At 67.8% G+C, this 113250-nt stretch carries 100 protein-coding genes (2 of these 100 only partly in view); 68 read left to right on the forward strand and 32 right to left on the reverse strand.

Going from position 1 to position 113250, the window contains the following annotated elements:
- The 5 genes in view from AVAK2825_RS08345 to AVAK2825_RS08365 are tightly spaced (at most 6 nt apart) and all read left to right on the forward strand, a layout consistent with a single transcriptional unit that may run on beyond the window.
- Positions 1–546 carry the 3' end of a hypothetical protein gene (locus tag AVAK2825_RS08345; protein WP_284396571.1) on the forward strand. The gene continues 711 nt to the left of window position 1, outside the view, so 546 of the gene's 1257 nt are visible here — the last part of the coding sequence; the start codon falls outside the window, past its left edge; it ends in the stop codon at positions 544–546.
- 5 nt (positions 547–551) lie between these two features.
- Positions 552–2438 carry an asparagine synthase (glutamine-hydrolyzing) gene (gene asnB / locus AVAK2825_RS08350; protein WP_284396573.1) on the forward strand — a complete coding sequence of 629 codons (1887 nt, stop codon included), beginning with the start codon at positions 552–554 and terminating at the stop codon, positions 2436–2438.
- Positions 2439–2444: 6 nt separating this feature from the next.
- Positions 2445–3599, forward strand: coding sequence for a glycosyltransferase family protein (locus AVAK2825_RS08355; RefSeq protein WP_284396581.1), 1155 nt, complete (start codon positions 2445–2447; stop codon positions 3597–3599).
- Positions 3600–3603: 4 nt separating this feature from the next.
- Positions 3604–4746: a glycosyltransferase gene (locus tag AVAK2825_RS08360; RefSeq protein WP_284396585.1), complete on the forward strand. Its 1143-nt coding sequence runs from the start codon at positions 3604–3606 to the stop codon at positions 4744–4746.
- Entirely contained in the window at positions 4743–5822 is a 1080-nt protein-coding gene (locus tag AVAK2825_RS08365; RefSeq protein WP_284396590.1) for a glycosyltransferase, read from the forward strand. The genes AVAK2825_RS08360 and AVAK2825_RS08365 overlap by 4 nt, the downstream gene beginning before the upstream one ends.
- A gap of 9 nt (positions 5823–5831) precedes the next feature.
- On the opposite strand, the gene AVAK2825_RS08370 is transcribed toward AVAK2825_RS08365, so the two are convergent.
- The 3 genes from AVAK2825_RS08370 to AVAK2825_RS08380 form a co-directional block, all read right to left on the reverse strand.
- Positions 5832–7619, reverse strand: a complete 1788-nt coding sequence (locus AVAK2825_RS08370) for a glycosyltransferase (RefSeq protein ID WP_284396938.1) — start codon at positions 7617–7619, stop codon at positions 5832–5834.
- A 74-nt stretch (positions 7620–7693) separates the two neighbouring features.
- A complete protein-coding gene (locus AVAK2825_RS08375) occupies positions 7694–9691 on the reverse strand; it encodes a tetratricopeptide repeat protein (protein WP_284396592.1) in 1998 nt (665 codons plus the stop codon).
- A gap of 169 nt (positions 9692–9860) precedes the next feature.
- Positions 9861–10589 carry a TetR/AcrR family transcriptional regulator gene (locus AVAK2825_RS08380; RefSeq protein ID WP_372588160.1) on the reverse strand — a complete coding sequence of 243 codons (729 nt, stop codon included), beginning with the start codon at positions 10587–10589 and terminating at the stop codon, positions 9861–9863.
- 316 nt (positions 10590–10905) lie between these two features.
- Between AVAK2825_RS08380 and AVAK2825_RS08385 the strand changes: the two genes are divergently transcribed.
- The 6 genes from AVAK2825_RS08385 (at position 10906) to AVAK2825_RS08410 (ending at position 19230) form a co-directional block, all read left to right on the forward strand.
- The gene (locus AVAK2825_RS08385) at positions 10906–12255 is read left to right on the forward strand and encodes an NAD(P)-dependent oxidoreductase (RefSeq protein WP_284396597.1); all 1350 of its coding nucleotides are present in this window, start codon (positions 10906–10908) and stop codon (positions 12253–12255) included.
- Between the two features lie 49 nt (positions 12256–12304).
- Complete coding sequence (gene preA, locus AVAK2825_RS08390) at positions 12305–13612, forward strand: NAD-dependent dihydropyrimidine dehydrogenase subunit PreA (RefSeq protein ID WP_284396600.1); 1308 nt, start codon at positions 12305–12307, stop codon at positions 13610–13612.
- Between the two features lie 94 nt (positions 13613–13706).
- Positions 13707–15197, forward strand: coding sequence for an NCS1 family nucleobase:cation symporter-1 (locus AVAK2825_RS08395; protein ID WP_284396603.1), 1491 nt, complete (start codon positions 13707–13709; stop codon positions 15195–15197).
- Between the two features lie 38 nt (positions 15198–15235).
- Positions 15236–16705: a dihydropyrimidinase gene (gene hydA, locus AVAK2825_RS08400; protein ID WP_284396605.1), complete on the forward strand. Its 1470-nt coding sequence runs from the start codon at positions 15236–15238 to the stop codon at positions 16703–16705.
- Between the two features lie 28 nt (positions 16706–16733).
- Positions 16734–17990, forward strand: a complete 1257-nt coding sequence (locus tag AVAK2825_RS08405) for a Zn-dependent hydrolase (RefSeq protein ID WP_284396608.1) — start codon at positions 16734–16736, stop codon at positions 17988–17990.
- Positions 17991–18108: 118 nt separating this feature from the next.
- Complete coding sequence (locus tag AVAK2825_RS08410) at positions 18109–19230, forward strand: peptidoglycan-binding domain-containing protein (RefSeq protein ID WP_284396614.1); 1122 nt, start codon at positions 18109–18111, stop codon at positions 19228–19230.
- A 66-nt stretch (positions 19231–19296) separates the two neighbouring features.
- On the opposite strand, the gene AVAK2825_RS08415 is transcribed toward AVAK2825_RS08410, so the two are convergent.
- The 4 genes from AVAK2825_RS08415 to AVAK2825_RS08430 all read right to left on the reverse strand — a co-directional run bounded on the left by AVAK2825_RS08415 (position 19297) and on the right by AVAK2825_RS08430 (position 24466).
- On the reverse strand, positions 19297–20343 hold the full coding sequence (locus tag AVAK2825_RS08415; protein ID WP_284396615.1) for a bifunctional nicotinamide-nucleotide adenylyltransferase/Nudix hydroxylase: 1047 nt from the start codon (positions 20341–20343) through the stop codon (positions 19297–19299).
- 232 nt (positions 20344–20575) lie between these two features.
- Positions 20576–22279, reverse strand: coding sequence for an NAD+ synthase (locus AVAK2825_RS08420; RefSeq protein ID WP_284396616.1), 1704 nt, complete (start codon positions 22277–22279; stop codon positions 20576–20578).
- Positions 22280–22353: 74 nt separating this feature from the next.
- Positions 22354–23544 carry a nicotinate phosphoribosyltransferase gene (gene pncB / locus AVAK2825_RS08425; RefSeq protein WP_284396618.1) on the reverse strand — a complete coding sequence of 397 codons (1191 nt, stop codon included), beginning with the start codon at positions 23542–23544 and terminating at the stop codon, positions 22354–22356.
- A gap of 46 nt (positions 23545–23590) precedes the next feature.
- Positions 23591–24466 carry a cysteine hydrolase family protein gene (locus tag AVAK2825_RS08430; RefSeq protein WP_284396621.1) on the reverse strand — a complete coding sequence of 292 codons (876 nt, stop codon included), beginning with the start codon at positions 24464–24466 and terminating at the stop codon, positions 23591–23593.
- 179 nt (positions 24467–24645) lie between these two features.
- Between AVAK2825_RS08430 and AVAK2825_RS08435 the strand changes: the two genes are divergently transcribed.
- Positions 24646–25326 (forward strand): NUDIX hydrolase, encoded by a 681-nt coding sequence (locus tag AVAK2825_RS08435; protein WP_284396623.1) that lies wholly within the window; start codon positions 24646–24648, stop codon positions 25324–25326.
- A 51-nt stretch (positions 25327–25377) separates the two neighbouring features.
- Here the strand turns inward: AVAK2825_RS08435 and AVAK2825_RS08440 are convergent, their stop codons facing one another.
- The 3 genes from AVAK2825_RS08440 to metK all read right to left on the reverse strand — a co-directional run bounded on the left by AVAK2825_RS08440 (position 25378) and on the right by metK (position 27543).
- Entirely contained in the window at positions 25378–25824 is a 447-nt protein-coding gene (locus AVAK2825_RS08440) for a hemerythrin domain-containing protein (protein ID WP_284396625.1), read from the reverse strand.
- A 12-nt stretch (positions 25825–25836) separates the two neighbouring features.
- Positions 25837–26022 carry a DUF1328 family protein gene (locus AVAK2825_RS08445; protein ID WP_272567532.1) on the reverse strand — a complete coding sequence of 62 codons (186 nt, stop codon included), beginning with the start codon at positions 26020–26022 and terminating at the stop codon, positions 25837–25839.
- Positions 26023–26361: 339 nt separating this feature from the next.
- Positions 26362–27543: a methionine adenosyltransferase gene (gene metK / locus AVAK2825_RS08450; protein ID WP_284396627.1), complete on the reverse strand. Its 1182-nt coding sequence runs from the start codon at positions 27541–27543 to the stop codon at positions 26362–26364.
- Positions 27544–27674: 131 nt separating this feature from the next.
- Here metK and AVAK2825_RS08455 point away from each other — a divergent pair, with 131 nt between their 5' ends.
- Positions 27675–28526, forward strand: a complete 852-nt coding sequence (locus AVAK2825_RS08455) for a lysophospholipid acyltransferase family protein (protein ID WP_284396629.1) — start codon at positions 27675–27677, stop codon at positions 28524–28526.
- Complete coding sequence (locus tag AVAK2825_RS08460) at positions 28523–29395, forward strand: lysophospholipid acyltransferase family protein (protein ID WP_284396631.1); 873 nt, start codon at positions 28523–28525, stop codon at positions 29393–29395. Before AVAK2825_RS08455 ends, AVAK2825_RS08460 begins: the two co-directional genes overlap by 4 nt.
- A gap of 53 nt (positions 29396–29448) precedes the next feature.
- Here AVAK2825_RS08460 and AVAK2825_RS08465 read toward each other — a convergent pair whose 3' ends face one another.
- Both AVAK2825_RS08465 and yihA read right to left on the reverse strand, forming a co-directional pair.
- Positions 29449–30372: an alpha/beta fold hydrolase gene (locus tag AVAK2825_RS08465; RefSeq protein WP_284396633.1), complete on the reverse strand. Its 924-nt coding sequence runs from the start codon at positions 30370–30372 to the stop codon at positions 29449–29451.
- A 50-nt stretch (positions 30373–30422) separates the two neighbouring features.
- Positions 30423–31163 carry a ribosome biogenesis GTP-binding protein YihA/YsxC gene (gene yihA, locus AVAK2825_RS08470; RefSeq protein WP_272567539.1) on the reverse strand — a complete coding sequence of 247 codons (741 nt, stop codon included), beginning with the start codon at positions 31161–31163 and terminating at the stop codon, positions 30423–30425.
- A gap of 84 nt (positions 31164–31247) precedes the next feature.
- On the opposite strand from yihA, the gene AVAK2825_RS08475 reads away from it, so the two are divergent.
- The 5 genes from AVAK2825_RS08475 to msrQ all read left to right on the forward strand — a co-directional run bounded on the left by AVAK2825_RS08475 (position 31248) and on the right by msrQ (position 37294).
- Entirely contained in the window at positions 31248–31895 is a 648-nt protein-coding gene (locus tag AVAK2825_RS08475) for a c-type cytochrome (RefSeq protein WP_284396640.1), read from the forward strand.
- A gap of 119 nt (positions 31896–32014) precedes the next feature.
- Positions 32015–34189, forward strand: coding sequence for a cytochrome c biogenesis protein ResB (locus tag AVAK2825_RS08480; RefSeq protein WP_284396643.1), 2175 nt, complete (start codon positions 32015–32017; stop codon positions 34187–34189).
- On the forward strand, positions 34186–35556 hold the full coding sequence (gene ccsB, locus AVAK2825_RS08485) for a c-type cytochrome biogenesis protein CcsB (RefSeq protein ID WP_284396645.1): 1371 nt from the start codon (positions 34186–34188) through the stop codon (positions 35554–35556). Before AVAK2825_RS08480 ends, ccsB begins: the two co-directional genes overlap by 4 nt.
- Before the next feature lie 71 nt (positions 35557–35627).
- Positions 35628–36623 carry a protein-methionine-sulfoxide reductase catalytic subunit MsrP gene (gene msrP / locus AVAK2825_RS08490; protein ID WP_272567544.1) on the forward strand — a complete coding sequence of 332 codons (996 nt, stop codon included), beginning with the start codon at positions 35628–35630 and terminating at the stop codon, positions 36621–36623.
- A gap of 50 nt (positions 36624–36673) precedes the next feature.
- On the forward strand, positions 36674–37294 hold the full coding sequence (msrQ, locus tag AVAK2825_RS08495; RefSeq protein WP_272567545.1) for a protein-methionine-sulfoxide reductase heme-binding subunit MsrQ: 621 nt from the start codon (positions 36674–36676) through the stop codon (positions 37292–37294).
- A gap of 57 nt (positions 37295–37351) precedes the next feature.
- Here msrQ and AVAK2825_RS08500 read toward each other — a convergent pair whose 3' ends face one another.
- The 3 genes from AVAK2825_RS08500 to lptM all read right to left on the reverse strand — a co-directional run bounded on the left by AVAK2825_RS08500 (position 37352) and on the right by lptM (position 39778).
- Positions 37352–38194 carry an oxygen-binding di-iron domain-containing protein gene (locus AVAK2825_RS08500; RefSeq protein WP_284396651.1) on the reverse strand — a complete coding sequence of 281 codons (843 nt, stop codon included), beginning with the start codon at positions 38192–38194 and terminating at the stop codon, positions 37352–37354.
- 79 nt (positions 38195–38273) lie between these two features.
- On the reverse strand, positions 38274–39557 hold the full coding sequence (gene lysA, locus AVAK2825_RS08505) for a diaminopimelate decarboxylase (protein ID WP_284396654.1): 1284 nt from the start codon (positions 39555–39557) through the stop codon (positions 38274–38276).
- Positions 39554–39778, reverse strand: coding sequence for an LPS translocon maturation chaperone LptM (gene lptM, locus AVAK2825_RS08510; RefSeq protein WP_284396657.1), 225 nt, complete (start codon positions 39776–39778; stop codon positions 39554–39556). The genes lysA and lptM overlap by 4 nt, the downstream gene beginning before the upstream one ends.
- A 12-nt stretch (positions 39779–39790) precedes the next feature.
- Here lptM and cyaY point away from each other — a divergent pair, with 12 nt between their 5' ends.
- The gene (cyaY, locus tag AVAK2825_RS08515) at positions 39791–40120 is read left to right on the forward strand and encodes an iron donor protein CyaY (RefSeq protein ID WP_272567550.1); all 330 of its coding nucleotides are present in this window, start codon (positions 39791–39793) and stop codon (positions 40118–40120) included.
- Positions 40121–40208: 88 nt separating this feature from the next.
- Here cyaY and AVAK2825_RS08520 read toward each other — a convergent pair whose 3' ends face one another.
- Positions 40209–42596 carry a penicillin-binding protein 1A gene (locus tag AVAK2825_RS08520; RefSeq protein WP_272567552.1) on the reverse strand — a complete coding sequence of 796 codons (2388 nt, stop codon included), beginning with the start codon at positions 42594–42596 and terminating at the stop codon, positions 40209–40211.
- Positions 42597–42857: 261 nt separating this feature from the next.
- Here AVAK2825_RS08520 and AVAK2825_RS08525 point away from each other — a divergent pair, with 261 nt between their 5' ends.
- The 15 genes from AVAK2825_RS08525 (at position 42858) to AVAK2825_RS08595 (ending at position 61929) form a co-directional block, all read left to right on the forward strand.
- Positions 42858–43937: a pilus assembly protein PilM gene (locus AVAK2825_RS08525; RefSeq protein ID WP_272567553.1), complete on the forward strand. Its 1080-nt coding sequence runs from the start codon at positions 42858–42860 to the stop codon at positions 43935–43937.
- Positions 43934–44560, forward strand: coding sequence for a PilN domain-containing protein (locus AVAK2825_RS08530; protein ID WP_284396661.1), 627 nt, complete (start codon positions 43934–43936; stop codon positions 44558–44560). The genes AVAK2825_RS08525 and AVAK2825_RS08530 overlap by 4 nt, the downstream gene beginning before the upstream one ends.
- Before the next feature lie 2 nt (positions 44561–44562).
- Positions 44563–45237, forward strand: coding sequence for a type IV pilus inner membrane component PilO (locus tag AVAK2825_RS08535; protein ID WP_284396664.1), 675 nt, complete (start codon positions 44563–44565; stop codon positions 45235–45237).
- Positions 45234–45773, forward strand: coding sequence for a pilus assembly protein PilP (locus tag AVAK2825_RS08540; RefSeq protein ID WP_272567557.1), 540 nt, complete (start codon positions 45234–45236; stop codon positions 45771–45773). Before AVAK2825_RS08535 ends, AVAK2825_RS08540 begins: the two co-directional genes overlap by 4 nt.
- Positions 45770–47911 carry a type IV pilus secretin PilQ gene (locus AVAK2825_RS08545; RefSeq protein ID WP_284396667.1) on the forward strand — a complete coding sequence of 714 codons (2142 nt, stop codon included), beginning with the start codon at positions 45770–45772 and terminating at the stop codon, positions 47909–47911. Before AVAK2825_RS08540 ends, AVAK2825_RS08545 begins: the two co-directional genes overlap by 4 nt.
- Before the next feature lie 145 nt (positions 47912–48056).
- On the forward strand, positions 48057–49241 hold the full coding sequence (locus tag AVAK2825_RS08550) for an Ig-like domain-containing protein (RefSeq protein ID WP_284396670.1): 1185 nt from the start codon (positions 48057–48059) through the stop codon (positions 49239–49241).
- Positions 49168–49767, forward strand: coding sequence for a hypothetical protein (locus tag AVAK2825_RS08555; protein WP_284396673.1), 600 nt, complete (start codon positions 49168–49170; stop codon positions 49765–49767). The genes AVAK2825_RS08550 and AVAK2825_RS08555 overlap by 74 nt, the downstream gene beginning before the upstream one ends.
- Positions 49749–50294 (forward strand): shikimate kinase, encoded by a 546-nt coding sequence (locus AVAK2825_RS08560; RefSeq protein ID WP_284396676.1) that lies wholly within the window; start codon positions 49749–49751, stop codon positions 50292–50294. The genes AVAK2825_RS08555 and AVAK2825_RS08560 overlap by 19 nt, the downstream gene beginning before the upstream one ends.
- A 242-nt stretch (positions 50295–50536) precedes the next feature.
- Positions 50537–51700, forward strand: coding sequence for a 3-dehydroquinate synthase (gene aroB / locus AVAK2825_RS08565; RefSeq protein WP_284396679.1), 1164 nt, complete (start codon positions 50537–50539; stop codon positions 51698–51700).
- A 57-nt stretch (positions 51701–51757) separates the two neighbouring features.
- Positions 51758–52927, forward strand: a complete 1170-nt coding sequence (locus AVAK2825_RS08570; RefSeq protein WP_284396681.1) for a deoxyguanosinetriphosphate triphosphohydrolase — start codon at positions 51758–51760, stop codon at positions 52925–52927.
- Positions 52928–53036: 109 nt separating this feature from the next.
- Positions 53037–53672 (forward strand): DUF1415 domain-containing protein, encoded by a 636-nt coding sequence (locus AVAK2825_RS08575; protein ID WP_284396683.1) that lies wholly within the window; start codon positions 53037–53039, stop codon positions 53670–53672.
- On the forward strand, positions 53669–54622 hold the full coding sequence (locus AVAK2825_RS08580; protein WP_284396685.1) for a class I SAM-dependent methyltransferase: 954 nt from the start codon (positions 53669–53671) through the stop codon (positions 54620–54622). The genes AVAK2825_RS08575 and AVAK2825_RS08580 overlap by 4 nt, the downstream gene beginning before the upstream one ends.
- A gap of 138 nt (positions 54623–54760) precedes the next feature.
- Positions 54761–55465, forward strand: a complete 705-nt coding sequence (locus tag AVAK2825_RS08585; protein ID WP_284396687.1) for a transposase — start codon at positions 54761–54763, stop codon at positions 55463–55465.
- Positions 55466–55645: 180 nt separating this feature from the next.
- Positions 55646–60400 carry a glutamate synthase-related protein gene (locus AVAK2825_RS08590; RefSeq protein ID WP_284396690.1) on the forward strand — a complete coding sequence of 1585 codons (4755 nt, stop codon included), beginning with the start codon at positions 55646–55648 and terminating at the stop codon, positions 60398–60400.
- A gap of 50 nt (positions 60401–60450) precedes the next feature.
- On the forward strand, positions 60451–61929 hold the full coding sequence (locus tag AVAK2825_RS08595) for a glutamate synthase subunit beta (RefSeq protein WP_284396694.1): 1479 nt from the start codon (positions 60451–60453) through the stop codon (positions 61927–61929).
- 204 nt (positions 61930–62133) lie between these two features.
- Here the strand turns inward: AVAK2825_RS08595 and AVAK2825_RS08600 are convergent, their stop codons facing one another.
- Together AVAK2825_RS08600 and AVAK2825_RS08605 are read right to left on the reverse strand one after the other, a co-directional pair.
- Entirely contained in the window at positions 62134–62412 is a 279-nt protein-coding gene (locus tag AVAK2825_RS08600; protein WP_272551314.1) for a hypothetical protein, read from the reverse strand.
- A 356-nt stretch (positions 62413–62768) separates the two neighbouring features.
- The gene (locus tag AVAK2825_RS08605) at positions 62769–64955 is read right to left on the reverse strand and encodes a TonB-dependent siderophore receptor (protein ID WP_284396703.1); all 2187 of its coding nucleotides are present in this window, start codon (positions 64953–64955) and stop codon (positions 62769–62771) included.
- 204 nt (positions 64956–65159) lie between these two features.
- On the opposite strand from AVAK2825_RS08605, the gene AVAK2825_RS08610 reads away from it, so the two are divergent.
- Positions 65160–67088 (forward strand): DUF3592 domain-containing protein, encoded by a 1929-nt coding sequence (locus tag AVAK2825_RS08610; RefSeq protein WP_284396706.1) that lies wholly within the window; start codon positions 65160–65162, stop codon positions 67086–67088.
- A 7-nt stretch (positions 67089–67095) separates the two neighbouring features.
- Here AVAK2825_RS08610 and AVAK2825_RS08615 read toward each other — a convergent pair whose 3' ends face one another.
- The 3 genes from AVAK2825_RS08615 to AVAK2825_RS08625 are packed head-to-tail and all read right to left on the reverse strand — an operon-like array spanning position 67096 to position 71059.
- Complete coding sequence (locus AVAK2825_RS08615) at positions 67096–69516, reverse strand: TonB-dependent siderophore receptor (RefSeq protein WP_284396708.1); 2421 nt, start codon at positions 69514–69516, stop codon at positions 67096–67098.
- 11 nt (positions 69517–69527) lie between these two features.
- On the reverse strand, positions 69528–70484 hold the full coding sequence (locus AVAK2825_RS08620) for a FecR domain-containing protein (protein WP_284396711.1): 957 nt from the start codon (positions 70482–70484) through the stop codon (positions 69528–69530).
- 17 nt (positions 70485–70501) lie between these two features.
- Positions 70502–71059 carry a sigma-70 family RNA polymerase sigma factor gene (locus tag AVAK2825_RS08625; RefSeq protein ID WP_284396940.1) on the reverse strand — a complete coding sequence of 186 codons (558 nt, stop codon included), beginning with the start codon at positions 71057–71059 and terminating at the stop codon, positions 70502–70504.
- A gap of 361 nt (positions 71060–71420) precedes the next feature.
- Between AVAK2825_RS08625 and AVAK2825_RS08630 the strand changes: the two genes are divergently transcribed.
- The 16 genes from AVAK2825_RS08630 (at position 71421) to hisD (ending at position 84111) form a co-directional block, all read left to right on the forward strand.
- Positions 71421–72221 carry an amino acid ABC transporter substrate-binding protein gene (locus tag AVAK2825_RS08630; protein ID WP_284396713.1) on the forward strand — a complete coding sequence of 267 codons (801 nt, stop codon included), beginning with the start codon at positions 71421–71423 and terminating at the stop codon, positions 72219–72221.
- A 173-nt stretch (positions 72222–72394) separates the two neighbouring features.
- Entirely contained in the window at positions 72395–73048 is a 654-nt protein-coding gene (locus AVAK2825_RS08635) for an amino acid ABC transporter permease (RefSeq protein WP_284396717.1), read from the forward strand.
- A complete protein-coding gene (locus AVAK2825_RS08640) occupies positions 73029–73820 on the forward strand; it encodes an amino acid ABC transporter ATP-binding protein (RefSeq protein WP_284396720.1) in 792 nt (263 codons plus the stop codon). The genes AVAK2825_RS08635 and AVAK2825_RS08640 overlap by 20 nt, the downstream gene beginning before the upstream one ends.
- A 207-nt stretch (positions 73821–74027) precedes the next feature.
- A complete protein-coding gene (locus AVAK2825_RS08645) occupies positions 74028–74846 on the forward strand; it encodes an ABC transporter ATP-binding protein (RefSeq protein ID WP_284396723.1) in 819 nt (272 codons plus the stop codon).
- Positions 74843–75625 (forward strand): lipid asymmetry maintenance ABC transporter permease subunit MlaE, encoded by a 783-nt coding sequence (mlaE, locus tag AVAK2825_RS08650; protein WP_272567584.1) that lies wholly within the window; start codon positions 74843–74845, stop codon positions 75623–75625. The genes AVAK2825_RS08645 and mlaE overlap by 4 nt, the downstream gene beginning before the upstream one ends.
- Positions 75626–75662: 37 nt before the next feature.
- Entirely contained in the window at positions 75663–76166 is a 504-nt protein-coding gene (mlaD, locus tag AVAK2825_RS08655) for an outer membrane lipid asymmetry maintenance protein MlaD (RefSeq protein WP_284396724.1), read from the forward strand.
- Positions 76163–76927 (forward strand): MlaA family lipoprotein, encoded by a 765-nt coding sequence (locus AVAK2825_RS08660; RefSeq protein WP_272567588.1) that lies wholly within the window; start codon positions 76163–76165, stop codon positions 76925–76927. Before mlaD ends, AVAK2825_RS08660 begins: the two co-directional genes overlap by 4 nt.
- A 140-nt stretch (positions 76928–77067) precedes the next feature.
- Positions 77068–77712: an MlaC/ttg2D family ABC transporter substrate-binding protein gene (locus tag AVAK2825_RS08665; protein ID WP_284396725.1), complete on the forward strand. Its 645-nt coding sequence runs from the start codon at positions 77068–77070 to the stop codon at positions 77710–77712.
- A gap of 22 nt (positions 77713–77734) precedes the next feature.
- The gene (locus AVAK2825_RS08670) at positions 77735–78004 is read left to right on the forward strand and encodes an STAS domain-containing protein (RefSeq protein ID WP_272567591.1); all 270 of its coding nucleotides are present in this window, start codon (positions 77735–77737) and stop codon (positions 78002–78004) included.
- A 175-nt stretch (positions 78005–78179) separates the two neighbouring features.
- Complete coding sequence (locus tag AVAK2825_RS08675) at positions 78180–79157, forward strand: ABC transporter ATP-binding protein (protein ID WP_284396726.1); 978 nt, start codon at positions 78180–78182, stop codon at positions 79155–79157.
- Positions 79154–79909, forward strand: coding sequence for an ABC transporter permease (locus AVAK2825_RS08680; protein WP_272567593.1), 756 nt, complete (start codon positions 79154–79156; stop codon positions 79907–79909). The genes AVAK2825_RS08675 and AVAK2825_RS08680 overlap by 4 nt, the downstream gene beginning before the upstream one ends.
- Positions 79910–79946: 37 nt before the next feature.
- Entirely contained in the window at positions 79947–80189 is a 243-nt protein-coding gene (locus AVAK2825_RS08685) for a BolA family protein (protein ID WP_272567594.1), read from the forward strand.
- 94 nt (positions 80190–80283) lie between these two features.
- On the forward strand, positions 80284–81567 hold the full coding sequence (murA, locus tag AVAK2825_RS08690; RefSeq protein ID WP_284396727.1) for a UDP-N-acetylglucosamine 1-carboxyvinyltransferase: 1284 nt from the start codon (positions 80284–80286) through the stop codon (positions 81565–81567).
- A 70-nt stretch (positions 81568–81637) separates the two neighbouring features.
- Positions 81638–82282 (forward strand): ATP phosphoribosyltransferase, encoded by a 645-nt coding sequence (hisG, locus tag AVAK2825_RS08695; protein ID WP_442867359.1) that lies wholly within the window; start codon positions 81638–81640, stop codon positions 82280–82282.
- Between the two features lie 116 nt (positions 82283–82398).
- Positions 82399–82752 (forward strand): hypothetical protein, encoded by a 354-nt coding sequence (locus AVAK2825_RS08700; protein ID WP_272567598.1) that lies wholly within the window; start codon positions 82399–82401, stop codon positions 82750–82752.
- Between the two features lie 45 nt (positions 82753–82797).
- On the forward strand, positions 82798–84111 hold the full coding sequence (hisD, locus tag AVAK2825_RS08705) for a histidinol dehydrogenase (RefSeq protein ID WP_284396728.1): 1314 nt from the start codon (positions 82798–82800) through the stop codon (positions 84109–84111).
- A 204-nt stretch (positions 84112–84315) separates the two neighbouring features.
- Here the strand turns inward: hisD and AVAK2825_RS08710 are convergent, their stop codons facing one another.
- Positions 84316–84483, reverse strand: a complete 168-nt coding sequence (locus AVAK2825_RS08710) for a hypothetical protein (RefSeq protein ID WP_284396729.1) — start codon at positions 84481–84483, stop codon at positions 84316–84318.
- A gap of 152 nt (positions 84484–84635) precedes the next feature.
- On the opposite strand from AVAK2825_RS08710, the gene AVAK2825_RS08715 reads away from it, so the two are divergent.
- Genes AVAK2825_RS08715 through hisA form a run of 7 tightly spaced genes read left to right on the forward strand, consistent with a single transcriptional unit; the run spans position 84636 to position 90106 of the window.
- Entirely contained in the window at positions 84636–86087 is a 1452-nt protein-coding gene (locus AVAK2825_RS08715; protein ID WP_284396730.1) for an aminotransferase-like domain-containing protein, read from the forward strand.
- Between the two features lie 59 nt (positions 86088–86146).
- Complete coding sequence (locus tag AVAK2825_RS08720) at positions 86147–86371, forward strand: CopG family transcriptional regulator (RefSeq protein ID WP_284396732.1); 225 nt, start codon at positions 86147–86149, stop codon at positions 86369–86371.
- On the forward strand, positions 86368–86820 hold the full coding sequence (locus tag AVAK2825_RS08725) for a PIN domain-containing protein (protein WP_284396735.1): 453 nt from the start codon (positions 86368–86370) through the stop codon (positions 86818–86820). The genes AVAK2825_RS08720 and AVAK2825_RS08725 overlap by 4 nt, the downstream gene beginning before the upstream one ends.
- Entirely contained in the window at positions 86817–87947 is a 1131-nt protein-coding gene (locus AVAK2825_RS08730; protein ID WP_284396737.1) for a pyridoxal phosphate-dependent aminotransferase, read from the forward strand. Before AVAK2825_RS08725 ends, AVAK2825_RS08730 begins: the two co-directional genes overlap by 4 nt.
- Positions 87944–88582, forward strand: a complete 639-nt coding sequence (hisB, locus tag AVAK2825_RS08735; RefSeq protein WP_272567608.1) for an imidazoleglycerol-phosphate dehydratase HisB — start codon at positions 87944–87946, stop codon at positions 88580–88582. The genes AVAK2825_RS08730 and hisB overlap by 4 nt, the downstream gene beginning before the upstream one ends.
- A gap of 51 nt (positions 88583–88633) precedes the next feature.
- Entirely contained in the window at positions 88634–89302 is a 669-nt protein-coding gene (hisH, locus tag AVAK2825_RS08740) for an imidazole glycerol phosphate synthase subunit HisH (RefSeq protein WP_284396740.1), read from the forward strand.
- Between the two features lie 57 nt (positions 89303–89359).
- The gene (gene hisA, locus AVAK2825_RS08745) at positions 89360–90106 is read left to right on the forward strand and encodes a 1-(5-phosphoribosyl)-5-[(5-phosphoribosylamino)methylideneamino]imidazole-4-carboxamide isomerase (RefSeq protein WP_284396741.1); all 747 of its coding nucleotides are present in this window, start codon (positions 89360–89362) and stop codon (positions 90104–90106) included.
- 170 nt (positions 90107–90276) lie between these two features.
- On the opposite strand, the gene AVAK2825_RS08750 is transcribed toward hisA, so the two are convergent.
- The 9 genes from AVAK2825_RS08750 to AVAK2825_RS08790 all read right to left on the reverse strand — a co-directional run bounded on the left by AVAK2825_RS08750 (position 90277) and on the right by AVAK2825_RS08790 (position 105592).
- Complete coding sequence (locus AVAK2825_RS08750; protein WP_284396743.1) at positions 90277–91482, reverse strand: spherulation-specific family 4 protein; 1206 nt, start codon at positions 91480–91482, stop codon at positions 90277–90279.
- An 86-nt stretch (positions 91483–91568) separates the two neighbouring features.
- On the reverse strand, positions 91569–92789 hold the full coding sequence (locus AVAK2825_RS08755) for a spherulation-specific family 4 protein (protein WP_284396745.1): 1221 nt from the start codon (positions 92787–92789) through the stop codon (positions 91569–91571).
- A 71-nt stretch (positions 92790–92860) separates the two neighbouring features.
- A complete protein-coding gene (gene pelG / locus AVAK2825_RS08760; protein WP_284396747.1) occupies positions 92861–94234 on the reverse strand; it encodes an exopolysaccharide Pel transporter PelG in 1374 nt (457 codons plus the stop codon).
- Complete coding sequence (gene pelF / locus AVAK2825_RS08765) at positions 94234–95766, reverse strand: GT4 family glycosyltransferase PelF (protein WP_284396748.1); 1533 nt, start codon at positions 95764–95766, stop codon at positions 94234–94236. The genes pelG and pelF overlap by 1 nt, the downstream gene beginning before the upstream one ends.
- A complete protein-coding gene (locus AVAK2825_RS08770) occupies positions 95763–96776 on the reverse strand; it encodes a tetratricopeptide repeat protein (RefSeq protein ID WP_284396750.1) in 1014 nt (337 codons plus the stop codon). The genes pelF and AVAK2825_RS08770 overlap by 4 nt, the downstream gene beginning before the upstream one ends.
- Positions 96769–98169 carry a PelD GGDEF domain-containing protein gene (locus tag AVAK2825_RS08775; protein WP_284396752.1) on the reverse strand — a complete coding sequence of 467 codons (1401 nt, stop codon included), beginning with the start codon at positions 98167–98169 and terminating at the stop codon, positions 96769–96771. Before AVAK2825_RS08775 ends, AVAK2825_RS08770 begins: the two co-directional genes overlap by 8 nt.
- 4 nt (positions 98170–98173) lie before the next feature.
- On the reverse strand, positions 98174–98725 hold the full coding sequence (locus AVAK2825_RS08780) for a penicillin-binding protein activator LpoB (RefSeq protein ID WP_284396754.1): 552 nt from the start codon (positions 98723–98725) through the stop codon (positions 98174–98176).
- A 23-nt stretch (positions 98726–98748) separates the two neighbouring features.
- Positions 98749–102798, reverse strand: coding sequence for a tetratricopeptide repeat protein (locus tag AVAK2825_RS08785; protein WP_284396757.1), 4050 nt, complete (start codon positions 102796–102798; stop codon positions 98749–98751).
- Positions 102734–105592 carry a bifunctional glycoside hydrolase/polysaccharide deacetylase family protein gene (locus AVAK2825_RS08790; protein ID WP_502870512.1) on the reverse strand — a complete coding sequence of 953 codons (2859 nt, stop codon included), beginning with the start codon at positions 105590–105592 and terminating at the stop codon, positions 102734–102736. Before AVAK2825_RS08790 ends, AVAK2825_RS08785 begins: the two co-directional genes overlap by 65 nt.
- 362 nt (positions 105593–105954) lie before the next feature.
- On the opposite strand from AVAK2825_RS08790, the gene galE reads away from it, so the two are divergent.
- Positions 105955–106962 carry a UDP-glucose 4-epimerase GalE gene (gene galE / locus AVAK2825_RS08795; RefSeq protein WP_284396764.1) on the forward strand — a complete coding sequence of 336 codons (1008 nt, stop codon included), beginning with the start codon at positions 105955–105957 and terminating at the stop codon, positions 106960–106962.
- Between the two features lie 12 nt (positions 106963–106974).
- Here the strand turns inward: galE and AVAK2825_RS08800 are convergent, their stop codons facing one another.
- Positions 106975–108303, reverse strand: coding sequence for a dicarboxylate/amino acid:cation symporter (locus tag AVAK2825_RS08800; RefSeq protein WP_272567623.1), 1329 nt, complete (start codon positions 108301–108303; stop codon positions 106975–106977).
- 151 nt (positions 108304–108454) lie between these two features.
- Here AVAK2825_RS08800 and AVAK2825_RS08805 point away from each other — a divergent pair, with 151 nt between their 5' ends.
- The 8 genes from AVAK2825_RS08805 to AVAK2825_RS08840 all read left to right on the forward strand — a co-directional run.
- Positions 108455–109336 (forward strand): D-hexose-6-phosphate mutarotase, encoded by an 882-nt coding sequence (locus AVAK2825_RS08805; RefSeq protein ID WP_284396767.1) that lies wholly within the window; start codon positions 108455–108457, stop codon positions 109334–109336.
- Positions 109337–109372: 36 nt separating this feature from the next.
- Positions 109373–110152, forward strand: a complete 780-nt coding sequence (gene hisF / locus AVAK2825_RS08810; protein ID WP_272551361.1) for an imidazole glycerol phosphate synthase subunit HisF — start codon at positions 109373–109375, stop codon at positions 110150–110152.
- Positions 110149–110751: a hypothetical protein gene (locus AVAK2825_RS08815; RefSeq protein WP_284396771.1), complete on the forward strand. Its 603-nt coding sequence runs from the start codon at positions 110149–110151 to the stop codon at positions 110749–110751. Before hisF ends, AVAK2825_RS08815 begins: the two co-directional genes overlap by 4 nt.
- A 104-nt stretch (positions 110752–110855) precedes the next feature.
- Complete coding sequence (gene hisI / locus AVAK2825_RS08820) at positions 110856–111263, forward strand: phosphoribosyl-AMP cyclohydrolase (RefSeq protein ID WP_487090342.1); 408 nt, start codon at positions 110856–110858, stop codon at positions 111261–111263.
- An 11-nt stretch (positions 111264–111274) separates the two neighbouring features.
- Positions 111275–111694 (forward strand): phosphoribosyl-ATP diphosphatase, encoded by a 420-nt coding sequence (locus tag AVAK2825_RS08825; RefSeq protein ID WP_284396774.1) that lies wholly within the window; start codon positions 111275–111277, stop codon positions 111692–111694.
- Positions 111691–112074: a DUF4870 family protein gene (locus AVAK2825_RS08830; RefSeq protein WP_272567628.1), complete on the forward strand. Its 384-nt coding sequence runs from the start codon at positions 111691–111693 to the stop codon at positions 112072–112074. The genes AVAK2825_RS08825 and AVAK2825_RS08830 overlap by 4 nt, the downstream gene beginning before the upstream one ends.
- Positions 112067–113101, forward strand: coding sequence for a patatin-like phospholipase family protein (locus AVAK2825_RS08835; protein ID WP_284396777.1), 1035 nt, complete (start codon positions 112067–112069; stop codon positions 113099–113101). The genes AVAK2825_RS08830 and AVAK2825_RS08835 overlap by 8 nt, the downstream gene beginning before the upstream one ends.
- 53 nt (positions 113102–113154) lie before the next feature.
- A protein-coding gene (locus AVAK2825_RS08840; protein ID WP_284396780.1) for a histidine triad nucleotide-binding protein crosses the window boundary here: on the forward strand, positions 113155–113250 show its 5' end (the start). It continues 264 nt past the right edge of the window; the window shows 96 of its 360 coding nt (coding positions 1–96); the start codon lies at positions 113155–113157; its stop codon lies off the right edge, out of view.

Raw genomic sequence — 113250 nt, forward strand, 5'->3', positions numbered from 1 at the left:
GCTAACGAGGCACTCACCGAAAATCCGGAATTGAGTTACGCGGAATTCAGGCAGCGAATGGGTTGGGAGGACGAACAACCCATCATGAATCAAATTTCTCCCCGTTTTTTTGAAGCAATCGCTTTTCGCACGGCGTTGATTCTCTTTGAGGGAAGGTATTCTGGGATCTTGCAACCATGGGTTCACTACATCCCTTTGCGCAAAGATTTTTCCAATGTTGACGAAGTAATGGCTGCTGTGTCCGACGACGCTTTGCTGGGCCGATTAACCGACAAAGCCTACTTTGATGTTGTTCAGTCTGGCCGTTATACCTATCAGAAGTTCATCACTGAGTACGATGGATTGATCCAGTCGTGCAAGCCTGGTCAGGGCAGCGGCTTGCCTTCAGGGTTACCCGCAGAAATCACCGAACATCCCGTAAGGAAATCCAGGCTGCCTCCGGCGCCGGGACCGTTGCTGGCCTTATGGCATTCGATCCCATGGGCCTTGCGCCGCCCATTCAATGACGGTGTCAATCGGCTTTGGGCAAAGCTGCATTCAAATTAATCTGTATGTGCGGTATTGCTGGACTGACTTCCCATAGGCCTGCGGCAGCGCTTCAGAGTCATTTGGCGCCATCCTTGGCTTGCCTTCGCAGGCGTGGTCCCGACGATCAGGGCGTTGAAATCTGGCAGGGCCCTGGTCACAGCGTGGCGTTGGGCCACACGCGCCTGAGTGTCATTGATCTGACGGAGGCGGCCCACCAGCCCATGACCAGCGCAGATGGTCGATTTGTGTTGGTCTTCAACGGAGAAATCTACAACTACCGAGAACTGCGCCAAGCGTTGGAAGCTCGGGGTTGCCGGTTCCGCTCAGCGTCGGACACTGAGGTGTTGCTTCAGGCATGGATTGAATGGGGCGAGGCAGCGTTGCCACGCTTTGTGGGCATGTTTGCCTTCGTACTTCTGGATCGACGGACTGGCGACCTGCATGGCGCACGCGATGCTTTTGGAATCAAGCCGCTGTATTACCGCGCAGACAGTGAAGGATTGGCGTTTGCCTCGGAAGTGCCCGCTTTGCGAGCCATGCTGCCCCATCCAGCTGAGCTCGACTGGCAGACTTCATACGACTATCTAGTCCATGGCCGTTACGAAACCGGTGAGCGGACTTTTTTCCGGGACGTTGTGGCATTGCCTCCTGGTCAATGTTTTAGCTATTCGTTTGAGTCGCGACAAATGACTCTTCGCTCATGGTGGCGGCCCACCATAGCGGTCGCGCCGCGTTTGTCATTCGATGACGCGGCGGAAGCTCTAAGAAGCCGACTTCTCGATAGCGTGCGGCTGCATCTGCGCAGCGATGTGCCGCTGGGGGCCGCTTTATCTGGTGGCGTGGATTCGTCCGCCATCGTCGGTTGCATGCGGCATCTGGAGCCTGATGCTCCGATTCACACGTTCAGTTTTATCGCTGCGAACAGCGCGGTCTCTGAAGAGCAATGGGTGGATCAGGTGAACACTGAAACCGGTGCCACGGCCCACAAGGTGTTCATTCAGCCCAGCGAGTTGGTTGCCGACCTGGATGACATGATTGCCACCCAAGGCGAGCCCTTCGGCAGCACCAGCATTTATGCCCAATACAGGGTGTTTCAATTGGCACGAGAGCATGGTGTGACCGTGACACTCGATGGTCAAGGTGCCGATGAACTGTGCGGCGGCTATGTCGGCTATCCGGGGCCGCGTGTGCGTAGCCTGCTGGACGAAGGCCAGTGGGCAGGTGCCGTCGCGTTCTTGCGCGAGTGGGGGCGCTGGCCGGGCAGGGCAGGGCTCGAAGGTTTCAAAGCGGCAGTGGCTGAATACACCAGCGAGTCCGCCTATCAAGCGCTACGCCGCATGAATGGTGCCGATGTTTGTCCGCCGTGGCTGGACGGGCGTGCGTTGGCCGACGCGGGCGTGGCGCTGCGTTTTCCACGCGAAGTACCCGCTCAGACAGCCCCAGGTCGTCGGCTGGTGGCAGAGTTGGCCCGCTCGCTGCATGGCGTCGGCCTGCCTGGACTGCTTCGCCACGGCGACCGCAACTCCATGCGTTTCTCGGTAGAAAGCCGCGTGCCTTTTCTGACGACGGAGTTGGCCGACTTTTTACTGACGCTGCCTGAAGAATATTTGGTGTCGCCCCAGGGCGAAACCAAGCACCTGCTGCGACGAGCCATGCGTGGCCTTGTGCCGGACGAGATTCTGGATCGTCGCGACAAGATCGGCTTTGCCACGCCCGAGCAAGCATGGCTTTTGCAGATGGCGCCGCAGGTGCGTGAGTGGCTGCGGTATCCGCTGAATTTGCCTTTCTTCCGCCAAGACGAGGTGCTGAAGGCTTTCGATCAGGTCGTTGCGGGACAGCGCCCCTTCAGTTGGCAGGTTTGGCGCTGGATCAACTTCACACGTTGGCACGCACAGCATTTCGCGGGTTGAGTTGCCGTGGCCCGCCTGCTGCTGTTGTCCCTTTCACCCATTGCCTCCGATCCCCGCGTGATGCGCCAGTACTGGGCGCTGAAGGACGAGCATGAAGTCCATGTGCTGGGGTTCGGAGAATGTCCACCTGGAGTGCTGCATTTCACCTCCGTGGAACAGACGCGTGCGGATCGCAAAGGGGTTTTGCGCAATGCGCTGCGTCTGGCCTTTCGACGCTACGACGCCTATTACTGGCAACACCCTCAGATCCGCGCGCTGGAGAAGTCCGCAGCGCAGGTGCCAGCGGGTTTTGACATGGTATTGGCCAACGATGTGATGGCTCTGCCGATGGCGTTGCGGTTGGCCGGCAATGCGCCCGTGTGGCTGGACGCGCACGAATACGCGCCGCGGGAATTCGAAGACCTTTGGGCGTGGCGCACGTTGCTGGGGCCTTTCTTCGATGCCACCTGCCGCGATGCGCTGCCGCGGGTCGCGCGCATGAGTACCGTGTGCTCAGGCATCGCGCGCGAGTACGAGCGGTGCTACGGCGTTCCGGTATCCGTCATGCCCAATTGCCCCGAGCCAGAGCGCTTACCCGTGCGGCCAACGCATGCCGAACGTATTCGGCTGATCCACCATGGCGCAGCCATCGCCTCGCGCAAGATCGAGGTGATGATAGACCTCATGGACCATCTGGATGATCGCTTCAGCCTCGACCTGATGCTGATGGAGCAAGACCCGGCGTACCTCGCCACCCTGAAGCAACGGGCCGCACGGCATTCGCGCATCCGGTTCATTCCGCCAGTGCCCATGCGCGATATCGCCGCGCACACCAATGGCTATGACATCGGATTGTTCCTGCTGCCCCCCACCAATTTCAATTACCTGCATGCACTGCCCAACAAATTCTTCGAATTCATGCAGGCACGCTTGGCCATCGCCATCGGTCCGTCGCCCGAGATGCAGGCGCTGGTGACCGAACTGGGTTGTGGCGTGGTGAGCGGTAGTTTCGAAGCAGCAGACCTGGCCGCGCATCTCTCGCGCCTCACGCCCCAGGACATCGACGCCATGAAGCGCGCTTCGGACTTGGCCAGCCAGCGGTTCAATGCGGCGGTCACCCGCCAATGGCTTCGTGACGAGGTGCGCGGCTTGCTGGCCGACCGTGCCTGCTTGGTGCATTGACACCATGCGCGCGCTTGTTCTCGGAACCCAGTCGTTCATCGACGGCGGCACCAAGGTGGGTTCTCAGCATCTGGCGCAAGCGTTGGCGGCGGCGGGTTGGTCGGTCGACTATGTGCCCACGCTCTCCTCCCCGCTGGACGTCGTGGGCCGCCAGCGCCATGCCCGGCTGGCGAGGGCATGGGGACATGGGATGCCGCGGCGAGCAGTGGGCATTTCGCAAGGTCTCACCGAGTGGAGTCTTCAATCGGTGTTTCCCGCGCATCGGCTTTTTCTGCGGTGGCCTTGGCAATTGGAGGCGTATGGCCGACGCTGCCCGTCGCCATTGCGCGACGTGCCGTTCGACGCGTGCATCGCCGATGTCGCACCCAACATGTTGCTGCTGCACCAGATCACGGCCCGCGCCAAGATCTGCCGCCTCAACGATTGGCCGCAGGGGTTCGCTCGCGATCTGCACCCGGTGCTCATCAACGCGCTCGGGTCCATGGTGGGTGGCCCCGATTTCGATGAAGTCTGGGCCGTCTCTGAACCCCTGGCGGAATATGCCCGTGCGCTGCACCCGCGAGGTGAGGTGGTGCACATTCCCAATGGGGTGGAGGCCCGCCTTTTGATGCCTGCCACGCAAAGCCCGGTGGCGCGGCAGCCGCACAGCGCGGTCTATGTCGGCGGGCTGACGGCTTGGCTGGACACCGGCTTGCTCGCCCAGGCCGCGCGTTTGCTTCCCGATTGGACCTTTGCGGTGTACGCCCCTGGTACGCCCCCGCAGCACGGATGGCCGCCCAACCTCCAATGGCGCGGCAGCGTTGGCCGTGCGGAACTGCCAGCGGTTCTCCAAAGCCATGAAGTGGGCCTGATTCCTTTTTGCGAGGCCGATGGACGCATGCGCTATGTCGAGCGTCCCTTGAAGTTCTATGAGTACATCGCAGCGGGATTGGGTGTGGCCAGCACGGATCTGGGCGCGATGCGCCATGGGATGGGTGACCTGGCCTGCTACGGCAACGATGCGCGGGCATTCGCCGATGCCATCGTGCAGGCCCGGGAGCGCGCGCGTGCCCGCCCTGCGAGCTTCGCGAAAGACTTCGTGCAAGCCCACGACTGGAGTGTGCGCGCCCAGGCCATGCTGGCCCGTCTGGAGATGTTGCTGGCATGAAAAACTACCTTCTCTACGACTTCATGCAGGTGGCCGGAGGCGCGGAGCGGGTCACGCTCACGTTGGCCGAGGCCTTTCCTGACTTTCAGACCCTGGTCAGCCGGTGCTACTCGGACGCCCAACCCTTGCTGGATGCCTCCACCGCCCAAGTGCATGAGTTGCGGGGTGGCTGGTCTGCGCGCCTGCCGCGCATTCTCGAAAGCATGTGGTGCTTCCGGTTCCGGGCCGGACGGTTGCACGATGCCCACACCGTGCTCTACAGCGGCTTCTATGCCCCACTGGCGGTCTACCAGCAGCGGTCTGGCCGGCGCTTTTACTATTGCCACACCATTCCCCGATTCGCCTACGACCTGTACGACAGCACGCTGGCGGGTTTTCCGTTATGGCTTCGGCCGTTCTACGCAATCTTCGTGCGGTGGTTCCGTAAGCAGTACGAGGCGGCCATCGGGCGCATGGACCGCATTTTCGTGAACTCGGAGAACGTTCGCGCACGGCTCCAGCGGTATACCGGGCTGGATGCCGAGGTGGTCTACCCCCCTGTGGCCACACAGCACTTTCGGTTTTTGGCCGATGAAGGCTACTACCTCTCTACCGCTCGACTGGTGCCCAACAAGCGGGTGGATGTGATCGTGCGGGCTTTCCTTCAGATGCCCGATCGCTCCCTAGTCGTGCTCTCTGGCGGGCCGGAGCTGGAGCGATTGAAAGCGATCGCCGGAGAGGCTCCCAACATCCGGTTCACCGGCTGGCAGGCCGATGAGGCACTGAGGCGCTGGGTGGGTAATGCCCGGTGCGTGATCTACCTGCCGGTGGACGAGGATTTTGGCATGTCGCCCGTGGAGGCCATGGCTGCAGGCAAACCCGTGATCGGTGTGGCCGAAGGGGGGTTATTGGAAACGGTGCTGCCCGGCGAAACGGGGGTGCTCATCGCACCCGATCCCGCCCCCCAGGCGGTGATGGATGCCGTGGCACGGATTGAGCAGATCCATGGCGAGAGACTTTCTGCACAATGCCGGCAACGCGCCCGGCGATTCACCGAAGCCGCCTTCCTCGACCGAATGCAGGCGATCCTGCGATAGGTCCTGGGCTCAGTCGGCCGAGCCGCGGGTTCGCCAGTGCGCGATGCACAGCAGCGACGACACCGCAACGTACCGCAGCGCATTGGCCCAGGACTGGAAGATCTTCGACCGGTCTACCTTAGCGGTGTGCATCGGCAAGGCGACTTCCTTGATGCGCAGGCCCTGACGCCGCATCAGCAGCAAGGTGCCGATGTCCTGATAGTCGAGCAGCGTGGCCTCGGTGGACACCGCCACTTCGAGGGCTCTGCGGTTGTACAGGCGAAAGCCGGACACGAAGTCGTGCAGCGCAAACCCCGTCAGGAACCGGAACCAGCCCCACGCCAAACGGCGCGCCCAACTGGTTCGGGTCGCGAAATGGCTCACCACCACATCGCCTTCTTCGCGCCGGGACAGCAGGCTGGAAATTTCTTCCACCTCATAGCGGCCTTCCGCATCGATGGTGATCACCGCGTCGTAGCCACGGGCCAGCCCGTAGCGCAGCCCCGTTTGCAAGCTGCCCCAGGTGGTCATCGCCAGCAAAGGGCGCAGCACCCGGGCGCCGGTACTCTCTGCCAGATGGCAGGTGCCGTCCGTGCTGCGGTTGTCCACCACGAGCACGTCGGCCCCCACCAGCGCGCGAACGCGCTGGATGAGGTGCTGGATGCTTGCTGCATGGTTGCGGCTGGAGATCACCACGAGCACGCGTGGATTGGGCGCGGCCGGCGTGCTTCCCAGGGCCAGGTACTGGTATTGGTGCGCCAGCGCACGTTCGCACTGGGCAATGTCGAAATGCTGGAGCAGCGCCTGGTAACCCGCCTCGCCGAACTGTGCGCGCAGCCGCGTGTCGTGCTGCAGGCGGGCCAGGGTACTGCGCCAGCTCTCCACGTCTTCGATGGGCACATGCAGCCCGGCATGGGCGTAGGCTACCACCCAGGGCATGCCGGAGCCGGGCAGGTCCGTGACCACGCAAGGGCGCTTGTGCATCATGGCCTCCAGCAACACGATGCCGAACGCCTCGGTGCGCTCGCGCGACGCCAGGCAAAAGACGTCGCAGCCTTCCAGCAAGGCGTGCTTTTCCGCATCGAGCACCGAGCCGACCAGGCGCACCGCGGGTTCTCGGCCGGCTGGCGTGGTATCCCGGATCAGGGCCTCCAGCGACACCCGCAATTCGCCTTCGCCGGCGATCACGAGTTCGACCCCCGGCATGGCCTGCACTGCCTGAATCAGTGTCTCAAACCCCTTGTAGTAGGTGAGCCGGCCGATGGACAGAAGCCGCAGCTGGGTTTCGGGTCTCCATTGCAGCCCACTGCGCAAGGTAGCGGGCGGGGGAGGGCGGCGCAGGTTGATGCCCAGCGGAATGACCTCGCACTTGCTGCGCCACGGCTGCAGCGCACGGCTGGCCTCCAGGTAGGGGGGCGACGTGGCGAAAATCAACTGCGCCCGGTCCAGCACCGCGTGCTCGAACGGGCGGTACAGAAAATACGCCATCGCCACGGACAACTTGATGTCCGAGACGACGATGTCGGAATGCCAGTGCACCACGCACGGCACCTTGCGGGCCGCAGGCAGCGTCAGCGCCCACAGCGCAGAGTTGTTGGGCAGGTGCAGGTGCAGCACATCGGGCTGAAAGCGCCGGATGGCCCTTCCCAGCGCCGAGCGAAAGCCCAGGGCGATGGGCGCATAGACCAGGTTGAACTGCACCGGCACCCGCACCAGCCAGGGAGGGTCGTCCGGCAAGGGGGCTCCGTGCACCAGCGCGAACGCCTCGATGCCCTGGGCCCGCTGGGCTTCGATGAGGTCGGCCAGGAACACTTCCATACCGCCCAGATAGGGCGGAAAGAATTTGCCGATGTGCAGGACGCGCAGTGCCACGGGGGTCTCGCTGCCGCAGGCTATTTCTTCAGGGCTGCCACCTGGGCGCGCACCTGCGGGTACTGCGGATTGCGCGGATTGATCGCGATGGCGCGGTCCAGGTCCTTGAGGCTGTCGTCCAGGCGGCCGGCCGCGCGGTGGGCCATGGCCCGACCGTAGTACGCAGGCGCTGCGTTGGGGGTGCGCGCGATGATCTGGTCGAACAGCGCGATCGCCGCCTTCGCATCGCCCTTGCCCACCTGCGCCATGCCCAGGCCCAGCATCAGGCGCTGGTTGTTGGGGCTGGCCTTCATCAACGCGGTGAAATCGCTGATGGCATCGTCGTACCGCTGCGCGCCGATGGCGGCTTCGGCACGGCGCATGCGCATGGATTCGCGCATGCGCTCGACCTCCTTGTCGGTGATGCCTTCGGCTGCGCGGGTCATGCCCTGGGTGAAGGCGTCGTACGCCGCGGCGAATTGCCCCAGCGCGAAGGCGGACTCGCCCCGGTGGTAGTACAGCGGCAGGTCGTTGAAGCCCTGCTTTTCTGCTTCTGCGAAGGCCGCCAAGGCCTCGGTGTGCTTCTTTTGCTGCTGCAGGGCAACGCCGATATTGAAGCGGGCGGAGCCTTGCAGCGATCCCAGCGCCTCGGCGGTGGCAAAGCTCTTTTGGGCCTCGGCCACCGAGCCGCGATCAAGGTGGTATGCCCCGAGGTTCAAGAACGGACGCCAGCGGCCCACGGCGCTCGGCGATGCCTGCAGGTCGATCTTTTCGGCCGCATCGCCCCAGGCGGAGTAGTCGTCCCGCAGGGATTCCACCCGCTCGAATGCCAGCAGGCTGAACACCAGGCCCACCATGCAGCCCAGCACGTAAATGGTTTTCGGCTTGAAGCCGGTCAGCACGATGGCGACCAGCACCGGCACGGCGATGGCCCAGAGATAGCTGCGGTAGAGCACGAACGGGTCCTGCACCCACACGGTCGCGAACTCGGTCACGTACAGCAGCAGCGGGAACATCAGCGCCACGCCCACGAGGCTCAACGCCCCGCGGCGGCGCAGCACGGCCCAGAGCGCGGCGGCCCACAGCGCCACATAGCCGAAGATGCCCAGGATCTGCGGGAACGCAGCATACGACAGCGGGAACGCGGGCCGCAGGTCCACCGACATCCACATCACGTTGGGGAGGAACCATAGGAACCCGTAGGCAAAGAAGAGCGCCGCCTCGTTCATGATGCTGAGCGGGTACATGCGCTGCGTGATCCCGGGGCTCAGGCGCTCCAGCTGCTGGGCGAAGTCCAGCGAGCGCTGGTCGAAGAGCTTGCCGATGAATTCGCCGTAGATGCCGAAAAAGACCACCGCTGCCACTGCGATCAGCGCGGCGGATGCGCCAGCCAGCGTGGCGACCGTCTTCCAGCTCGGGCGGCGGACATGGATGTACAGCGGCACGCTCATCGCGGCGACCATGACCGCATGCTCCTTGGACAGCACCGCCGCCACGTAGCTCAGCAGGGCCAGGCCATACCAGAGCACGCCCCGGCCGGACAGGCCCCGCACGAAGCACCAGCACGCCAGCACCGAGAACAGCGTGGCCATGACGATGGAGCGCTGCACCAGGTAGGCCACGGCATACACCGCCATGGGATTGACCGCGAACAGTGCCACGCCCACCCGCACCGCCGCCTGTTGCGACAGGCCGAAATGGGGCTGCGATTCGAATTCCTCCGGGAAGCGCGTGCGGGCCAGCAGATCGCGCACCAGCGCATACAGCGCGGCCACCGTGGCCAGGTGCAGTGCAATGTTCACGAGCCGCTGCTTGCCCCAGCCGGGGCCGGCCAAGGAGTCCACCCAGATGAAGCTGCCATATGACAGCATCCGCTGCTTGAAGGTGAGCAGGCTGCCGTAGCTACCGAAGATCGCGCCGTCGGAAAGCCGCAGATCGTCGAACAGCAACGCATGGTTCCAGCCGGGCAGGTAGATGGCCAGCACGGCCGCCAGAACGGCGATGCCAAATACAGCAAGGGAAATGGACGGTTTGGCCATGGGCGGATAGAAAGCAGGTGGACGGGCGCAGCGGTGCGTGGCAGTGCGCGCAGGCAGCCGGGAAGTCTAAGCGATGGAATTTTCGCACCCGCTTGGCACCGCCGGATGCGGGGTGCCTCCAGGCCCGACCATTTTCCAGCCGCACGCAGGGGCTCGCAGCGGCCCGGTTTCAGTCCTGGACGGGCGCCGCCGGCCCGGGTTCCAGGCCCCGCAGCACCAGGTGGCAGAGCAATTCCTCCGCCTTGTCGTAGTCGCGCTCGGTCAGCGCGGGCTTGCCCAGCAGCAGCGCGAACTGGGCCTGCTGGTCGGCATAGGCCTGGGTCACGGACCAGATGATGAACATGAGGTGGGTGAAATTCACCTTGGCGATGCGGCCCTCGCGCGCCCAGCGCTCGAAGGTGCGCACATCGTTCTTGAGCACGGGGCCCACGCGTTCTGCGATCACGCCCGCGTAGCGCGGCGCACCGGCGATGACCTCCTTGGCGAACACCTTGGCGGCGTTCGGCCGCTCCAGCGACGAGCGCAGCTTGGCGCGGATGTAGCGGCGCAGCGCCTCGTGCGGATCATCGCCATGGGACATCTCTTCCATGCCGGCCAGCCACTGGTTGAGCACGTCGTCCAGCACGCGCAGGTACAGCGCCTCCTTGTTCGGAAAGTAGTACAGCAGGTTGTGGCGGCTCAGCCCGATGGCCGCGGCGATGCTCTCCAGCGACGCGCCCTCGAAACCGAACTGCGCAAACTGTGTCTCCGCCTCGGTGAGGATGGCCTGTTCCTTTTTGAGCCGCGAGGCGGTGGGCGGGCGCCCCGGGTCGGCGGGCGCTCCATCGGGCGCGGGGGGCTGCAGGGCGGTGCGCGTTCGCACAGGTGCGGGGCGGGAGGGCTTGGGCGAAGGGCTCATTTGCACCATTGTGGAACGACTGCGGGGTGTTTTCGCTGGCACGGTGTTTGCACTAGGGGATTTTACCGATTGGTAAATTTTTACTGATTGGTAAATTGAAAACCAGCAGGGCACGGCACCGCCGAAGACACCTGCACCACGACAGCGAGGCCCCCCGATGAAACCTCTGCAGACTGTTCCGATGTGCGGCCGCCCGGCCGCCTGCGCCTGGCCCTGCCAACGCCGCAAGCGCCACGCCCACGCGCCCCGCCGCGTTCGCGCGCCCCTCTCCCGTCCCTGATCTCCCGTCCCTGACCCTTCGCCCCGAGGACTCCCGATGGAAACGACCGCAAGCCGCGCGTGCGGCATTCATGCCGCACGCCTGAACCTGGCCGACTACGCCGTGAACTTCGGCGACGCGCATCCGCCGCTCACCAAGGCGCAGGCTCTGGTGGAGGCCGAGCGCTGCTACTACTGCTTCGATGCGCCGTGCGCCACGGCGTGCCCGACCGGCATCGACATTCCCGCGTTCATCCACCGCGTCGCCCAGGGCAACGACCGCGGCGCGGCCCGCGCCATTCTCGAGGCCAACCCGCTCGGCGGCATGTGCGCCCGCGTCTGCCCGACCGAGGTGCTGTGCGAGCAGGCCTGCGTGCGCAACTCGCATGACGACAAACCGGTGGAGATCGGCGCGCTGCAGCGCCACGCCACCGATGCGTACTTTGCCGACCCGGGCGCGCCCCTGTTCACCCGCGCCGCGCCCACGGGCCGCCGGGTGGCCGTGGTGGGCGCGGGGCCCGCGGGGCTGGCCTGCGCCCATGGCCTCGCGGTGCGCGGGCACGACGTGGTGCTGTTCGAGGCACGCCCCAAGCTGGGCGGCTTGAACGAATACGGCCTGGCCAGCTACAAGACCACGGGCGGCTTCGCGCAAAAGGAAATCGAATGGCTGTTGTCCATCGGCGGCATCGAGGTGCGCTGCAACCAGGTGCTGGGCCGCGATGCCACGGTGGACAGCCTGCTTCAGGCCTACGACGCGGTGTTCCTGGGTTTGGGCCTGGCGGGCGTCAATGCGCTGGGCATCGCCGAGCCGCAGGTCGAGGGGCTGCGCAACGCGGTCGATTTCATTGCCGACGTGCGCCAGGCGCAGGACCTTTCGACCGTCCCCGTGGGCCGGCGCGTGGTCGTGATCGGCGGCGGCATGACGGCCGTGGACGCCGCCGTGCAGGCACGAAAACTGGGCGCCGAAGATGTGACGATCGTCTATCGCCGCGGTGCCGACGGCATGTCCGCCTCCGCCGTGGAGCAGCGCTGGGCGCAGACGAACGGCGTGGCCATCCGCCACTGGGCGGCGCCGAAGGAACTGGTCAGCGAAGGCGGGGTGGTGCGTGGCATGCGGTTCGCGGCCACAGCCCTGGCGGGTGGGCGGCTCGTGGACACGGGCGAAGCCTTCACGCTGGAGGCCGACATGGTGCTCAAGGCCATCGGCCAGAGCTACCTGCCCGAGCATGCAGGTCCCACGGTGGCCCTGCAGGGCGGGCGCATCGCCACCGACGACATGGGCCGCACCAGCGTGGCGCGGCTTTGGGCCGGCGGGGACTGCCGTGCCGGCGGGCGCGACCTCACGGTCGAGGCGGTCGAGCACGGCAAGGTGGCCGCCCTCTCCATCAGCGAGGCGCTGCGCGGCTGACGGCCGGCGCCTTCTCCCTCCAACACCCCGTACCCCCGGAGCATTTCCCATGGCAGACATCCGCAGCCGCTTTCTCGGCATCGAGAGCCCCAACCCGTTCTGGCTGGCCTCCGCACCGCCCACCGACAAGGAAATCAACGTCACCCGCGCCTTCGAGGCGGGCTGGGGCGGCGTGGTCTGGAAGACGCTGGGCGAAGACCCGCACGTGGTCAACGTCAACGGCCCGCGCTATGCCACGCTGATGTCGCAGGACCGCCGCGTGATCGGGCTCAACAACATCGAGCTCATCACCGACCGCCCATTGCAGACCAACCTGGACGAAATCCGCCGCGTCAAACGCAACTGGCCCGACCGCGCAATGATCGTCTCGCTCATGGTGCCCTGCGTGGAAGAAAGCTGGAAGCGCATCCTGCCCATGGTGGAGGACGTTGGGGCCGACGGCATCGAGCTGAACTTCGGCTGCCCGCACGGCATGAGCGAGCGCGGCATGGGCGCCGCCGTGGGCCAGGTGCCCGAGTACATCCAGATGGTGACGGCCTGGTGCAAGCACTACAGCCGGCTGCCGGTGATCGTGAAGCTCACGCCCAACATCACCGACGTGCGCCAGCCCGCCCGCGCAGCCAAGGCCGGCGGGGCCGATGCGGTGTCGCTCATCAACACCATCAACTCCATCATGGGCGTGGACCTGGAGCGCATGGCCATGAGTCCCAGCACCGGCGGCCTGGGCTCGCACGGCGGCTATTGCGGCCCGGCGGTCAAGCCCATCGCGCTCAACATGGTGGCCGAGATCGCGCGCGACGCGCAGACCGCCGGCCTGCCCATCAGCGGCATCGGCGGCATCTCCACCTGGCGCGATGCGGCCGAGTACATCGCCCTGGGCTGCGGCACCGTGCAGGTGTGCACGGCGGCCATGGTGTACGGCTTCAAGATCGTGAAGGACATGTGCGACGGGCTGTCCAATTTCATGGACGCGCACGGCTACCACACCCTCGACGACTTCCGCGGCCAGGCCGTGCCGACGGTCAAGGACTGGAAGCAGCTGGACCTGAACCACATCGACAAGGCCGTGATCGATCAGGATTCGTGCATCCAGTGCGGCCGTTGCCATGTGGTGTGCGAAGACACGTCGCACCAGGCCATCACCTTCACCAAGGAAGGCGGCGTGCGCTTGTTCGAGGTGAACGAGGCCGAATGCGTGGGCTGCAACCTGTGCGTGTCGATCTGCCCCGTGCCCGAATGCATCACGCTGCGCAGCCTCGCGCCCGGCGAGGTCGATGCGCGCACCGGCAAGGTGGTGACGGGCGAGTACGCCAACTGGACCATGCACCCCAACAACCCGCAGCGCGTGGCCGCCTGAGCCGCGCTGCCGCGGCCCATTGCCCGCGCTGGTGCCCACCTTCGCGCCCGCCTTCCGCCTGCCAGCCTGTCTGCAACGTCTCGGAGACCGCCCCATGAAGACCCTGCATGCCCCCGGTGCCAGCAACGAACTGTGGAACGACGACCTGGCGCCCACCCAGCCGCACCAGCGCACCTGGCGCTGGTACCACTTCGCGGCCCTGTGGGTGGGCATGGTGATGTGCATTCCCGCCTACACGCTGGCCGCCAGCCTGATCGACAGCGGCATGTCGTGGGGACAGGCGGTGGGCACGGTGTTCCTGGGCAACCTGATCGTGCTGGTGCCCATGCTGCTCATCGGCCACGCAGGTGCCAAGTACGGCATTCCCTACGCGGTGCTGGCGCGCGCCTCGTTCGGCACGCGCGGCGCCAAGCTGCCGGCGCTGCTGCGCGCACTGGTGGCCTGCGGCTGGTACGGCATCCAGACCTGGTTCGGCGGCATGATGATCTACACGCTGGCCGGCGTGCTCCTCGGGCACCCCCTGGAGGGCGACAAGATCGCGGGGCTGGGCATCAACCTGGGCCAGCTGGTGTGCTTCCTGGTGTTCTGGGCCATCCAGTTCTATTTCGTGGTGCACGGCATCGAGTCCATCCGCAAGCTCGAAACGTGGACGGCGCCGATCAAGATCGTCATCTGCTTTCTTCTGCTGTGGTGGGCGTATGACAAGGCGGGCGGTTTCGGGCCCATCCTGGACCAGCCCTCGCAGTTCGCGCCCGGCGGCAAGAAGGCGGGGCAGTTCAGCGCCGTGTTCTGGCCGTCGCTGACCGCCATGGTGGGCTTCTGGGCCACGCTGGCGCTCAACATTCCCGACTTCACGCGGTTCGCCCGGTCGCAGCGCGATCAGGTGGTGGGCCAGGCCATCGGCCTGCCCGTGCCCATGGGACTGCTGGCCGCGCTGGCGGTGTTCGTCACCTCGGCCACGGTGGTCATTTACGGCAAGGCGCTGTGGGACCCGGTGGACCTGGCCAGCCGCATGACGGGCGCGGCCGTGCTGATCGCGCTCATCATCCTGCTGATCGACACCGTCAGCGTGAACCTGGCCGCCAACCTCGTGGGACCGGCGTACGACTTCTCCGCGCTGAGCCCGTCGCGCATCAGCTACCGCGTGGGCGGCTACATCACCGTGGGCATCGCCATCGCGATGATGCCGTGGAAGATCCTCGAATCGACCCAGGGCTACATCTTCACCTGGCTCATCGGCTACTCGGCGCTGCTGGGGCCGGTGGCCGGCATCCTGATGGTGGACTACTACCTGGTGCGCCGCACCGAGCTGGACGTGGCCGCGCTGTACGAAGAGCGCGGCGCCTACCGCTACCGCGGCGGCTGGAATGCGGTGGCCGTGGTGGCCTTCGTGCTGGGCGTGGCGCCCAACATTCCCGGCTTTCTGAACGCGGCATTCCCCGCCACCTTCCCCGGTGTGGGCGAGGTGTTCAAGCAGATCTATGCCTATGCCTGGTTCATCGGCCTGGCCATTGCCGCCGTGGTGTACCGCCTCGGCATGGCCGGCCAGACGCACCCGGCACCCACTCCGCTGCGCCGCGCCTGAGCACGGCGGCCACCCCTTCATCTTTCAGGAGACCTGCCATGAGCCCGACCCCTTCCAACGCCGTGCTGATCCGCGGCGGCACCGTGGTGCATGCCGACCGCGAGGAGCGCGCCGACGTGCTGTGCGTGGACGGCCGCATCGCCGCCGTGGGCCCCGATGTGGCGGGCGAAGCGCCTGCCGGTGCCGAGACGCTGGATGCGAGCGGCCAGTACGTGCTGCCGGGCGGCATCGATCCGCACACGCACATGCAGCTCCCCTTCATGGGCACCGTCACCATGGACGATTTCTTCACCGGCACGGCGGCGGGCCTGGCGGGCGGCACCACCAGCATCATCGACTTCGTGATCCCCGACCCGCAGGAGCCCATGATGGACGCCTACCGCAAATGGCGCGGCTGGGCCGAAAAATCGGCCGCCGACTATGGCTTTCACGTGGCCGTCACCTGGTGGAGCGAGCAGGTGCGGGCCGACATGGGCACGCTGGTGAAGGAAGAGGGCGTCAACAGCTTCAAGCACTTCATGGCCTACAAGAACGCCATCATGTGCGACGACGAAACCCTGGTGAACAGCTTCAAGCGTGCGCTGGAGCTGGGCGCCATGCCCACCGTGCACGCCGAGAACGGCGAACTCGTCTACCTGCTGCAGCAGGAGGTGGCCAAGATGGGCATCACCGGTCCCGAGGGCCATCCGCTGGCCCGCCCGCCCATGGTGGAGGCCGAGGCGGCCAACCGCGCCATCGCCATCGCCGACGTGCTGGGGGTGCCCATCTACGTGGTCCACGTCAGCTGCGCCGAAGCGGCCGAGGCCATCGCCCGCGCCCGCGCCCGGGGGCAACGCGTGTTCGGCGAAGTGCTGGCCGGCCACCTGCTGATCGACGACAGCGTGTACCGCGACCCGGACTTCGCCACCGCCGCCGCCCACGTGATGAGCCCGCCGTTCCGCCCCCGCTCGGGCGGTCACCAGGAGGCGCTGTGGCGCGGCCTGCAATCGGGCCAGTTGCACACCACGGCCACCGACCACTGCACCTTCTGCGCCGCGCAGAAAGCCATGGGCCGCGACAACTTCGCCAAGATCCCCAACGGCACGGGCGGCGTGGAAGAGCGCATGGCCGCCATCTGGGACGGCGGCGTGAACACCGGGCGGCTCACGCCCTCGGAGTTCGTCGCCATCACCTCCACCAATGCGGCCAAACTCTTCAACATCTACCCGCGCAAAGGCTTCGTCGGCGCCGGGGCCGATGCCGACCTGGTGCTATGGGACCCGCAAGGCACGAAGACGTTTTCCGCGAAGACGCAGCACAGCAAGGGCGACTTCAACATCTTCGAGGGCCGCACCGTGCGCGGCATTCCCAGCCACACCATCAGCCAGGGGCGCGTGGTGTTCGCCAACGGCGACCTGCGCGCCGAGCCGGGCCGGGGCCGCTACATCAAGCGCCCCGCGTTCGGCCCCCAGTTCCAGGCCGTGCAAAAGCGCGCGCAGGACCTCGCCCCCACGGCGGTCGCCCGCTGACGGCCGCCCCCCGCATCCGGAGAACACCATGGACACGACCACCCGAACCGACATCAGCCACCTGCGCGTCAACGGCGAGCGCCTGTGGGATTCCCTCATGGAGCTGGCGCAGATCGGTGCCACGCCCAAGGGCGGCGTCTGCCGCCTCACCCTCACCGACCTGGACAAGCAGGGCCGCGACCTTGTCACCCGCTGGGCGCGCGAGGCCGGCATGACCGTCACCATCGACCAGATCGGCAACGGCTTCATGCGCCGCCCTGGGCGCAATAACAACCTTCCGCCCATAGTGACCGGCAGCCACATCGACACCCAGCCCACGGGCGGCAAGTTCGACGGCAACTACGGCGTGCTGGCCGGCATCGAGGTGGTGCGCACGCTGAACGACCATGGCATCGAGACCGAGGCGCCGATCGAGGTGGCCTTCTGGACCAACGAGGAAGGCAGCCGCTTCGTGCCCGTGATGATGGGCTCGGGCGTGTTCGCCAAGGCCTTCACCCTGGAGCATGCCTACGCCGCCACCGATACCGAAGGCAAGACAGTGAAGGGCGAGCTCGAGCGCATCGGCTACGTGGGCGATCAGGTGCCCGGCGACCACCCCATCGGCGCGTATTTCGAGACCCACATCGAGCAGGGCCCGGTGCTGGAGGACCACGAAAAGACCATCGGCGTGGTGACGGGCGTGCTCGGCATCCGCTGGTACGACTGCACCGTGACCGGCATGGAGGCCCATGCCGGCCCCACGCCCATGGCGTTGCGCAAGGATGCGCTGCAGGTCGCCACGCGCCTCATGCAGGAGGTGGTGGCCTGCGCGCACCGCCACCCGCCGCACGGGCGTGGCACGGTGGGCATGGTGCAGGTGCACCCCAACAGCCGCAACGTGATCCCCGGCCAGGTCAAGTTCAGCATCGACCTGCGCAACGCCACTGACGCCGATTGCGAAAGCATGGACCGCGACATCCGCGACGTGGCCGCCCGCCTCAGCGCCGAAACCGGCCTGCCGATCCAGATCGACCTGGTGTCCAGCTACCCCGCGCAGGTGTTCCACCCCGACTGCGTGGACGCGGTGGGCCGGGCGGCCGTCAGCCTGGGCTACAGCCACATGCCGGCCGTTTCGGGCGCGGGGCACGACGCGGTCTACATGGCACGCCTGGCGCCTGCGGGCATGGTCTTCATTCCGTGCAAGGACGGCATCAGCCACAACGAGATCGAAGACGCCCAACCCGAGCACATCACCGCCGGCTGCAACGTGCTGCTGCATGCCATGCTGGAACGCGCCGGCACCTGAATGGTGCAGGACCGGGGCGGCGGCCTGCCGCCGTGTTACAGCAACCCTCCCCCGGTGGGGTTGTGGCAGGCCCCTGCAGCGCATAACGTTCAACGCTTTGCTTGAAGCCATGCCTTCCATGACGACACCGAACCGGCCCGATGGGCGCGCTGCTCCCGCCTTCTTCCCTTCCACCCCCGCCCGCGCGACCCTCGTGGCCGCCACCGTGGTGGCCGCGCTGGCCCTGGCCGGCTGCGAGACCACGAACATGCGCATGGGCAGCCCCGATGCCAAGACCGTGGCCACAGGCAGCGCGGCCGGTGGCGCCACCGAAGGCGCCAGCAGCGAGCTGGAGCGCTGCGAATCGCCGCTGGGCACCGTCTCGCTGATCGAGAACCAGCAGGCCGGCTGGTACACCATCCTGCGCAACGAATACCGCCTGCCGCCCACGGCCAACCTGCTGCGCCTGCTGGTGCAGCAGTCCAACTGCTTCGTCGTGATCGAGCGCGGCGCGGCCGGCATGACGGCCATGGACCGCGAGCGCGCCATCATGCAGTCGGGCGAAATGCGCGGCGGCAGCAACTTCGGCAAGGGCCAGATGGTCGCCTCCGACTACGGCCTGTCCCCGGAAATCGTGTTCAACAACGACAACGCCGGCGGCGCCTCCGCATCGCTGGGCGGCCTGCTGGGCGGGCGCGCGGGCGGCCTGCTGGGTGCGCTGGGCGGCAGCCTGAACACCAAGGAAGCGAGCGCATTGCTCACCCTCATCGACCACCGCTCCGGCGTGCAGGTGGCAGCCTCCGAAGGCAGCGCCTCCAAGACCGATTTCGGCGCCGTGGGCCAGCTGTTCGGCGGCTCGGGCGGAGCACGCCTGGGCGGCTACAGCAACACGGCCGAAGGCAAGGTGATCGCCGCGGCCTTCATGGACGCCTTCAACCAGATGGTGCGTTCGCTGCGCAGCTACAAGGCCCAGTCGGTCAAGGGCCAGGGCCTGGGCGGCGGCGGGCGCCTGGGGGTGGATGGCGGCGCCGCGCCGTCGCAGACCTCGGCGCCGCGCGCGCAGCCCGTGTCGGCGGCCACCGGCGGCCTGTCGCTGCGCGATGCGCAAGCCAAGCTGAACGCCCTGGGGCACGACACCGGCACGCCCGACGGTGCCATGGGCGCCAAGACGGCGGCCGCCCTGCGTGCCTTCCAGAAGGAGCGCGGCCTGCCCATCACCGGCCGGCTCGATGCCGCCACCGCGGCCCAGTTGAGCCAGTAACGGCTGCCGGACGGCTGCCGGCTTCGAGGCGGTCGTCCGTGCCCGCTGGGGGCGGGCGGCCAGCCCCTAACCGGCGCCGTGCGCGCCGGTTAGGTTCAGGAAGTGGTCCAGCATGTGGAAGTGGTCCTCGAAGAAGGCCTCTTCCATGGCCGCCAGATCCGCGACCGGTATCCACTGCACCTGCATGGCGTCGTCGTCGGCCTGCACGGCAGGGAAGGGTGCATCGCCCAGGTCGAAGTAGTGGGCGTGCGTGATGGTGCGCCCGCGCTGGCTGCGGTCGGGGTGGTCGAAGACGGCCGTGGCGCGCAGTGCGCGGCGCAGGGTGGCGTCGGGCACGTCGCAGTGCGTCTCTTCGGCCAGCTCGCGCAGGCACGACTGCCACAGCGTCTCGCGCTGCTCGATGAAGCCGCCCGGCATGGCCAACTGGCCCTTGCCCGGGGCGTGCGCGCGGCGGATGACGAGCACGTGGTCCTGGCAGCGCAGCACCGCGTCCACCGTGACGAACACCGGCGGGTAAGGCGCCTGCGCCCACGATTCGCGGTAGCTGCGCAGCACGCGCCATTCTTCCTGCAGCGCCGCGTAGTGCGGCTGCCGGGCGAATACGTCCAAAAATTCGAGCGTGCTGGCCGGCATCTGGTCGGCCAGGGGGCCGAGCGCCGTCAGTACGCCCTGCGGCGCCGCGCCGAAGTACGCGTCGCGGATGGCGGTGGCATCGATGGTGCCCTGCCTGTCCATGGGGATCAGCGACCAGCCGGGGAAGGCGTCCAGGTAGCTGCTGGTCGCGTCCTTGAAATGGCCGACCAGGCCGATGCGCGCATCGGGCAGCACGTGCGTGGACACGGCGCGCAACACCGCCGCCACCCACAGGGCCTCGTTGTAGTGATCGCGCACGGGCAGCACGGTCAGCCGGGCCCGGTCGGCCTCGGGCAGGGCATTGCGCAGCATGGCTTCGCGCTCGGCCCAGGTGAACGGGTTCTTGGGCGATCGGGCCTGCCAGGCCGAGCCCATGACCACGATCACGTTGTTGGCGCTGTCCAGCGCGCGCTGCAAAAGGGCCAGATGGCCGTTGTGGACGGGCTCGAAGCGGCCGATGTAGATGGCGGTGTCGTACATGTGTGTTCCGGTTGGGCGCCCCGCGCCGTGAGCGGCGCCGTCGGGGCTGCTGGGAATGTAGCCGGGCGGGCCGGGCCGGGCGGCGGGCGCTGCGAATGCACCGACCGCTCCGCATGGGTCACCGCGCGGCCGGATCCATGGGATTGCTATAAAAATAATAGCTATATGCCCTAGTAATGATTGCGCTGGGGGCATTTTTGATGCAAACCTCTCTGTGGCGCAGGCCACCGCCTCACACATACCGCGCCGCAATCGGCATCTGCCGCCCGGTGCCGAAGGCCTTGGCCCGCACACGCACGATGGGCGGGGCCTGGCGCCGCTTGTATTCGCTGCGAGCCACCAGCATGCGCACGCGGTGCGCCAGGGCCCGGCCGTCCGCGCTGGCCTGCAGCTGGCGCGCGAAGGCCTGGGCGTTGGCGTATTCGGCGCGCGACAGGCCCTCGCCTTCGATGAGCAGCTTGAGGATCTCGTCCAGCACGGGGTAGGGCGGCAGGCTGTCGTCGTCCTTCTGGCCGGGAGCGAGCTCGGCCGAGGGCGGCTTGTCGATGATGGCCTGGGGAATGATCTCGCGCCCCGCGTTCTCGTTCACGTGGCGCGACAGCTCGAACACCTCGGTCTTGTACAGGTCGCCCAGCAGGCCCAGGCCGCCGTTGGTGTCGCCGTACAGCGTGCAGTAGCCCACCGAGATTTCCGACTTGTTGCCGGTGGTGAGCAGCAGGTGGCCGAAGGCGTTGGAATACTCCATCAGCGTCGTGCCGCGGATGCGGGCCTGCACGTTCTCCAGCGGCAGGCCGCGCAGCGGCTGCCCGAAGCTCGTCTCGAACTGTGCGGAAAAGCCCGCCACCAGGTCCGCGATGGGATGGGTGTGCAGCACCACGCCCAGGTTGCGGCACAGCTGCACCGAATCGTCCACCGAGCCGCTGGACGAAAACCGCGAGGGCATGGTGATGCCCACCACGTTCTGCGGCCCCAGCGCTTCGGCCGCCAGCGCCAGCGTGAGCGCGCTGTCGATGCCGCCCGAGCTGCCCACCACCGCCTGGGTGAATCCGCAGCGGCGCGCATAGTCCCGCAGGCCCAGCACGATCTGCTGGCGGTAGAACGCCATGGTGGGCAGGCCCTCGCGCGGCACGGGCGGCAGGTCGGTGCCGTCCAGCCGGGCGAAGTGGCCGTTGTCCAGCAGCTGCACGGTGGACACGTCCTCCTCGAAGCGGCGCGACTCGAAGACAACGCCGTCCTCGGGCTCGACCGCGAAGGAGGCGCCGTCATAGACCAGCTGGTCGTGCCCGCCCACCTGGTTCACGTAGACGATGGGCAGGCCGTGCCGCCGCGCCGCATCGCCGAACACCTGGTGGCGCAGCTCTCGCTTGCCGATGTGGCTGGGGCTGGCGTTGATGCTCACCACCAGATCGGGCGCGGCATCGGCCATGCGCTGGAAGGGGTTGGTCTGGTAGTCGGCGCCGCTGTCGTTCCAGCCGTCCTCGCACACGATGAACCCCACCTGCGAGGTGCCGATGCGCAGCACCTTGGCCACGTCCGGGCCGGGCTCGAAATGGCGGCGCTCGTCGAAGACGTTGTAGGTGGGCAGCAGCTGCTTGGCATACGACAGCCGCACCTCGCCCGCCCGCAGCACCCGCAGCGCATTCAGCAGCCGCTTGCCCGGCCCCGGCGTGCGCACCGGCATGCCGACCACCCAGTGCAGCGCGGGCAGGCCGGCCGATGCCTCGCACAGCCGGGCCAGGCCCGCGTCCAGGCGTTCGAGAAAGGCGGGCTCCTCCAGCAGGTCGCCCGGGTAGTAGCCGCACAGCGACAGCTCGGAGAACACCACGAGGTCGGACTGCGCGGCCGCGGCCTCCTGCGCGGCGGCGATCATGCGCTCGACGTTGCCTTCGATGTCGCCCACGGTGAGGTTCAACTGGGCCAGGGTGATGCGGAGCATGGGGTCTTTCCTTTCTGTCTTTCTTCTTCAAGCGGCGATGGTTCGGTGGCGGGGCGGCGGCGTGCCGCGGCACCTCATGGCGGTGGCACGTTGAACACCTGCCGCAGGTAGGCCAGGTAGGTTTCGTCGTCGCACAGCGTCTTGCCCGGGCTGTCCGAGAGCTTGGCCACCGGCTGGCCGTTGGCGTGGGTGATCTTCATCACGATGTTGAGCGGCGCCACGCCCATGTCGTTGGTGAGCTGCGTGCCGATGCCGAAGCCCAGTTGTACCCGGTCGCTGAAATGGCGGTGCAGCGACAGCGCCTTGTCCACGTTCAGCCCGTCCGAGAACACGAGCCGCTTGGTGTGCGCGTCGATGCGCAGGCGGGCGTAGTGCGCCAGCGCCTTCTCGCCCCAGGCCACCGGGTCGCCCGAATCGTGGCGCAGGCCGTCGAACAGCTTGGCGAAGTACAGGTCGAAGTCGGCCAGGAAGGCATCCATGCCCACCGTGTCGGTCAGCGCGATCCCGAGGTCGCCCCGGTACTCCTGCACCCAGTCCTCCAGCGCGGCTTTTTGAAAATCGCGCAGCCGCACGCCCAGGGCCTGGTAGGTCTGCAAATACTCGTGCGCCATGGTGCCGATGGGCACCAGGTTCAGGTCGCGCGCCAGCATCACGTTGGAGGTGCCCTTGAACCACTGCGGCGCCTGCTGTGCGAAGGCTTGCACCACCTCGCGCTGCCACGCACCGCTGTAGCGCCGGCGCAGCCCGAAGTCGAACATCTCGAACGGGTGCGTGCGCTCGGACTCGCCCGAGAGCGCCTGCACGTGCGCGATCTTGTCCGCCAGCCGGCGGCGCCCCTCGGCCAGCGCCGCGGCCGGATCGAAGCGGCGGAAATACAGCTCGTTCACGATCGCCAGCACGAAGATCTCGAACCCCATCACATGCACCTGCGGGCCGCGCGCCACGATGTGCAGGTCGCCGCCCTCGGCCCGTGCCTCGATGAACGCGCGCTGGAACTGGAACAGACGCAGAAAGTCCACGAAGTCGCTTTTGATGAAGCGCAGGCCGGCCAGGTAATCCAGCTCGCCCCGGGAAAACCGCAGCGTGCACAGCGCGTCCAGCGCCGCGTTCACTTCGTCGAGCAACTCGGCCAGCGGATAGGCCGGCCGGTTGCGACAGACGAAGCGGTATTCGGCCTGCGTCTGCGGGTGGCCGTGCAGCAGCGCCTGCCACATCGTGAATTTGTAGAGGTCGGTATCGAGCAGGCTGGTGATGACGGGTTGCATGGCGTTTGCTATTGTTTTAGGAGTGAATGCCGGGATGGAATATGCGCTAGAGGCGGATTTCATCGCTGCGCGCCAGTTGCGCTCCCTGGGCCTGCAGGGCGTCCAGAAAGTCCTGCTGCTGCGCCCCGAAACCGGCCACGGGCGCCATGCAGTCGGTCAGCAGCACGAGGCGGTCGGCCCGCCAGCCCGGCTGCAGCCGGGGCAGGTGCTGCACGATGTGCTCGGTGGTGGCGCGCACGCAGTGGCTGCCGGCCTCGCCCGCGATGACGAGGCGGTCCGCTGCGCCCAGCGACTGGAGCAGCCGGGTGTTGAGCCGCGTGGCGGGGTCGTCGGCATAGGGCACCTCGGCCTCGATGGCGCTGTAGTGCTCGGTCCAGGGGTTGGTGCCCTTGAACACGGGGTGCACCGCGCGTTGGCGCTGTGCCTGCCACGCGCCGCAGGCGGCCAGCACGTCGGCATGCACGCCGTGGCCCCAGCTGCCGATCTCGCAGTGCACGGGCCACACCATCAGCGTGTAGCGCCCTTGTGCCTCCAGCGCGTCCAGGTAGGCCAACACGCGGGGCAGGGCTGCGGCATCGCGCGGGGCGAACGCGCCGGCGCGCACCTGCGCCGCGGTGATGGTCGTGAACGGGGCGGCCTCGCCGCCGTCGCCCTGGCGCCAGAACGGGGGGTGCGCCACGTCGTAGCGCTGGTGCGAGTCGAGCGTGACGGTGATCGCCTCCAGCGCCTGGCCATGTCGCCGGATGAAGGCGGCCAGGCGCTGCATGTCGGCATGGGCGCCGGGCACGGGCAAGGCGGGGGCGATGGGCTGGCCGGTGAGCGGGTGCGCCGGCTGCCAATCGGTGGGCAGGTCGCAGAAATCGTTCTGGGGGTCGATCACCAGCAACTGGGTCGTCATGGAGCGGTTCATGGATCGGGTCATGGTGCAAGGTCCTCGGTGCGATGGGTGCAGTCTATTCCTGTTAGTTTGATTTTGCAACTAAGTAAATCGCAAGGCATTGTCACGAAATGAAAAGCCGGCCGAAGTGGCTTGATGGGTGGCATCGGCATTCCGGGAGTGGTAGGCTCGTTCGTCCAATCCTGCACATAACCACCCCCTTGATGTCCTCCGCCGCTTCGCCCGCCGTCATCTGCACCGTGGATACCGTGCTGCTCACGCTGCAGGGCGGCGCCCTCCACGCACTGCTCGTGCGCCGCGACAAGGCCCCCTATGCCGGCGCGTGGGCTTTGCCGGGGGGCTACATCCACGCGCAGGACGATGCCGATGCCCAGGCCAGCGCCGCGCGCGTGCTGCGCGAGAAGGCCGGATTGCAAAGCCCTTACCTGGAGCAGCTCGCCACGTTCTCGGGCCTGGCGCGCGACCCGAGGGGCTGGTCGCTGGCGGTGGCGTATTGCGCGCTCGTGCCTGGCGAGGCGCTCCAGGGCATCCCGCCCCGGCAGGGCGTGAAGCTGGTGCCGGTCGATGCCTTGCCACCCCTGCCGTTCGACCACCGCGCCATGGTGGATGCGGCGCTGGCGCGCGTGCGCAGCAAGAGCCTGTATTCCTCGCTGCCCGTGCACCTGTGCGGCGACGCATTCACCCTGCCGCAACTGCAGGCGGTGTATGAGGCGGTGCTGGGCGAGCCGCTCAACAAGGTGAGCTTTCGCCGCAAGATGGACGAGCTGGACATGCTCGAACCCGTGCCCGGCCTAGTGCAGGGCGGCGCCCACCGGCCCGCGCAGATGTACCGCCTGCGCCCCGCGTTCCGCAAGGCCCTGGCACTGTCGTCCCGCGCGCTCTGAACAGAAAAAAGCCCCTTTCGGGGCTTGGGGGGGAACGGCGCGAGACGCATCTCAGGCGGCGACCGCCTTGGCTTCGTCGTAGGTTTGCAGGTACTGCTTCGCCAGTTCGGTCTTCTGCTTTTCGGTGAGCAGCTTGCCAGCCATCTGGAAGAACCGGTGTTCCTCTTCCTCCAGATGGTGCCGCACCTTCTCACCCAGCTTTTTGGCCACTGCCAGCCACGCGGAGCTGCCGGGGTCGGCCGCCTCCAGGTCTTCGACCAGTTCGTCCAGCGCATGGTGTTCCGCGATGGCGTGGCGCGACAGGTCGATGCCGGCATCGTGCTCCATGAGCGGTCGGTAGAAGTGGCGGTCTTCGGCCAATTCATGGGCCGCCAGTTCGCGCTTGAGCTCGATGAACCGCTCGTGCCGCTCCGGGGTGTCGCCGCTGGTGGCCTCCACCTTGCGGACCATGTCGCGCTGCCGCTCGTGGCTTTCGCGCAGGGCTTCGAAGATGTTCATGCGCGGTGCCCCTTACTTGAGGGCCTTGCGTGCCGCGCCGATGCCCAGCACGGCCAGCACGACGAACACCACGGCGATCACCAGGAAGATGAAGAACAGGATCTTCGCGATGCCGGCAGCGCCCGCGGCGACCCCGGTGAACCCCAGCGCGCCGGCGATGAGGGAAATGATGGCGAAAACGATGGCGTACTTCAGCATGGCAGAGCTCCTAGAAAAGTCAGTGCATGCACTGGATGGTGGATGCAAGGACGATAAGTGCCATGGAAGCGCCCCACCCGTCGGCCGGGGCGGGGCATGGGCGTAGGAGGGGGCCGATGCGGTGGGCGCCTGCCGTTCGCGCGGCGGCATTGCCCCGCCGGCAGGGCGCCGCCCTGGCGCCCTCAGGGGCTCAGCGCCCGGCGGCCGCCTGCAGCGCTGCGGCCTTGCCGGTCTTCTGGTGAAGGCCCGCCCTGCGGGCCTTCACATCGCTGCGCGATATGGGCCGTCGCCGAAGGCGTTGCCAAACCACGCAGAAACCACGCGGATCGCGTGGCGGGCTTATCGTCCCGCAGCCGCCCGCAATGCCGCTGCCTTGTCGGTTTTTTCCCAGGTGAACTCGGGCTCTTCGCGGCCGAAGTGGCCGTAGGCGGCGGTCTTTTCGTAGATGGGACGCAGCAGGTCGAGCATCTGGATGATGCCCTTGGGGCGCAGGTCGAAGTGCTCCTGCACCAGCTTGGCGATCTGGTCGTCCGGGATCACGCCCGTGCCTTCGGTATACACCGTCACGTTCATGGGGCGGGCCACGCCGATGGCGTAGGCCACCTGGATCTGGCACTGGCGCGCCAGGCCTGCGGCGACGATGTTCTTGGCCACGTAGCGCGCGGCGTAGGCGGCCGAGCGGTCCACCTTCGTCGGGTCCTTGCCGCTGAACGCGCCGCCGCCGTGGGGGCAGGCGCCGCCGTAGGTGTCCACGATGATCTTGCGGCCGGTCAGGCCGCAATCGCCTTGCGGGCCGCCGATGACGAAGCGGCCGGTGGGGTTGATCAGGTACTTGGTGTCCTGAAGCCACTCGCTGGGCAGCACGGGCTTGATGATTTCCTCGATGATGGCTTCGGTGAAGCTGGCCTTCATCTTGGTGGAGGTCTCACTCTGGTCGGGGTGGTGCTGGGTGGAGAGCACCACCGTGTCGATGCTGTGGGGCTTGCCGTCCACGTAGCGCATCGTGACCTGGCTCTTGGCGTCGGGCCGCAGGAAGGGCAGGCGCCCGTCCTTGCGCAACTGGGCCTGGCGCTCGACCAGGCGGTGGGCGTAGTAGATGGGCGCGGGCATCAGCTCGGGCGTTTCGTCGCAGGCGTAGCCGAACATCAGGCCCTGGTCGCCGGCACCGGTGTTCAGGTGGTCGTCGCTCGCCTGGTCCACGCCCTGGGCGATGTCGTTGCTCTGCTTGTCGTAGGCCACCAGCACCGCACAGCCCTTGTAATCGATGCCGTAGTCGGTGTTGTCGTAGCCGATGCGCTTGATGGTGTCGCGCGCGATCTGGATGTAGTCCACATGCGCGTTGGTGGTGATCTCGCCCGCCAGCACCACCAGCCCGGTGTTGGTGAGGGTCTCGGCCGCCACGCGGCTGCGGGGGTCCTGCTTGAAGATCGCGTCGAGAATCGCGTCGGAAATCTGGTCGGCGACCTTGTCGGGGTGGCCTTCCGAGACGGATTCGGAGGTGAAAAGGAAATCGTTCGCCATTTGAATAAACTCCTGTGTTCCGGCATTTTGGGCGTTGCCCTCAGCCTTGGGAGCTTTGGCGAACGCTTTAGCAGATTTGTTTTACGTCGCCCTGCAAGTTGCTCATTTAACTCAGCGACCGCGCCATTTTAATGCCAACCCTTTTCCGTTTCCTTTCGCGGCTTCCGCTCTGGCTCGCCCATGCCCTCGGCGCGGCCGCGGGCTGGCTGGTTTTCTGCCTCTCGCCCACCTACCGGCGGCGCTTTCGCGAGAACGCGGCGCGGGCCGGCTATTCGTTCGGCCAGGTGCGTGCGGCCGTGGGCCACGCCGGCCGCATGGCGGCCGAACTGCCCCGCCTGTGGCTTCGCGAGCAGACGCCGTGCCGCATCGAGAACGCCGCCGTGGTCGAGCGGGCCTGGGAAGCGGGCAAGGGCATCGTCTTTCTCACGCCGCACCTGGGCTGCTTCGAGCTGTCGGTGCAGGCCGCGGCCCAGCGCTGGGCCGCCGAGCGCGGACCCATCACCATCCTGTACCGCCCCGCGCGCCAGCCCTGGCTGGCCGGCGTGATGGCCACCGCGCGCAACCGCCCCGGCATCCGCGCGGTGCCCACGGCGCTGACGGGCGTGCGCCAGATGATCAAGGCGCTGCGCCGCGGCGAGGCCGTGGGCCTGCTGCCCGACCAGGTCCCGCCGCAAGGCCAGGGCGTGTGGTCGCCGTTCTTCGGCCGCGAGGCCTACACCATGACCCTGGCCGCGCGGCTGGCGCAGCAGACGGGCGCGGCCGTGGTGCTGGCGCGCTGCGAGCGGCTGGGCGCCGGCCGCGGCTATGTCTTGCATTTCGAGGAGTTGTCCGTGCCCCTGTCCGAAGACCTTGACGCGGCCGTGCTGCAGATCAACCAGGCGATGGAGCGCACCATCCGCCAGAGCCCCGACCAGTACCTGTGGGGCTATGCCCGCTACAAGCAGCCGCGGGCCGAAGCGCACGCCGCGGGGGCCGCGGCATGACGGGCCGCATGAACGTGTGGCTGATGGGCGTGTTGGCCCGCCTGCCGCTGCCGGTGCTGCGCGGCCTGGGCTGGGCGATCGGCCAGGTGCTCTACCTGCTGGCCGCGCCGCGCCGCAAGGTGGCGCTGCGCAATCTGGAGCTGTGCTTTCCCGATGCGTCCCCCGCCCAGCGGCGCGCCTGGGCCCGCGAGACCTTCGTGCGCTTTTGCCAGACCTGGCTGGACCGCAGCTGGCTGTGGATGGCGCCGCGCGCGGTGGTCGAAAAGCGGCTCACCATCCACGGAGCGCTGCACGAGCTGGACGGCGACGCGCCCACCATCATCTTCGCGCCGCATTTCCTCGGCATGGATGCGGCGGGCACGGCGCTCACCCTGCAGACCGACCGGGCCTTCACCTCGATCTTCACGCCGCACCCGGACCCGGCCGTGGACGCCTGGCTGTTCGCGGGCCGCCAGCGCTTCGGCAACGTGCGCATGCTCAACCGGGGCGACGGCGTCAAGCCCATCCTGAGCGGGCTGCGCAAGGGCGGGCTGCTCTATTTGCTGCCCGACATGGATTTCGGCCCCAGCGAGTCGGTCTTCGTGCCGTTCTACGGCGTGCGCGCGGCGACGATTCCCTCTCTTTCGCGTTTCGCCCGCCTGGGCCGCGCCAAGGTCGTGCCGCTGGTGGGGCGCCTGACCCCCACCGGCTACAGCGCCGAGATGATGCCGGCCTGGGAAAACTTCCCGACCGAGGACGCCGAAGCCGACACGGCCCGCATGAACCGCGAGCTGCAGCAGTGGATCGACACCATGCCGGGCCAGTACTACTGGGTGCACAAGCGCTTCAAGTCGCGCCCGGACGGCGAGCCGTCGGTGTACCAAAAATAAAAGCAATTTGTAGCCGAATCGTTGCCATGCCGGCGTTTTGATTGCCTGTATTGCTATTGATTTTGTAGCGTTCCAGGCGTCAGGCTTTCGGTGATGGCCTGGATCACCGCCGCCGGCTGCTCGTGCACGATCCAGTGCGAGGCGCCCGGCACCTCGGTGCGGGTGAGCGAAGGCACCCATTGCGCGAGCCCCTGCAGCAGCCCCGGCAGCAGGGCCGGGTCTTGCAGGCCCCAGACCACCCGCGTGGGCACGTTCACGGTGAGCATCGAGTCCGGCAGGGTGAGCGCGCTGGCTGCGGCATCGCCTTCGCGCGGCGGGCGCAGGGGGCTGGCGCGGTAGTAGTTGCACGGGCCGGTGAGGCCGCCGTTCCAGGTGGCGCGGTACTGGCCGCGCACCTCGGGTGTGAGCCACTCGGGCGCGGCGCCGTCCGGCCGGTCGAAGAAACCGAACAGGCGCCTGAAGTCGTCCGCCGCAAGCAGCGCCTCGGCGTCCGGACGGCAGAGAAAGTGCATGTACTGGCTGGCCGCCTGCTGGGCCGGGTTGTTCTGCAGCTCGCGCAGGAACGTGCCCGGATGCGGCGAATTGACGATCACCAGCCGCTGCATCAACTCAGGCCGCTGGTTGGCCAGGTTCCAGGCCACTGCGCCGCCCCAGTCGTGCGCGATCAGCGCGGCCAGGGGCTGCGAGTCGCCGCATTCGGCCGCGATCAGGGCCGTGATGTCCTGCACCAGGTGCTTGGCGCGGTAGGCGGCCACGTCCGGCGGGGCGCTCGACGGCGCGAAGCCGCGCAGCCAGGGCGCCACGCAGCGGTACCCGCCGTGGGCCGGGTCGGCGAAGTGCTCCTGCAGCGCATCCCAGATGAAGGCGCCTTCGGGAAACCCGTGCAGGAACAGCAGCACCGGGCGGCCGCGCTCGCCGCGGGTGCGGCAGTGCAGCGTGGTGCCGTGGGGCAGGGCGTGCGCAATGGTGTCGATCATGGTGCTCTGCCTTGGATCGCAGCCCGCGCATGACCTGTCTGCGCGGGCGCCTAGTTGTCTTCCGAATCCTCGTCCAGGGGCGCCTCTTCGGTGCCGTCCTGCGCCTCGGGCGACGGGCCGGCCACCGGGTGGGACCACTGCCACAGCAGTTGCGCCACCTCGTCCACCCCTTGCTTCTTGAGGGCCGAGAACATCTTGACCTCGCCGCCGCCGGCCTGCAGTCGCGTGATGGACAGCGCCTTGGCCTGCTCGGCGCGGGTGAGCTTGTCGGCCTTGGTGAGCAGCACCAGGAACTTCAGGCCCGCCTCGACGCGGTGGCGCACGGCCTCCAGCAGCGCTTCGTCCAGCTCGGTCAGGCCCAGGCGCGGGTCGCACAGCAGCACGATGCCGGTCAGGCTCTGGCGGGTGACCAGGTAGCTCAGCATCACCTGCTGCCAGCGGATCTTGTCCGAGCGCGACACGGCGGCGTAGCCGTAGCCGGGCAGGTCGGCCAGCACCGCGTCGGTCACGCCCTGCTTGCCCAGCGAGAACAGATTGATGTGCTGCGTGCGCCCGGGCTTCTTGGAGGCGAAGGCCAGCTGCTTTTGCTGCGTGAGCGTGTTGATGCAGGTGGACTTGCCGGCGTTGGAGCGGCCGACGAAGGCGATCTCGGGCACCTCGATGGGGGGCAGGTGGTGCAGTTGCGCCGCCGTCGTCAGGAACCGCGTGGTGTGCATCCACCCCATGGCGACTTTGGCGTCCGGTGCGGGCGGGAGGGAGCCAGCAACTGGCGCATGTGATGTAGTCGTCATAACGGGGGTTACCAAGGATAGAGGGCCAGGGGGTCGCATTGTAGAATCGCGCCGTTTTGCGCCCATAACACAAGAACCCTCGATATGAAGAAATTGCTTGCTCCCATGCTGATGGCTGCCGTGCTGGCAGTTGCTGCTTTCCCGGCTTTATCGCAGGGGCACGCCCCTGCCGCAGCGGCGCAAAAACCGGCCAAGCCGGACCTGGTCAAGGGCGAAGCCACCTTCACCGCCGTGTGCGTGGCCTGCCACGCGGCCGATGGCAACTCCGCCATCGCCATCAACCCCAAGCTGGCCCAGCAGCACCCCGAATACCTCGTCAAGCAGTTGCAGGAGTTCAAGTCCGGCAAGCGCAACAACCCCGTCATGAAGGGCTTCGCCTCGGCCCTGTCCGATGACGACATGCGCAACATCGCCTGGTGGGTGGCGTCCAAGCAGGCCAAGCCGGGCTTCGCCAAGGACAAGGAACTCGTCGCCCTGGGCGAGCGCATCTACCGCGGCGGCATCGCCGACCGCAACATCGCCGCCTGCGCCGGCTGCCACAGCCCCAACGGCGCGGGCATTCCGGTGCAGTACCCCCGCCTGTCGGGCCAGCACGCCGACTACACCGCCGCGCAGCTCGTCGCCTTCCGCGACGGCGTGCGCAGCAACAGCCTGCAGATGACGCAGGTCGCCGCCAAGCTCAACGACCGCGAGATCAAGGCCGTCGCCGACTACATCGCTGGCCTGCGTTGACTTCGGGATCAATCCCCCGGGCCGGCCACCGTGCCGCGCCCCTGAACCAACCGCCGATAATCACACCCAAGACGGGCGGGTCCATCTGAACGGATGGCCCGCCCTTTTGTCTTTCGTCCATGTCTGAAACCACCCACGGCATCCGCATCCACACCCGCTCGCAGGCCATGCGCGCGGCGGTGGAACTGCTGTCGTCCATGCGCTTCGCCATCTCGCTGCTGACGGTGATCTGCATCGCCTCGGTGATCGGCACGGTGCTCAAGCAGCACGAGCCCGCCGCCAACTACGTGAACCAGTTCGGGCCGTTTTGGGCCGAGCTGTTCATGGCGCTCAAGCTCAACGCGGTATACAGCGCGTGGTGGTTCCTTCTGATCCTGGCGTTCCTGGTGGCGAGCACCTCGCTGTGCATCGCGCGCAATGGCCCGCGCTACCTGGCCGACGTGCGCAACTACAAGGAAAACGTGCGCGAGCAAAGCCTGGAGGCCTTCGGGCTGCGGGCCAAAGGGCCGCTGCCCGGCGAAACCCCCGAGGCCGCCGCGCGCCGCATCGGCGACATGCTGGCCGGCGGCGGCTGGAAGGTGCGGCTGCAGCAGCGCACCACGCCGGCCGGGCCTGGAACGGGCTGGATGGTGGCGGCCAAGGCGGGTGCGGCCAACAAGATCGGCTACATCGCGGCGCACAGCGCCATCGTGCTGGTGTGCGTGGGCGGCCTGCTGGACGGCGACCTGGTCGTGCGCGCGCAGATGTGGCTGGGCGGCAAGACGCCGTACAACGGCGGCGGATTGATCTCCGAGGTCCGGCCCGAGCACCGCCTGTCCGAGCGCAACCCGACCTTCCGCGGAAATCTGCTGGTGGCCGAGGGCACGCAGTCGAGCACCGCCATCCTGAACCAGTCCGACGGCGTGCTGCTGCAGGAGTTGCCCTTCGCCATCGAGCTCAAGAAGTTCATCGTCGAGCACTACTCCACCGGCATGCCCAAGCTCTTCGCGAGCGAGATCGTCATCCACGACAAGGCCACCGGAGAGGCCACACCCGCGCGCGTGGAGGTCAACCATCCTGCGAGCTACCGCGGCATCGAGATCTACCAGTCGAGCTTCGACGATGGCGGCTCGCGCCTGCAACTGCGCGCGGTGCCGCTCGCGCCCGGCATAGCGCCTTTCGACGTGGAGGGCGTGGTGGGCAGCTCCACGCCGCTCACCGCCAGCGCCGCGGGCCAGCCGTTCACGCTGGAGTTCACCGCGCTGCGCACCATCAACGTCGAGAACTTCACCGACACCGGCGCCGTCACCTCCGGCGCGGACGTGCGCAAGGTGGACCTGCGCCAGGCCATCGAGGCGCGCCTGGGCGCGGGCAACAAGACGGTGACCCGCAAGGAGCTGCGCAACATCGGCCCCAGCGTGAGCTACAAGCTGCGCGACGCGGCGGGCCAGGCGCGCGAGTTCCACAACTACATGCTGCCGCTGGACGCGGGCGACGGGCAGCCCGCCTTCCTGCTCGGCGTGCGCGACACGCCGTCCGAGCCGTTTCGCTTCCTGCGCATTCCGGTGGACGACCAGGGCAGCATGCAGGGCTTCGTGCGCATGCGCGTGGCGCTGGCCGATCCGGCGCTGCGCGAGCAGGCGGTGCGCCGCTACGTGGCCAAGGCGGTGGATCCCGCGCGCCCCGAGCTGGCCGAGCAGCTGGCGCAATCGACCGTGCGCGCCTTGTCGCTCTTTGCCGGGGCGGACGCCGGCACGCCAGGCGCCACCACGGGCAAGGGCGGCACGCCGGGCCGCGGGGGCCTGCAGGCGATTTCGGACTTCATGGAAGCCAACGTGCCGCCGGCCGAACGCGAGCGTGCGGGCGAGGTGCTGATCCGCATCCTGAACGGCGCGCTGTTCGAGCTGGCCCAGCTGACGCGCGAGCGCGCGGGCCTGAAACCCCTGGCGCAGAGCGATGCCACCCAGGCGTTCATGACGCAGGCGGTGCTGTCGCTCAGCGACGCGCAGGCCTACCCCGTGCCCGTGGCGTTCGAACTCAAGGACTTCACCCAGGTGCAGGCCAGCGTCTTCCAGGTGGCCCGCGCGCCGGGCAAGAACATCGTGTACCTTGGCTGCGCGCTGCTGATCATCGGCGTGTTTTCGATGCTCTACGTGCGCGAACGGCGCCTGTGGGTGTGGCTGGTGCCCAAGGACGGGGGCGCCCAGGCCACCATGGCGCTGTCGAGCAACCGCAAGACCCTGGACGGCGACCGCGAGTTCGCCCGGCTCACCGACAAACTCATCGGGGCGCGGCCCCACGGAGACACCGCATGAACACCGCCGCCACGGACGCTGCCCGCGATCGCACGAATCGCACTGACCGCACCATCACCCTGAACGAGGGGTTCCTGGCCCGGCGCAATGCCTTCGACTGGGTCTTCGCGGCGCTGGTCGCGGCGGGCGGGCTGTTCGCGCTGCAGCGCTACGGCGCGTTCATGGATGTTTACGAAAAAGGCATCCTGCTCGGTGCCATTCCCTGCACCGTGTGGCTGGGCTGGTTCTGGCGGCCGCTGCGGGTGCTGATGGTGGTGGTGGCCGCCTTCGCCCTGGCGGCCATCGGCCTGTACCAGCAGGGCGGGGCCGGCAGCCTGGCGCGTGCCGACACGGTGTTCGGCCTCAAGTATTTCCTGTCCAGCCAGTCGGCCATCCTGTGGATGAGCATGCTGTTCTTCATGAGCACGGCGTTCTACTGGATCGGCATGTTCTCCCGCGGCGAGGGCCGCACCCTGTCGCTGCTGGGCTCGCGCCTGGCGTGGGTGGGCATCGGCATGGCGCTCATCGGCACGCTGGTGCGCTGGTACGAGAGCTACCTCATCGGCGCCGACGTGGGCCACATCCCGGTCAGCAACCTGTACGAGGTGTTCGTGCTGTTTTGCTGGATGACGGCGGCCTTCTACCTCTATTACGAAGCGCAGTACGAGACCCGCGCGCTGGGCGGCTTCGTCATGCTGGTGGTCAGCGCCGCCGTGGGCTTTCTGCTCTGGTACACCGTGGTGCGCGAGGCGCACGAGATCCAGCCCCTGGTGCCGGCCCTGAAGAGCTGGTGGATGAAGCTGCACGTGCCCGCCAACTTCATCGGCTACGGCACCTTCGCGCTGTCGGCCATGGTGGCGTTCGCCTACCTCATCAAGCAGCAGGCCGGCGAGACGCGCTGGTACAAGCTCGCGCCCCTGTGGCTGTTGGGCGTGGTGCTGTGCTTCGAGCCCATCGTGTTCCGCCAGGGCGCCACCGAGAACGGCGGCGGCTACTGGATGGTGTATTTCGGCGTGTCGGCGTTCATCGTGGCGGGCATCCTGCTCGGGCGCCGGCGCATCGCGGCCCGGCTGCCGTCCTTCGAGGTACTGGACGATGTCATGTACAAGGCCATCGCCGTGGGCTTCGCCTTCTTCACCATCGCCACGGTGCTGGGCGCGCTCTGGGCGGCCGAGGCCTGGGGCGGCTACTGGAGCTGGGATCCCAAGGAGACCTGGGCGCTGATCGTGTGGCTCAACTACGCGGCCTGGCTGCACATGCGCCTGATGAAGGGCCTGCGCGGCACCGTGTCCGCCTGGTGGGCGCTGGTGGGGCTGGGCGTGACCACGTTCGCCTTCCTGGGCGTGAACATGTGGCTGTCGGGGCTGCACAGCTACGGAACGTTGTAGCCCACAATGAATCCTTTCGGGGCCGGTGCGCGTATAACCGGCATCGTCCCCCCGAACCACAAGGATTCCCCATGCCGATTCCCCGCAGAGACAACGGCTTCATCCACGCCGCCAGCAGCGAAATCACCCCCCGCGCCGTCTACGAGGGCCGGCGCGACCTCATCAAGCTCATGGCCGGCGGCGCTGCCGGGGCGGCCCTGGCCACCTGGGCCGCACGCGATGCCGGCGCCCAGGCCGCGCGTCCGGGCAAGCTGGCGGCCCTGGCCGGCGGCAAATCGGCGGTGGCGGGCGCCAACACCATGGAAAAGGTGACCGACTACAAGGACGCCAGCACCTACAACAACTACTACGAGTTCGGCGTGGACAAGGCCGACCCGGCCCGCAACGCCCACACCCTGAAGACCACGCCCTGGACGGTCGAGGTGGAGGGGCTGGTCAACAAGCCGGGCAAGTTCGGCATTGAGGACCTCATAAAGCTCAGCGCCCAGGAAGAGCGCATCTACCGCCTGCGCTGCGTCGAGGGCTGGTCCATGGTGATTCCGTGGGTGGGCTACTCGCTGGCCGAGCTGCTCAAGCGTGTGGAGCCGCAGGGCAGCGCCAAGTACGTGGAGTTCGTCACGCTGGCCGACAAGAAGACCATGCCCTTCGTCGGCTCCGCCGTGCTCGACTGGCCCTACACCGAAGGGCTGCGCATGGACGAGGCCATGCACCCGCTCACGCTGCTCACCTTCGGCATGTACGGCGAGGTGCTGCCCAACCAGAACGGTGCGCCGGTGCGGCTGGTGGTGCCCTGGAAATACGGCTTCAAGAGCGCCAAGAGCATCGTCAAGATCCGCCTGACCGACAAGGAGCCGGGCACGGCCTGGAACAAGGCCGCCAAGCAGGAATACGGCTTTTATTCCAACGTGAACCCGAACGTGGACCACCCGCGCTGGAGCCAGGCCACCGAGCGGCGCATCGGCGAGGACGGCCTGTTCGCCAAGAAGCGCAAGACGCTGATGTTCAACGGCTACGAGGCCCAGGTGGCTTCGCTGTACGCCGGAATGGACCTGAAGAAGTTCTACTGACCCGTTCCGCGTCCGACATCCCGCCTCCAGCGCCTTCGAGGGCCGCCGCCATGAAAAAACTGCTGATGCATCCCGCCGCCAAGCCGGTGGTGTTCGCCCTGTGCCTGTTGCCGCTGGCTTGGCTGGTGTTCGGCGCCGCCACCGACCGGCTCGGCCCCAACCCGGCCGAGACGCTGATCCGGTCCAGTGGCGACTGGACGCTGCGGGCCCTGTGCCTGGCGCTGGCGGTGACGCCGCTGCGCGTCATCACGGGCACCCCGGCCCTGGCGCGCTTTCGGCGCATGCTGGGGCTGTTCGTGTATTTCTATGCGGTGCTGCACCTCATGGCCTACGCCTGGCTGGACATGGGCTTCGACTGGCCGGAGATCGTGTACGACATCGGCAAGCGGCCCTTCATCCTGGTGGGCACGCTGGCCATCGTGCTGCTCACGCTGCTGGCGGCCACCTCGTTCAACCGCGCCATCCGCTGGCTGGGCGCCAAGCGCTGGCAGGCGCTGCACCGGATCGTCTACGCGGTCGCAGGGTTGGCGCTGCTGCACTTTTTCTGGATGCGCGCGGGCAAGAACAACTTCGCCGAGGTGGCGGTGTACGCGGCCATCCTGGGCGCGCTGCTGGGCTGGCGCGTGTGGAAGCGCTACGCCCGGCGCCCGGTGGCCGCCCGCACGGCATGATGCTATTAAAAGAATAGCAATATGCCCTAGTAGTTATTGTGCTGGAGGCCCTTTTGGCTAGGATCGCCCCTGCACGGCGTGCAGGGCTGGCCGCACCTGCCGGGTGGCCGGGTCGATGAAGGCCGTGGGGAACTGGTAGGCCCGGTCGTCGAACAGGTCGATGCCGCACATCAGGTTCTCGATCCAGTCGAAGAAATCGCCGATGGCCTTCGGTCCCATGATCGGCGCGCCGTGCTGGGGCACCAGCATGGCGATGTCCATCTGCCGCACCATGCGCACCCACAGCCGCAGGATCTTGTTGGACACCATGTAGCGGCGGTGGAACCCTTCCATGCGCGGAATGTGCGGCGCCAGATCGGTCACGGGCTCGCGCGCCTCGGTGCCCGAGGTCATCGACACGCCCAGGTCCCCCGTGAAGAGGATGCGGCTGACCGGGTCGTAGAAGTGGAAGTTGCCCTCGGAATGCAGGAAATGCGCGGGCAGAAGCACCAGCTCGTGCCGCCCCAGCGGCAGGTGGCCGCCGCCGTCCGGCACGCCGATCACCCGGTTCTCCGTCTTGCCGACCTTGGTGAAATGCGGCGCGAAGCGCTCCCACACGCGCGAGATCACCAGCGTGGCCTTGGTGCTGGTCATCCAGCGGTCGAGCGAGGCGATGATGTCCGGGTCGGCATGTGAGGCGATCAGGTACGACAGCTTGTGCGGCGGGAAATGCTTGGACATTCCCATGAACAGCTCGTTGAAGGCGAGGTTGCCGCCCGGGTCGATGATGGCGCCCGTGTCGCCGTCCACGATCAGGAATTGATTGGCCTGAACGGCCTGCCCGTCCTCCTCGATGAGGTCAGAGAACATCAGGCAGGCGTGGTGCTTGTCTCGGTACAGTTCCAGCGGTTCCAGGGCCATGGCATGCAGCATTCTTGAAAAATGCCAATGTAGGCCGCGCCCCGTGCCGAGGGCTTGATGCGAATCAAGCGTTGGCCAGTCAGCCCACCAGTTTCTCGTGGCGGAAGGTGTCGGCCGCCGATTCGCGCGCGCGGATCAGGTGGGCCTGCGTGCCATCCACCAGCACTTCGGCCGGGCGGGCGCGCGTGTTGTAGTTGCTGCCCATCGAGCTGCAGTACGCGCCGGCCGACAGCACGGCCAGGTGGTCGCCCGGCTGCACAGCCAGCGTGCGGTCGCGGCCGATCCAGTCGCCGCTCTCGCACACCGGGCCCACCACGTCGTACACCCCGGCCGCTGCGCCGGCCGCGGCCGCCTGCACCGGCACGATGGCGTGGAACGCCTGGTACATCGCGGGGCGCGGCAGGTCGTTCATGGCCGCATCGACGATGCAGAAGTTTTTCTGCTCGCCGGGCTTCACGTACAGCACCTCGGTCACGCATACCCCGGCATTGCCCACCAGCGAGCGGCCGGGCTCGATCATGAAATGGCGGTCGCCGAAGCCGCGCGCATCCAGCTTGGCCAGCAGCTTGGCCCACAGCGCATCGGCGGCCGGTGGCGTGTCGCCGTTGTAGTCGATGCCCAGGCCGCCGCCGAAGTCGATGTGGTGGATCGGAATGCCTGCGGCCTCGATCTCCTGGATCAGGTCGAGCAGTCGGTCGGTGGCGTCGAGATATGGTGTCTCGTCCGTGATCTGCGAGCCGATGTGGAAGTCGATGCCGGCCACCTGCAGCCCTGGCAGCGACGCGGCGTGCCGGTAGGCCGCGACGATGCGCTCGTGCGCCACGCCGAACTTGTTGCCCTTGAGTCCGGTGGAAATGTAGGGGTGCGTCTTCGGGTCCACGTTGGGATTGACGCGGATGCTGATCGGCGCCTTCGTGCCGAAGGCCACGGCCACCTCGTTCAGCACGTCCAGTTCGGACTCGCTCTCGACGTTGAAGCAGCCGATGCCGGCCTGCAGGGCCTGCCGCATCTCGGCCCGCGTCTTGCCGACGCCCGAGAAGATGATCTTGCGCGGATCGCCGCCGGCGGCCAGCACGCGTTCCAGCTCGCCGCCGGACACGATGTCGAAACCGCAGCCCTGGCGTGCGAACAGCTGCAGCACGGCCAGCGACGAGTTCGCCTTCATGGCGTAGCAGATCTGCACCTGGCGGCCGGCAAAGCCGCGCTGGTAGGCGGCCAGCGCGTCCAGCATGGACGCTTGCGAATAGACGTACAGCGGCGTGCCTTGCTGCCGCGCCAGGTCGGCCAGGGGGAGTTGTTCGATGAACAGCGCGTCGCCACGGTAGGCGATGTGGGGATGGCCGGGCAGGGCAGGCAAGGTCATGGGGTCGGGGAGGAAGCGGAACGGGAGGGGGCGGTGGGGACGATCGGTGCCGGCGTGGGCGTGTCGCGCATCGGGTCCAGCGTCTGGGGCAGGGTGGCCCGCTGGCTGGCAGCGGGATCGGTGGGCAGGTACAGCGGGCCGCGCTGGCCGCAGCCCGACAGGGCCGCCGCACCCGCAGCAAGGGCAAGCGTCCTGACTAGAATTTGCGATGCTCTCAACATCCGCCGATTCTAATGACTGACCTCGAATTCCTGGACCACGCGGAAAAGCTCCTGCTCGCTGTCGAGCAAGGCTGCGATCGCATCAACGACACCTCGGACGCCGACCTGGACGCGCAACGCTCCGGAGGCATGGTGACCATCGCGTTCCAGAACGGCAGCCAGATCGTCATCAACCTGCAAAAGCCGCTGCACGAAATCTGGCTGGCCGCGCAGTCCGGCGGCTACCACTACCGGTTCGACGGCCAGCGCTGGATGGACACCAAGGGGGCGGGCGAGTTCTTCGAAGCCCTGGACCGCAGCGCCAGCGAGCAGTCGGGACTGGCGCTGTCTTTCGCGCCCTGAGCGCCTTCGGTCTGTAACAAAAAAGCCCTTGCGCGATGGCCGCGCAAGGGCTTTTCTTTGAGGGGACCGCGTGCCTGCGGTCCCTGGATCAATTGCGGAACAGATCCAGGATCCGGTTGCGCTCCTCGGTGGGCGGGGGCGTCTGCGGCGGCGATCCGGGCACGGCGGCGGAGGCGTCTTCCATGCCCACGCTGGCGACCCCGGCGTTGCGGGCGAACTCCTCATAGAACCATTCTCCACCCACGTTCACCACGCCGGGCGGCACGGTGGGCTCGGCCACCGGGACGCCCTTGAGCGCGCGCTCCATGAAGCTGATCCAGATCGGCAGGCTCAGCCCGCCGCCGGTTTCGCGGCTGCCCAGGTTGCGGGGCGTGTCGTAGCCGATCCAGGTCACCGCGGCCACCGTGGGCTGGAAACCGGCGAACCAGGCATCGACGGCATCGTTGGTCGTGCCGGTCTTGCCGTACAGGTCGGGGCGCTTGAGCGTGGCTTGCGCGCGCGCCGCCGTGCCGGAGCGGGTGACTTCCTGCAGCAGGCTGTCCATCACGAAGGCATTGCGCGCATCGATCGCACGGGGGTTGTCGGAGGTGGCCGGCGGCTGGAAGTCCGACAGGATGCGGCCCTTGTGGTCGGTGACGCGGCTGATCAGGTAGGGGTTCACGCGGTAGCCGCCGTTGGCGAACACCGAATAGGCCGACACCATCTGCATGGGCGTGACAGACCCCGCGCCCAGCGCCATGGTCAGGTAGGGCGGGTGCTTTTCGGCGTCGAAGCCGAACTTGGACACCCACTCCTGCCCGTTCTTGGGGCCGACCGCCTGCAGGACGCGGATGGACACCACGTTCTTGGAGCGCGCCAGCGCGGTGCGCAAGGTCATCGGGCCGTCGTACTTGCCGTCGTAGTTCTTGGGCTCCCAGGGCTGGCCGCCCGTGACGCCGGCGCTGAAGAACAGCGGGGCATCGTTCACCACGGTAGCCGGCGTGAAGCCTTTTTCCAGCGCGGCCGAGTAGATGAACGGCTTGAAGCTCGACCCTGGCTGGCGCCATGCCTGCGTCACATGGTTGAACTTGTTCTTGTCGAAATCGAAGCCGCCCACCAGGGCCTTGATGGCGCCGGTGCGCGGATCGACCGCCACCAGGGCGCCCTCGACTTCCGGCAACTGGGTGATGTCCCAGGTCTTCTTGGGGGTCTGGATCACGCGGATCACGGCGCCGCGGCGAATCTTGACGTTCGGGGGCGCCTTGTCGCTCAGGCCCGACTGGGCGGGTTTCAGGCCGTCGCCGGTGATCTCGATCGGCTCCCCGCTGGCGCGCGCCGCCACGATCTTCTTGGGCGTGGCCTCCAGCACCACCGCCGACATCACGTCCCCGTTGTCGGGATGCAGGGCGAGCGTGTCGTCGATCACGTCCTCGGCTTCCTGGGCGTTGGTGGGCAGGGCCACGAACTTCTCGGGCCCGCGGTAGTGCTGGCGGCGTTCGTAATCCATGATGCCCTTGCGGAGGGCGACATAGGCCGCTTCCTGGTCACCGGCATTGAGGGTGGTGTAGACGTTCAGGCCGCGGGTGTAGGCCTCGTTGCCGTACTGGGCAAAGATGAGCTGGCGGGCCATTTCGGCCACGTACTCGGCGTGGATGCGGGTGGAATCCGGGCCGGAGCGGATCTTCAGGTCCTCTTCCTTGGCGGCGGCGGCCTCCTGCGCGGTGATGAAACCGTTCTCCTGCATGCGGTCGATGATGTACAGCTGGCGGATGCGGGCGCGCTTGGGGTTGCTGATGGGGTTGTAGGCCGAAGGGGCCTTGGGCAGCCCGGCCAGCATGGCGGCCTCCGCGATGGAAATGCTCTGCAGGGGCTTGCCGAAATAAGCCTCCGAAGCCGCCGCAAAACCGTATGCCCTGTTTCCGAGATAAATCTGATTCATGTAGATCTCGAGAATCTGGTTCTTGGTCAGCAGGTGCTCCAATTTGAAGGTTAGTAATATTTCGTAAATTTTCCGGGTAAATGTTTTTTCAGACGACAAATAAACGTTCCGGGCCACCTGCATCGTGATCGTCGAGGCGCCCTGGCTCTTCACGCGGCCCAGATTGGCCAGCGCTGCGCGCACCACGCCCTTGTAGTCCACGCCGCCATGCTGGAAGAAGCGTGCGTCTTCGATCGCCAGCACCGCATTGGTCATGACCTTGGGGATGTCCTGGATGGGGGTGAGGTTGCGCCGTTCCTCGCCGAACTCGCCCAGCAATGCGCCTTCGACCGAGTACACCCGCATCGGCAGCTTGGGCCGGTAGTCCGCCAGGTCCGAAATGTCCGGCAGATTGGGATAGGCCACCGCCAGCGCCACGGCGATCGTGAGCGCCACGCCCACGGCGCCGGCAGCCGCGAGTCCCAGCAACCACGCTGCGCTGCGGACGATCCAGCGCCACCATGCCGGCCGTTTCGGCGGATTCGGGTTGGGGGTCTTGTCGGTAGGTGATGACGGCATAGCGTTCCAGGAGAGAGCAACCGGCCATTATAAAAATATGGGACTCGGCCGTCTGCCAAATCGCTCGCGACGGTGGCGCACCTATACCACAGGCGCATGAATATCGGTATCGGAAGAGGCGGCAAATGAGCGTGTGCTTTTGACAACGTTCGCCCCGTAACAGCGCCGTAAAACTCTTGGCTGGCCTGCAACCTTACTGATAGCATTCATGTGAAGTGTTAAGTTTTGTTGCGTCAAATTGGCAAGTTACGGGGGCTAATCTTGATCTCTTTGGGGTCTTTGTTCAGTCGCCAGTCCGCGCCACTGCTGGGTATCGACATCAGTTCCTCGAGCGTCAAGCTGGTGGAGTTGGGGCGCGACAAGGCGGGAGGGCTGGTACTGGAGCGATGTGCGATCGAGCAGTTGGAGCGCGGTTGGATCACCGACGGCAACATCGAAAAATTCGATGAGGTCGCCGAGGCCCTGCGCCGGCTGGTCAAAAAGAGCGGCACCCGCACGAAAAACGTGGCGTTGGCCTTGCCGCCATCCGCCGTCATCACCAAGCGCATCACCTTGCCCGGCGGCATGTCCGAGCAGGAACTCGAAGTGCAGGTGGAATCCGAAGCCAACCAGTACATCCCGTTCTCGCTCGACGAAGTGAGCCTGGACTTCTGCGTGGTCGGCCCAAGCAAGAGCTCGCCCGGCGACGTCGATGTGCTGATCGCGGCGTCGCGCCGTGAGAAGGTGCAGGACCGCCAGGGCTTGGCCGAAGCGGCGGGCCTCAAGCCCGTGATCGTCGACATCGAATCGCATGCCTCCCGGCTGGCTGCGGGGCGCCTGATCGAAGCGCTGCCCAACCACGGCAACGATGCCTTGGTCGCGCTGTTCGAGGTCGGCGCCTTGACCACCAGCATGCAGGTGCTTCGCAACGACGAAGTGCTGTACGACCGCGACCAGGCCTTCGGCGGCGCGCAGCTGACGCAACTGATCGTGCGGCAATACGGGTTCTCGCTGGAAGAGGCCGAAGGCAAGAAGCGCAGCGGCGATCTGCCGGAGGACTACCAGTCGGCCGTGCTGCGTCCCTTCGTGGAAAGCATGGCACAGGAAATCGGCCGTGCCCTGCAGTTCTTCTTCACCAGCACGCCCTACAACCGGGTCGATCACATCATGCTCGCGGGTGGCTCAGCGCCGCTGCCAGGCTTGACCGAGGCCGTGACCCAGCATTCAGGCTGCGCCTGCACTGCCATCAATCCGTTCGACGGCATGGAGATCGGAAGCGCCGTACGATTGAAGAAGATGGTTCGCGAGGCGCCTTCCTACCTCACGTCATGTGGTCTGGCCATGCGGAGGTTTCTGCAGTGATTCTCATCAACCTGCTTCCCCATCGCGAGGCGGCCCGAAAACGCCGCAAGGAATCGTTCCAGGCAACGATGTTCGCGTCCTTTCTGGTGGGGCTCGCCATTGCCGGCGGTATCTATTGGTGGTACCAGATGGTCATCACCGCCCAGCAGGACAAGAACACGTTCCTGCAAAGCGAGATCAAGGTTCTGGAAGGCCAGATCAAGGAAATCGCGACCATCGAAGAAGAAATCGCGGCCCTTCGCGCGCGCCAGAAGGCCGTGGAGGACCTGCAGTCGGATCGTAATCTGCCGGTGCACTTGCTCAATGAGTTGGTTCAACAGCTGCCAGATGGGGTTTACGTTACCAATCTCAAGCAAGTCGACCAGGTGATCACGATGCAGGGGATGGCGCAATCGAACGAGCGTGTGTCGGAGATGCTGCGCAATCTGGCGGACAACACACCGTGGTTCTCCAAGCCCGAATTGTTAGAGATCGTTGCGGCCAACATCGCGCTGAACCCGAGGGAACAGCGCCGCGTGGCCTCCTTCAACCTCCGGTTTCGGCTGATGCGCACGAGCGAGGCGCAAAAAGCCATTGGCGCTGCAAGTACCCCTGCCACTGCGCCCAAAGCGGTTGGAAAGTGATCATGGCAACGAAAAAAGCGTCTTCCGTGGACTTTGTGGCGCTGCAATCCAGCTTGCAGCGGCAGTTCCGCAACCTCGATCCCAAAGATCCTTCTCTGTGGCCGGTGCTGCCGAGAATCCTGCTTTGCATCGCCATCGCGGCGGGCATCGCTACCTTCCTGTGGTTCTTCAAGCTGAATGAGTACGAGGCGGAGCTGGAAGCCGAGCAGGCCAAGGAACTCACCTTGCGCGCCGATTATGAAAAGAAGCTCGTAAAGGCCGTGAGTCTGGACGCGCTCAAGAAGCAGCGCGAGCAGGTGCAGCAGTATGTGATCCAGCTGGAAAAGCAGTTGCCGAGCAAGGCGGAGATGGCGGCTCTTTTGTCTGATATCAATCAGGCAGGCCTGGGTCGCAGTTTGCAGTTCGAATCGTTCAAGCCGGGCCAGATCGTGGTCAGGGATTATTATGCGGAGTTGCCGATTTCTATTAGAGTGACCGGCCGATACCATGATATCGGTGCATTTGCCGCTGATATTGCCAATCTTTCCCGGATCGTGACGCTGAATAATATTTCCATCCTCCCTGCAGGCAAGGATGGCGGCACCCTCACGATGGAAGCCACGGCGAGAACGTTCCGCTATCTGGACCCTGAAGAAATTCAGGCGCAGCGCCAGGCAGCGGGTGGAGCGAAGAAATGAGAATGTGGCACATCGCTTTGCTGGCAGTCTGCGCGGCGTTGATGGGTTGTGAATCTTCGGGTCAGGACGAGCTTCGCCAGTGGATGACGGATTTGCGTGCCAACACCAAGCCGCGCATTACCCCCCTTACCGAACCCAAGCAATTCCAGCCGCAGAACTATCAGGCGGATGGAGCAACGGATCCCTTCAATTCCATCAAATTGACGCAGGCACTGAGGCGTGACTCGACCCAATTGGCGGCCAATGCCACCTTGATTGCGCCGGAAATGGCGCGTCGCAAGGAGCCTTTGGAAGCTTATCCCCTGGATACCATGTCCATGGTCGGCAGTTTGAATAAAACCGGCACGCCGACAGCCTTGCTCAAGGTGGATAACTTGTTGTACCAGGTTCGAGTTGGTAATTACCTTGGACAGAATTATGGAAGGATTACCCAAATCACTGAAACAGCCATTCAGCTGCGGGAAATCGTTCAGGATGCAACGGGTGACTGGATAGAGCGTCAGACCACGCTTGATCTCCAAGAGGGGAAGAAATGATTCAGAAAAACAGTTTTGGTGCACGCTATCGGGCGTTGTTGTTGGCTGCTGTGGCATCGCTGGGCAGCACCTGGGCCTATGCCCAGACCGCCATCGAGGCCGTCCGAGGGGTCATGCAGGGCGGTACCGAATTGGTGCGCATCGATTTGTCGCAACCCCTTTCCACCCTGCCGACCGGTTTTGCCATTCAGGCCCCGGCCAGGATCGCGCTTGATTTTCCGGCGACGACCAATGCGACGGGCAAGTCGCTGGTGGAAGTCAACCAGGGCAATCTGAAGTCGGTGAACATCGTGCAGGCAGGCGACCGGTCCCGCGTCGTCCTGAACCTCAAACAACCCACGTCGTACCGTGCTGAAATCCAGGGCAAGTCCTTGATGGTGGCGCTGGAGCCCGTGTCGAACACGGCGGCGGCGCAACCGGCGCCGGTGGCGGTTTTTGCGGAAGACCGCAACAGCGATGTCCTGCCTTTGCGTGACCTCGACTTCCGCCGCGGCAGCGATGGTGCGGGCCGCGTGATCGTGGGCCTTGCCAACAACCAGGTCGGCGTGGACCTGCGTCAGCAAGGCAAGGGCCTGGTGGTCGAATTCCTGAAATCGTCGTTGCCGGAAGGTCTGCGCCGCCGCCTGGATGTGACGGATTTCGGCACCCCGGTGCAGATCGTCACGACATCGCAGCAAGGTGAGCGCGTTCGGATGACCATCGATCCCATCGGCGAGTGGGAGCACAGCGCCTACCAGAGCGACAACCAGTTCGTGGTGGAAATCCGCCAGAAGAAGGTGGACCTGAGCAAGCTGACGCAGGGCCCCGGGTTCAGCGGCGAAAAGCTGTCGCTCAATTTCCAGAACATCGAAGTGCGTTCATTGCTGCAGGTGATTGCGGACTTCACGAACTTCAACATCGTCACCTCCGACACCGTGACCGGCGCGCTCACGCTGCGTCTGAAGGACGTGCCATGGGATCAGGCCCTGCAGATCATCATGGACGCCAAGGGGCTCGGCATGCGCAAGTCCGGCACGGTGCTCTGGATCGCGCCCAAGGACGAAATCGACGCCCGCACCAAGAAGGACTACGAGGCGGCGCTCGCGATCCAGAAGCTCGAGCCACTGCGCACGCAAGCCTTCCAGCTGAACTATGCCAAGGCGGCCGACATGGTGACCCAACTGGCGACCAGCACGAACAGCGGCGGTACCAGCGGCACGTCCACGCGCTTTCTTTCCGAGCGTGGCAGTGCCATTTCCGAGCCTCGGACCAATCAGCTTTTCGTGACGGACACGCCGAGCAAGCTGGAAGAGGTGCGGCAACTGCTGTCGACGCTGGATGTGGCGGTGCGGCAGGTCATGATCGAAGCGCGGATTGTCGAAGCGCGCGATACCTTCGGCCGATCGCTCGGCGTCAAGCTGGGTGCGTCTGACCTGAGGGCCAGCCGCGGCGGCGACGGTGGCTACGGCATCGGTGGCAACAACCGTGTCGCCTTCGGCACGAGCTACAGCAACGCCGTGTCCACGAGCGGCGCCAGTTCCACAGCCACCGATCCTGGAGGCACGTTCGTCAATCTGCCGGCGCAGCTGTCCACGACAAGTGCGGTGGGCTCGTTTGCGCTGTCCATCTTCAATTCGGCGGCCAACCGTTTCCTGACCCTCGAGCTGTCGGCGATGGAGGCCGACGGCCAGGGCAAGATCGTGTCCAGCCCGCGTTTGATCACGGCAGACCAGACGAAGGCCTTGATCGAGCAGGGCACGGAGTACCCTTACTCCGTCACGGCCCCCAACGGCGCCACCACCATCGCCTTCAAGAAGGCGGTGTTGAAGCTGGAAGTGACGCCGCAGATCACTCCGGAGGGCAACATCATTCTTGATTTGGATGTCAACAAGGACAGCCGTGGCGAGAGCACGACGCAGGGCGTGGCCATCGACACCAAGCACATCAAGACCCAGGTGTTGATCGAAAATGGCGGGACCGTGGTGATCGGGGGTATCTTCGAGATGGAAGAAACCAACCAGGAAAATAAAATTCCCGTGCTGGGTGATGTGCCGGTGGTGGGCAACCTCTTCAAGAGCCGGACCAAAGAATCCACGAAGCGGGAAATGCTGGTGTTCATCACGCCCAAGGTCATTTCCGATCGCGGACCAGTTCGTTAACTATAGGTAAATAATGAAGTCATTCATCAAAATCATTGCCCTATCGCTGGCTGCCACTCTGGTCGCTTGCGGTGGCGGCGGGGGGAGCGCTGGCACCACGCCCGGAGGAACGACTCCGGTCAGCACGGCAGCCTCTGTGGAAATCTTGACGTCTGCCACGGGCCTGGCGTCGGCCGACAAGACCGGCCTGACGTTGACTGCTGTGGTGAAGGACGCCGCCAACAACGCCCTGTCCGCACAGGCGGTGTCGTTCACGGCATCCAGCGGCACGCTGGCAAGCATCGTGGGCACCACGGCTGCAGACGGCAAGGCGACGGCGGTGCTGACTGCCGGCACGGACCGTTCCAACCGCAACATCGCCGTCACGGTGAAGTCGGGATCGATCACTAAATCCATCACCATTCCGGTGACGGGTACCACGTTGACCGCATCGGGTTCGTCGTCGCTCCTGACCGGCGCCACGACCAATTTCGCGGTGAGCGTGAAGGACAGCGGCGGTGCGGCCATTGCCGCCAGCACGGTGGCCGTCACGTCGTCCCTGGGCAATGCCATCACCATGGCCAGCACTTCGACGGACGCCAATGGCGCCGTGACGTTCGCTTACGCGGCAACGCGCAGCGGCACGGACACCGTGACCATCCAGAGTGCCGGTGCACAGACGCAGATTTCCATCAACGTCACCAGCGTGGATTTCGCGTTCTCGGCGCCCACGGCCAACACCGAAGTCGAGGTCAATACGGCGCGGACGGTCTCCGTGCGCTACGCATCCGGCGGCGCCGGTGTGGCGGGCAAGGTCATCTCGTTCAGCACCACCCGCGGCTCGGTGTCTCCCAGCCAGGCGACGACCGATGCCAACGGCATTGCGTCTACCCAGGCTTCGGCCGCATCCGTGGGCGTGGCGACGATCAGCGCGGTGGTGGACAACGGTGCCGTGACCACGCTGCCGCTGAATTTCATCGCTTCGACGCCAGCCTCGCTGGTGCTGCAGACGTCTTCCGCCGCTTTGCCCCCGAACGTGGCAGGCAGCTCAGCCAATCAGGTCCAGTTGCGCGCCACGGTGCGTGATGCCGCCGGCAATGCCGTCAAGGGCAAGACCGTTTTCTTCACGGCAGTGCAGGACCTGAGCGGTGGCAGCATCAAGACGGGCTCCGCCGTCACGGATGCCAACGGCCTGGCGACGGACGTCTTCATTTCTGGTGCCACGTCCCACGGCCGCCAACGGCGTGCAGATTCGTGCGACCGTTGCCAACACCAATGTGACGGCCACGTCTTCGCTCACGATCAGCAGCCAAGCGCTTTTCATCACGATCGCAGCCAACAACACCGTTGAAAAGCTGAACACGACGTACCGCAAGACGTTCTCTGCTCAAGTGAACGATGCTAACGGCGCACCCGTGGCGAATCAAAATCTGACGCTTTCCTATTGGGTTCCGAACTATCTCAAAGGCTCGCCTTTGGTCTTTAACGATGCAGCCTCTGCTTGGGGCTACAACCAAGCAGGTACTGTAATTTCTTGTCTTAACGAAGACACGAATCGCAACGGTATTCTGGATGCGGGCGAAGATACCAATGGCAATGGTCAACTCACGCCAGGTTTGCCTGGAGTGATTGCACCTGCATCGGTGACGACCGATGCGGCCGGCTCTGCCGAATTCACGTTGACCTACGGACAGCAGTACGCCTTCTGGGTGAATTTCGAACTGGCGGCTAAGGCTATCGTGTCCGGGACGGAATCCAGCTCCTTCTTTGCATTCGTGGCAGGGGCCGCAGTGTCTGACTTGACAGACAAAACGAGTCCTCCGGCTTCCGTTGTGAGCCCCTTCGGAAGAGCAACCAGTTGCAGCACCCCCAACTGAGTCTCCACCTCATCGGCCTACCAGGCTCCGGGAAATCCACCGTCGGGCGTCAACTCGCCCTGCGGCTGGGGATTCCCTTCATCGATTCGGACCACGTGATCGAGCAGCGCATCGGCTGCTCGATCCGTGGTTTTTTCGATCGTGAAGGGGAAGCCGCCTTTCGCGACATCGAAGAGCAGGTGATCGATGAGCTGACCGCGGGCCGAGGCGCGGGCCCGGCACATGTGCTGGCCACGGGCGGCGGCGCCGTGCTGCGTGCGCCCAACCGCGACCGCCTCAGGGCGCATGGCAAGGTGGTCTATCTCGACGCGTCGCCCGAAGACATCGTTCGCCATGTGCGGCACGACACCTCTCGCCCCCTGCTGCAGGGAGCAGACCCGCTGGGCCGGTTGAAGGATCTGCACCAGCAGCGGGATTCGCTGTACCGGGCCACGGCCCACTATGTGGTGTCCACGGGGCGGGGCAAGACCGTCGCGGCTTTGGTGAATCACATCGCGATGCAACTGGAACTGGCCTCCGTCGGCTGACGGCGGCGCCGCTTCCGCGGTTGCACACTGTCGCGCCGGTCATCACCGTGCGGTGCTTCTTTTCGGCAACGCTGCGATTCGTGCGCTGGCCCCTGGCAGCGCTGGTACAGCGAGCCGCTCACCCATCTCTCCTCGAATGTCCGCATGCCTGGCAGCACGGCACGGATCGGACCTGTGCCTGCAGAGATCCGTCCGCATGGGCGGCCCGGCGGCCCGCTAGACTCTCGACCATGGATCACGACATGCCCCTGGCATCCCACGCCCCCCTTTCCCGCACCGCCCACCCATCCGCCGACGCGTTGCCGGGCGATCGCCCCGCCCAGGTGGACATCGCCCTGGGCGATCGCAGCTACCCCATCCTCATCGGTGAATCGTTGCTGGACGACCCGGCCACCTACCAGGCCTTGCCGGCCGCCGCGTCGGCCCTGATCGTCACCAATTCGACCGTGGCGCCGCTCTATGCGCAGCGGCTTGAGGCTGCGCTGACGGCGCGCTACCCACGGGTGCTGCAGGTCGTCCTGCCCGATGGCGAAGAACACAAGACCTGGCAGACGCTGAACCTCGTCTTCGATGCGTTGCTGGCCAACGGCTGCGACCGCAAGACCGTGCTGTTCGCCCTGGGCGGCGGCGTGGTGGGCGACATGACCGGGTTCGCCGCGGCCAGCTACATGCGCGGGGTGCCGTTCGTGCAGGTGCCCACCACGCTGCTGGCGCAGGTCGATTCGTCGGTGGGGGGCAAGACCGCCATCAACCACCCGCTGGGCAAGAACATGATCGGCGCCTTCTACCAGCCGCAGTTGGTGGTGTGCGATCTGGCCACGCTCGACACCCTGCCGCCCCGCGAGCTGAGCGCGGGGCTGGCGGAAGTTCTCAAGTACGGACCGATCGCCGACATGGCGTTCCTTGACTGGCTCGAGACCGCGATGGATGCCCTGCGCGCCGGCGACCATGTCGCGCTGGCCCACGCCGTGCGGCGCAGTTGCGAGATCAAGGCCTTCGTGGTGGGCCAGGACGAGCGCGAGGCCGGCCTGCGCGCCATTCTCAACTTCGGCCACACGTTCGGCCACGCCATCGAGGCGGGCATGGGTTATGGCGTCTGGCTGCATGGCGAAGGCGTGGCAGCGGGCATGGTGATGGCGGCCGAGCTGTCGTGCCGGCTGGGGCTGGTGGACGCGGCCTTCGTGCAGCGACTGCGCCAGTTGATCGAGCGCGCGGGGTTGCCCGTGCGCGGCCCGGTGATCGATGCGGCGGACAATGCGGGCCGCTATCTCGAACTGATGCGGGTGGACAAGAAATCCGAAGGGGGCGAGATCCGCTTCGTGGTGATCGACGGCCCCGGGCGCGCGGCGGTGCGTGCCGCTCCGGATGCGCTGGTGCGCGAGGTCATCGATGCCTGCTGTGTCTGAATGCTATTGTTTGGATAGCATGAAATTGAAGACAGTCGAGCGGTGAAAGCCCTTTTGATGCAGCCCCCTGGATTGGCGCCGTACGCCTGCGACCCGGCCGATACCCGGGGGCGCCGCCATCCCCAGTCGGCGGCGCCCACGCGCTCGGAGTACCAGCGCGACCGCGACCGCATCGTGCATTCCACCGCTTTCCGCCGGCTGGTCTACAAGACGCAGGTGTTCCTGAACCACGAGGGCGACCTGTTCCGCACGCGCTTGACGCACTCGCTCGAAGTGGCGCAACTGGGCCGCTCGATCGCCCGTTCGCTGCGCATCAACGAGGACCTGGTGGAGGCCATCTCTCTGGCGCACGACCTGGGCCATACCCCGTTCGGCCACGCCGGGCAGGATGCCCTGCATGAATGCATGGCCGCGCACGGCGGCTTCGAGCACAACCTGCAGAGCCTGCGCGTGGTGGACGAACTGGAAGAGTGCTATCCCGATTACAACGGCCTGAATCTCACGTTCGAGACGCGGGAGGGCATCCTCAAGCACTGCTCGCGCGCCAACGCCGAGCGCATGGAGGCGCTGGAGCCCGGCGGCATCGGCCAGCGCTTCCTGCAGCGCGGGCAGCCCAGCCTGGAGGCGCAACTGTGCAACCTGGCCGACGAGATCGCCTACAACGCCCACGACATCGACGACGGCGTGCGCTCCGGCCTCATCACGCTGGCGCAACTGAGCGAGGTGCCGCTGTTCGAGCGCTACCGCGCCGAGGCCGAGCGCGACCACCCGCACCTGGCGGCGCCGGCGGGCCAGCGGCGGCTTCTGAACGAAGCGATCCGGCGCATGCTCAGCGCGCAGGTGTACGACGTGATCGATGCGACGAACGCGGCCATCGCCCAGTCCGCGCCGGCGCGGGTGGACGACGTGCGCCGCGCGCCGCCCCTGGTGGCGTTCAGCGCCGAGATGCGCGCGCAGTCCCAGGGGCTGAAGCGCTTTTTGTTCCAGAACCTGTACCGCCACCCTCAGGTCATGGAAACCACCGGACGGGCCCAGCAGGTGGTGCGCGATCTGTTCGCGGCCTACACGGACTCGCCCGAGGCGATGAAGCCGCGCTTCGCGGCGCGCGCCGCGGCCGGCGACGAGGTGCAACGAATGCGCACGGTGGCGGACTTCATCGCCGGCATGACGGACCGCTTCGCGGTGCGCGAGCACGAGCGCCTCACCGGCCAGCGGCTGCTGTCCTGATCGCTCCGGCGGTGCGTGCCGCCCGCTGCCGCGGTCTGGCGGCACGGCCCCATCGCAACGCCCACCCGCGCCCGGCCGATAAAATGGGCGCCCCCCGAAGAAAGCCCCCATGACCGAATTGCCCGCCGCCGCCCCGCACGCCTTTCCGCACGACACCGTGAAAGAGGACATGGTGCGCTGGCTGGAGCGCGCGGTGATCGGCCTGAACCTGTGCCCCTTCGCCAAGGCGGTGCACGTGAAGGCGCAGATCCACTACGTGGTGAGCGAGGCGACCGATGGCCGGGGCCTGCTGGAAGACCTGCAGCGCGAGCTTGAAGCGCTGGCCGAAATCTCCGCCGAACGCCGCGACACCACCTTGCTCATGGCGCCGGGCTGCATGGAGGACTTCCTGGACTTCAACGACTTCCTCGCGCTGGCCGACGATCTGGTCGAGGCGATGGACCTGGGCGGCATCCTGCAGGTGGCCTCGTTCCACCCGCAGTTCCAGTTCGACGGCACCGACGTGGATGACGTCACCAACAGCACCAACCGCGCGCCGTATCCCACGCTGCACCTGCTGCGCGAGGACAGCATCGACCGTGCGGTGGAGGCCTTTCCCGAGGCCGAAGCGATCTTCGAGCGAAACATCGAAGTACTGGAAGAACTGGGCGCCGAAGGCTGGAAGGCGCTGGACGTCGGCCCGCGCTGCCCGGTGACCGGGCGGTCCACGCCGGCAGGCGCTGCCGGCGCAGGGGAGGGCGCATGAAGCGCGCCAAAGCTGCGGCCGGGCAGGGGGGCGCGTCTTCGTCATCGGCGGGGCGGACCGCGCCGAAGCCCTCGCCCGAAGACCAGGTGCTGCAGGAGCTGCGGCCGGGCCAGTCCATCGAACTGCTCAAGGCGCTGCACATCCTCACGCGGGAAGGGCGGCTCAACCAGGATTCGCGGCGCAAGCTCAAGCAGGTGTACCACCTGTTCCAGTTCATCGAACCGCTGCTGCAGGAGCTGTCGCAGGACGGCCACGCGGCCACGCTGGCGGACCACGGAGCGGGCAAGTCGTATCTCGGCTTCATCCTGTACGACCTGTTCTTCAAGGCCCTGGGGCGCGGGCACATCTACGGCATCGAGACGCGGGCCGAGCTGGTGGAGCACTCGCGCGCCCTGGCCCAGCGGCTGGCATTCGAGCGCATGTCGTTCCTGAACCTGTCGGTGGCCGAATCCACCGATGCCGCGGCGCTGCCGCAGCGCATCGACGTGGTGACGGCCCTGCACGCCTGCGACACGGCCACCGACGACGCCATCGCCTTCGGGCTGGCCAAGCAGGCGCGCGCGATGGTGCTGGTGCCCTGCTGCCAGGCCGAGGTGGCCGCGTGCCTGCGCCAAGGCAAGGCGCTGCAGTTGTCGCGCACGCCGCTGGCCGAACTGTGGCGCCACCCGCTGCACACGCGCGAGATGGGCAGCCAGATCACCAATGTGCTGCGGTGCCTGCACCTGGAAGCCAGCGGCTACCAGGTGACGGTGACCGAGCTGGTGGGCTGGGAGCACAGCATGAAGAACGAGCTGATCGTGGCCCGCTACACCGGCCAGAAAAAGCGCAGCGCGGCCGAGCGGCTGCGGGCGATTTTGGCGGAGTTCGGGCTGGAGCAGACTTTGGCGGCGCGGTTCGGCCTGCCGCCAGAGGCTGACACGGCGCCCGGGGCGGTTCCGGCAACAGTTTGAGGGTTTTTGGCCGCATGCCGGGGTTTTGTTTGCCTTCGATGCTATAAAAATAGTAGCGATTGCACCGATCGGGCGGCACATGCGGAATCGGGGACGGATTCCCCCTACCATGGCGCCTGCTTCACTTTGTGCGACCCCATGGCCCGACTGCCCCGCCTGACCCTTGCCGGCTACCCGCACCACGTGATCCAGCGCGGCAACAACCGCCAGGCCATCTTCGCTGACCGGCAGGACCACGAAACCATGCTGGCCCTGCTGACCGAGCAGGCTCGCCGCTGCGGCGTAGCCGTCCATGCCTACGTGCTCATGGGCAACCACTTCCACCTGCTGGCCACCCCCCAGACGGCCGACGGGCTGCCGCTGATGATGCAGGCCGTGGGGCGCAGCTACGTGCGCTACTTCAATAACCGCCACGCGCGCACCGGCACGCTGTGGGAGGGGCGCTACCGCTCCACCGTGCTGCAGCCCGAGCGTTATTTGCTTGCTTGCATGGCCTACATGGACCTGAACCCGGTGCGCTCCGGTGCCACCGCGCAGGCGGTGGACTACCCCTGGTCCAGCCACGCCCATTGCCTGGGCCTGCGCAACGACCGGCTCATCACGCCGCATGCGTTGTTCTGGGCGCTGGGCAATACACCCTTCGCCCGGGAGGCGGCCTACGCCGCGCTGGTGCAGGCGGGCGTCGGCTGGCTGCATCAGCAGGCGCTGACCGATTCCGCGCTCACCGGCTGGGCCCTGGGAGACGCCGCGTTCGTGCAGGCGTTGCAACAGCAGACGGAGCGGCGGGTGGTCAAAGGCAAGGCCGGCCGCCCGCCCGCAATGCCGAGGCCCATTCCCGAATAACTCATTCAGGCCTCGTGGCAAAAAGCTTTATTGCTCCTGATTTTGATGCGTCCCCAATAAAAATAAATGCGATCTATTCTCATCAATAATGCGAATCTGACCCCATTTAAAGTGCTTGCCCGACCTTGCTGCGATGCACTAATCTTGCGCTCCCTGCGACCCATTTCCGAGGAGAGCGCCATGACGACGGCTGCCGAGATCCAATACCTGCAAGAGCACGGTCTCTATTCATCCACCCAAGAGCACGACGCGTGCGGCCTGGGCTTCGTGGCCCACATCAAGGGGGTGAAGCGCCACGACATCGTGACGCAGGCGCTCAAGATCCTCGAGAACATCGACCACCGCGGCGCCGTGGGCGCCGACAAGCTCATGGGCGACGGCGCGGGCATCCTGATCCAGATCCCCGACGCGCTCTACCGCGAAGAGATGGCCCGGGCCGGCACGGCCCCCGACGGCTCCACCGGCGTGGTGCTGCCGCCCTCCGGCGAATACGGCGTCGGCATGATCTTCCTGCCCAAGGAGCACGCCTCGCGCCTGGCCTGCGAGCAGGAGATGGAACGCGCCATCAAGGCCGAGGGCCAGGTGCTGCTGGGCTGGCGCGACGTGCCGGTCAACCGCGACATGCCGATGTCGCCCACCGTGCGCAAGAAGGAGCCCATCCTGCGCCAGGTCTTCATCGGCCTCGGCAACGACGTGATCGTGCAGGACGCGCTGGAGCGCAAGCTGTACGTGATCCGCAAGACGGCCAGCGCCGCCATCCAGAACCTCAAGCTCAAGCACAGCAAAGAGTATTACGTGCCCAGCATGTCCAGCCGCACGGTGGTCTACAAGGGCCTGCTGCTGGCCGACCAAGTGGGCACTTATTACCTGGACCTGCAGGACGAGCGCTGCGTCTCGGCCGTGGGCCTGGTGCACCAGCGCTTTTCCACCAACACCTTCCCCGAATGGCCGCTGGCCCACCCGTACCGCTACGTGGCGCACAACGGCGAGATCAACACCGTCAAGGGCAACTACAACTGGATGAAGGCGCGCGAGGGCGTGATGGCCTCGCCCGTGCTCGCGGCCGACCTCAAGAAGCTCTACCCCATCAGCTTCGCCGACCAGTCCGACACCGCCACGTTCGACAACTGCCTCGAACTGCTGACCATGGCCGGCTACCCCATCAGCCAGGCCGTGATGATGATGATCCCCGAGCCGTGGGAGCAGCACACCACCATGGACGAGCGCCGCCGCGCGTTCTACGAGTACCACGCCGCGATGATGGAGCCGTGGGACGGCCCGGCCTCCATTGTGTTCACCGATGGCCGCCAGATCGGCGCCACGCTGGACCGTAACGGCCTGCGCCCCTCGCGCTACTGCATCACCGACGACGACCTGGTCGTGATGGCCTCCGAGTCCGGCGTGCTGCCGATCCCCGAGAACAAGATCGTGCGCAAGTGGCGCCTGCAGCCGGGCAAGATGTTCCTGATCGATCTGGAGCAGGGCCGCATGATCGACGACGAGGAGCTCAAGGCCAACGTCGTCAACACCAAGCCCTACAAGCAGTGGATCGAGAACCTGCGCATCAAGCTCGACAGCGTGGGCGGCGAGGCGCCGGCCGGTCCGCTGCCGGCCGAGCTGCCGCTGCTCGACCGCCAGCAGGCCTTCGGTTACACGCAGGAAGACATCAAGTTCCTGATGGCGCCCATGGCCAAGAACGGCGAAGAGGGCATCGGCTCCATGGGCAACGACAGCCCGCTGGCCGTGCTGTCGGGCAAGAACAAGCCGCTGTACAACTACTTCAAGCAGCTCTTCGCCCAGGTGACGAACCCGCCGATCGACCCGATCCGCGAGGCCATCGTGATGTCGCTCAACAGCTTCATCGGCCCCAAGCCCAACCTGCTGGACATCAACCAGGTCAACCCGCCGATGCGGCTCGAAGTGAGCCAGCCCATCCTGGACTTCGCCGGCATGGCCAAGCTGCATGCCATCGAAAAGCACACGCAGGGCAAGTTCAAGAGCGCGACCATCGACATCACCTACCCGCTGGACTGGGGCCGCGAGGGCGTGGAGGCCAAGCTGGCCTCGCTGTGCGCGCAGGCGGTCGATGCCATCAAGGGCGGCGCCAACATCCTCATCATCAGCGACCGCGCCGTGAACGCCACGCAGGTGGCCATCCCCGCGCTGCTGGCGCTGTCGGCCATTCACCAGCACCTGGTGCGCGAAGGGCTGCGCACCACGGCCGGCCTGGTGGTGGAGACCGGCACGGCGCGCGAGGTGCACCACTTCGCCGTGCTGGCCGGCTACGGCGCCGAGGCCGTGCACCCCTACCTCGCCATGGAAACCCTGGCCGAGATGCACGCCGGCATGCCGGGCGACCTGTCGCCCGAGAAAGCCATCTACAACTACGTGAAGGCCATCGGCAAGGGCCTGTCGAAGATCATGTCCAAGATGGGCGTGTCCACGTACATGAGCTACTGCGGTGCGCAGCTGTTCGAGGCCATCGGCCTGAACACCGACACCATCGTCAAGTACTTCACCGGCACCGCCAGCCGCGTGGAAGGCATCGGCGTGTTCGAGATCGCCGAAGAAGCCATCCGCATGCACAAGGCCGCTTTCGGCGACGACCCGGTGCTGGAGACCATGCTGGACGCCGGCGGCGAATACGCCTGGCGCGCGCGCGGCGAAGAGCACATGTGGAGCCCCGACGCCATTGCCAAGCTGCAGCATTCCACGCGCGCCAACAACTGGAATACGTACAAGGAATACGCCCAGCTCATCAACGACCAGAGCCGCCGCCACATGACCCTGCGCGGCCTGTTCGAATTCAAGTTCGATCCGACCAAGGCCATTGCCGTGGACGAGGTCGAATCGGCCAAGGAGATCGTCAAGCGCTTCGCCACCGGCGCCATGTCGCTGGGATCGATCTCCACCGAGGCGCACGCCACGCTGGCCGTGGCCATGAACCGCATCGGCGGCAAGAGCAACACGGGCGAGGGCGGCGAGGATGCCGCGCGCTACCGCCAGGAGTTGAAGGGCATTCCGATCAAGCAGGGCGACACGCTCAAGAGCGTGATCGGCGCCGAGAACGTCGAGGTCGACCTGACGCTGCAGGACGGCGACTCGCTGCGCAGCCGCATCAAGCAGGTGGCGTCGGGCCGCTTCGGCGTCACGGCCGAATACCTGTCGTCGGCCGACCAGATCCAGATCAAGATGGCCCAGGGCGCCAAGCCCGGCGAAGGCGGCCAGCTGCCCGGCGGCAAGGTCACCAACTACATCGGCAAGCTGCGCCACAGCGTGCCCGGCGTGGGCCTGATCTCGCCCCCGCCGCACCATGACATCTATTCGATCGAGGACCTGGCCCAGCTCATCCACGACCTGAAGAACGTGGCGCCGCACGCCAGCATCAGCACCAAGCTGGTGTCCGAAGTGGGCGTGGGCACCATCGCCGCGGGCGTGACCAAGTGCAAGAGCGACCACCTGGTGATTGCCGGGCACGACGGCGGCACGGGCGCATCGCCCTGGTCGTCCATCAAGCACGCGGGCGGCCCGTGGGAGATCGGCCTGGCCGAAACCCAGCAGACCCTGGTGCTCAACCGCCTGCGCGGCCGCGTGCGCGTGCAGGCCGACGGCCAGATGAAGACCGGCCGCGACGTCGCCATCGGCGCGCTGCTGGGGGCCGACGAGTTCGGCTTCGCCACCGCGCCGCTGGTGGTCGAGGGCTGCATCATGATGCGCAAGTGCCACCTGAACACCTGCCCCGTGGGCGTGGCCACGCAGGACCCCGAGCTGCGCAAGAAGTTCTCGGGCAAGCCCGAGCACGTGGTGAACTACTTCTTCTTCATCGCAGAAGAAGTGCGCCAGATCATGGCCCAGTTGGGCATCCGCAAGTTCGACGACCTCATCGGCCGCACCGACCTGCTCGACATGCGTGCCGGCATCGCCCACTGGAAGGCGCGCGGCCTGGATTTCGGCCGCCTGTTCGCCCAGCCGAACGTGCCGGCCGACGTGCCGCGCTTTCATGTCGACGTGCAGGACCACAACATCGAGAAGACCCTGGACCGCAAGCTCATCGAGCGCAGTCAGCCCGCCATCGAAAAGGGCGAGCGCGTGCAGTTCATCGAAGTGGCGCGCAACGTGAACCGCTCGGTGGGTGCCATGCTCTCGGGCGCCGTCACGCGCGCTCACCCTGAAGGCCTGCCGGACGACACCATCCGCATCCAGCTGGAAGGCACGGGCGGGCAGTCGTTCGGCGCGTTCCTCACGCGCGGCATCACGCTGTACCTGATCGGCGATGCCAACGACTACACCGGCAAGGGCCTGTCGGGCGGCCGCGTCATCGTGCGCCCCAGCATCGACTTTCGCGGCGACACCACGCGCAACACCATCGTGGGCAACACCGTGATGTACGGCGCCACCAGCGGCGAATCGTTCTTCGGCGGCGTGGCGGGCGAGCGCTTCGCGGTGCGCCTGTCCGGGGCCTCCACCGTGGTGGAAGGCACCGGCGACCATGGCTGCGAATACATGACGGGCGGCACCGTGGTGGTGCTCGGCAAGACGGGCCGCAACTTCGCGGCCGGCATGAGCGGCGGCGTGGCCTACGTGTACGACGAGGACGGCCTGTTCGACACCCGCTGCAACCTGTCCATGGTGACGCTGGAGCGCATCCTGCCCGGCGACGAGCAGACCGCCAGCATCTCGCGCGGCATCTGGCACCGCGACCAGACCGACGAAGCCCAGCTCAAGAAGATGCTGGAAGACCATAACCGCTGGACCGGCAGCAAGCGTGCGCGCGAACTGCTGGACAACTGGGCGGCCTCGCGCGCCAAGTTCGTGAAGGTGTTCCCGACCGAATACAAGCGCGCGCTGTCCGAAATCCATGAACGCAAGGTGCTGGAGGAGCCCGCGACCCCCGCGGTCGCCCATCCTGCGAAGGAAACGGTGCCCGCCAAGTAAGGCCCGCCCGATCCACCCGCACCGCATTCAACGATTCAAGGACAGACATCATGGGAAAGACCACCGGCTTCATGGAATTCGAGCGCATCGAAGAGGGCTACAAGCCCGTCGGCGAGCGCCTGAAGCACTACAAGGAATTCGTCATCGGCCTGGATGACGCGCAGGCCAAGATCCAGGGCGCGCGCTGCATGGACTGCGGCACGCCGTTCTGCAACAACGGCTGCCCGGTCAACAACATCATTCCGGACTTCAACGATCTGGTGTACCAGCAGGACTGGAAGAGCGCCATCGCGGTGCTGCACAGCACCAACAACTTCCCCGAGTTCACCGGCCGCATCTGCCCCGCGCCTTGCGAAGCCGCCTGCGTGCTCAACGTGAACGACGACCCGGTGGGCATCAAGTCCATCGAGCACGCCATCATCGACCGCGCCTGGGCGGAGGGCTGGGTCAAGCCCCTGCCCCCGAAGCACAAGACCGGCAAAAAGGTCGCCGTGGTCGGCTCCGGCCCGGCCGGCATGGCGGCGGCCCAGCAACTGGCGCGCGCAGGCCACGACGTGACCCTGTTCGAGAAGAACGACCGCATCGGCGGCCTGCTGCGCTACGGCATTCCCGACTTCAAGATGGAGAAGTCGCACATCGACCGCCGCGCCGAGCAGATGGCCGCCGAGGGCGTCACCATCCGCACCGGCGTGTTCATCGGCGCCGCCAAGGACGGCCTGGGCAAGGGCTCCAAGGTCACCAACTGGGCCAAGGAAACCATCACGCCCGAGCAGCTGCAAAAGGACTTCGACGCCGTGCTGCTGACCGGCGGCGCCGAGCAGTCGCGCGACCTGCCCGTGCCGGGCCGTGACCTGGACGGCGTGCACTTCGCGATGGAGTTCCTGCCCCAGCAGAACAAGGTCAACGCGGGCGACAAGCTCAAGGGCCAGCTGCGCGCCGACGGCAAGCACGTCATCGTGATCGGCGGCGGCGACACCGGCAGCGACTGCGTGGGCACCAGCAACCGCCACGGCGCCGTGAGCGTCACGCAGTTCGAGCTGATGCCCCAGCCGCCCGAGGTCGAGAACCGCCCCATGACCTGGCCCTACTGGCCGATCAAGCTGCGCACCAGCTCCAGCCACGAAGAGGGCTGCGAGCGCGAGTTCTCCATCTCCACCAAGGAACTGCTGGGCGAGAAGGGCAAGGTCACCGGCCTCAAGACCGTCCGCGTCGAATGGAAGGAAGGCAAGATGGTCGAGGTGGCCGGCAGCGAGCAGGTCCTCAAGGCCGACCTCGTGCTGCTGGCCATGGGCTTCGTGAGCCCCGTCGCGCAGGTGCTGGAGGCCTTCGGCGTGGACAAGGACGCCCGCGGCAACGCAAAGGCCACCACCGATTTCGACGGCGGCTACGCCACCAACGTGCCCAAGGTGTTCGCCGCGGGCGACATGCGCCGGGGCCAGTCCCTGGTGGTGTGGGCCATCCGTGAAGGCCGCCAGGCCGCGCGCTCGGTGGACGAATTCCTGATGGGGTACTCCGACTTGCCGCGCTGAGTCCCGTCAAAAGCGGCAGGCTTTGAAACAAACGGCGCTCTTCAGAGCGCCGTTTTCTTTGGATTGATGCGGTGGCCCGAACGACCCAAAAAAAAAGCCCCTGCCGAACGGCAGGGGCTTTCGTGGAAAGGCCAGCGTTTGGGGCGCAGCGCCGGTCGCCCTTTCCTTTCTCTTTTTTTCTCTGACCTCCCTCTCCTACCGAAATCAGGGGGTGATTTCGATGATCTGGGTGATGTGGGGCTGGCCTTGGCCTGGCAGCGGTTGGTAGATGTGGAGCTTCACTACGCGCACAGGGGCGTTGGGCAGCACGTTCTGGGCCTGGGACAGGAACGAATAGTTGGTGCCGGCGACCACTTGGGTTGCAAAGGCGAACGGGGTGTACTTGGTCCCCACCAGGGTCACGGCTTCCGCGAAGACCTTCTTGGCCTCTGCGGTGAGTTCGAAATTGAAGCCGGTCCAGCCGCCTGCAAGATTGTTCGACATGTCGCTCATCCTCTCTAGAGTTTGGTCGCTGCTTGAGTGAAGCCAAAAACGTGCGAGCCTCCGTTTCTGGCTGTCCATTCGTCACCGGAGAGCGCTTTTTTTGAATTCTTGGTGATTCTTTGATCGCTTCGTTTCCAGCCACGGATTCTGGCGACAGGCCTTCTTTCTGCCCTTAACGGGGGCTGAGAGGTCCTGAAACGTTCTGAAATTTCTCGAAGCCCTGCGATCGGTGCGCGGTGCGTTTTTTCGCCTTGGAAGCAAAACGGCACCTTGCGGCGCCGTTTTGGATTGCTATGAAAAAATGAGCAATATGCCGGCGCATTCATTGCGCTGGAGGCTGTTTTGGCACTGAGTCCTCAGAACTTGTATTGCACGCCCACCGTCACCTGCCGCGGGCTGCCCGGCATGACCCAGACGCGGTTGTAGGCGCTGTGGTAGTAGGTCTTGTCGAACAGGTTGTCCACGTCCAGCGACACGCGCAGGCGCTTGTCCAGGTTCCAGTAAGTGGTCAGCTTGCCCACGGTGTAGGCAGGCAGGCGCGGCTCGCCCGTGTCGCCGCGGCGCTCGCCCACGTGGGTGAAGCCGCCGCCCACGCCCAGCAGGCCGCCGCCGGCCAGCGCCATTTCGTGCGTCACGAAGGCGCTGGCGCTCTGGCGGGCGAACTGGGTGATGAGCGGGTCGGCGTCCAGGTAGGTGTAGCTCAGCGCCACGCGCCAGCCGGGCGCGACCCAGCCGGCCAGTTCGGCCTCCAGGCCCCGGTTGCGGACCTTGCCGGGCACCGGCACCAGGTACACGCCGTCGTCGTCCCAGGTGGCCGTGTTGCGCTTGCTGATGTCAAACAGCGCCACGCTGCCGCCCAGGCGCGCATCGGCGCTCTGCCACTTCATGCCCAGCTCGCGCGCGGTGCCGATCTCGGGCTGGATCTGCTGGCCGGACGCGGTGGTCTGGGCCTGCGCGCGGAACGATCGGCCGGCGCTGGCGTAGACCGACACCTCGGGCGTGGCCAGCCAGGTCAGGCCCAGGCGCGGCGAGGTGGCGCTCGGGTCCTGGGTGGTGACGCGGCCCGTGCTGCGCTCGTCGATCTCGCCGCGGTAGCGGTCGTGGCGCACGCCGGCCAGGAGCTTCCACTGGGGAGTGAGGCTGATCTGGTCCTGCACGTAGAAGGCGGTGGTGCGGTCTTCCACCGTGCGGTCGATGGCGCGGGCCGTGAGCGCGGGCCGCGCGGCGGCGCCGTACACCGGGTTGGCCACGCTGATGCCGTAGCCGAAGCGGCCGCCGCCCGCCTGGGTGAGCATGGTCTGGTCCATGTCGAAGCGCGACACCTCGGCGCCGACCAGCAGCTCGTGCTGGAAGGCACCGGTCGTGAGGCGCCCGTTCAGGTCGAGCTGCACCGTGGTGTCGTCGGACCGGAAGTCGCGGCGGATGAGCCGGCGGCACAGCCAGCCGCTGGCCTCGACCGAGGTCTGGCAGGGCGACGGGCCGTACTGGTGGGATTCGCTGGCCAGGCCGGCCAGCGTGTTGCGCTTGTACTGCAGGCCGGCGCGCAGGCTCCAGTCGGCCGACAGCGCCTGCTCCAGGAAGAACTGGTGCGTCTGGTTGTCCACGGTGATGTCGCCGTCGCCGGGTTCGCCGTAGAAGCGCGAGGTGGGCACCGCGCCCAATTGGCCGTTGACCGAGACCACGCCCCGGTCGAGCGGCGCGCGCTGGCGCAGCCACTCGCCGTCGTAGCGCAGCACGGTGTCGGGGCCGAGCTTCCAGGTGATGGCCGGGGCGATCAGCTCGCGGCGGCTGTGCACGAAGTCGCGGAAGCTGTCCTTGTCCTCCACCGACACGTTGAGGCGGTAGGCCAGCGTGGCGGGCTCGGTGGCGCTGCCGTTCAGCGGGCCGGTGCTGTCCAGCGCCATGCGCCTGGCGTCGTGCGTGCCGTAGTAGGCCTCGACCGAATGCGCGGCCTTGAACAGGGGCGGCTTGGTCACGACGTTCACCGTGCCGCCCGGCTCGCTGTTGCCGTACAGCGCGCCCATGGTGCCCTTGAGGAATTCGAAGCGCTCCACGTTGGCGGTGTCGCGCGGCGCGTTGAAGCCGCGGTTGGCCGGCATGCCGTTGCGCAGCAGGCCCATGCCCATGTCCTCGTGGCCCACGAAGCCGCGCATGGCCACATTGTCCCAGATGCCGCCGAAGTTGTTCTGCCGCGAAACGCCGGCCACGTAGTCCAGCACGTCATCGAGGCGCTGGGCGCCCAGGTCGTCGACCAGCTGGCGCGTGACCACGCGCACGGCCTGGGGCACTTCGCGCAGCGGCGTGTCGGTCTTGGTCGCGCCCTCGGATTCCTGGGCGTGGTACTGGCCGGACTGCTGGCGGCCGACGACCTCGGTGGCGGGCAGTTGCGGCTCGGCAGCCGTGGGCGCCTGGGCGAAGGCGGGCAGGGCGGTGCCCTGCACCAGGGCCGCGAGGCTGGCAGCGGCCAGCAGCGAGCGGCGCGGGCTGCGGGCGGCGGACGGGGGGATCGGAAATCGCTGGTCAGGGGTCGGGTGGCGGTGCATCGGCGCTTCTCTCGTTGGTGGTTATCGAGAAGAAGACACGCAGCCCCCCGGAAAGGGGACAGCCTTTTTACTTTGTTTCGATCGATGTTTGCAAAGTGTTGCGCGCGCGCCGCGCCGGGGCGTTTCGCGCCCAGCCATGCGGCCCTTGGCGGCGCGGGGCTTGATATTCTTCAGCCATAAAAACGACATCGACGAGGAGAACCCGTGGCCAGAGAGCGGACGAGGGCAGGCAGCATCGGCACCCGACTGGCAATGCTGGCGTTCAGCGCCGTCTTCGCCATGGGATTTGGCGTGGTTGGCTACACCTTCGGGCTCCGGCCCCTGGTCAGCACCCTGCGCCTGGCGTGGGAGGTGCACCACCGCTGGCAGCCGGTGCCGGCCGAGGTCCTCGCCGCGGAACTCCGGCGGGACGAGCGCCGTCCGGACAGCGGCGCAGGGCCCGCGTTCGAAGTGCAGGCCCGCTACCGCTACGCCGTGGACGGCAAGTCCCATGAAGGCACCCGCGTGGGCCTGGACCCGACAGGCCACGGCGAATCGATGGACTTCGACGGCTGGCACCGCCGGTGGCTCGCGCGGCTGCAAAACGCCCAGGCCAGCGGGCACACCGTCACCGCGTGGGTGAACCCGGCCGAACCATCGCAATCGCTGATCGACCCTGCCATCCGCTGGCGCCTGCAGCTGTTTCGCCTGCCCTTTGCCCTGGTGTTCACCGGCGTGGGCCTGGTGGCGGCCTGGGTGTTCGTCTTCGTCCTGCTGCGCTGGCGCAGGATCTCGCGCGAAGAGGCCGATGCCGCGTCCCTGTCGGACGGGCCAGCGCCCCCGCCGGGTCACACGGCACGCCGATCCCTCGGCATCCTGTGGCTCATCGCCTTGTTCTGGTGCGGCTTCAGTGTCCCGATGGCCGCCTTGCTGTGGCCCGATCCCCATATTCCGTGGCTCGTCAAGGGGGTCGTCGGCCTGTGCGCTCTGGTGGGCATCGGGCTGCAGTGGTACTCGGGGCATGTCACGTACCTGGCCTGGCGGTACGCGGGCACCGGACTCGCCTTGCAGCCCGCGCGGCCGCTGGCAGGGCATCCGGTCGAGGTGGCGCTGGTGGTGCCGGCCCGTGCCGCGCCCCGCATGCAGGGGCACAGCCTGCAATTGCGACTGGCCCAGTACCGGGTGGACGAGGCGAGTTCGGGCTCACCCGAACGGTGCGTGGAGTCTTTCGCCGAGCCCGTGGCGATGCAGCCGGCCAGCGGCGGCCGGCTGCGGCTGGCGGCGCGTTTCCTGGTGCCGCCCGATGCGCCGACCAGTGGCGCCCGGCGCTCGGGCGAGCGCGTGGAATGGCGGCTGGACCTGCTGCGCACGCCGCAAGGCGCGCCGGAGTTGACGTGCGACGTGCCGGTCCAGGCGGCGGCGCAGCCCCTGTCAGGGGAGCCGCCGGACCGCTTCGACCGCCGGGCGGCCTGGAAGGGCACGCCCGTTCCCGTCAGCGCCCGCCCGGCGGGGCTGGGCGCGGAGCAGGATGACGAGGCCCCCATGTTCCTGCCGCCCGCCGTCACGCTGCAGGAAACCCGGCACGCTTGGCACTTCGTCTTTCGCCCGGGCGGCTGGACCTGGGTGGCCGGCATCGTGCTGGTGACTGTGGCGCTTGGCGCGGTGGCCCTGGACGGGTTGGGCGTGTCCCTGGCCGCCGGGTGGCGCACTCCGTTGGCCGCAGGCGCCGGATGGGCCCTGGCGGTGGCGTTGCTGCATGCCGCATCCCGGCGCTGGACGCTGGCGGTGCAGGACGCCGGCCTAATCGTGCAGCGCCGCTCCTGGCTGTGGTCGCACGCGCGGGTGGTGCCGGGCGAGGCCACCCAGGCGCTGGTCCGCGCGCTGCAACGGGTCACGGGCAGCGGCCCCAGCGAAAAGGCCTATTTCGCGCTGTACGCGCCGGTGCCCGAAGGGGGCCGGGTGCGCCTCACGCCCGGCATCGCCGGCACCGAGGCCGCCACGGCCGTGGGCCAGGCGATCGCCCAGGCCTGGCGGGTCCGGCAGGGCCATTTCACCCCCGGATCGCAGCGGCCCGCGTCGATGGGCCACTCGCGCCCGACCTGGGGTGCCCTGGCCGCGCTGGCTGTGCTGGCGTGGTGCCTGTGGGGCGGTTAGTCCGCGGTCAGAACGTGTGCCTGGCCGTGAACGTGACGTGGCGCGGCGCGCCGGGCACCACCCACACGCGGTTGTAGGCGCTGGCGTAGTAGCGCTTGTCGAACACGTTGTCCACCTGCAGCGACAGGCGCAGCGTGGGCCCTGCCTGCCAGTGCGCCAGCAGCCGCGTGGTGGAGTAGGCGGGCAGCCGGGGCGATCCGGCATCGCCCGTGCGCTCGCCCACGTGCGTGAGCCCGCCCCCGAGGCCGACGGTGTGCCCGCCCGCTCCGCCGGCGCTGCCGTCCAGCGCCCATTCGCGCACCACCAGCAGGCTGCCGCTCGCGCGCGGAAACTGCGGCAGCGACCGCTGCAGCCAGGCGCCGCCGGCCACCACGCTCCAGCCGGCCGCGGGCCGGCCCGCCAGCTCGAACTCCGCGCCCCGGCTGCGCACGCGGGCGGCGGCCACGCTGTGGTCCGGGTGCTGCGGGTCGGTGACGAGCACATTGCGCTTGGCGATGTCGTAGAGCGCGAGCGACGCCGACAGGGGGCCCTCGGGCGGCTGCCACTTCACGCCGATCTCGCGCGCCAGGCCTTTCTCGGGCGCGAAGGCGCCGCCCTGCACGTCCACGCCCACGTTCGGGCGGAACGAGGCGCCGACGCTGGCATACACCGCCCAGCCCGGCACGGGCAGCCAGGTCAGGCCCGCGCGCGGCGACAGGGCGCCCTGCGACTGGCGCCGCGTGCCGCCGGCCAGCCGGTCGTCCACGGCCTGCCGGAAGCGGTCGTGGCGCAGGCCCAGCAGCGCCTGCCACCGCGGCGCCAGTTCGATCTGGTCCTGCAGGTACAGGCCCAGGCCGCGCTGGTGCTCGTCGGTGGACAGGAAATCCTGCGTCGCCGGCCGCTCGTCGCCGTACACGGGCTGGCGCACGTCGATGCCATCGGCCTGCCAGGTGCCGGCCGGCGACTGCTGCATGACCTGCGAGAGCCGGAAGCGAAACACCTCCATCCCCGCCAGCAGCGTGTGCCGCAGTCCGCCCGCCTCCCACTGCCCCTGCAGATCGAGCTGGCCCGAGCGGTCGCTGGAGGCGAAATCGCGCCAGCGCCGCTGGCGCCACAGCCAGCCGCGTGCCTCCAGGTCGGCCAGCGCCTCGCCGTAGCCGTGGCCGTAGGTGGTGAAGCCCACCATGGTGCCGCGCCGTGCCATCAGCCCCGCATGCACGCGCCAGCCGGGGGCCAGGGCGTGGTCCAGCAGCCACTGGTGCGTCTGGTTGACCATGGCCAGGTCGCCGTCGCCGGGATCGCCATAGAAGTGCGTGACCGGCACGGTGCCCACCTGCCCGCCGAGCGCCACCACGCCCCGGTCCAGCGGCGCGCGCTGGCGCAGCCATTCGCCGTCGTAGCGCAGCGTGGTGGCCTCGGCGAGACGCCAGGTGAACGCCGGCGCCAGCATGTCGCGGCGCGTGCGCACATGCTCGCGAAAACTGCCCTTGTCCTCGGCCACGGCGGTGAGGCGGTAGGCGATGCGCGCGGGTTCGCCAGACTCCGGCGCGGTGCCTGCCGACGCATCCACCGGGCCGCCCAGCGTGAGCACGGCGCGCCGTGCGTTCCAGCGGCCCAGGCTCGCCTCGAGCGTGCGCAGCGGCTCCCACGGCGCGGGCTGCGTCACCACGTTGAGCGTGCCGCCGGGCTCGGACACGCCGTACAGCGCCGCCACGGGCCCGCGCAGGAACTCGAAGCGCTCCACGTTGGCCGTGTCGCGCGGCGCGTTGTAGCCCCGGTTGCCGGCCATGCCGTTGCGCAGCAGGCTCATGCCGGTGTCCTCGTGGCCCGCGAAGCCGCGCAGGGCGATGTTGTCCCAGGTGCCGCCGAAGTCGTTCTGGCGCGACACGCCGGGCACGTAGTCGAGCGCGTCGTCCAGGCGCGTGGCGCCCAGGGCGTCCAAGGCCGGGCGTGGCAGGGTGGATATGGCCTGCGGTACCGCGAGCGCGGGCGTGGCCGTGCGCGTGGCGGCGCCGGCCCCGCGCCCGCTGCCGCTCCAGAGGGCGTCGGTGTCCCCTGCCTCGCGCAGGGCGGTCACGCGCACCACGGGCAGCACGGCGGCGTCCGGCCCGGGCAGGGCCGACGCGGTGGTCATTGCGCCTGCGGACCGCAGCACGAAGACGCCGGGCGCTTCCTCGGCCGCCGTGAGCCCCGTGCCCGCCAGCAGCCGCGCCAGCGCCTCGGCGGGCGTGAACCGCCCCGCCACGCCGGGCGCCTGCAGGCCGCGCAGCAGCGCCGCATCGGCCTGCACCGAGGCCCCGGTCTGCACCGCCAGGGCCGGCAGGCGGTCGGCCAGCGGGCCCGGGGGCAGTTCGACCGCCCGCGGCGCGGGGGCCGGTGATTGCGCCGCGGCCGCGCCCGCCAGCAGGCACAGCGCCAGGCAGCCCGCCCGCGTGCGCAGCCCTGCCATTCGCCCTGCCATCAGTCCTGCACGGTGGCCGGCAGCACCCGCGCCCAGTAGCGCGTGCGCCAGGCCACGCGCACCGGCAGGGTGCGGGGCAGGGCGTCGAGCACGGCGTCGCTGCGGTCGATCTGGAAGGCACCGGTGATGCGCAGCGCGGCCACGGCCGGGTCGCACTGCACCACGCCGGCACGGTAGCGGGCGAGGTCTTCGAGGAACTCGCCCAGCGGCTGGTTGCGCGCCACCAGCAGGCCCTCGGTCCAGCGCCCGGCGAACGGGTCGGCGGGCGCGATCGGCGCGATCCGGCCGGCGGTGAAGCGCAGCGCCTGCCCGGCCGGCACGGTCTGCGCCAGCCCCTGCAAGGTGCGCACGGCCACGGCGCCTTCGTGCACCGTGAGCCGGCAGCCGTCCGGCGCGTCGCGCGCGACGAAGCGCGTGCCCAGCGGGCGCAGTTCGCCCTCGCGCGTGGCGAGCACGAAGGGGCGGTGGCCGGGCGCGCCGGCGTCCGCGCCGGTCTGCACCAGCACCTCGCCGTGCAGCAGCCGCACGGTGCGCTGCGCGGGCGAATAGGCCACGTCGATGGCCGTGGCGGTGTTGAGCCACAGGCGCGTGCCGTCGGGCAGCACGAGGTCGCGGCGCTCGCCCCGCGCCGTGCGGTGGTCGGCCGTGAAGGCCTCGCCCCATTGGCGCCAGGCCAGGTGCGCGGCGGGCAGCGCCACGGCCAGGCCGCCGAGCGCGCGCAGCGCACGGCGGCGCCCGTTGCCGCGCGCCCGGCCCAGCACGGCCTGCGCGAGCGGCGGGCTGACGAGGCCCAGCTGCGCCTGCATGCGCTGCGCGCGCTGCCAGGCGCGTTCGTGCTCGGGGTGTTCGGTGCGCCAGCGCTCGCAGGCCGCGTGGTCCTGCGCCGTGGCGTCGCCGGCATGCAGCCGGGCCAGCCATTGCGCCGCCGCGCGCACGGCGGCGCGGTCCGGGGGCAAAGGTGCGGCGGCGGGGCTCAATCCACCGCCAGGATGCAGGCCTCGAACGCCTGCGCCATGTAGCGCTTGACGCTGCGCTCGGTCACGCCCAGCGTGGCGGCGATGCGGGCGTAGTCCTGCCCCTCGATCTGCGACAGCAGGAAGGCGCGCCGCGCGCGCTCGGGCAGGCCGGCCAGGGCCGCATCCAGTCGGTGCAGCGCCTGGCGGGCCATGGCGTGCTGCTCGGCCGATGGCAACTGCGCTTCGGGCAGCGTGGCCAGCGCGTCGAGCCAGGCGCGCTCCAGCGACAGCCGGCGAAAGTGGTTGGCCACGAGCCGGCCCGCCACGGTGACCAGGTAGGCCCGGGGCTCGCGCGGCGTGGTGGCGTGTGCGTCGGCCTCGGTGCCGGCCTCGGCGCCCAGCCGGTGGGCGAGCAGCCGCACGAAGGTGTCCTGCGCCAGGTCCGCCGCCTGGTCGGGGCAGCCCAGCCGCGCGCGCAGCCAGCCCAGCAGCCAGCGGTGGTGCGCGCCGTACAGGCGGCCGATTTCTTCGGCCGGCCCGGGGGCAGGCGCGGCGGCGTGGTGGGCGGCGGACACGGGAGCCACGGGCGGGAATCCGATGGGTAAACGCCCGGTGGGCGGTCAATGAGAATGTGTCGCATTATCTCATCCTTGGGCGGTGGCCCGTCCACGGGCCCGTTGCCCGGGCCGGGATGCCTTCTGGTGCACCCTTCGGGCTTTTGATTTGCTATTTAATTGATAGCGATATACCCTAGTGATGATTGTGCTGCAGGCCATTTTGGTTCTCATCTGCCGGCGCGCCCTGCACCGCCTTGGGGCGCGTTTCGCGCGGTCGGAGACAATACCGGCCTGGTCCCACCCCCTTCGCGCGTGGCCGCCCGCTGTCCCGGGCCGCCGCGCGCATTGCTTTTCGTCTCTCTGGAACACCCGATACGCCATGAAAAAGATTGCAGCCGTTTTACTGATGTCCCTGGGCGCCCTGCTGGCCGGTTGCGGCAAGAACGACAGCGCGCAGCCCGCTGCGGCCGCCACCCCCGCACCGGCCGCCGCCACCAAGATCGTGGTGGGCCTGGACGACAACTTCCCGCCCATGGGCTTTCGCGACGAGAAGAACGAACTGGTGGGCTTTGACATCGACATGGCGCGCGAAGCCGCCAAGCGCATGGGCGTGGCGGTGGAGTTCAAGCCGATCGACTGGAGCGCCAAGGAGGCCGAGCTGTCCGGCCAGCGCGTGGATGCGCTGTGGAACGGGCTGACCATCACGCCCGAGCGCAAGCAGAACATCGCCTTCACCGCGCCGTACATGGAGAACCACCAGATCGTCGTGGTGGCGGCCCAGTCCCCCATCAAGGCCAAGGCCGATCTGGCCGGCAAGGTGGTGGGCGCGCAGGAGGGCAGCAGCGCGGTCGATGCGGTCAAGAAGGAAGACGCCGTGTTCAAGTCGTTCAAGGAGTTCAAGACCTTCGGCGACAACGTGACGGCGCTGATGGACCTGTCCACCGGCCGCCTGGAAGCCGTGGTGGTCGATGAAGTGGTGGGCCGCTACTACGTGGCCAAGAAGCCCGGCGCCTACGCCGTGCTGAACGAGCACTTCGGCACCGAAGACTACGGCGTGGGCGTGCGCAAGGACGACACCGCGCTGCAGGGCCGCCTGGACAAGGCCCTGGCCGACATGAAGCAGGACGGCACGGCCGGAAAGATCGCCACGCAGTGGTTCGGCAAGAACATCCTTAAATAAAGAACAACCCCCTGAGGCGCTGCGCGCCTTCCCCCTTCTCTCGTATCGCTTCGCGATGCGGGAAGGGGGACGCAGCCGGCGCTGCGGGGCGGCCCTTGCGCGGCTGCCGCTGGCTTTGGGCCGCGCCAGGGCAACGGCCGCTCCCTGCGCTAACACTGAATCGTCGCGACTCCATGGATTACGTTCTCTCCCTTCTGGGGCCGATGGCGCAGGGCGCCGCGGTCACGCTGAAGCTCTTCGCCATCACGCTGGTGCTGGCCGTGCCGCTCGGCCTCGCGCTGGCGCTGGCGCGCGTGTCGCGCTTTGCGCCGCTGTCGGGGCTGGTCAACGGCTACATCTGGCTCATGCGCGGCACGCCGCTCATGCTGCAGATGCTGTTCATCTATTTCGCGCTGCCGTTCGTGCCGGTCATCGGCGTGCGGCTGCCCGACTTTCCCGCCGCCGTGGTGGCGTTCGCGCTCAACTACGCGGCGTATTTCGCGGAGATCTTCCGCTCCGGCATCCAGTCGGTGGACCGGGGCCAGTACGAGGCCGCCCGCGTGCTGGGCATGACCTACGGCCAGACCATGCGCCGCATCGTGCTGCCTCAGATGGTGCGCCGCATCCTGCCGCCCATGAGCAACGAGACCATCACCCTGGTCAAGGACACCTCCCTCATCTACGTGCTGGCCCTGAACGACCTGCTGCGCGCCGCGCGCGGCATCGTGCAGCGCGACTTCACCACCACGCCGTTCATCGTGGCGGCGGCTTTTTATCTGACCATGACCCTGGTGCTCACCTGGGGCTTCCAGCGCCTGGAGAAACGCTATGCCAGACACGACGCTTGACGCGGCGGGCGCGGTGCCCATGATCGAGGCGCGCGGCCTGCACAAGGCCTTCGGCGGCACGCCGGTGCTGCGCGATGTGTCGCTCACGCTCGGGCGCGGCGAGGTGGTGGCGGTGATCGGGCCCTCGGGCTCGGGCAAGAGCACCTTCCTGCGCTGCCTGAACCACCTGGAGACCATCGACAGCGGCCACATCGCCATCGAAGGCGAGGCGCTGGCGACCACCGACGCGGCGGGCCGCTGCACCTACGTGCCCGAGGCCCGCGTGCGCGGCATCTGCCGCAAGATGGGCATGGTGTTCCAGTCGTTCAATCTGTTCCCGCACCTGACCGTGCTGCAGAACCTGATCGAGGCGCCCATGGTGGTGCGCGGCATGCCGCGCGAGGCCGCGGTGGCCCGCGCCGAGGCGCTGCTGGCCAAGGTGGGCCTATCAGAGAAGCGCGACCACTTTCCCGGCCGGCTGTCGGGCGGGCAAAAGCAGCGCGTGGCCATCGCCCGCGCGCTGGCGATGGAGCCCGACATCCTGCTGTTCGACGAGCCCACCTCCGCCCTCGACCCCGAGCTGACCGGCGAGGTGCTGCGCACCATGCGCGAGCTGGCCAGCGACCGCATGACCATGCTGGTCGTCACCCACGAGATGGGCTTTGCGCGCGAGGTGGCCCACCGCGTGGTGTTCATGGACCGGGGCGAGCTGATCGAATCGGCCCCGGCGGCGGCGTTTTTCGCAAATCCGCAACATGCGCGCACCCAGGCATTTCTTCGCAGCATGCTTTGACCAGCATTGGGTGGCCGGTAAAAATCCAAGCCAAATCGGCTTCCAGGGCAATCATCACTAGGGCATGTAGCTATCGAAAAATGAGCATTCTTGCCCCCTGGATTTTTGCAAACATCCATGCATGTATGTTTGCGTTACCATCGCATGCCCGGGGTTTGCCCTGACCCGCGACAATCACCGGTTGGTCCCCTTCTTCATCCCCTCTGAATGCCTGAGCACCCACTTCTGGTCGAACTGCGCAACGTGACGTTCTCGTACGGCGAGCGTGACATCCTGCGCGACGTTTCGTTGTCCGTGCCGCGCGGCAAGGTCACGGCGCTCATGGGCGCCTCCGGCGGCGGCAAGACCACGGTGCTGCGCCTCATCGGCGGCCAGCAGCGGGCGCAGCAGGGCGAGGTGCTGGTCGGCGGCCAGGACGTGGGCCGCATGGATGCCGCCACGCTCTACGCCGCGCGGCGCCGCATGGGCATGCTGTTCCAGTTCGGCGCGCTGTTCACCGACATGAGCGTGTTCGAGAACGTGGCCTTTCCGCTGCGCGAGCACACCGACTTGCCCGAGGAGCTGATCCGCGACATCGTGCTGATGAAGCTCAACGCCGTGGGCCTGCGCGGCGCGCGCGACCTCATGCCCAGCCAGGTCTCGGGCGGCATGGCCCGGCGCGTGGCGCTGGCCCGGGCGATCGCCCTGGACCCCGAACTCATCATGTACGACGAGCCCTTCGCCGGGCTCGACCCCATTTCCCTGGGCACGGCGGCCCAGCTCATCCGGCAGCTGAACGACGCCATGGGCCTGACCACCCTCATCGTCTCGCACGACGTGGAAGAGACCTTCCGCGTGGCCGACCACGTGATCGTGCTCGGCCCCGGCACCGTGGCCGCGCAGGGCACGCCCGACGAGGTGCGCGCCAGCCGCGACCCGCTGGTGCACCAGTTCGTGCACGCGCTGCCCACCGGCCCCGTGCCGTTCCATTACCCCGGCCCCGACGTGGCGCAGGATTTCGGCCCGACCCCCGGAGGTGCGCGATGAGCTGGTGGCGTCCTTCCGATGTGGGCTTCGCGGTGCGCAGCCACCTGGCCGGCGTGGGCCGCGCGGCGCGCCTGTTCGGCCGGCTGGTGGCCCTGATCGGCCCCACGCTTCAGCGCCCGGGGCTGGTGCGCGACCAGATCCATTTCCTGGGCAACTATTCGCTGTCCATCATCGCCGTGTCGGGCCTGTTCGTGGGCTTCGTGCTCGGCCTGCAGGGCTACTACACGCTGCAGCGCTACGGCTCGGCCGAATCGCTGGGCCTTCTGGTGGCGCTGTCGCTGGTGCGCGAGCTGGGCCCGGTGGTCACGGCGCTGCTGTTCGCCGGCCGCGCGGGCACCTCGCTCACCGCCGAAATCGGCCTCATGCGCGCGGGCGAGCAGCTCTCGGCCATGGAGATGATGGCCGTCGATCCGGTGCGCCGCATCCTCGCGCCGCGTTTCTGGGCCGGCGTGTTCACCATGCCGCTGCTGGCCGCGGTGTTCAGCGCGGTGGGCGTGATCGGCGGCTGGATCGTGGGCGTGCTCATGATCGGCGTGGACGGCGGGGCCTTCTGGGGCCAGATGCAGGGCGGCGTGGACGTGTGGAAGGACGTGGGCAACGGGGTGCTCAAGAGCCTCGTGTTCGGCGTCACCGTCACGTTCATCGCGCTGCTGCAGGGCTACCTTGCCAAGCCCACGCCCGAAGGCGTGTCGCGGGCCACCACGCGCACGGTGGTGATGGCGTCGCTCGCCGTGCTGGGGCTGGACTTCGTCCTCACCGCCCTGATGTTCAGTATTTGACGGGGCCGCACGCCCGCAACCCCTAGGAAACACACACATGCAGCATTCCAAGAACGATATCTGGGTCGGCCTGTTCGTCCTGCTGGGCGGCGCGGCGCTGGTCTTTCTGGCCTTGCAGTCGGCCAACCTGCTCAAGTTGAACTTCCAGACCGGCTACCAGGTCACCGCGCTGTTCGACAACATCGGCGGCTTGAAGCCCCAGGCGGCGGTGCGCAGCGCCGGCGTGGTGGTGGGCCGCGTGCAGTCCATCACCTTCGACGACAAGAGCTTCCAGGCCAAGGTGACGCTGGAGTTGCAAAAGCGCTACGCGTTCCCCAAGGACAGCTCGCTCAAGATCCTCACGAGCGGCCTGCTGGGCGACCAGTACATCGGCATCCAGGCCGGTGCCGACGAGGCCAACCTGGCGGAAGGCGACAAGATCTCCTCCACCCAGTCGGCCGTGGTGCTGGAAAACCTGATCGGACAATTTCTCTATGGCAAGGCAGAGGGCGGTGGCAACAGCAGCAGCGCGCCTTCCTCCAGCACAGGTGGCAAAAAATGACGACAACAACGACCATGAAACGGGCCCTGGCCCACGGCAGCGCACTGGCATTGGGCGCGCTCTTCCTGACGGGCTGCGCCAGCGGCCCCGGGGCCAACCCGCGTGACCCGCTGGAGCCCTACAACCGCAGCATGACGAACTTCAACGACAACGTCGATTCGATCATCCTGCGGCCGGTCGCCACGGCCTACCGCGACATCACGCCCGCGCCCGTGCGCACCGGCGTGAGCAACTTCTTCTCCAACCTGGGCGATGCCTGGTCGTTCGTGAACAACCTGCTGCAGCTGCGCGGCGAGGGCGCGCTCAACAGCCTGGTGCGCTTCAACGTGAACACGGTGTTCGGCCTAGGGGGCGTGTTCGACGTGGCCAGCGAAATGGGCGTGGACCGCGCCAAGCAGGACTTCGGCCTCACGCTCGGCCACTGGGGCATTCCCACCGGCCCGTACCTCGTGCTGCCGCTGCTGGGCCCGTCCACCGTGCGCGACACGCTGGCGCTGCCTGTCGATGCCAAGGGCGACCTCGTCTCGTACGTGGACCCGGTGTCGGCGCGCAATTCGCTGTATGCCCTGCGCGTGGTGAACATCCGCTCCAACCTGCTGCGCGCCAGCTCGGTGCTGGACACCGCGGCGCTCGACAAGTACAGCTTCACGCGCGATGTGTTCCTACAGGTTCGCAGCCAGGAAGGCGGCGCGCCGGCCACCAGCGGCGAGCAAGAATACGACGACGGCGGCGGCAAGCTGCCCGAAGAGCCGGCGCGCTGACGGGCCTCGGCCTTTGCGCGGCGCGGTTGCAGTTGCTTGCATCCGTGCACCGGACCGACGCATCTGGGCGCCGGCCCGACCCGAGAATGAACGAATCGAAGGGACGCCGTCTGGGCGTGCCCGAGGAAGGAACGACACTGATGATGAATCGACGCACCCTGGGCCACGCCGCCCTCTGCACCGCTGCCGTGCTCTGGCTGGGCGCCCCGCTGGCCGCCCTGGCCGCCGAAGAAGCCCCCGATGCGCTGGTCAAGCGCCTGTCGGCCGACGTGCTGGAAACCGTCCGCAACGACAAGAGCATCAAGGCCGGCGACGTGAACAAGATCATGGCGCTGGTCGACAAGACCATCCTGCCGCACGTCAATTTCCGCCGCATGACCGCCGCGGCCGTGGGCCCGGGCTGGCGCCAGGCCACGCCCGAGCAGCAAAAGCGGCTGCAGGACGAGTTCAAGACGCTGCTGGTGCGCACCTATTCGGGCGCATTGAGCCAGGTGAACGACCAGACCATCACCGTCAAGCCCCTGCGCATGGCTGCGGACGACAAGGACGTGCTGGTGCGCACCGAGATCCAGGGCCGTGGCGACCCGATCCAGCTCGACTACCGCCTGGAGAAGACGCCCGGCGACGGCGCCGGCTGGAAGATCTACAACCTGAACGTGCTCGGTGTGTGGCTGGTGGAAACCTACCGCGGCCAGTTCGCGCAGGAGATCAATGCCAAGGGCGTGGACGGCCTGATCGAGTCGCTGGTGGCCCGCAACAAGGCCAACGCCGCCAAGGGCGGTTGACCGTTCGCCGGAGCCGATCGCGATGCTGGTGCTTCCTTCGGAACTGACCCATGCCCAGGCCAATGCGAGCTTGCGCATGCTGCTGCAGGGGCTCAAGGCCAACCGCGACGAGCTGCTGGTGGTGGATGCCAGCGCGTTGACCACGTTCGACTCGTCGGCGCTGGCGGTGCTGCTGGGTTGCCGCCGCGCCGCGCTGCTGGAAGGCAAGCGGTTCGAGGTGAAGTCGCTGCCGGACGGGCTGCAAAAGCTCGCCGGCCTGTACGGCGTGGGCGAGCTGCTGCCGGCTGCCTGAGCCCTCCGGGCGCGGCGCCTGCACGGGGTGCCCGGCCCGTCCGGTGCCTGGCTGCCGCACCGCCCGGTGCGCCCGTAGCGCCGTGCGGGCGTGACTCGCCGACCATCGCTCTTTTCCTTTCCCATCGCCTTGCGCGGGCACCGGTTGCCGGCACGCCGTAAAATCACCGGCTCCCATGCCCGCAGTCTCCTTCCAGTCCGTCTCCAAAACCTATTCCACGCCCAAAGGCCCTTTCCAGGCGCTCGACAACGTCAGCCTGGATATCGAGGAGGGCGAGTTCTTCGGCCTGCTCGGGCCGAACGGCGCGGGCAAGACCACCCTCATCAGCATCCTTGCCGGCCTCGCCCGTGCCACCAGCGGCCACGTGCGCGTGCAGGGCAGCGATGTGCAGGTCGATTTCGCCGCCGCCCGCCGCAAGCTGGGCGTGGTGCCGCAGGAGCTGGTGTTCGACCCGTTCTTCAACGTGCGCGAGGCGCTGCGCATCCAGTCCGGCTACTTCGGCGTGAAGAACAACGAGGCCTGGATCGACGAACTGCTGGAAAACCTGGGCCTGGCCGACAAGGCCGGCTCCAACATGCGCCAGCTCTCGGGCGGCATGAAGCGCCGCGTGCTGGTGGCCCAGGCCCTGGTGCACAAGCCGCCGATCATCGTGCTCGACGAGCCCACGGCGGGCGTGGACGTCGAGCTGCGCCAGACGCTGTGGCACTTCGTCGCCCGCCTGAACAAGGAAGGCCACACGGTGCTGCTCACCACCCATTACCTGGAAGAGGCCGAGGCGCTGTGCAACCGCATCGCCATGCTCAAGCGCGGCCGCATGGTGGCACTGTCCACCACCTCCGACCTGCTGCACGGGGCCTCGACCAACGTGATGCGCTTCAAGACCGATGACGCGCTGCCGCCCGCCCTGGCGGCCGTCGCCCGGGTGACCGGCCGCGTGGTGCAGCTGCCCGCGCAGGACGCGCAGGACATCGAGCGCCACCTGGCCGTGCTGCGCGCCGCGGGCGTGGCGGTGCACGACGTGGAGATCCGCAAGGCCGATCTGGAGGACGTGTTCCTCAACGTGATGGCGCAAAGCAGCTACCCCGACCCGGCGCGCGAGCCCGCGCCGCCCGAAGGACCCGAGGCCACGGCCGAAGGCGGGGTGCGCCTATGACCGGCTGGCAGACCCTGTTCTACAAAGAGGTGCTGCGTTTCTGGAAGGTGAGCTTCCAGACCGTGGCCGCGCCCGTGCTCACGGCCGTGCTGTACCTGCTGATCTTCGGCCACGTGCTGGAAGACCACGTGAAGGTGTACGACCGCATCAGCTACACCGCCTTCCTGATTCCCGGCCTGGTGATGATGAGCATCCTGCAGAACGCCTTCGCCAACAGCTCCTCCAGCCTGGTGCAGAGCAAGATCATGGGCAGCCTGGTGTTCGTGCTGCTCACGCCGCTGTCGCACTGGGCGTGGTTCGTGGCCTACGTGGGCTCGTCCATCGTGCGCGGGCTGGTCGTGGGGCTGGGCGTGTTCGTGGTGACGCTGGCGTTCGCACGGCCCGATTTCGCCGCGCCGCTGTGGATCCTGGCGTTCGCGTTGCTGGGCGCGGCGCTGCTGTCCACACTGGGGCTGATCGCCGGGCTGTGGGCCGACAAGTTCGACCAGATGGCGGCGTTCCAGAACTTCGTGATCGTGCCCATGACGTTCCTGTCGGGCGTGTTCTATTCCATCCAGTCGCTGCCGCCGTTCTGGCAGACGGTGAGCCACCTGAACCCGTTCTTCTACATGATCGACGGCTTTCGCTACGGCTTCTTCGGCCAGAGCGACACGTCGCCGTGGCTGAGCCTGGGCATCGTGGGCATCGCCTGGCTGCTGGTCAGCGCGCTGGCGGTGCACCTGCTGCGCACCGGCTACAAGATTCGCAATTGACGACGCGACGACGCACCCACGACCCCCGAGTTCATCCATGACCGCCGACCAACTCAAAGACCTCATCGCCGCCGGCCTGCCTTGCGAGCACCTCGCGCTGGAAGGCGACGGACGGCACTGGTACGCCACCATCGTCTCGGCCGAGTTCGAAGGCAAGCGTGCCATCCAGCGCCACCAGCGCGTCTATGCCACGCTGGGCACCCGCATGCAGACCGACGAGGTGCATGCGCTGTCCATGAAGACCTTCACGCCCGCCGAGTGGGCCGCGCAGGGCGCCTGACGGCCTGCGGGCGAATGCTCACTTTTTGATAGCTATATGCCCTAGTGTTGATTGCGCTGGCGGCACTTTTGACTGAAAAACCGGGCTCGATGCCATGGACAAACTCCTGATTCGCGGCGGCCGCGCGCTGCATGGCGAGGTGCTGGTTTCCGGCGCCAAGAACGCCGCCCTGCCCGAGCTGTGCGCGGCGCTGCTCACGGCCGAGCCCATCACGCTGCTGAACGTGCCCCAGCTGCAGGACGTGGCGACCATGCTCAAGCTCATCCGCAACATGGGCGTGGCGGCCGAGCGCTCGCCGGACGGCACGGTGCGCATCGATGCGGGCGCGCTCTCCACGCCCGAGGCGCCCTACGAACTGGTCAAGACCATGCGCGCCTCGGTGCTGGCCCTGGGGCCGCTGCTGGCGCGCTTCGGCGAGGCGACCGTGTCGCTGCCGGGCGGCTGCGCCATCGGCTCGCGCCCGGTGGACCAGCACATCAAGGGCCTGACCGCCATGGGCGCCGAGATCCTGGTGGAGCACGGCTACATGATCGCCAGGCTGCCGGCGGGCGCCACACGCCTGAAGGGCGCGCGCATCACCACCGACATGGTCACCGTCACCGGCACCGAGAACTTCCTCATGGCCGCCACGCTGGCCGAGGGTGAGACGGTGCTGGAGAACGCCGCGCAGGAGCCCGAGATTTCCGACCTGGCCGAGATGCTGATCGCCATGGGCGCCCGGATCGAAGGCCACGGCACCAGCCGCATCCGCATCCAGGGCGTGGAGCGCCTGCACGGCGCCACGCACCGCGTGGTGGCCGACCGCATCGAGGCCGGCACTTTCCTGTGCGCCGTGGCGGCCACGGGCGGCGAGGCCCTGCTGCGCCACGGCCGCGCCGACCACCTGGACGCCGTGATCGAGAAGCTGCGCGAAGCCGGCGTGCAGGTGCAGGCCGAGCCGGACGGCATCCGCGTCAAGAGCCCGGGCGCCGCGCAATTGCGGGCGCAGGGCTTTCGCACCACCGAGTACCCCGGCTTTCCCACCGACATGCAGGCGCAGTTCATGGCGCTGAACGTGGTGGCGCAGGGCACGTCCACGGTCACCGAGACCATCTTCGAGAACCGCTTCATGCACGTGGACGAGCTCGCGCGCCTGGGCGCCAGGATCCAGACCGACGGCAAGGTCGCGGTGATCGAGGGCCTGGGCAGCACGGCCGCGCGCCTGTCCGGCGCCACGGTGATGGCCACCGACCTGCGCGCCTCGGCCAGCCTCGTCATCGCCGGGCTGGTGGCGGACGGCGCGACCGTGGTGGACCGCATCTACCACCTGGACCGCGGCTACGACTGCATGGAAGCCAAGCTGCGCGGCCTCGGGGCCGACATCGAGAGGGCGGCGTGAGCCGCCTTCGCCGCCCCCCGGTTCCCTGGCGCGTGGCGGCCGGGTTCCTTTTTTCTTCACCCCTATGACCATGATCACTCTTGCCCTGTCCAAGGGCCGCATCTTCGACGAAGCCCTGCCCATGCTGGCCGCCGCCGGCATCGCGGTGCTGGACGACCCCGAGAAGTCGCGCAAGCTCATCCTGACCACCAACCAGCCCGACGTGCGCGTGGTGCTGGTGCGCGCCTCCGATGTGCCGACCTACGTGCAGTACGGCGGCGCCGACCTGGGCGTGACGGGCAAGGACACGCTCATCGAGCACGGCGGCCAGGGGCTGTACCAGCCGCTGGATCTGCAGATCGCCAAGTGCCGGGTGAGCGTGGCGGTGCGGGACGACTTCGACTACGTCCGCGCGGTGCAGCAGGGCTCGCGCCTGCGGGTGGCGACCAAGTACACCGCCATCGCGCGCGATTTCTTCGCCACCAAGGGCGTGCACGTGGACATGATCAAGCTCTACGGCAGCATGGAACTGGCGCCGCTCACGGGGCTGGCCGATGCCATCGTCGATCTGGTGTCCACGGGCAACACGCTGCGGGCCAACCACCTGGTGGAGGTGGAGCGGATCATGGACATCAGCTCGCACCTGGTGGTGAACCAGGCGGCGCTCAAGCTCAAGCAGGCGCCGCTGCGCCGCATCATCGACGCGTTCGCGTCGGTCATCCCCGCCGGCGGCTGACGTTGCGCGGGCGCCTCAGATCGCAGCCCACGCCGGCCAGGACACGGCAGAATCCGGGCTGTGTCGAGAAAATTGTTTCTCGATGCATCTTGTGTTTCAAAAATCTGAGGTGTTCCATGTTCAAGAAAATCCTGGTGCTGGGCTGTCTGGCGCTGAGCGGCGCCTCCTTTGCCGCCGATGCCGACTTCACGCTGGTCAATCGCACCGGCTATGCGCTCAACGAGGTCTATATTTCGCCCACCAAGATGGACAAATGGGGCAGCGACCGCCTGGGCCGCAACCAGCTGGTGAACGGCGCCTCGCGCAAGTTCAAGTTCGGCGACACCAAGCACTGCATCCAGGACATCAAGGTCGTGTTCACCGACGACGCCTCGGAAGTCGAGTGGGAGGGTCTCAACCTCTGCGAACTCGACAAGATCACGCTCAAGTACAACCGCAAGACGGGCGATGTGTCGGCAGAGACCGAATGAGCCCGGCGGCCCCTTCTTCCCCTTTGCGATAGAGATAGAAAAGCCATGAAAGCCACGCCTGTTCGTTTGCGTACCGATAGCGCCGATTTCGAGGCCGCGTTCCGGGACCGCCTGCATTGGTCCGCCGAGACCGATGCCGCCATCGAGCAGCGCGTGGCCGACATCCTGGCCGACGTGCAGGCCCGCGGCGACGCGGCCGTGCTGGAATACACGCGCCGTTTCGACGGCCTGCAGGCCGATTCCATGGCCGGGCTGGAGCTGTCGCAGGACGAACTGAAGGCCGCCTTCGAGACCATTCCCACCGCGCAGCGCGAGGCCCTGGAGGCCGCCGCTGCCCGCGTGCGCCGCTACCACGAGGCGCAGCGCAAGGCCAGCGGCGAAAGCTGGAGCTACCGCGACGAGGACGGCACGCTCTTGGGCCAGAAGGTCACGCCGCTCGACCGCGTGGGTATCTACGTGCCCGGTGGCAAGGCCGCGTACCCCTCGAGCGTGCTGATGAACGCCATTCCCGCGCACGTGGCGGGCGTGGGCGAGATCATCATGGTGGTGCCCACCCCGCAGGGCGCGCGCAACCCGCTGGTGCTGGCCGCCGCCCACGTGGCCGGCGTGACGCGTGCCTTCACCTTGGGGGGCGCGCAGGCCGTGGCCGCACTGGCCTACGGCACGGCCACGGTTCCGAAGGTGGACAAGATCACCGGCCCCGGCAATGCCTATGTGGCGAGCGCCAAGAAGCGCGTGTTCGGCACCGTGGGCATCGACATGATCGCCGGCCCGAGCGAAATCCTGGTGCTGGCCGACGGCTCCACACCGCCCGACTGGGTGGCCATGGACCTGTTCAGCCAGGCCGAGCACGATGAACTCGCGCAGTCCATCCTGCTGAGCCCCGACGCCGCCTACATCGACGCGGTGCAGGCCGCCATCGACCGGCTGCTGCCCACCATGCCCCGTGCCGAGATCATCGCCAAGAGCCTCACCGGCCGCGGCGCGCTGATCCTCACCCGCGACATGGAAGAGGCCTGCGCCATCAGCAACCGCATCGCGCCCGAGCACCTGGAGGTCTCGAGCCGCGAGCCCCACCGCTGGGAGCCGCTGCTGCGGCACGCCGGGGCGATCTTTCTCGGGGCCTACACCAGCGAATCGCTGGGCGACTACTGCGCCGGCCCCAACCATGTGCTGCCCACCAGCGGCACGGCCCGCTTCTCGTCGCCGCTGGGCGTGTACGACTTTCAAAAGCGCAGCAGCCTCATCGAGGTGAGCGAGGCCGGTGCGCAGACGCTGGGCAAGATCGCGGCCGAGCTGGCCTACGGTGAGGGCCTGCAGGCCCACGCGCGGGCGGCCGAAATGCGCATCAAGCCCTAACTAAACACGGGCCAGCTCCACGCGGGCCGCCCGCGCGGGACCCTGCGCATCGCGGGTGCCGCCATGGGTGGCGGGCCCGCACCGCCAGGCCAGCCTCGCGGCCTGCACGCCTTCGGCGCTCACCCGCAGCTTGGCGGGGCCGGGCAGGTCCAGGCGCTCGCCGGCCGTCAGAAAATAGTCTTCCTCGCAGCCATCGCACGTGACTCAGGCGCAGCCCTGCAGTACCTCCAGCACGGCGGACTGATGGGCCGGGCAGGCGAGGGTCTGCACGGGTGCGAGCGGCGGCAGGGTCCAGTGCGTGGCTGATGGGCCGGCGGCGGCGGCAGGCAAGGAGGGCCGGGCGGCCGGGGTGGGGTGCGTCAGGGAGTTCATGGGATCGACTGTGCTCGGGCGTGCCAGGGCGCACCAGCCACAGTCGCCCGCCATGTCGGCCAGTGCAGATGCGCCGCAGGGCCATCTGTGTGGTACCGGTTGGCACCCATCTGTACTGCTGCATCCATTGCTGGGCAGTACAGAATCGCACGATGGACGCCGCCGACACCACGCCCCTTTATCTGCAGATCGCGGCGCAACTGGCCGAGCTGGTGCGCAACGGCACGCTGGCACGGGGCGAAAAGCTGCCGTCGGTGCGCGAGCTGGCCCGCCAGCGGGCGGTGGCGCAGAGCACCGTGGTGCAGGCCTACCACTGGCTGGAGGATGCGCGCCTCATCACCGCGCGCCCGCGTTCGGGCTTCTTCGTCGCGGCGCGCCCCGCCAGCCTGCCCGAACCGACCACGCCCCGCCCGCTGCGCCGTGCGCGCGAGGTTTCGGTGGACTGGCTGGGCCAGCGCATCCTGGGACGCGATCAGCCGGCCGACATGGTGTCGTACAGCAGCGGCACGCCCGGGCCCGAACTCTTCAACCCCGACCGGGTGCGGCGCGCGGTCACCCGCGCGGCGCAGCGCCACCGCCACCTGCTGTGCACCTATCCGTCCTCGTCCGGCCACGAGGAGGCGCGCCGTGCGCTCGCCCGCTATGCGGTGGGGCTGGGCTGCAGCCTCGACCCCGAGAACATCGTGATCACTGGGGGCTGCATGGACAGCATCGTGCTGTGCCTGCGGGCGGTCACGCGGCCCGGCGACATCGTGGCGCTGGAGTCGCCCACGCATTTCTCGTTTCTGGAGGTGCTGCAGGGGCTGCACCTGCGCGCGCTCGAAATCCCCACCCACCCGCGCCACGGCCTGTCGCTGGACGCGCTGCAGCTGGCGCTGGAGACGCAGCCCGTCAAGGCCGTGATGGTGGTGCCCACGCTCAGCAATCCGCTGGGGAGCTGCATGCCGCAGGCCGAGCGGCGGCGCCTGGCGCACCTAGCCGCGCGCCACGGCATGGCCGTGATCGAGGACGCGATCTACAACGACCTCGTCGAAGTGGACGACCTGCGCCGCACGGTCAAGTCGTACGACACCGCCGGCCACGTCATGTTGTGCGATTCGTTTTCCAAGACCCTGGCGCCCGGGCTGCGTTTGGGCTGGGTGGAGGCGGGCCGCTGGAGCCAAGCGATGCGCGCCATCAAGGACCTGCAGGCCGGCGGGCAGTCGGCGGTGCTGGAACTGGCGCTGGCCGACCTCATCACGCAGGCCGGCCATGCGGCATCGATGCGGCAGCTGCGTGCGGCGGTCGCGGCCCGCATGGACGCGGTGCGCGGTGTGATCGCCGCGCATTTTCCGCCGGGCACGCGCGTCAGCGATCCCCCGGGCGGCCTGCTGTTGTGGCTGGAACTGCCGCGTGCCCTCGACTCGGTGCTGTTGCATGAGGCCTGTCTGGCCGACGGCCTGCTCATCGCGCCGGGCACGGTGTTCAGCGCCAGCGGGCGGTTTCGCAACTGCCTGCGCATCGGCGTGGGCGGCGACTGGACGCCCGCGCACCTGCAGGGCTTGCGCACGGTGGGGGAGACGGCCACCCGCATGCTGCGGTCGGGCGCCATGCGAGTGGCTTGAAACCCCACCTAAAATCACACGAACTTCGTGCCCCACGAAGTTCGTGTAGCATTTGCCCCATGAAGAACGTGACCATCACCATGGACGACGCCGCGGCCGAGTGGGTGCGCGTGGAAGCGGCCAAGCGGGGCAGCAGCGTCTCGCGGCTGGTGGGCGAATGGCTGGCCGAGAAGATGCGGCAGGAAGATGCCTATGCCCAGGCCATGCGCGAGGCGCTGAGCTTCGAGAGCTGGGGCGCCTCCGACGGCCCCTACGTGCCGCGCGAGATCCTGTTCCAGCGATGAGCACCGCACCGATCTTCGTCGACACCGAAGTGCTGCTGTCCAGCGTGGACGACCGCGATCCGATCCGGCAGGCGCGTGCGCGCGAATGGCTCACGTTCTGCTGGCAGACACGCAGCGGCCGCGTCAGCTCGCAGGTGCTCAACGAGCTGTACAACCAGGCCATCCAGCGCTTTCGGGGGCCGCACACGCTGCAGCAGGTGCGTGCGCAGGTGCGGCGCTTTCGCGTGTGGCAGCCGCCGCACCTGGACGCCTACACCGTCGACGGCGCGTGGGATCTGCAGGACCGCTACGGCCTGGGCTACTGGGATGCGCTCATCCTGTCGTCGGCGCACCAGCAGGGCTGCCGCTACCTGCTGACCGAGGCGCTGCCGCACGACCAGCCCATGGACGCCGTGCGCCCCATCAACCCCTTCCTCATCGCTCCCCACGAACTGGACACCGCCGAATGACGAGCCCCGCCACCCCCGCTGCCACACCGCCCAGCGCCCTCGACCGCATCCGCCCCGACGTGCGCGCCATGCACGCCTACACCGTGCAGCCCTCGGCCGGCCTGCTCAAGATGGACGCGATGGAAAACCCGTTCCGCCTGCCGGCGGAGCTGCAGGCGGCCCTGGGCGAGCGGCTGGGCGCGCTGGCGCTCAACCGCTATCCCGGCGACCGCATCGCCGACCTGAAGGCCGCGCTGGCCGACTACGTCGGTATGCCGGACGGCCAGGCCATCGTGCTGGGCAACGGTTCTGACGAGCTCATCACGCTGCTGGCGCTGGCCTGCGCGCAGCCCGGCACTGGCCAGCGCGCCACGCTGCTCGCGCCCATGCCCGGCTTCGTCATGTACCCCTTGAGCGCGCAGTTGCAGGGACTGGATTTCGTCGGTGTGCCACTCACCGCCGACTTCGAACTCGACGAGCCGGCCATGCTCGCGGCCATCGTCCGGCACCGCCCGGCCATCACCTACATCGCCTACCCCAACAACCCCACCGCCACGCTGTGGGACGAGGGCGCGGTGCAGCGCATCATCGACGCCGCGGGCGCGCAGGGCGGCATCGTGGCCATGGACGAGGCCTACCAGCCCTTCGCCAGCCGCACCTGGATCGATCGCATGCGCGCCGAGCCCGGGCGCAACGCGCATGTGCTGCTGATGCGCACGCTCAGCAAGTTCGGCCTGGCCGGCGTGCGGCTGGGCTACCTGATGGGGCCCAGCGCGCTGGTGGCCGAGATCGACAAGGTGCGCCCGCCCTATAACGTGAGCGTGCTCAACTGCGAGGCCGCGCTGTTCGCCCTGGAGCATGCGGGCGTGTTCGCGGCCCAGGCGGCCGAGCTGCGGCACGAGCGCGCCGCGCTGCTGGCTGCGCTGAGGGTGCTGCCGGGCGTCGAGAAGGTCTGGGACAGCGAGGCCAACATGGTGCTGCTGCGCGTGGCCGATGCCACCCGCACCTACGAGGGCATGAAGGCCCGCAAGGTGCTCGTCAAGAACGTTTCTACAATGCACCCACTGCTGGCCAATTGCCTGCGCCTCACGGTCGGCAATGCGGCCGACAACGCCCAGATGCTCGCCGCGCTCCAGGCCTCCCTATGACCTCTTCTGCACTCGTTCCTTCCGTCCCGTCCGACAGCCCCGACGCCGACCGCATCGCGGAGGTGTCCCGCACCACGGCGGAAACCCGCATCCACGTGCGCGTGAACCTCGACGGCACGGGCGAAGCCCGCCTGTCCACGGGCATCGGCTTCTTCGACCACATGCTCGACCAGATCGCGCGCCACGGCCTGATCGATCTGCGCATCGAATGCGAGGGCGACCTGCACATCGACGGCCACCACACGGTGGAAGACGTGGGCATCACGCTCGGCCAGGCGTTCGCGCGGGCCGTGGGCGACAAGAAGGGCATCCGCCGCTACGGCCATGCCTATGTGCCGCTGGACGAGGCGCTGTCGCGCGTGGTGGTCGACTTCTCGGGCCGCCCGGGTCTGCACCTGCACATCCCGTTCACGGCGGGCAGCATCGGCGGCTTCGACACGCAGCTCACGTATGAATTTTTCCAGGGCTTCGTGAACCACGCGGGCGTCACGCTGCACATCGACAACATCAAGGGCATCAATGCCCACCACCAGTGCGAGACGGTGTTCAAGGCCTTCGCCCGCGCGCTGCGCGCCGCGCTGGAGCGCGACCCCCGTGCGGCCGGTGTCATTCCCTCCACCAAAGGGTCCCTCTGAGGTTTTCGGCTCCATGGGCCTCCAGCGCTCATCCAACATGCGCAAGCAGCTATGAAAAGTGAAGCAAAAACCGTGGCCGTCGTGGACTACGGCATGGGCAACCTGCGCTCCGTCTCGCAGGCCGTCCAGGCCGCCGCCGAGGGCACCGGCTGGACCGTCGCGGTCACCTCGCGTCCCGAGGACGTGCGCGCCGCGCAGCGCGTGGTGCTGCCGGGGCAGGGCGCCATGCCCGACTGCATGAGCGAGCTGCGCGAATCGGGCCTGCAGGCGTCGGTGCTGGAGGCTGCTGCGTCCAAGCCGATGTTCGGCGTGTGCGTGGGCATGCAGATGCTGCTGGACCGCAGCGCCGAGGGCGACACGCCCGGCCTGTCACTCATCCACGGCGAAGTGCTCAAGTTCGACCTGGCCGGCCGCCAGCAGCCGGACGGCAGCCGCTACAAGGTGCCCCAGATGGGCTGGAACCGCGTGGGCCAGGTGCGCCACGGCGGCGCGGCGCACCCTGTGTGGGCCGGCGTGCCGGACCAGAGCTACTTCTATTTCGTGCACAGCTTCTATGCGCGCCCGCGGGATGCGGCGCACTGCGCGGGCGAGGCCGACTACGGCGGCCCCTTTGCAGCGGCGATTGCGCGCGATAATATTTTTGCCACGCAATTCCATCCGGAAAAGAGCGCGGAGCACGGCCTGGCGCTCTATCGCAACTTCCTTCACTGGAATCCCTGATCTTCAACCCCTTGCCGGGCCTGCGGCCCGACCTGGCACATCCTTAGCCTTTCCATCATGCTGCTCATCCCCGCCATCGACCTCAAGGACGGACACTGCGTGCGCCTCAAGCAAGGTGACATGGACCAATCCACCACCTTCGGAGAAGACCCGGGCGCCATGGCCCGCAAGTGGGTGGAAGCCGGGGCGCGACGCCTGCACCTGGTGGACCTGAACGGCGCCTTCGCCGGCACGCCCAAGAACTACACGGCCATCAAGTCCATTCTGAAGGAAGTCGGCGACGACATCCCCGTGCAGCTCGGCGGCGGCATCCGCGATCTGGACACGATCGAGAAGTACATCGACGGCGGCCTGCGCTACGTGATCATCGGCACCGCCGCCGTGAAGAACCCCGGGTTCCTGAAAGACGCCTGCAGCGCCTTCGGCGGCCACATCATCGTGGGCCTGGATGCCAAGGACGGCAAGGTCGCGACCGACGGCTGGAGCAAGCTCACGGGCCACGAGGTGGTCGATCTGGCCAAGAAATTCGAGGACTGGGGCGTGGAGTCGATCATCTACACCGACATCGGCCGCGACGGCATGCTCTCGGGCATCAACATCGACGCCACGGTCAAGCTGGCGCAATCGCTCACCATTCCGGTCATCGCCTCGGGCGGCCTGGCCAACATGGCCGACATCGAGCAGCTTTGCGCGGTGGAAGGCGAAGGCATCGAAGGCGTGATCTGCGGCCGCGCCATCTATTCCGGCGACCTGGATTTCGCCGCGGCGCAGGCCCGTGCGGACGAATTGAACGGCGCTGCCTGACGCCTCGGTCCGGCTGCCTCAGGATGCCTTGCGGCGACTGAGGCGGGATTCAGGCTCCGGTCCTTGCAAGCCCCGGTGCCGTGCCATCCGGACCATCGGTCCGGCGGCGTTCCATCCAACGCGATGGCCTCCGAGCGCCAGGCCAACCCGGCGCCAGGCGCCGTCCGGGATCAGCAGCCCGTGACGGCCCGTCCCTGGTTCACCGCGGCCACGGTCTGCAGCAGGTTCGTCCAGTACGAAGGCAGGGCGTCCCAGGGGTTGCCGACGTCCGCCACCGGGTCGTATTCGAGGTTCGTCATGTAGATGGGGCCGGCGTTGTATCGGGCCGAGGCGGCGGTCTGCACGGCCTGCTGCATGTCGGCACAGGTGGCGGTGTTGTGCACCAGCGAGCTTTGGCGGCTGTTGGCCAGGGTGTACAGCCAGGGCGCGGTGCGCGGGTCGTAGCTGGCGTAGGTGCTGTTGCGCCCTTCGAAGGTGACGAGCACATCGGCCACCGCGGCGTAGCCGGCGGCAGGCACCATGCCGGGGTTGCCGATCACGCGCAGGCTGGCGTCCTTGGCCTTGATGTAGCTGTAGATCTCGCGGTAGAAATCGAGCCGCGTGGTCTCAGAGGCCATTTCGTCCAGGAAGATGCCGCTGATCGCCCCGCGCCCGAAGAGCGCGATGTAGTTGTCGATGTTGGCCTTGATGCTGGCCAGCGACCGCGAGCCCGTACCGTAGCCGGTATAGACATAGCCCACCACCTTGCCACCGGCCGAAACGAACGCGTTGACGGCGCTCACATAGCTGGCCTCCGCCGTGGTGAACACCCCGTTGTTGGGATTCAGGATGGCGGTGACGGACACTGCCGGATTGGCCGCCGCGCCGCTGGCCAGCAGGGCCCAGCCCTGGCCCGACGAGGGGTGGAAGTAGGCGGGCACCAGCACTTCCAGCGCCGCGGGGGCCGGGCGCAGGTACAGCACGCGTGTGGCGGTGACCGACTGGCCGGACACGCTGGTGGTGGCGCTGATCTCCTGCCGGCCTGCCGCGGCGCCGGACAGGGTAGCGGTCGCCACGCCCGCCCGCGTGGCGCTGGTGGCCGAGAACGCGCCGGGCAGGGCGGAGAAGTTCACCGCCGTGCCATCGGCCGCGTCGGCGCCGTTCACCGTGACGCGCGCGCTGATGGCCAGGGCGGCATTCGCGTTGAAGACGGCCTCCGCCTGCGGAGCGCTGAGGGTGATGGCGATGCTGGTCGGGGTGGGGGTCACCGGCGTCGTCGGGTCGGTGGAACCCCCTCCACCGCCGCCACCGCAGGCGGCCAGCAAGGCGGCGAGTGACAGGCCGCACCAGCGGGTGATGCGGGCAATGAGGGTGACGCGGGCGGGAATGCGGGGCATGGGATGTCCTTGGCGGGCGGGAATGGGGATGGCGAGGGGTTGGATGGGGACTGGTGCAATCGGCGTGCCGGGTGCGGATCTGCGGGTCAGCAGGTGGGCAGCGTGGCGCCCCGGTTGACGGAATCCACGGTGCCCAGCAGTCGGGTCCAGTAGGCCGGAAGGGTGTCCCAGGGGTTGCCTTCCTGCGTGTCGGGGTTGAAGGTGTCGTCGGTGACGTAGATCACGCCGCTGTTCACGCGGGCCGTGGCCGCCGCACGCACCGCGCCCTGCATGGCCGCGCAGTCGGCCGCGTCGTGCACCAGGGCGTTCTGGCGCGTGTTGGCCATCTGGTACAGCCAGCCGCCGCTGGCGCGGGGATCGTAGTCGGCAAAGGCCGCGTTGCGGTTCTCGAAAGTCACCAGGGTATCGGCCACGGCGGCATAGGCGGCGTTGGGCACGGTGCCCGGGTTACCCACCACGCGCAAGCTGGCACCTTTGCTCTTGATGTAGTCGAAGAGCTGCCGGTAGTAGTTGATCCGGCCGGGCGCGGACGACATCTCGTCGATGAAAAAGCCGCTCACCAGCCCGGTACCGTAGAGGCTGAGGTATTTGTCGATGTTGCCCTTGACCTTGCTGATCGAGCGCGATCCGTAGCCGGTGTACACGTAGCCCAGCAGCTTGCCGCCGGCCTGCACGAAGGCCGTGGCGGCGGCCGTGAACTCGGGGTTGGCGCGGGTGAAGACGCCGTTGCTGGGGTTGAGAATGGCCGTGACGCTGACGGAGGGGTACGCGCTGGCGCCGGCGGTCATGGCGTCCCAGGGCGAGCCCGCCGAGGGGTAGAAATACGCGGGGACCAGCACTTCCATGGGGGCGGCGGCCGGGCGCACGTAAAGGATGCGCGAGGCGGTCACGGCGCCGCCGCTCGAAGCCACCGAAGCGGTCAGGGTCTGGCGCCCCAGCCCGGCGGGGGTGAAGGTGGTGCCGGCCTCGCCGCCGCGCAGCGCGGCCACCGGCGGCGCAAAGCTGCCCGAGGTGGCGGAAAAATCGACGGACACGCCGTCAGGGATGGCGTTGGCGACCCCCGCCTGCACCGTGAGGGAGACCGGCACACTGGCTCCGGCGTCGAATACATCCTGGTCGAGCGGGGCGGCGAAGGCGGCCTGCGCACCTGCCGTGGCGGCTTCGGCTTTTTGCGCCGAGGTTTCTGCGGGTTCACTGCTGCCGCCCCCGCAGCCGGCCAGCCCTGCGGCGAGCAATCCGGAGACCGACCAGAACGCCAGCCGCAGCGCAGCGCGGCTCGGCAAGGCACGATGGATCGCGTTCGGCATGGCGCCTCCCTTTTTTCTGTGGCCCGGGTGGATTTCAGTTTTTTGCCATTGTCCACCGAACGCGGGCCGGGCTACTGCAGCATGAAGGTTTCGTACTCCAGCCGGTTGAGTTGGCGCGACAGCAGGTACATGCCGGTGCACAGCGTGAGCAGCGTGGACAGCGCGAAGCCGTAGCCATACAGGGCCGCGCCGGCATACAGCGTGAAGCCGGTGAGCGCGATATTCAGCAGCACGAACTGCACGCACAGCAGCAGCACGATGCGGCGCTGGTCCAGGTAGAAGAACACGTTCAGGATGGCCATCAGCCCCACCTGCAGGCCCGCGCCGATCACCTGAACGTGCAGCAGCGGCAGGTACAGCCGCGAGATGCCCAGCACGTCCAGCAGCGCCGGGCCGGCCACGAAGGTGACCAGGATGGCCAGCGTCTGGATCTTGCCGATCTCGCCCAGCCCTTGCTGGATCGAATACACCATCTCGTCGCGCATGGCCTCGATGTACTCGAGCGAGCCGCCGCTGCGCACCGCGTCGTAGAACTTGTCGTAGTACTCGACGAAGTCGGTCTCGATGCGCACCAGGAACACCGCCATGCCCGGAATGATGGACAGGTAGGCCAGGAACACCGGCAGGTCGTAGATGAGCGATGCGCGCAGCCCGCCGATGATGTTCTGGGACGTCGGCGGGAAGTACCAGAACATGAACTTGTCGATCCAGATCCCGAAGTTGTAGAGGAACCCGATGGCCACGAGCGACGGATACAGCAGCTTGCGCTCCGCGAAGTCGAACGCGATCAGCCGGCCCTTGGGGTTGAATTCCTGCACCACCAGGATCCACATGCCGGCCAGCAGCAGGTAGTTGCCCAGCACGAAGCCCGTGAGCAGCCCCTCCAGGCCCCAGGGGCGCATGAAGAGCGAGCCGATCACGATCACCGCGTAGGCCAGCCCGAACAGCACCACGATCTCCTTGTAGCGCTTCATGCCGGACAGCAGAACCGTCAGCACCCACACGTCGCACATCAGGGTGAAGCCCGCCAGCATCAGCATGCGGTACACCAGCCCCAGGTTGGGCAGCAGCAGGAACAGCGCGATCGTGCCCAGGGCACCGGCCACGAGCGTGACCACCAGCAGCAGCCCGTGCAGGTTGGGCAGGATGAGGTCCTTGCGCTTTTCGAAGAGCCGGTCGGACACGAAGCGCGTGAAGGCCAGCTGCACCAGCCCCGTGAGGATCAGGCTCCCCGCCACCATGTAGGTGACCGAGGTCTGGAACTGCGTGACCAGAAAGCCCGGCACCACCACGCTGGCGCTGAAGATACCGATGAGCAGGATGCCCACGATGGAGAAGACCCACGGGCCCGAGCCGATGACGCCCGCATAGGCGTAGGCCTGCACCAGGCTCACCAGCGTGTTCTTGCGCAGCATGCGGCGCAGTTCGAATCCGATGCCAGCCATCAGCGGGGGCCCTCCGTCTTCTGGAACGCGGTCTCGTACACGCGGCGGTAGCGGTCGAACATCATGGTGTCGGTGTAGTAGCGCTCCACGCGCGCAATGGCCGCCCGGCTGGCGCTCTCCCAGGCGGCAGGGTCGTTGAGCAGCGACAGCGAGGCGTCGGCCAAGCGCTGCGGATCGGCGATCGGCACCACCTTGCCCGAGGCGCCCAGCGCCTTGTCTTCATCGTCCAGCCCTTCGATGAGCTGACGGCACGACCCCACGTCGGTGGACACGGTGGGCACGCCCGCGGCGTAGCCCTCCAGGATCACCAGGGGCAGCGCCTCGCTGATCGACGACAGGATCACCAGCCCGATGCGCGGCATGAGGTCTTCCACGCGCTGAAAACCCAGGAAGCGGATGTTCTGCTCCAGCCCCAGGCTGCGCACGAGGTTCGTGCATTCCTGGGCATAGGCCGGGTCCTCCTCGGTCGGGCCGGCGATCCAGCCCTCGGCCTGCGGCAGCTGGTTGACCACGCGGCGCATGGCGCGGATGAAGGTTTTGATGTCCTTGATGGGCACCACGCGGCCGATGAGGCACAGAATCGGCGGCACCTGGGCGGGGCGCTTGTCGCGCAAGGGGGCGAAGCGGCCCAGGTTGATGCCGTTCGGGATGTTGAAGGTGCGCGATGCCTCGGCGCCATCGGTCACCTGCCGCAGCCGGTTGGTTTCGTAGAGCGCGATGATCGGGTCGGCCGCCGCGTAGCAGTAGTAGCCCAGCCATTCGAAGAACTGGATCCACATCTGGCGGAAGTACGACAGCTCGGTCGGGTCGCGCTGGAAGATGTTGCGGTTGTCGCGGATCCACTCGCTCTTGAACAGGTCGATCTTGCGTTCCTTGGTGTAGATGCCGTGCTCCGACAGGATCAGCGGCACGCCGCGCGCCTGCTCGATCAGCCCGCCGAGAAAGCCGGCGTACCCCGTGGAAGCGCAATGCACCACGCGCACCGGAATGAGCTGCTGCGCCACGCGGGCCAGCGTCCACAGCGGCTGGTACATGATGCGCACCGTCCAGAAGTAGTCCACGAACGACGGGTCGGTGCAATGGTCGCGGTAGCTCTTGCAGATGATTTCCCACGCCCGCTCGCTGTAGAGGAAATCCTCCAGCGGCAGGCGCCCGCCCGGCTGCATCTGCTGGGTGATCTCGCGGAACGCGGCCATCGTCTGCGGGCTGCGGTCGCCCGTGCGGAACGACTCGACCAGGGTGTGCACCATGTCCAGGGCCGCGCGGCTGCCCTTGCGCCGCGCGGGCAGGGTGCGCACGCCCAGGTGGTCGTAGAGGTAGTGCTCCTCGAAGTGCACGACGTTCGGCGGCAGCTCGTACTTGAACGCGGAATAGTCCTCGCGGCGGCTGCCCAGGAAGACAATGGCAAAGCGGTACTCCGGGTAGGCGCGGATGATCTGGTTGATCCAGCTCGACACGCCCCCGCTCACATAGGGGAAGGTGCCCTCCAGCAGCAGGGCCACATCCGCCTCGCTGGCTTTGGGCCCTGTCATGGCGCGCTCCAGTAGTCGAGGACGGGGCGCAGCCGGGGCAGCGCGCGCCACTGGTTGAGCTGCTGCACCAGTTCGCGCGTTTGCGCGAAGTCGCGCCGCTCGAAGCACAGTTCGGCCTGGTAGGGCAGTACGCGCGTGGCGGGCAATCCCAAGTTCCGGGCGAGCGCGTAGGCGGCTTCGGCCTCTTCCACGCGGCCCAGCAGGTGCAGCAGGCGGCCGCGGCGCAGGTTCAGTTGCGGATGGTCCGGCTGCTGCGCCAGCACCTGGTCGCAGTACTGCAGCGATTCCTTCACGGCGTGGTCGCGCAGGTCGCCCTGCACCAGTTCCTGATAAACCAGCTCCCAATACAGGTCGGACAGACGGAAGGCCGATTCGACGGTGAGCGGCCCCGGCACTTCGCCTTCGGTCTCCTTGGCCAGGCGCAGCGCATCCAGTTCGCTGTCGATGGTGCGGTTGATGCGCTTTTCCAGGGTGTCCAGCATGCCGTAGGCGAGCAGGCGCAAATCCTCGCTCGGATCGCTCAGCACCGTGCGCAGCAGGGGCGAGGCAATGCGGCCGGACACGTGCTGCAGCGCCACCATGGCGCGCATGCGTGTCTGCATCGGGGCCTGGCTGTTGCCCAAGAAGGACCGCAAACCGGACTGGCGAAAGCTCCCCTGCATGCGCTGGTGGCGATCAAACTCCGGCAGCCGCAGCGATTCGAAGTCGCCCTGCGACGAAGGGCTGCGGTAGATGCGCAGCACCACCACGGCGGCGATCACCCCGATGAATCCGACGATGGGCACGGCATAGCTGAACACCGCCATCAGGCCCAGCACCGGCGCGCGCGGCCGGGCCTGCTCGCCCGACAGCAGGGGCAGCAGAAAGAAGGACAGCATCACGCAGGCCAGGGCGTGCACCAGCAGGTAGCTCGACAGGGCCGCATCCGTGTGGCCCTGCAGCAGCGCGGGCCCGCTCCATGCGCCGATCTCCAGCAGCAGCGCGGAGATGGCGAACTTGAGGTTAAGCATGGGCCATCCCGTTCAGCCGCTTGAGCACAGCCAGGGGCTCGCCGTTCAGCGGGATGATGTGCGGAAACACGCCGGCCTCGGCCAGCGGCTTGCCGCTCTTTTGGCCCGACCAGACCTCCAGGCGGTTGATGTAGCCCTCGGCGGTGGCGTTGTCGCCCAGCGGCATCAGCATGGCGAGCACCTGGCGATCGTTGCCGGTGATGAGCCAGCTTTCGTCCAACTCGCGTTTCAGCCGCTCGATCTGGCCCGGCAGGCCGGCCTCCATGGCGCGCGGCAGAAACTCCAGCGCCACGATCACGCTGGGCACCTTGGCCGTGTCGCGGATGTGCGCCAGGCGCTGCGCTTCGAAGGCGAAGTCGGCGGGGCACTGCGGCAGCTCCTTCAGGATCGGCGCGGCCACCGTCTGCATGGCCAGGCCGTCGGTGTAGTAGCCCAGCAGCAGGTTGATGGTCTGCAGGTTCTCGGCCTGCAGCGAGAAGAACGGCATGTCCTCGATCACCAGCAGCCCGTAGATCTCGCCCCCTAAGTCCAGCAGTGGCGCTGCGGCGAGGTAGCGGGTCTGCTGCTGGTCCGCCAGCATCTGGCTCACGTGGCAGAGCTTGCGGGTTTCCAATGCCTGCTGTACGAGCGGGTCGCGCGCGTCCAGCTCGGCGCCGCTGCCGATGCGGGCCACGGCCCGGGCTTCGATGCTGTCTTCCGTGGCGGCGTACAGCGCCGCGGATTCGAGCTGGCAGTACTGGGCCAGCAGGCGCAGCAGGGTCTGCGCGCCCTGGGCCGCGTCCTCTTCGGAGCCGCCCAGCGCCTGCAGCGTGGACAGTGCATCGCGCATGGACATCGGCCGGCCGATCAGCTCCTGCTCCAGGCGGTCGTGTGACAGGCGCAGCAGGTAGTACTGGCGCACCAGGTGCTCCAGGCGCTGGTCCAGGTACAGCTGCACGTTCTCGGCCCGGCGGGTGCGCGCCTGCCAGAGGCTGGAGAACTCGCCCACCAGCATCACGAGGATCAGGCCGCCGAGAAAGAAGATCTGCGGAAAGGTGTCGTAGTGCCCGAAGTTGAGCGCCAGCCAGCCAGCCAGCAGCACGCAGGCGCCGCCCAGCCCGGCCAGCGGGCCGTAGCGCAGGGCCACGATCACCGGGGCCAGCCAGGACCAGGGGAACGCAGCCTCGCTCCACAGCGGGTCGAAGGGCTCCAGCAGCATGCCCAGCGCGAGCGCGATGATCGGCAACAGCAGCGTCTCGCCCAGCATGATGGCCGGACGGGTATCGGTGTCGGCCAGCTTGCCCAGCAGGTTGGAGGGCAGGTGCCGCACGCTCGGCTTGGCCGGCGGCTCGGGCGCGGCCGCCCCGACGCTGCGCCGCCGCTGTTCCACCGACGAGGGGGTCTCTGATGCCATGGCTTCAGCGGGCTCGGGACAGGCCGGAATCCAGCAGGTCGCGGATCAGCTTTTGCGCCACGCCGGAGAGGGCTTCGCGGCTCCAGCCGCTCTTGCCGCCGGTGCCGCTCCAGAGTGTGTCGCCGGAGGCCACATCGATGATCTGCAGCGTCACGCCCGCGGCGGGCTCGCCGTCCACGCCGACCTTGTAGCGCCATTCGTCCACCGCCCCCGTGAGGGCGTATTTCGCCTGTTGCTCGCGTGCCCAGGCCAGCACTTCCTGCTGGCGCTTGGCGTCGCCCGCATCGAACAGCGCTTCCTGCTGCGTGGTGGTGGGATAGCGCTGGATGCGGCCCACGCCTCGCGCATGCAGCAGGGCCTGCGCGATGGCTTCGGCGCGGTTGCCGGCCAGCGGGGTCTCGGTGTGGTTGGCGAACGGCAGCACCACCCACGTGGCATTGCGCTCCAGCGCGGGGGGCTCGCCCCGGTCGATGGTGGAGCAGGCGGCCAGCAGCAGCAGGGCGCCGCCGGCGGCGAAAACTTGCAGGCGTTGCAGCAGGGTGCGGTGGTGTTGCATGGTGGATTCCTTTGGAGACGACATCAGAAATGGAGACGGTAGGTGAACAGCAGGCTGCGCGTGAGGCCCTGCAGCTGCAGGCCCGACTTGCCCACGCCCCAGCTCAGGCCCAGGTGGTCGGAGCCGAGCACGCTGCCGGCCATGCCCAGGCGCAGTTCGTAGCCCGGGCCGAGCACGCTGTGCCAGGTGCGGCTGGCCGTGGCGAATGGCAGCAGGGCGCGCGTGTATTCCTGCTCGTAGCGCATGTTGGTGGACACCTGCAGGCCATAGAAGCTGAAGCTCTCTGGCAGGAAGAAATCCTGCCCCAGCGGGCCGGCGTTCACGGGCACGTAGCGGCGCACTTCCAGGTCCCGCGGCGCGAGCGTGCTCAGGTCGCGCCGCGAAAAATCGTGGTGCGACCAGAACGCGCCGAACTCCAGCAGCGGCGTCTCCTGCCGGTAGGTGTGCGTGTAGTTGATCGACGTGTGGCGGCCGCTGCCCAGCGAGGCGCCGGTCTGCAGCGTGTAGCGCTCGTCGGCATAGCCGATGGTGAACTGGTCCTGCCGCGTGGCCTGGTAGCGCAGGCTGGCGCCGGCGCGGTCCTTCATGCCGGCGATGCGCAGCGCGAGGCTTTCCTGGCTGGGCAGCTGCATGCCGAGTTCCATGCGCAGGGTCAGCCGGTTGTCGATGCGCTGCTCGTGCTCGACCTGCAGCGGCGTGTAGGCCAGAAAGCTCTCGCGGCGGCCGGCGCGGAACATCGTCTCGCCGTCGGGATGGCGCCAGCGCACCTGCACGTCCAGCGCACGCTCGTCGGGCGGGTTGCGCACCACGAGCGCATTGGTGGCATGCCGGCGGATGCTGATGAAGTTCACGTCCATGGCCAGCCGCGGGCTGATGGCGATGTGGAACACCGCGTCGGCCTCGCTCTCGTCCATGCCGCCCAGCTGCTGGAACTGCAATTTGGTGCCCGCGTGGTCGCTGAAGGCCAGCAGGCTTTCGGTGAGCTGCAGGTGCAGGGGCTGGTCGTCGTGCTGGTCCTGCTGGGCGTCGAAGGCGGCGGTCTGCGCGAGGCGGATGTCGTTCACGGCGCGCGCCGCGTTCACCCGGTCGTAGCGGGGCAGGCGTTCGTCGAACTCCTGCAGCAGCTGGCCGGTGGCGGCCTTGTCGTCTTCGGCCAGCGCGACCGTGATCTCGGCCCACAGCGGGCGGTTGCTGCGCACGCCGCGGCTGCGGGCGTACTGGTGCCACAGGAAGCCGCGCTCGGCCGTGTATTCGCCGGCGTCCTGCAGCCAGCCGATGGCCGTCTCGGCCGCCGCGTTGGACATGCCGCCCTGGGCGTCGCGGTCCAGGCGCAGCAGTTCGCGCAGCACGTCGACCGAGGGGTCGCCGGGCCGCTGCGTGAGGAACAGCCGGGTGCGGGCGATGCGCCGGGTCTGGTCCAGGCCTTCTTCGGTGAGCCAGCGCTGGCGTGCCTGCGCGGGCGTGAGGCGCACGCCGCCATCGCCCTTGCGCACCGATTTCCATTCGCGCGACAGCAGTTCGCGGCGCAGCCGCCACGAGCGGTCGGACTGCTGGTTCTGGTCCAGCGCGTCGGCGTAGTTCATGAGCCACAGGAAGTCGTCCTGGTGCTCCCGCAGGTGTGGCGTGAGGTAGCGGTCCAGGGCCACCTGCGGTAGCGACAGGGCCTGGTAGGCCGCCGCCAGCGCATCGTGCACATCGCTGTCGCGTGCCCAACTGCGCTCCTGCGTGGCCAGCAGGGTGCGCAGCGAGACGGCATCGTTGCTGTCGATGAACAGCCACATCAGAGCCTGGCGCATCTCCGACGAATCGGGGCTCAGCCGCAGGCCGGCTTCGAAGTGCCGGCGCGCCTCGGGCAGGTTGCCGGTGTTCTGGTAGTAGGTGCCGGCCAGCCGCAGGAACTCGGGAATCTGCCACAAGCGCGCTAGCGAGCGCCGGGTTGCCGTGGGGCTCGCGTCCAGCTGGGCGAGCAGGGGGCCGAACGCCTCCCACCGGCTGCGGCCCGAATACAGCGCCAGGGCCTCGACCAGGTAGCGCGGCTCGTCGAACCGCTGCCAAGCCAGCACGGACACGCGCGCGGCCTCCAGCGGCTGGTCGGTGATGAGCAGGCGCACCAGGGCGTCGAAGTCCGACACATCCGTGCCCTTGGTTTCCACCAGGCGCCGGTAGGCCTGCACGGCCAGGTCGTTGCGCTCGCGGCTTTCGGCCAGTTGGCCCGTGAGCCGCCAGAAGTCGGTCTCCATGTCCTGCGCGGGCAATTGCTGCTGCTGGGCCGTCTCCAGCCACTTCAGGCCTTCGTCGGGCCGGCCGTGGGTGAGGGCGAGGATGGCCGCGCGCATGGCGCGGGCGGGCGTCACCTGGGCCTTGTCGGCCAGCAGGCGGCGCCAGTTGTCGAGCGCGAGGGTGGGCTGGCCCGCGCGTTCGGCGAGGTTGGCCAGCAGTTCCACCGCCTGCGGGCTCTTGGCGTGGTCCTTCAGGTAGTCGATGGCGGGCTGTGGCTCGCCGATGCGCTCATAGGCATCCACCAGCGCGCGCACCAGGTTGAAGTCGTCGGGCCGGCTGCGCAACTGGTGGCGCAGGGCAAGCACCAGGGCGCCGTCGTCGAACTGGCCCGGCGCCAGGCGCAGCACGGCCTGCCAGGCGGCCTCCTTCTGCGTCTGGCGGGCGATGAAGAGCCAGTTCTCCAGCGCCGGGGCGGGGCGCTGCGTCCATTCGGACACCTGGGCCAGCCGCTCGCGCCACGCGAGGTCCTGCGGCTGCTGCTGCACGGCCGCGTTGGCCAGGGCCCAGGCGTCGTCCAGCTTGCGGTTTTCGAGAAACACCTCATAGCCCAGCGTGTAAATCTTGTCGTCGAAAGGCAGGCCGGGCGGCGGCACGTTGCGCGGCGCAGGCCGTGCGGCAGGGGTGGCCGGTGCGGCGGCGGTTGCTGCGGGCGTGGCTTCTGCCGCCTGCGCCATGCGCTGCAGGCGCCAGGGTCCGGCGGGCACGGTGTCGGGTGCTTGCAGGCGCAGCCACGGCGGCACCATCAGGTGGGCGCCATCGTCGTACCGGTGCAGCGGCGCGGCCGCTGTAGCGGGGCTCGTCAAGGGGCGCAGCAGGGCGCCCACGGGCCGCATGGCTTCGGCATCGTCGCCCTGGGCCAACGCGCTGGGCGGTGCCGGCCATGGCGGGCTGAGCGAGATGCGCAGCAGGCGCCGCACATAGCGGTCCGCCACCGCCGGCTTACCGGCCGCCCGGGCCAGGTTGGTGATCATGAGCAGCGTCTGCGGGTCGTCGGCCAGAGGGCCGATCTCGCGCTCGGCCAGGGCCAGGGCGGCCACGGGCTGGTTGCCCGACTGCAGCGTGCGCACGGCGGCCAGGTAGTAGGCCTTGGCCTGTTCCGGGTCGGGCGTGACCTGGCGCGCCAGCATGTACAGCTCGGCGCTGCCCGCGTAGTCGCCCGTGCCCAGTGCTTCCTTGGCGGCCCGCTCGTACAGGCGCGCAGCCTCGCGCGGGTCTTTGGCCTCCTGCGCCAACTGGCGGCTCATGGCGACGCCGGTGGCGCGGTCTTCCATTTCGGCCGCGCGGCGGGCCAGCAGTAATTGGCGGTCGGCGGGCCACTTTTCCTTGGCCAGGGCCTGGAGCTGGCGCTTGAGGCCCTCACGCTGGGCTTTGCGGCGCTCGGTTTCCTTCTCGGGCGTGCGTTGGTATTCGGCGTACGACAGGTCCCACAGGCTCCACAGCGCGTCGCGGTGCAGTTCCGGGTCGCTGGAATCCAGCGCGGGCTGCAGCGTGGCCCGCGCGTCCGCCATTTCGCCCACGGCGATCTGGCGCTGCGCCAGCAGCAGGCGCAGGCGGGGGTTGTCGGGATCGCTGCGCAGCAGATTGGTCAGGTAGGCCACCGACAGCGCGATGTCGGTGGTCTCGGACAGCCGGCGCTCCAGATCCTGGCGGGGGTACAGCAGCCACAGCCCCCCGCCGACCATGCTGGCCAGCAGGGCAATCAGCCACGAAGGCGCCAGGACGGGGCGCTCAGCGGGCTGGGCACTGGAGCTGGATTTGCGCAGCAGCATCGGCGATCCGGAATTGTTGGACATCCGGGCCGGCCGGAGTGGCCGCCCGCGTGGGGGTGAGCAGTTTCTGGTTGGCGCGCACCTGGCAGTTGCCGGCCGCCGCCACGCTGAACGCGAGCGGGGCGTAGGCCTTCAGCGTGAACTCGGTGCGCGCGCCCTGGTCGCGCACGTTCCAGTCGCCGAGCCGGCCGTTGGCATCGAACAGGTAAGGGCCCTGGGCCACCGCGGCGGGCGTACTGGCCGTGGCCGCATGCGCCGCGGCGCCGGCCTCGGCCGCCGCGCCACGGGTCTGCACCCACGCAGCGCCGCCGGTCAGGTGCACGTAGGTGCCCTCGGCACCGGCGCGGTAGCCCGCCACGCCCTGGCTGGCCTGCACCATCGGCGTGCCGAGGGCCGGGGGCAGGCGCAGCGTGCGCAGCTCGCCGTCGCCGCGCACGCGCCAGCCCGCGCCGTCGCGCGCCAGCGCGTAGGTGTGGAAGTCGCGCACCTTGCGGATGAACTCCGAGGCGAACACCGGGTGCAGCGGCTGGGCCACCGCCCAGTCGTACACCTTGCGCAGCACGTTGAGACCGGCGCGTTTGGTGGTGGAGTACACGTGGTAGTAGATGTCCACAGGCTTGATGCGGCGGGGCGTTTCCGTCATCTCGAAGCTCTGCAACACCTGCTCGTAGCCGTAGTAGGGGCCGCGCCACAGGTTGGTGTAGATGTTCTCGTTGGTGATGGGCGCGTACACCTGCAGGTAGCCGTTCTTCTGGATGCCATGCGCGCCCACCGCAGTGAGCGAGGGGTTGGTGCGCGTGATGGACGTGTCGCCGCCGTTCATGTTGAGCAGGCCCGCGCGTTCGGTGATCTCCAGCGCCTCGGCGCCAGGCGCAGTGTCGCCCGACCACAGCAGGATCTTGACCTTCTTGTCCGGCGGCGCCAGCCGGGTGTTGATGTATTCGGTCGAGCCCACGATCTCGCGTTTCAGGTCCATGGTGTAGCCGGGCACGTCCAGGCTCATGGCGGCTTCCGAGTTCTCGCTGAACAGCCCGTGGCGCACGCTGCGGTCCCACAGGAACGGGTGCGAGTAGGTGTGGCTGGCGATCTCCACGTGGGGCAGTCGGAACATGCGCCGCGCGATGTCCTCCAGTTCCTTGCTCATCTCCGGGTGCAGGCCGTGCGGCGCGATCTCGGCCTCGATCACGGACATGGTCTGCGGCACGGTGCGGTATTTCTCGAACACTTCCTTGAGCAGCACCAGCCCGGCGTTGGGGCTACCCGGCAGTTCTGCCAGGGAGGGGAAGCCGTCGCCGTCCACGTGCGAGAACATCAGCCGGCGGCCGTTCTCGGTGGTCACGTCGGGCACCGGAATGGGCGGCAGGCGAAGCGCCTGCGTGAGGAAGGCGAAGGGGTCCACCACCCAGCGCGCATAGTCGGTGCCGGGCACCTCCACCACGACGAAGGGGTCCACCACGAAGCCGCCCCAGGGCATGATCGCGCCGCCGACGAAGGACTGGCCGCGCTGGTCCTTGAACTCCACCAGCGAGCGGCCCGCCTGCACCGGCACGCCGTTGCGCATGACGGGCTCGAACTGCGCCCGGGCCGCCGGCTCCACTGCCATCTCGAAGCCCATCATCGGGTCCTGGACCACGGGCTTTTGCGTGCCGCGCGGTGGCGAGGCATTGCCCTGGATGCCCAGTTTGTCGTTGAGCTGGCGGTCCAGCGCGAAGCCGAAGTTGCCGAACACCGCCAGGGGCGTGCGCTCGGCCAGCCGGGCCTGCAGCCACTGGTTCATCGCCTTGGTGCGGGTCTCGGGCAGGAAGCCGGAGAACCACGTCACGATGCCCGCGTAGCGGTCCTGGTACACGCCGGCGGGCAGTTCGTTGCGCACGTCCGCATAGTCCACCACGTAGCCCATGTGGTTGAGCGGCATCTGCAGGAAGCGGTGGGCTGCGGCGTAGTTCAGCGCCGGGCTTTCGCCGCCGTAATAGACCACCAGCACCCGCCGCGGCACCACCTCGATGCTGCCGATGCCGACGGTGTGCACCTGGCTGTCCGTCACCCAGGGGATGAAGCCCAGGTCCTTGATCTTTTGCGCCGTGGCGCGCGTCAGCTCGCGGTCCGCGGGCGGCACGTAGTCGATGGCCAGTACCGGCAGGCCGTCGCGCTCGCGGATCGTGCGCAACTGGCCCAGCAGCCATTCGCGGTCCTCCGCCTTCACGGGTTCGTAGCGCTGGGCGCCGGCGTTCCAGCCCTGGTAGAGCGACTCGGCCGCCACCATCTGGATCTTGTCCTTGACCCGGGGCACGACCTCGAAGCCCCGGTTCAGGATGAGCTTGATGCCCGGGAAGCGCTGGTGCAGCAGTTCAATCACGCGCACGATGCCGGCCTGTTGCGCCGCCTCGTCGAACTGGTTGGCGAGCCGGTACGAGTCGAGGGTGTCCAGGAAAAAGCCGCGGTAGCCGCTTTGCCACAGCGGGCCGACCACACGGGAGGCGAAGAACTCGGGCCAGTCGGCCGGCGTCTGGTCGATCACCTCGGAATTCCAGGCGCCGTTGCGGGCCAGCTTCCATGCCGCGGGGATGTCGCCGTAATAGGGGCGGGACGACTGCACCTCCGCCACCGAGACGTAGGCATACAGCTCGCTGCCGCCTTGGCGATAGGCCACAGGGTCCTGGCCATGGCCGGGTTCGACCACCACGATGTCGAACACCTTCAGCTCCGACAGCGGGGCGGTCGGACCGTAGTGCAGCGCCACCGCCGGCGCAGCGGCCCAAGCCCAGGCCGGCAGCACCAGGAATAGGCTTAAAAACAACAGTCGAAGCGTGGTTGGCACGATGGGTCGAGGGTGGGGACGCACAAGATGAAGCGGTTCGGATGCAGGGGATCTCGTTCGGATCATTGGGCCTGGCATCGTGGAAGCGGTGACTCTTCCGATTGAATGTTGCTACTTATAGACACATTGGCGCGGAAAAGGGAGACGGATACACCCCTGCATTAAGAAAAACAATCGAAACAATAGGTTTCATATGTGCATATTCCACACCGAAGTTCCGCACCGGGTTAAATACCAGCACGGCTCCATTTCCCCATCTTGACGGCTGGCAGGGTTTTGTGTTTTCCCGCCGACTTCTTTCGCGCGGCGCCCGGCACGGTACGCGGGGCTCGGGCATCCGGTTTCAAAAAAGGAGAAATTTCGTGATCCTCGTCACAGGCGGGGCCGGCTTCATCGGCTCCCACACTTGCGTCGCGCTGGCAGCCGCCGGCATTCCCTATCTCATCCTGGACAACTTCGGTAACAGCCGCCGCTCGGTGCTGGACCGCCTGGCCCGCATCACGGGTGCGACGCCCGAGTGCGTCGAGGGCGACGTGCGCGACGAGGCCCTGCTGGCGCGCATCTTTGCCGAGCACCCCATCGAGGCCGTGGTGCATTTCGCGGCGCTCAAGGCGGTGGGCGAGTCGGTGCGCCAGCCGCTCGCCTACTACGACAACAACGTGGCCGGCACCGTGGTGCTGCTGCGGGCCATGCAGAAGGCGGGGGTGCGGTCGCTGGTGTTCTCCTCGTCGGCCACGGTGTACGGCGAACCGGCCTCGGTGCCGATCCGCGAGGATTTCCCCCTGTCGGCCACCAACCCCTACGGCTGGACCAAGCTCATGATGGAGCAGGTGCTGGCCGACGTGGACGCGGCCGAGCCCGGCCAGTGGCGCATCGCGCGGCTGCGCTACTTCAACCCCGTGGGCGCCCACGAGAGCGGCCTGATCGGCGAAGACCCGCAGGACGTGCCCAACAACCTGCTGCCCTACGTGGCCCAGGTCGCCGTCGGGATGCGCGAGAGCCTGAGCGTCTACGGCGACGACTACCCCACCCCCGACGGCACGGGCGTGCGCGACTACATCCACGTGTGCGACCTGGCCGACGGCCATGTGGCGGCGCTGCGCTACCTGCGCGAGCACCCCGGTCTGCTCACCGTGAACCTGGGGACGGGCCGGCCCGTGTCGGTGCTGGAGATGGTGCGCGGCTTCGAGCGCGCGAGCGGCCGCCCGGTGCCCTACCGCGTGGTGGCGCGCCGGCCGGGCGATGTGGCCCAGTGCTGGGCCGACCCGGCGCTGGCCGAGCAACTGCTCGGCTGGAAGGCCCACCACGGCCTGGACCGCATGTGCGCCGACGCCTGGCGCTGGCAGGACGGGGCGGCGCGCACGCTCTGACGCGCCGCGGTCTCAGGCCGGTGCCTGCGCCGGGACGCCGTCGCCGCGCGGCGCATCGGGCTCGGTGTCCAGCGTGGCGGCGTGCACGGCCGCCTCTTCCTCGGACAGCAGCGCGCCTTCCCACTTGGCCACCACCGCCGCGGCGATCGAGTTGCCCACCGCGTTGGTCGCCGAGCGGCCCATGTCGAGGAAGGTGTCCACGCCCAAAATCAGCAGCAGGCCCGCTTCGGGAATGTTGAAGTGGTTGAGCGTGGCGGCGATCACCACCAGCGAGGCGCGCGGCACGCCCGCCATGCCCTTGGAGGTGAGCATCAGGATCAGCAGCATGGTCACCTGCGTCTCCAGCGGCAGGTGGATGCCGTAGGCCTGCGCGATGAACAGCGTGGCGAACGTGCAGTAGATCATCGAGCCGTCGAGGTTGAACGAGTAGCCCATCGGCATCACGAAGCTGGAGATGCGGCGCTTCACGCCGAACCGGTCCAGCGCGTCCAGCAGCTTGGGGTAGGCCGCTTCCGAGCTGGCCGTGGCGAACGACAGCAGGAACGCCTCGCGGATGTTGCGCAGCAGCACGATGATGCGCCGGCCCAGGGCCAGGTAGCCGGCCAGGATCAGCACGGCCCACAGGATCACCAGCGCCAGGTAGAAGTCGCCCATGAACACGGCGAACTTCAGCAGGATGCCCAGGCCGTTCACCGCCACGGTGGCGGCCATGGCCGCCAGCACGGCCACGGGGGCGAACTTCATCACGTAGCCGGTGATCTTGAGCATCACGTGCGACAGCTCCTCGATGCCGCGCACCAGCGTGCGGGCCTTCTCGCCCAGGCCCGCCAGGGCGATGCCGAAGAACATCGAGAACACCACGATCTGCAGGATCTCGTTGTTGGCCATGGCCTCCACGAACGAGCGCGGCACCAGATGGTTCACGAAGTCCTTGAGCGTGAACTTGGACGTCGCCAGGTGCGCGGACTGCCCCGCATCCGGCAGCGCCAGCCCCATGCTCGCGCCCGGCTGCAGCACGTTGGCCAGCACCAGGCCCAGCAGCAGCGACACCAGCGATGCCGTGAGGAACCACCCCATGGCCTTGGCGAACACCCGGCCCACCGACGACGCATCGCCCATGTGGGCGATGCCCACCACCAGGGTGGAGAACACCAGCGGCGCGATCAGCATCTTGATGAGTCGCAGGAACACGTCCGACGCGATGGAGATGTAGCCCGCGATGCGCGCGGCTTCCTCCGGCTGGAGCACGTTGGCGTGGATCAGGTGGCCGATCACGATGCCGAGCGCCATCGCGACGAGGATGCCGACCGCGGGCGGGAGCTTTCTTTTCTTGGGCTGCATGGGTGACAGGGCGCGGCCGGCGGGTCCCGAAACGGGGAGCCGGCGATGCACCGATTTGGGGAAAACCCGCGATTGTGCTGCATGCGGGACGCCGCCCTGCCACCGGCCCCGCGCCCCTGCCCGGCGCGTGGCGGGCTCCTACAATCGCCGGATGACCGCCACTCCGCCCGTGCCGCCCTCCGCGCGCTCCGTGACCTTCCATGGCCTGCCCGCACTGCAGCTGGCGCTGCCGACGGGCGAGACCGCCACCATCGCGCTGCAGGGCGCCCAGGTGCTGTCCTGGACCGGCTGCGATGGCGCCGAGCGGTTCTTCCTGAGCCCGCGCGCCGCCCTGGACGGCCACTCGCCGATCCGCGGGGGTGTTCCCGTGTGCTTTCCCCAGTTCAACCAGCGCGGCCCCCTGGCCAAGCACGGCTTTGCGCGCACCTTGCCCTGGCGGGTGGAGCGCAGCGAGGCCGATGGCGACAGCGGCAGCGATGGCCCTGTGGCCCGCGCCGTGTTCGCGCTGGACGACACGCCCGAGACGCGGGTCTGGTGGCCCCACGGCTTCGCGGCGCGCCTCACGGTGGTGCTGTCCGCCGAACACCTTCTGCTCGACCTGTCGGTGCGCAACACCGGCACCACGGCGTGGGATTTCACCGCCGCGCTGCACGGCTACTACCGCGTGAGCGACATCGCCGCCACCCGCGTGGAGGGGCTCGATGGCTGCGCCCGCTGGGATTCGGTGGCCGATGTGCATTCGGTGCAGCAGGGCCCCGTGGCGTTCGACGGCGAATACGACTGCATCTTCTCGGCCGCGCCCGCGCCACTGCGGCTGCATGCGGGCGACCACGCGCTGACCCTCGCGCAAAGCCCGTCCTGGGGCAACACGGTGGTCTGGAACCCCGGCGCCGCGCTGTGTGCCAAGCTGGCCGACCTGCCCCCCGACGGCTACCGGCACATGGTGTGCGTGGAAGCCGCCTGCATCGACCAACCCGTGCATCTGGCCCCCGGCGCCGGCTGGACGGGCTGGCAGCGCCTGGGGGCCGGCTGAGCCGCCCCTTCACCCGTTTCTTTCTTCGGACTTCCCATGCTTGCCAAACGCATCATTCCCTGCCTCGACGTGACCGGCGGTCGCGTGGTCAAGGGCGTCAACTTCCTCGAACTGCGCGACGCGGGCGATCCCGTGGAGATCGCCGCGCGCTACAACGGCCAGGGTGCCGACGAGCTGACCTTCCTGGACATCACCGCCACCAGCGACGGGCGCGACCTCATCCTGCACATCATCGAGGCCGTGGCCAGCCAGGTCTTCATTCCCCTCACCGTGGGCGGGGGCGTGCGCACGGTGGAAGACGTGCGCCGCCTGCTGAACGCGGGCGCCGACAAGACCAGCTTCAACTCCGCCGCCATCGCCAACCCGGACGTCATCAGCGCCGCCTCGGCCAAGTACGGCGCGCAGTGCATCGTCGTGGCCATCGATGCCAAGCGCCGCCAGGGCGAGGACCTGCAGGCGCGCGGCGAAGGCTGGGACGTGTACAGCCACGGCGGGCGCAAGAACACCGGGCTGGACGTTTTGCAATGGGCCACCGAGATGGCGCGGCGCGGCGCGGGCGAGATCCTGCTCACCAGCATGGACCGCGACGGCACCAAGTCCGGCTTCGACCTGCAGCTCACCCGCGCCGTGAGCGACGCGGTCAGCGTGCCGGTGATCGCCTCGGGCGGGGTGGGCAACCTCGACCACCTGGCCGACGGCGTGCAGCAGGGCGGGGCCGATGCCGTGCTGGCCGCCAGCATCTTCCACTACGGCGAATACACCGTCGGTCAGGCGAAGGCGCGTATGGCCGAGCGGGGCATTCCGGTGCGGCTGTGACGGGCCGCACCCGGGGCCGCGCCCGCGTCGCGGCGGGGATCTGCACGGTCCTTTTCGCCGCCGTGCTGGCAGGCTGCGCGCAGGGCCCGCGCCCTGCGGGCAGCACGCCTGCGCCGTCCTATGCCTCGGGCTACTTCGACCGCGCGCCTTGCGCCGACCGCATCGGCCGCTGCTTCGACGCCACCATCGGCGGCCAGCCGGTGGAGGTGATCGCCACGCGCGAGGAGTTCGAACGCCTGCGGGCGCAGCTGCGCGCCCTCGACGGCGGCGTGCGCGACGTGTACTGGACCGTGCGCCGCCCGCTGGGCAGGGCCGCGGCGCTCGATGTGGAAACGTTCGCCAACGCGTTCGGGCGTGCCCATGTCGGCGAGCCCCGCGAGGAGGCCGACGTGACGGTGTATGCCCTCGACGGGCAGAACCTGGAGAGCGAGACCGAGCACGTCGCCAGTCCCGACGTGCGCATCGGCGGCCGCCCGGCCGTGGTGCAGCAGGAGACGCTCATGCAGGACACGCTGCCGCCCGGCCGCTACGCCTTCGCCATCAAGTACCTGGGCCGCACGAACTGGGACCGCAAATGGGTGTTCCTGTCGGTGCAGTGAGGCCCGCATGCTTTTTTGCATGAAAATGGCCTTCGGAACAATCTATACTAGGGCGTTATGCTATGAAAATAATAGCAAAACAGGCCTTTCCCGCAGTGCAGCAAATGACCGAGAATGACTCCATGAACTGGCTCGACGAAGTGAAATGGGATGCGCAGGGTCTGGTGCCCGCCATCGCGCAGGAGGCGGCCACGGGCGATGTGCTCATGTTCGCGTGGATGGACCGCGAGGCCCTGGCCAAGACGGCCGAACTGGGGCGCGCGGTGTATTTCAGCCGCTCGCGCGGCAAGCTGTGGTTCAAGGGCGAGGAGTCGGGCCACGTGCAGACGGTGCACGAGATCCGCCTGGACTGCGACAACGACGTGGTGCTGCTCAAGGTGACGCAGCTCGGCCACGAGCCGGGCATCGCCTGCCACACCGGCCGTCACAGCTGTTTTTTCAGCGTGCTCAAGGACGGCGCCTGGCAGGCGGTCGATCCGGTCTTGAAAGACCCCGAGTCCATCTACAAATAACGGCAATGCCCATGACCATTCCCCTCACCGACGCCCCGGCTGCTCCGCAGGCCCGCCCGTCCGAAGACGCGCTCGCGCGGCTGGCCGCCGTGATCGAAAGCCGCAAGCCCGCCCATGGCGGCGATGCCGACAAGAGCTACGTGGCGCGGCTGCTGCACAAGGGACCGGACGCCTTCCTCAAGAAGATCGGCGAGGAAGCCACCGAGGTCGTCATGGCCGCCAAGGACGTGGACCATGGCGCCGACCCATCCAAGCTGGTGTACGAAGTGGCCGACCTGTGGTTTCATTCCATGATCGCCCTCGCGCACTACGGCCTGACCCCGGCCGACGTGGTGGCCGAGCTGGAGCGCCGCGAGGGCACCAGCGGCATCGAGGAAAAATCCCTGCGCAAGGCCCTGGCCCGCGCCAACGACGAAGGAGCCAACGCGTGAGCGACATCATCGACGTGGAGCCTAACGAGCGGGCCGAATCGCTCAAGACCGTGGGTTGGATCAGCTACTTCCTGCACCTGATCGTCGCCGTGGGCGCCGTCATCCCCGGCGCCCAGCCGGGGGCCCTGCTGCTGGTCATCGCCCTGGTCATCGACCTGGTCAAGAAAAGCGATGCCGAAGGCACCTGGCAGGCCAGCCATTTCTCGTACCGCATCCGCACCGTCCTCTGGGCCGGCGTGCTCTACGTGGTGACCGCGCCGCTGTGGCTGCTGTTCATCGCGCCGGGCTGGATCGCCTGGGGCCTGATCTCCATCTGGTTCCTGTACCGCATCGTGCGCGGCATGGTCGCGATGAACAAGGGCCAGGCGATCGATGCCTGAGGCAGCGGCCCCCGCAGCGCCGCGGCGGCTCAACCTCGCCCTGCAGGGCGGCGGCTCGCATGGCGCGCTGACCTGGGGCGTGCTCGATGCGCTGCTGGAAGACGGACGCTTCACGCTCGACGGCATCAGCGGCACGAGCGCCGGCGCCATGAACGCCGTGGCCCTGGCCCACGGCTTCGCGCAGGCCGCCAAGGCCCACCGGCATGCCAGCGCCGACGCGGCGCACCGCGCCGGCTGCGAGGCGGCGCGCGCCACGCTGCGGCAGCTGTGGGAGGGCGTGGGCGCCATGGGCAGCCTGCTGTGGGGCGTGCCGCTGGCCTCCAGCCCCTTCATGGGCATGATGACCCAGTGGCTCTCGCCCTACCAGACGAACCCGCTGGACATCAACCCGCTGCGCCGGCTGCTGGAGCGCGAGGTGGACTTCGACGTGCTGAGCGCCGCGCGCCACCCCCGCGTCTTCGTGTGCGCCACCAACGTGCGCACCGGGCGCGGCGAGATCTTCTCCGGCAAGGCCCTGAGCGCCGATGCCGTCATGGCCTCGGCCTGCCTGCCCCTCATGTTCAAGGCCGTGCAGATCGGCGACCAGCACTACTGGGACGGCGGCTACTCCGGCAACCCGGCCCTGTACCCCTTGATCTACAACACCGAGTGCAGCGACGTCCTGCTGGTGCAGATCAACCCCATCGAGCATGCCGAGGTGCCTGACACCGCCTCCGAGATCATGGAGCGCATGAACGAGGTCACCTTCAACGCCAGCCTCCTGGGCGAGATGCGCGCCATCGAGTTCGTGCGGCGCCTGCTGGCCGAGGGCAAGCTGGATGCGCGGCGCTACAAGAGCGTGCGCATGCACCGCATCGACGGCGGCTCGCTGCTGGCGGGCTTTGGCGCCTCCAGCAAGACGCGGGCGGACCTGCCGTTCATCCGCCAGCTGTTCGAGCTGGGCCGCACCGCGGGGCAGGGCTGGATCCAGGCCCACCAGGCCGACGTCGGCGTGCGTCCCACGGTGAACATGGCCGACAATGCCTGACCCGGCGCCTCCAGCCAGGCCCCGTTTTTCCAGTTCCACCCCATCCCCCATCCATGCAGCACGATCCGAACTGCCTTTTCTGCAAGATCATCGCGGGCCAGATTCCCTCCAGGAAGGTGTATGAGGACGAAGACATCTTCGCCTTCCAC

It is taken from the genome of Acidovorax sp. SUPP2825, from assembly GCF_030158995.1.
Classification (GTDB): domain Bacteria; phylum Pseudomonadota; class Gammaproteobacteria; order Burkholderiales; family Burkholderiaceae_C; genus Paracidovorax.

Bases quoted from the DNA above. Each gene is read 5' to 3' on its own strand.
- pelG (WP_284396747.1), bottom strand. From the start codon at position 94,234: ATGGCTGGCATCGGATTCGAACTGCGCCGCATGCTGCGCAAGAACACG.
- hisB (WP_272567608.1), top strand. From the start codon at position 87,944: ATGACCTCTTCTGCACTCGTTCCTTCCGTCCCGTCCGACAGCCCCGAC.
- AVAK2825_RS08415 (WP_284396615.1), bottom strand. From the start codon at position 20,343: ATGTACGACACCGCCATCTACATCGGCCGCTTCGAGCCCGTCCACAAC.
- AVAK2825_RS08435 (WP_284396623.1), top strand. From the start codon at position 24,646: ATGTCCTCCGCCGCTTCGCCCGCCGTCATCTGCACCGTGGATACCGTG.
- AVAK2825_RS08455 (WP_284396629.1), top strand. From the start codon at position 27,675: ATGCCAACCCTTTTCCGTTTCCTTTCGCGGCTTCCGCTCTGGCTCGCC.
- AVAK2825_RS08775 (WP_284396752.1), bottom strand. From the start codon at position 98,169: ATGGCATCAGAGACCCCCTCGTCGGTGGAACAGCGGCGGCGCAGCGTC.
- AVAK2825_RS08805 (WP_284396767.1), top strand. From the start codon at position 108,455: ATGACCGCCACTCCGCCCGTGCCGCCCTCCGCGCGCTCCGTGACCTTC.
- AVAK2825_RS08615 (WP_284396708.1), bottom strand. From the start codon at position 69,516: ATGGCAGGGCTGCGCACGCGGGCGGGCTGCCTGGCGCTGTGCCTGCTG.
- metK (WP_284396627.1), bottom strand. From the start codon at position 27,543: ATGGCGAACGATTTCCTTTTCACCTCCGAATCCGTCTCGGAAGGCCAC.
- hisI (WP_487090342.1), top strand. From the start codon at position 110,856: ATGACCGAGAATGACTCCATGAACTGGCTCGACGAAGTGAAATGGGAT.
- yihA (WP_272567539.1), bottom strand. From the start codon at position 31,163: ATGACGACTACATCACATGCGCCAGTTGCTGGCTCCCTCCCGCCCGCA.
- AVAK2825_RS08665 (WP_284396725.1), top strand. From the start codon at position 77,068: ATGATGAATCGACGCACCCTGGGCCACGCCGCCCTCTGCACCGCTGCC.
- hisH (WP_284396740.1), top strand. From the start codon at position 88,634: ATGAAAAGTGAAGCAAAAACCGTGGCCGTCGTGGACTACGGCATGGGC.
- AVAK2825_RS08420 (WP_284396616.1), bottom strand. From the start codon at position 22,279: ATGCTCCGCATCACCCTGGCCCAGTTGAACCTCACCGTGGGCGACATC.
- AVAK2825_RS08580 (WP_284396685.1), top strand. From the start codon at position 53,669: ATGAAGCGCGCCAAAGCTGCGGCCGGGCAGGGGGGCGCGTCTTCGTCA.
- AVAK2825_RS08590 (WP_284396690.1), top strand. From the start codon at position 55,646: ATGACGACGGCTGCCGAGATCCAATACCTGCAAGAGCACGGTCTCTAT.
- AVAK2825_RS08480 (WP_284396643.1), top strand. From the start codon at position 32,015: ATGTCTGAAACCACCCACGGCATCCGCATCCACACCCGCTCGCAGGCC.
- AVAK2825_RS08685 (WP_272567594.1), top strand. From the start codon at position 79,947: ATGACCGCCGACCAACTCAAAGACCTCATCGCCGCCGGCCTGCCTTGC.
- pncB (WP_284396618.1), bottom strand. From the start codon at position 23,544: ATGCAACCCGTCATCACCAGCCTGCTCGATACCGACCTCTACAAATTC.
- hydA (WP_284396605.1), top strand. From the start codon at position 15,236: ATGAGCCCGACCCCTTCCAACGCCGTGCTGATCCGCGGCGGCACCGTG.
- AVAK2825_RS08375 (WP_284396592.1), bottom strand. From the start codon at position 9,691: ATGGCCAAACCGTCCATTTCCCTTGCTGTATTTGGCATCGCCGTTCTG.
- msrQ (WP_272567545.1), top strand. From the start codon at position 36,674: ATGAAAAAACTGCTGATGCATCCCGCCGCCAAGCCGGTGGTGTTCGCC.
- AVAK2825_RS08635 (WP_284396717.1), top strand. From the start codon at position 72,395: ATGGATTACGTTCTCTCCCTTCTGGGGCCGATGGCGCAGGGCGCCGCG.
- AVAK2825_RS08535 (WP_284396664.1), top strand. From the start codon at position 44,563: ATGGCAACGAAAAAAGCGTCTTCCGTGGACTTTGTGGCGCTGCAATCC.
- AVAK2825_RS08365 (WP_284396590.1), top strand. From the start codon at position 4,743: ATGAAAAACTACCTTCTCTACGACTTCATGCAGGTGGCCGGAGGCGCG.
- AVAK2825_RS08445 (WP_272567532.1), bottom strand. From the start codon at position 26,022: ATGCTGAAGTACGCCATCGTTTTCGCCATCATTTCCCTCATCGCCGGC.
- AVAK2825_RS08585 (WP_284396687.1), top strand. From the start codon at position 54,761: ATGGCCCGACTGCCCCGCCTGACCCTTGCCGGCTACCCGCACCACGTG.
- AVAK2825_RS08785 (WP_284396757.1), bottom strand. From the start codon at position 102,798: ATGTCCAACAATTCCGGATCGCCGATGCTGCTGCGCAAATCCAGCTCC.
- AVAK2825_RS08405 (WP_284396608.1), top strand. From the start codon at position 16,734: ATGGACACGACCACCCGAACCGACATCAGCCACCTGCGCGTCAACGGC.
- AVAK2825_RS08460 (WP_284396631.1), top strand. From the start codon at position 28,523: ATGACGGGCCGCATGAACGTGTGGCTGATGGGCGTGTTGGCCCGCCTG.
- murA (WP_284396727.1), top strand. From the start codon at position 80,284: ATGGACAAACTCCTGATTCGCGGCGGCCGCGCGCTGCATGGCGAGGTG.
- preA (WP_284396600.1), top strand. From the start codon at position 12,305: ATGGCAGACATCCGCAGCCGCTTTCTCGGCATCGAGAGCCCCAACCCG.
- AVAK2825_RS08595 (WP_284396694.1), top strand. From the start codon at position 60,451: ATGGGAAAGACCACCGGCTTCATGGAATTCGAGCGCATCGAAGAGGGC.
- AVAK2825_RS08700 (WP_272567598.1), top strand. From the start codon at position 82,399: ATGTTCAAGAAAATCCTGGTGCTGGGCTGTCTGGCGCTGAGCGGCGCC.
- AVAK2825_RS08360 (WP_284396585.1), top strand. From the start codon at position 3,604: ATGCGCGCGCTTGTTCTCGGAACCCAGTCGTTCATCGACGGCGGCACC.
- AVAK2825_RS08385 (WP_284396597.1), top strand. From the start codon at position 10,906: ATGGAAACGACCGCAAGCCGCGCGTGCGGCATTCATGCCGCACGCCTG.
- AVAK2825_RS08380 (WP_372588160.1), bottom strand. From the start codon at position 10,589: ATGAGCCCTTCGCCCAAGCCCTCCCGCCCCGCACCTGTGCGAACGCGC.
- hisF (WP_272551361.1), top strand. From the start codon at position 109,373: ATGCTTGCCAAACGCATCATTCCCTGCCTCGACGTGACCGGCGGTCGC.
- lptM (WP_284396657.1), bottom strand. From the start codon at position 39,778: ATGTTGAGAGCATCGCAAATTCTAGTCAGGACGCTTGCCCTTGCTGCG.
- ccsB (WP_284396645.1), top strand. From the start codon at position 34,186: ATGAACACCGCCGCCACGGACGCTGCCCGCGATCGCACGAATCGCACT.
- AVAK2825_RS08710 (WP_284396729.1), bottom strand. From the start codon at position 84,483: ATGAACTCCCTGACGCACCCCACCCCGGCCGCCCGGCCCTCCTTGCCT.
- hisG (WP_442867359.1), top strand. From the start codon at position 81,638: ATGATCACTCTTGCCCTGTCCAAGGGCCGCATCTTCGACGAAGCCCTG.
- lysA (WP_284396654.1), bottom strand. From the start codon at position 39,557: ATGACCTTGCCTGCCCTGCCCGGCCATCCCCACATCGCCTACCGTGGC.
- pelF (WP_284396748.1), bottom strand. From the start codon at position 95,766: ATGACAGGGCCCAAAGCCAGCGAGGCGGATGTGGCCCTGCTGCTGGAG.
- AVAK2825_RS08430 (WP_284396621.1), bottom strand. From the start codon at position 24,466: ATGACCCGATCCATGAACCGCTCCATGACGACCCAGTTGCTGGTGATC.
- AVAK2825_RS08670 (WP_272567591.1), top strand. From the start codon at position 77,735: ATGCTGGTGCTTCCTTCGGAACTGACCCATGCCCAGGCCAATGCGAGC.
- AVAK2825_RS08630 (WP_284396713.1), top strand. From the start codon at position 71,421: ATGAAAAAGATTGCAGCCGTTTTACTGATGTCCCTGGGCGCCCTGCTG.
- hisD (WP_284396728.1), top strand. From the start codon at position 82,798: ATGAAAGCCACGCCTGTTCGTTTGCGTACCGATAGCGCCGATTTCGAG.
- cyaY (WP_272567550.1), top strand. From the start codon at position 39,791: ATGACTGACCTCGAATTCCTGGACCACGCGGAAAAGCTCCTGCTCGCT.
- AVAK2825_RS08800 (WP_272567623.1), bottom strand. From the start codon at position 108,303: ATGCAGCCCAAGAAAAGAAAGCTCCCGCCCGCGGTCGGCATCCTCGTC.
- AVAK2825_RS08500 (WP_284396651.1), bottom strand. From the start codon at position 38,194: ATGGCCCTGGAACCGCTGGAACTGTACCGAGACAAGCACCACGCCTGC.
- AVAK2825_RS08370 (WP_284396938.1), bottom strand. From the start codon at position 7,619: ATGGAAGTGTTCCTGGCCGACCTCATCGAAGCCCAGCGGGCCCAGGGC.
- AVAK2825_RS08575 (WP_284396683.1), top strand. From the start codon at position 53,037: ATGACCGAATTGCCCGCCGCCGCCCCGCACGCCTTTCCGCACGACACC.
- AVAK2825_RS08645 (WP_284396723.1), top strand. From the start codon at position 74,028: ATGCCTGAGCACCCACTTCTGGTCGAACTGCGCAACGTGACGTTCTCG.
- AVAK2825_RS08675 (WP_284396726.1), top strand. From the start codon at position 78,180: ATGCCCGCAGTCTCCTTCCAGTCCGTCTCCAAAACCTATTCCACGCCC.
- AVAK2825_RS08410 (WP_284396614.1), top strand. From the start codon at position 18,109: ATGACGACACCGAACCGGCCCGATGGGCGCGCTGCTCCCGCCTTCTTC.
- AVAK2825_RS08520 (WP_272567552.1), bottom strand. From the start codon at position 42,596: ATGCCGTCATCACCTACCGACAAGACCCCCAACCCGAATCCGCCGAAA.
- AVAK2825_RS08640 (WP_284396720.1), top strand. From the start codon at position 73,029: ATGCCAGACACGACGCTTGACGCGGCGGGCGCGGTGCCCATGATCGAG.
- AVAK2825_RS08715 (WP_284396730.1), top strand. From the start codon at position 84,636: ATGGACGCCGCCGACACCACGCCCCTTTATCTGCAGATCGCGGCGCAA.
- AVAK2825_RS08395 (WP_284396603.1), top strand. From the start codon at position 13,707: ATGAAGACCCTGCATGCCCCCGGTGCCAGCAACGAACTGTGGAACGAC.
- aroB (WP_284396679.1), top strand. From the start codon at position 50,537: ATGCCCCTGGCATCCCACGCCCCCCTTTCCCGCACCGCCCACCCATCC.
- AVAK2825_RS08475 (WP_284396640.1), top strand. From the start codon at position 31,248: ATGAAGAAATTGCTTGCTCCCATGCTGATGGCTGCCGTGCTGGCAGTT.
- AVAK2825_RS08680 (WP_272567593.1), top strand. From the start codon at position 79,154: ATGACCGGCTGGCAGACCCTGTTCTACAAAGAGGTGCTGCGTTTCTGG.
- AVAK2825_RS08770 (WP_284396750.1), bottom strand. From the start codon at position 96,776: ATGCTTAACCTCAAGTTCGCCATCTCCGCGCTGCTGCTGGAGATCGGC.
- AVAK2825_RS08755 (WP_284396745.1), bottom strand. From the start codon at position 92,789: ATGCCGAACGCGATCCATCGTGCCTTGCCGAGCCGCGCTGCGCTGCGG.
- AVAK2825_RS08750 (WP_284396743.1), bottom strand. From the start codon at position 91,482: ATGCCCCGCATTCCCGCCCGCGTCACCCTCATTGCCCGCATCACCCGC.
- hisA (WP_284396741.1), top strand. From the start codon at position 89,360: ATGCTGCTCATCCCCGCCATCGACCTCAAGGACGGACACTGCGTGCGC.
- AVAK2825_RS08605 (WP_284396703.1), bottom strand. From the start codon at position 64,955: ATGCACCGCCACCCGACCCCTGACCAGCGATTTCCGATCCCCCCGTCC.
- AVAK2825_RS08465 (WP_284396633.1), bottom strand. From the start codon at position 30,372: ATGATCGACACCATTGCGCACGCCCTGCCCCACGGCACCACGCTGCAC.
- AVAK2825_RS08440 (WP_284396625.1), bottom strand. From the start codon at position 25,824: ATGAACATCTTCGAAGCCCTGCGCGAAAGCCACGAGCGGCAGCGCGAC.
- AVAK2825_RS08545 (WP_284396667.1), top strand. From the start codon at position 45,770: ATGATTCAGAAAAACAGTTTTGGTGCACGCTATCGGGCGTTGTTGTTG.
- AVAK2825_RS08600 (WP_272551314.1), bottom strand. From the start codon at position 62,412: ATGTCGAACAATCTTGCAGGCGGCTGGACCGGCTTCAATTTCGAACTC.
- AVAK2825_RS08780 (WP_284396754.1), bottom strand. From the start codon at position 98,725: ATGCAACACCACCGCACCCTGCTGCAACGCCTGCAAGTTTTCGCCGCC.
- msrP (WP_272567544.1), top strand. From the start codon at position 35,628: ATGCCGATTCCCCGCAGAGACAACGGCTTCATCCACGCCGCCAGCAGC.
- AVAK2825_RS08725 (WP_284396735.1), top strand. From the start codon at position 86,368: ATGAGCACCGCACCGATCTTCGTCGACACCGAAGTGCTGCTGTCCAGC.
- AVAK2825_RS08825 (WP_284396774.1), top strand. From the start codon at position 111,275: ATGACCATTCCCCTCACCGACGCCCCGGCTGCTCCGCAGGCCCGCCCG.
- mlaE (WP_272567584.1), top strand. From the start codon at position 74,843: ATGAGCTGGTGGCGTCCTTCCGATGTGGGCTTCGCGGTGCGCAGCCAC.
- AVAK2825_RS08720 (WP_284396732.1), top strand. From the start codon at position 86,147: ATGAAGAACGTGACCATCACCATGGACGACGCCGCGGCCGAGTGGGTG.
- mlaD (WP_284396724.1), top strand. From the start codon at position 75,663: ATGCAGCATTCCAAGAACGATATCTGGGTCGGCCTGTTCGTCCTGCTG.
- AVAK2825_RS08730 (WP_284396737.1), top strand. From the start codon at position 86,817: ATGACGAGCCCCGCCACCCCCGCTGCCACACCGCCCAGCGCCCTCGAC.
- AVAK2825_RS08540 (WP_272567557.1), top strand. From the start codon at position 45,234: ATGAGAATGTGGCACATCGCTTTGCTGGCAGTCTGCGCGGCGTTGATG.
- asnB (WP_284396573.1), top strand. From the start codon at position 552: ATGTGCGGTATTGCTGGACTGACTTCCCATAGGCCTGCGGCAGCGCTT.
- AVAK2825_RS08835 (WP_284396777.1), top strand. From the start codon at position 112,067: ATGCCTGAGGCAGCGGCCCCCGCAGCGCCGCGGCGGCTCAACCTCGCC.
- AVAK2825_RS08660 (WP_272567588.1), top strand. From the start codon at position 76,163: ATGACGACAACAACGACCATGAAACGGGCCCTGGCCCACGGCAGCGCA.
- AVAK2825_RS08570 (WP_284396681.1), top strand. From the start codon at position 51,758: ATGCAGCCCCCTGGATTGGCGCCGTACGCCTGCGACCCGGCCGATACC.